85 protein-coding genes and 3 pseudogenes (2 of these 88 only partly in view) are annotated in these 115,343 nt (G+C 35.6%); 46 read left to right on the forward strand and 42 right to left on the reverse strand.

Features of this window, described 5'->3' with window-relative positions; all coding sequences use genetic code 11:
* Window positions 1-1,861: the 5' portion of a PKD domain-containing protein gene (locus tag ACPF9A_RS17350; protein WP_423998854.1), read on the reverse strand. It extends 3,770 nt beyond the left edge of the window; 1,861 of the gene's 5,631 nt are visible here — the first part of the coding sequence; it begins with the start codon at window positions 1,859-1,861; its stop codon lies off the left edge, out of view.
* 393 nt (window positions 1,862-2,254) lie between these two features.
* Here ACPF9A_RS17350 and ACPF9A_RS17355 point away from each other — a divergent pair, with 393 nt between their 5' ends.
* From ACPF9A_RS17355 to ACPF9A_RS17370, 4 genes are all read left to right on the forward strand, one after another.
* On the forward strand, window positions 2,255-4,195 hold the full coding sequence (locus ACPF9A_RS17355; protein WP_423998856.1) for a polysaccharide biosynthesis protein: 1,941 nt from the start codon (window positions 2,255-2,257) through the stop codon (window positions 4,193-4,195).
* Between the two features lie 35 nt (window positions 4,196-4,230).
* The gene (locus tag ACPF9A_RS17360) at window positions 4,231-5,004 is read left to right on the forward strand and encodes a polysaccharide biosynthesis/export family protein (protein ID WP_423998858.1); all 774 of its coding nucleotides are present in this window, start codon (window positions 4,231-4,233) and stop codon (window positions 5,002-5,004) included.
* An 18-nt stretch (window positions 5,005-5,022) separates the two neighbouring features.
* The gene (locus ACPF9A_RS17365) at window positions 5,023-7,401 is read left to right on the forward strand and encodes a GumC family protein (protein ID WP_423998860.1); all 2,379 of its coding nucleotides are present in this window, start codon (window positions 5,023-5,025) and stop codon (window positions 7,399-7,401) included.
* Between the two features lie 186 nt (window positions 7,402-7,587).
* Window positions 7,588-14,046 (forward strand): PKD domain-containing protein, encoded by a 6,459-nt coding sequence (locus tag ACPF9A_RS17370; protein WP_423998862.1) that lies wholly within the window; start codon window positions 7,588-7,590, stop codon window positions 14,044-14,046.
* 2 nt (window positions 14,047-14,048) lie between these two features.
* On the opposite strand, the gene ACPF9A_RS17375 is transcribed toward ACPF9A_RS17370, so the two are convergent.
* The gene (locus ACPF9A_RS17375) at window positions 14,049-14,789 is read right to left on the reverse strand and encodes a tyrosine-protein phosphatase (protein WP_423998864.1); all 741 of its coding nucleotides are present in this window, start codon (window positions 14,787-14,789) and stop codon (window positions 14,049-14,051) included.
* Between the two features lie 186 nt (window positions 14,790-14,975).
* A complete protein-coding gene (locus ACPF9A_RS17380) occupies window positions 14,976-15,728 on the reverse strand; it encodes a helical backbone metal receptor (protein ID WP_423998866.1) in 753 nt (250 codons plus the stop codon).
* 322 nt (window positions 15,729-16,050) lie between these two features.
* On the opposite strand from ACPF9A_RS17380, the gene ACPF9A_RS17385 reads away from it, so the two are divergent.
* Window positions 16,051-19,428 (forward strand): methylmalonyl-CoA mutase family protein, encoded by a 3,378-nt coding sequence (locus ACPF9A_RS17385; protein WP_423998868.1) that lies wholly within the window; start codon window positions 16,051-16,053, stop codon window positions 19,426-19,428.
* A 111-nt stretch (window positions 19,429-19,539) separates the two neighbouring features.
* Window positions 19,540-20,121 carry a tRNA-(ms[2]io[6]A)-hydroxylase gene (locus tag ACPF9A_RS17390; protein ID WP_423998870.1) on the forward strand — a complete coding sequence of 194 codons (582 nt, stop codon included), beginning with the start codon at window positions 19,540-19,542 and terminating at the stop codon, window positions 20,119-20,121.
* A gap of 136 nt (window positions 20,122-20,257) precedes the next feature.
* On the opposite strand, the gene ACPF9A_RS17395 is transcribed toward ACPF9A_RS17390, so the two are convergent.
* From ACPF9A_RS17395 to ACPF9A_RS17410, 4 genes and pseudogenes are all read right to left on the reverse strand, one after another.
* On the reverse strand, window positions 20,258-20,620 hold the full coding sequence (locus tag ACPF9A_RS17395; protein WP_423998872.1) for a helix-turn-helix domain-containing protein: 363 nt from the start codon (window positions 20,618-20,620) through the stop codon (window positions 20,258-20,260).
* A 4-nt stretch (window positions 20,621-20,624) separates the two neighbouring features.
* Complete coding sequence (locus tag ACPF9A_RS17400) at window positions 20,625-20,921, reverse strand: type II toxin-antitoxin system HigB family toxin (protein WP_423998874.1); 297 nt, start codon at window positions 20,919-20,921, stop codon at window positions 20,625-20,627.
* 282 nt (window positions 20,922-21,203) lie between these two features.
* Entirely contained in the window at window positions 21,204-25,391 is a 4,188-nt protein-coding gene (locus tag ACPF9A_RS17405) for a reprolysin-like metallopeptidase (protein ID WP_423998876.1), read from the reverse strand.
* A gap of 163 nt (window positions 25,392-25,554) precedes the next feature.
* Window positions 25,555-25,767 (reverse strand): annotated as a pseudogene (locus ACPF9A_RS17410) (integrase core domain-containing protein); the annotation flags it as partial.
* A 59-nt stretch (window positions 25,768-25,826) separates the two neighbouring features.
* On the opposite strand from ACPF9A_RS17410, the pseudogene ACPF9A_RS17415 reads away from it, so the two are divergent.
* From ACPF9A_RS17415 to ACPF9A_RS17425, 3 genes and pseudogenes are all read left to right on the forward strand, one after another.
* A pseudogene (locus ACPF9A_RS17415) lies at window positions 25,827-26,215 on the forward strand (transposase); the annotation flags it as partial.
* 481 nt (window positions 26,216-26,696) lie between these two features.
* Window positions 26,697-27,428: a DUF6088 family protein gene (locus ACPF9A_RS17420; protein ID WP_423998878.1), complete on the forward strand. Its 732-nt coding sequence runs from the start codon at window positions 26,697-26,699 to the stop codon at window positions 27,426-27,428.
* Entirely contained in the window at window positions 27,425-28,417 is a 993-nt protein-coding gene (locus ACPF9A_RS17425) for a nucleotidyl transferase AbiEii/AbiGii toxin family protein (RefSeq protein WP_423998879.1), read from the forward strand. Before ACPF9A_RS17420 ends, ACPF9A_RS17425 begins: the two co-directional genes overlap by 4 nt.
* On the opposite strand, the gene ACPF9A_RS17430 is transcribed toward ACPF9A_RS17425, so the two are convergent.
* The 5 genes from ACPF9A_RS17430 to ACPF9A_RS17450 all read right to left on the reverse strand — a co-directional run bounded on the left by ACPF9A_RS17430 (window position 28,406) and on the right by ACPF9A_RS17450 (window position 39,925).
* Window positions 28,406-29,389, reverse strand: a complete 984-nt coding sequence (locus ACPF9A_RS17430; RefSeq protein WP_423998881.1) for a type II toxin-antitoxin system HipA family toxin — start codon at window positions 29,387-29,389, stop codon at window positions 28,406-28,408. The two genes, ACPF9A_RS17425 and ACPF9A_RS17430, sit on opposite strands and share 12 nt — an antisense overlap.
* A complete protein-coding gene (locus ACPF9A_RS17435; protein WP_423998883.1) occupies window positions 29,389-29,715 on the reverse strand; it encodes a HipA N-terminal domain-containing protein in 327 nt (108 codons plus the stop codon). The genes ACPF9A_RS17430 and ACPF9A_RS17435 overlap by 1 nt, the downstream gene beginning before the upstream one ends.
* Window positions 29,712-29,930, reverse strand: a complete 219-nt coding sequence (locus tag ACPF9A_RS17440) for a helix-turn-helix domain-containing protein (RefSeq protein ID WP_423998885.1) — start codon at window positions 29,928-29,930, stop codon at window positions 29,712-29,714. The genes ACPF9A_RS17435 and ACPF9A_RS17440 overlap by 4 nt, the downstream gene beginning before the upstream one ends.
* Before the next feature lie 625 nt (window positions 29,931-30,555).
* Window positions 30,556-33,414: a discoidin domain-containing protein gene (locus tag ACPF9A_RS17445; protein ID WP_423998887.1), complete on the reverse strand. Its 2,859-nt coding sequence runs from the start codon at window positions 33,412-33,414 to the stop codon at window positions 30,556-30,558.
* A 187-nt stretch (window positions 33,415-33,601) separates the two neighbouring features.
* Window positions 33,602-39,925, reverse strand: a complete 6,324-nt coding sequence (locus tag ACPF9A_RS17450; protein ID WP_423998889.1) for a discoidin domain-containing protein — start codon at window positions 39,923-39,925, stop codon at window positions 33,602-33,604.
* Between the two features lie 1,248 nt (window positions 39,926-41,173).
* Here ACPF9A_RS17450 and ACPF9A_RS17455 point away from each other — a divergent pair.
* Both ACPF9A_RS17455 and ACPF9A_RS17460 read left to right on the forward strand, forming a co-directional pair.
* Window positions 41,174-42,622: a DUF1800 domain-containing protein gene (locus ACPF9A_RS17455; protein ID WP_423998891.1), complete on the forward strand. Its 1,449-nt coding sequence runs from the start codon at window positions 41,174-41,176 to the stop codon at window positions 42,620-42,622.
* Window positions 42,623-42,627: 5 nt separating this feature from the next.
* Window positions 42,628-44,271 (forward strand): DUF1501 domain-containing protein, encoded by a 1,644-nt coding sequence (locus tag ACPF9A_RS17460; RefSeq protein ID WP_423998893.1) that lies wholly within the window; start codon window positions 42,628-42,630, stop codon window positions 44,269-44,271.
* Between the two features lie 62 nt (window positions 44,272-44,333).
* Here the strand turns inward: ACPF9A_RS17460 and ACPF9A_RS17465 are convergent.
* From ACPF9A_RS17465 to mnmE, 8 genes and pseudogenes are all read right to left on the reverse strand, one after another.
* A pseudogene (locus ACPF9A_RS17465) lies at window positions 44,334-44,867 on the reverse strand (IS1595 family transposase); the annotation flags it as partial.
* Window positions 44,849-45,343, reverse strand: coding sequence for a relaxase/mobilization nuclease domain-containing protein (locus ACPF9A_RS17470; protein ID WP_423998895.1), 495 nt, complete (start codon window positions 45,341-45,343; stop codon window positions 44,849-44,851). The gene ACPF9A_RS17470 and the pseudogene ACPF9A_RS17465, both read right to left, overlap by 19 nt.
* Window positions 45,340-45,636: a mobilization protein MbpA gene (gene mbpA, locus ACPF9A_RS17475; RefSeq protein ID WP_423998897.1), complete on the reverse strand. Its 297-nt coding sequence runs from the start codon at window positions 45,634-45,636 to the stop codon at window positions 45,340-45,342. Before mbpA ends, ACPF9A_RS17470 begins: the two co-directional genes overlap by 4 nt.
* A 252-nt stretch (window positions 45,637-45,888) precedes the next feature.
* Window positions 45,889-46,176: a helix-turn-helix domain-containing protein gene (locus tag ACPF9A_RS17480; RefSeq protein ID WP_423998899.1), complete on the reverse strand. Its 288-nt coding sequence runs from the start codon at window positions 46,174-46,176 to the stop codon at window positions 45,889-45,891.
* Window positions 46,177-46,323: 147 nt separating this feature from the next.
* The gene (locus ACPF9A_RS17485) at window positions 46,324-46,944 is read right to left on the reverse strand and encodes a hypothetical protein (RefSeq protein WP_423998901.1); all 621 of its coding nucleotides are present in this window, start codon (window positions 46,942-46,944) and stop codon (window positions 46,324-46,326) included.
* A gap of 98 nt (window positions 46,945-47,042) precedes the next feature.
* On the reverse strand, window positions 47,043-47,453 hold the full coding sequence (locus ACPF9A_RS17490) for a site-specific integrase (RefSeq protein WP_423998903.1): 411 nt from the start codon (window positions 47,451-47,453) through the stop codon (window positions 47,043-47,045).
* 130 nt (window positions 47,454-47,583) lie between these two features.
* Window positions 47,584-48,180, reverse strand: a complete 597-nt coding sequence (locus tag ACPF9A_RS17495; RefSeq protein ID WP_423998905.1) for a phage integrase SAM-like domain-containing protein — start codon at window positions 48,178-48,180, stop codon at window positions 47,584-47,586.
* Between the two features lie 410 nt (window positions 48,181-48,590).
* On the reverse strand, window positions 48,591-49,988 hold the full coding sequence (gene mnmE, locus ACPF9A_RS17500) for a tRNA uridine-5-carboxymethylaminomethyl(34) synthesis GTPase MnmE (RefSeq protein ID WP_423998907.1): 1,398 nt from the start codon (window positions 49,986-49,988) through the stop codon (window positions 48,591-48,593).
* Window positions 49,989-50,123: 135 nt separating this feature from the next.
* On the opposite strand from mnmE, the gene ACPF9A_RS17505 reads away from it, so the two are divergent.
* On the forward strand, window positions 50,124-50,528 hold the full coding sequence (locus ACPF9A_RS17505; protein WP_423998909.1) for a hypothetical protein: 405 nt from the start codon (window positions 50,124-50,126) through the stop codon (window positions 50,526-50,528).
* Between the two features lie 73 nt (window positions 50,529-50,601).
* The gene (locus ACPF9A_RS17510) at window positions 50,602-50,970 is read left to right on the forward strand and encodes a DUF4870 domain-containing protein (protein WP_423998911.1); all 369 of its coding nucleotides are present in this window, start codon (window positions 50,602-50,604) and stop codon (window positions 50,968-50,970) included.
* A 69-nt stretch (window positions 50,971-51,039) separates the two neighbouring features.
* Here ACPF9A_RS17510 and dnaN read toward each other — a convergent pair whose 3' ends face one another.
* Both dnaN and ACPF9A_RS17520 read right to left on the reverse strand, forming a co-directional pair.
* Entirely contained in the window at window positions 51,040-52,158 is a 1,119-nt protein-coding gene (gene dnaN, locus ACPF9A_RS17515) for a DNA polymerase III subunit beta (protein WP_423998913.1), read from the reverse strand.
* A 278-nt stretch (window positions 52,159-52,436) separates the two neighbouring features.
* Window positions 52,437-53,267 carry an SAM hydrolase/SAM-dependent halogenase family protein gene (locus ACPF9A_RS17520; RefSeq protein ID WP_423998915.1) on the reverse strand — a complete coding sequence of 277 codons (831 nt, stop codon included), beginning with the start codon at window positions 53,265-53,267 and terminating at the stop codon, window positions 52,437-52,439.
* Window positions 53,268-53,395: 128 nt separating this feature from the next.
* Here ACPF9A_RS17520 and ACPF9A_RS17525 point away from each other — a divergent pair, with 128 nt between their 5' ends.
* Both ACPF9A_RS17525 and ACPF9A_RS17530 read left to right on the forward strand, forming a co-directional pair.
* On the forward strand, window positions 53,396-54,349 hold the full coding sequence (locus ACPF9A_RS17525) for a PhoH family protein (RefSeq protein ID WP_423998917.1): 954 nt from the start codon (window positions 53,396-53,398) through the stop codon (window positions 54,347-54,349).
* Window positions 54,350-54,357: 8 nt separating this feature from the next.
* Window positions 54,358-55,314 (forward strand): phosphoribosylaminoimidazolesuccinocarboxamide synthase, encoded by a 957-nt coding sequence (locus ACPF9A_RS17530; protein ID WP_423998919.1) that lies wholly within the window; start codon window positions 54,358-54,360, stop codon window positions 55,312-55,314.
* 4 nt (window positions 55,315-55,318) lie between these two features.
* Here ACPF9A_RS17530 and ACPF9A_RS17535 read toward each other — a convergent pair whose 3' ends face one another.
* The 3 genes from ACPF9A_RS17535 to ACPF9A_RS17545 all read right to left on the reverse strand — a co-directional run bounded on the left by ACPF9A_RS17535 (window position 55,319) and on the right by ACPF9A_RS17545 (window position 59,408).
* Entirely contained in the window at window positions 55,319-55,975 is a 657-nt protein-coding gene (locus ACPF9A_RS17535) for a 3'-5' exonuclease (RefSeq protein WP_423998921.1), read from the reverse strand.
* Window positions 55,975-57,894 carry a DUF294 nucleotidyltransferase-like domain-containing protein gene (locus ACPF9A_RS17540; protein WP_423998923.1) on the reverse strand — a complete coding sequence of 640 codons (1,920 nt, stop codon included), beginning with the start codon at window positions 57,892-57,894 and terminating at the stop codon, window positions 55,975-55,977. The genes ACPF9A_RS17535 and ACPF9A_RS17540 overlap by 1 nt, the downstream gene beginning before the upstream one ends.
* A gap of 89 nt (window positions 57,895-57,983) precedes the next feature.
* The gene (locus tag ACPF9A_RS17545) at window positions 57,984-59,408 is read right to left on the reverse strand and encodes an L-serine ammonia-lyase (RefSeq protein ID WP_424004513.1); all 1,425 of its coding nucleotides are present in this window, start codon (window positions 59,406-59,408) and stop codon (window positions 57,984-57,986) included.
* Window positions 59,409-59,594: 186 nt separating this feature from the next.
* Here ACPF9A_RS17545 and dnaK point away from each other — a divergent pair, with 186 nt between their 5' ends.
* Entirely contained in the window at window positions 59,595-61,493 is a 1,899-nt protein-coding gene (gene dnaK, locus ACPF9A_RS17550; protein WP_423998925.1) for a molecular chaperone DnaK, read from the forward strand.
* A 102-nt stretch (window positions 61,494-61,595) separates the two neighbouring features.
* Window positions 61,596-62,525: a hypothetical protein gene (locus ACPF9A_RS17555; protein ID WP_423998927.1), complete on the forward strand. Its 930-nt coding sequence runs from the start codon at window positions 61,596-61,598 to the stop codon at window positions 62,523-62,525.
* A gap of 2 nt (window positions 62,526-62,527) precedes the next feature.
* Here ACPF9A_RS17555 and ACPF9A_RS17560 read toward each other — a convergent pair whose 3' ends face one another.
* The gene (locus ACPF9A_RS17560) at window positions 62,528-63,085 is read right to left on the reverse strand and encodes a GNAT family N-acetyltransferase (protein ID WP_423998929.1); all 558 of its coding nucleotides are present in this window, start codon (window positions 63,083-63,085) and stop codon (window positions 62,528-62,530) included.
* Window positions 63,082-63,726, reverse strand: a complete 645-nt coding sequence (locus tag ACPF9A_RS17565; RefSeq protein WP_423998930.1) for an alpha/beta hydrolase — start codon at window positions 63,724-63,726, stop codon at window positions 63,082-63,084. Before ACPF9A_RS17565 ends, ACPF9A_RS17560 begins: the two co-directional genes overlap by 4 nt.
* A 64-nt stretch (window positions 63,727-63,790) precedes the next feature.
* Between ACPF9A_RS17565 and ACPF9A_RS17570 the strand changes: the two genes are divergently transcribed.
* The 9 genes from ACPF9A_RS17570 (at window position 63,791) to ACPF9A_RS17610 (ending at window position 73,294) form a co-directional block, all read left to right on the forward strand.
* Window positions 63,791-64,213, forward strand: a complete 423-nt coding sequence (locus tag ACPF9A_RS17570; RefSeq protein ID WP_423998932.1) for a PaaI family thioesterase — start codon at window positions 63,791-63,793, stop codon at window positions 64,211-64,213.
* Between the two features lie 37 nt (window positions 64,214-64,250).
* On the forward strand, window positions 64,251-65,327 hold the full coding sequence (locus ACPF9A_RS17575) for a chorismate-binding protein (RefSeq protein ID WP_423998934.1): 1,077 nt from the start codon (window positions 64,251-64,253) through the stop codon (window positions 65,325-65,327).
* A 49-nt stretch (window positions 65,328-65,376) separates the two neighbouring features.
* Complete coding sequence (gene menD / locus ACPF9A_RS17580) at window positions 65,377-67,128, forward strand: 2-succinyl-5-enolpyruvyl-6-hydroxy-3-cyclohexene-1-carboxylic-acid synthase (protein WP_423998936.1); 1,752 nt, start codon at window positions 65,377-65,379, stop codon at window positions 67,126-67,128.
* Window positions 67,129-67,162: 34 nt separating this feature from the next.
* Window positions 67,163-67,507, forward strand: a complete 345-nt coding sequence (locus ACPF9A_RS17585; protein ID WP_423998938.1) for a DUF2853 family protein — start codon at window positions 67,163-67,165, stop codon at window positions 67,505-67,507.
* A gap of 95 nt (window positions 67,508-67,602) precedes the next feature.
* A complete protein-coding gene (locus tag ACPF9A_RS17590; protein ID WP_423998940.1) occupies window positions 67,603-68,439 on the forward strand; it encodes a CvfB family protein in 837 nt (278 codons plus the stop codon).
* A 169-nt stretch (window positions 68,440-68,608) separates the two neighbouring features.
* Entirely contained in the window at window positions 68,609-69,217 is a 609-nt protein-coding gene (locus ACPF9A_RS17595) for an SPOR domain-containing protein (protein WP_423998942.1), read from the forward strand.
* A complete protein-coding gene (menA, locus tag ACPF9A_RS17600) occupies window positions 69,217-70,125 on the forward strand; it encodes a 1,4-dihydroxy-2-naphthoate octaprenyltransferase (protein WP_423998944.1) in 909 nt (302 codons plus the stop codon). Before ACPF9A_RS17595 ends, menA begins: the two co-directional genes overlap by 1 nt.
* 32 nt (window positions 70,126-70,157) lie before the next feature.
* Window positions 70,158-70,922, forward strand: coding sequence for a LytR/AlgR family response regulator transcription factor (locus ACPF9A_RS17605; RefSeq protein WP_423998946.1), 765 nt, complete (start codon window positions 70,158-70,160; stop codon window positions 70,920-70,922).
* Between the two features lie 419 nt (window positions 70,923-71,341).
* A complete protein-coding gene (locus tag ACPF9A_RS17610; protein ID WP_423998948.1) occupies window positions 71,342-73,294 on the forward strand; it encodes a tetratricopeptide repeat-containing sensor histidine kinase in 1,953 nt (650 codons plus the stop codon).
* 1 nt (window position 73,295) lies between these two features.
* On the opposite strand, the gene ACPF9A_RS17615 is transcribed toward ACPF9A_RS17610, so the two are convergent.
* Window positions 73,296-74,090, reverse strand: coding sequence for an SDR family oxidoreductase (locus tag ACPF9A_RS17615; protein WP_423998950.1), 795 nt, complete (start codon window positions 74,088-74,090; stop codon window positions 73,296-73,298).
* 45 nt (window positions 74,091-74,135) lie between these two features.
* Between ACPF9A_RS17615 and ACPF9A_RS17620 the strand changes: the two genes are divergently transcribed.
* The 9 genes from ACPF9A_RS17620 to ACPF9A_RS17660 all read left to right on the forward strand — a co-directional run bounded on the left by ACPF9A_RS17620 (window position 74,136) and on the right by ACPF9A_RS17660 (window position 88,048).
* Entirely contained in the window at window positions 74,136-75,188 is a 1,053-nt protein-coding gene (locus ACPF9A_RS17620) for an o-succinylbenzoate synthase (RefSeq protein WP_423998952.1), read from the forward strand.
* Complete coding sequence (locus ACPF9A_RS17625; RefSeq protein ID WP_423998954.1) at window positions 75,179-76,099, forward strand: lysostaphin resistance A-like protein; 921 nt, start codon at window positions 75,179-75,181, stop codon at window positions 76,097-76,099. The genes ACPF9A_RS17620 and ACPF9A_RS17625 overlap by 10 nt, the downstream gene beginning before the upstream one ends.
* 4 nt (window positions 76,100-76,103) lie before the next feature.
* Complete coding sequence (locus tag ACPF9A_RS17630; RefSeq protein ID WP_423998956.1) at window positions 76,104-77,174, forward strand: AMP-binding protein; 1,071 nt, start codon at window positions 76,104-76,106, stop codon at window positions 77,172-77,174.
* A gap of 93 nt (window positions 77,175-77,267) precedes the next feature.
* Window positions 77,268-79,349, forward strand: coding sequence for a YfbK domain-containing protein (locus ACPF9A_RS17635; RefSeq protein WP_423998958.1), 2,082 nt, complete (start codon window positions 77,268-77,270; stop codon window positions 79,347-79,349).
* A 97-nt stretch (window positions 79,350-79,446) separates the two neighbouring features.
* On the forward strand, window positions 79,447-80,793 hold the full coding sequence (locus ACPF9A_RS17640) for a M24 family metallopeptidase (protein WP_423998960.1): 1,347 nt from the start codon (window positions 79,447-79,449) through the stop codon (window positions 80,791-80,793).
* Window positions 80,794-80,924: 131 nt separating this feature from the next.
* Complete coding sequence (locus ACPF9A_RS17645; protein ID WP_423998962.1) at window positions 80,925-83,114, forward strand: TonB-dependent receptor plug domain-containing protein; 2,190 nt, start codon at window positions 80,925-80,927, stop codon at window positions 83,112-83,114.
* Window positions 83,115-83,190: 76 nt separating this feature from the next.
* Window positions 83,191-84,933: a carboxypeptidase-like regulatory domain-containing protein gene (locus ACPF9A_RS17650; RefSeq protein ID WP_423998964.1), complete on the forward strand. Its 1,743-nt coding sequence runs from the start codon at window positions 83,191-83,193 to the stop codon at window positions 84,931-84,933.
* Window positions 84,934-86,133, forward strand: a complete 1,200-nt coding sequence (locus ACPF9A_RS17655) for a carboxypeptidase-like regulatory domain-containing protein (RefSeq protein WP_423998966.1) — start codon at window positions 84,934-84,936, stop codon at window positions 86,131-86,133.
* Window positions 86,134-86,317: 184 nt separating this feature from the next.
* A complete protein-coding gene (locus ACPF9A_RS17660) occupies window positions 86,318-88,048 on the forward strand; it encodes a hypothetical protein (RefSeq protein WP_423998968.1) in 1,731 nt (576 codons plus the stop codon).
* A gap of 4 nt (window positions 88,049-88,052) precedes the next feature.
* Here ACPF9A_RS17660 and ACPF9A_RS17665 read toward each other — a convergent pair whose 3' ends face one another.
* Entirely contained in the window at window positions 88,053-89,681 is a 1,629-nt protein-coding gene (locus ACPF9A_RS17665; RefSeq protein WP_424004515.1) for an acyl-CoA carboxylase subunit beta, read from the reverse strand.
* A gap of 73 nt (window positions 89,682-89,754) precedes the next feature.
* On the opposite strand from ACPF9A_RS17665, the gene ACPF9A_RS17670 reads away from it, so the two are divergent.
* From ACPF9A_RS17670 to ettA, 3 genes are all read left to right on the forward strand, one after another.
* Entirely contained in the window at window positions 89,755-90,723 is a 969-nt protein-coding gene (locus tag ACPF9A_RS17670) for a Gfo/Idh/MocA family protein (protein ID WP_423998970.1), read from the forward strand.
* Window positions 90,724-90,802: 79 nt separating this feature from the next.
* Window positions 90,803-90,979, forward strand: a complete 177-nt coding sequence (locus ACPF9A_RS17675) for a CAL67264 family membrane protein (RefSeq protein WP_423998972.1) — start codon at window positions 90,803-90,805, stop codon at window positions 90,977-90,979.
* Window positions 90,980-91,055: 76 nt separating this feature from the next.
* Complete coding sequence (gene ettA / locus ACPF9A_RS17680; protein WP_423998973.1) at window positions 91,056-92,747, forward strand: energy-dependent translational throttle protein EttA; 1,692 nt, start codon at window positions 91,056-91,058, stop codon at window positions 92,745-92,747.
* A 64-nt stretch (window positions 92,748-92,811) separates the two neighbouring features.
* Here ettA and ACPF9A_RS17685 read toward each other — a convergent pair whose 3' ends face one another.
* Entirely contained in the window at window positions 92,812-93,633 is an 822-nt protein-coding gene (locus tag ACPF9A_RS17685) for an MBL fold metallo-hydrolase (RefSeq protein ID WP_423998975.1), read from the reverse strand.
* 10 nt (window positions 93,634-93,643) lie between these two features.
* The gene (locus tag ACPF9A_RS17690; protein WP_423998977.1) at window positions 93,644-94,102 is read right to left on the reverse strand and encodes a GNAT family N-acetyltransferase; all 459 of its coding nucleotides are present in this window, start codon (window positions 94,100-94,102) and stop codon (window positions 93,644-93,646) included.
* A gap of 152 nt (window positions 94,103-94,254) precedes the next feature.
* Here ACPF9A_RS17690 and ACPF9A_RS17695 point away from each other — a divergent pair, with 152 nt between their 5' ends.
* Window positions 94,255-95,142, forward strand: a complete 888-nt coding sequence (locus tag ACPF9A_RS17695) for a hypothetical protein (protein WP_423998979.1) — start codon at window positions 94,255-94,257, stop codon at window positions 95,140-95,142.
* Between the two features lie 67 nt (window positions 95,143-95,209).
* Here ACPF9A_RS17695 and fumC read toward each other — a convergent pair whose 3' ends face one another.
* Window positions 95,210-96,610, reverse strand: a complete 1,401-nt coding sequence (gene fumC, locus ACPF9A_RS17700; protein WP_423998981.1) for a class II fumarate hydratase — start codon at window positions 96,608-96,610, stop codon at window positions 95,210-95,212.
* A 170-nt stretch (window positions 96,611-96,780) separates the two neighbouring features.
* Here fumC and ACPF9A_RS17705 point away from each other — a divergent pair, with 170 nt between their 5' ends.
* Window positions 96,781-96,954, forward strand: a complete 174-nt coding sequence (locus ACPF9A_RS17705) for a hypothetical protein (protein WP_091609002.1) — start codon at window positions 96,781-96,783, stop codon at window positions 96,952-96,954.
* Window positions 96,955-97,016: 62 nt separating this feature from the next.
* Here the strand turns inward: ACPF9A_RS17705 and ACPF9A_RS17710 are convergent, their stop codons facing one another.
* The 7 genes from ACPF9A_RS17710 to ACPF9A_RS17740 all read right to left on the reverse strand — a co-directional run bounded on the left by ACPF9A_RS17710 (window position 97,017) and on the right by ACPF9A_RS17740 (window position 104,993).
* Window positions 97,017-99,512: a TonB-dependent receptor domain-containing protein gene (locus tag ACPF9A_RS17710; RefSeq protein WP_423998984.1), complete on the reverse strand. Its 2,496-nt coding sequence runs from the start codon at window positions 99,510-99,512 to the stop codon at window positions 97,017-97,019.
* Between the two features lie 4 nt (window positions 99,513-99,516).
* Window positions 99,517-100,029, reverse strand: coding sequence for a hypothetical protein (locus ACPF9A_RS17715; RefSeq protein WP_423998986.1), 513 nt, complete (start codon window positions 100,027-100,029; stop codon window positions 99,517-99,519).
* Between the two features lie 87 nt (window positions 100,030-100,116).
* Window positions 100,117-100,461 carry an arsenate reductase (glutaredoxin) gene (arsC, locus tag ACPF9A_RS17720; RefSeq protein ID WP_423998988.1) on the reverse strand — a complete coding sequence of 115 codons (345 nt, stop codon included), beginning with the start codon at window positions 100,459-100,461 and terminating at the stop codon, window positions 100,117-100,119.
* 62 nt (window positions 100,462-100,523) lie between these two features.
* Window positions 100,524-101,625 (reverse strand): peptide chain release factor 2 gene (gene prfB, locus ACPF9A_RS17725; RefSeq protein WP_423998990.1). Its coding sequence is split into 2 segments (ribosomal slippage): window positions 100,524-101,558 and window positions 101,560-101,625, totalling 1,101 coding nucleotides; the frame shifts between segments, so codons are not numbered across the junction.
* A gap of 62 nt (window positions 101,626-101,687) precedes the next feature.
* Window positions 101,688-102,542 carry a transglutaminase-like domain-containing protein gene (locus ACPF9A_RS17730; RefSeq protein ID WP_423998992.1) on the reverse strand — a complete coding sequence of 285 codons (855 nt, stop codon included), beginning with the start codon at window positions 102,540-102,542 and terminating at the stop codon, window positions 101,688-101,690.
* A 30-nt stretch (window positions 102,543-102,572) separates the two neighbouring features.
* Window positions 102,573-103,520, reverse strand: a complete 948-nt coding sequence (locus tag ACPF9A_RS17735; protein WP_423998994.1) for an alpha-E domain-containing protein — start codon at window positions 103,518-103,520, stop codon at window positions 102,573-102,575.
* Window positions 103,521-103,529: 9 nt separating this feature from the next.
* Window positions 103,530-104,993 carry a circularly permuted type 2 ATP-grasp protein gene (locus ACPF9A_RS17740; protein ID WP_423998996.1) on the reverse strand — a complete coding sequence of 488 codons (1,464 nt, stop codon included), beginning with the start codon at window positions 104,991-104,993 and terminating at the stop codon, window positions 103,530-103,532.
* 195 nt (window positions 104,994-105,188) lie between these two features.
* Here ACPF9A_RS17740 and ACPF9A_RS17745 point away from each other — a divergent pair, with 195 nt between their 5' ends.
* On the forward strand, window positions 105,189-107,597 hold the full coding sequence (locus ACPF9A_RS17745; protein ID WP_423998998.1) for a zinc-dependent metalloprotease: 2,409 nt from the start codon (window positions 105,189-105,191) through the stop codon (window positions 107,595-107,597).
* Between the two features lie 20 nt (window positions 107,598-107,617).
* Window positions 107,618-108,646: a threonine aldolase family protein gene (locus ACPF9A_RS17750; RefSeq protein ID WP_423999000.1), complete on the forward strand. Its 1,029-nt coding sequence runs from the start codon at window positions 107,618-107,620 to the stop codon at window positions 108,644-108,646.
* Here ACPF9A_RS17750 and ACPF9A_RS17755 read toward each other — a convergent pair.
* Complete coding sequence (locus tag ACPF9A_RS17755) at window positions 108,632-108,946, reverse strand: YegP family protein (RefSeq protein WP_423999002.1); 315 nt, start codon at window positions 108,944-108,946, stop codon at window positions 108,632-108,634. The genes ACPF9A_RS17750 and ACPF9A_RS17755 overlap by 15 nt on opposite strands.
* A 187-nt stretch (window positions 108,947-109,133) precedes the next feature.
* On the opposite strand from ACPF9A_RS17755, the gene ACPF9A_RS17760 reads away from it, so the two are divergent.
* The gene (locus ACPF9A_RS17760) at window positions 109,134-110,234 is read left to right on the forward strand and encodes an OmpA family protein (RefSeq protein WP_423999004.1); all 1,101 of its coding nucleotides are present in this window, start codon (window positions 109,134-109,136) and stop codon (window positions 110,232-110,234) included.
* Between the two features lie 447 nt (window positions 110,235-110,681).
* Here ACPF9A_RS17760 and ACPF9A_RS17765 read toward each other — a convergent pair whose 3' ends face one another.
* Both ACPF9A_RS17765 and ACPF9A_RS17770 read right to left on the reverse strand, forming a co-directional pair.
* Window positions 110,682-111,134 (reverse strand): thioredoxin family protein, encoded by a 453-nt coding sequence (locus tag ACPF9A_RS17765; protein ID WP_423999006.1) that lies wholly within the window; start codon window positions 111,132-111,134, stop codon window positions 110,682-110,684.
* A gap of 40 nt (window positions 111,135-111,174) precedes the next feature.
* A complete protein-coding gene (locus ACPF9A_RS17770) occupies window positions 111,175-111,501 on the reverse strand; it encodes a YbaB/EbfC family nucleoid-associated protein (protein ID WP_423999008.1) in 327 nt (108 codons plus the stop codon).
* Between the two features lie 126 nt (window positions 111,502-111,627).
* On the opposite strand from ACPF9A_RS17770, the gene ACPF9A_RS17775 reads away from it, so the two are divergent.
* From ACPF9A_RS17775 to ACPF9A_RS17785, 3 genes are all read left to right on the forward strand, one after another.
* Window positions 111,628-113,685, forward strand: coding sequence for a S9 family peptidase (locus ACPF9A_RS17775; protein WP_423999010.1), 2,058 nt, complete (start codon window positions 111,628-111,630; stop codon window positions 113,683-113,685).
* 78 nt (window positions 113,686-113,763) lie between these two features.
* The gene (locus ACPF9A_RS17780; RefSeq protein ID WP_423999012.1) at window positions 113,764-114,804 is read left to right on the forward strand and encodes a PLP-dependent cysteine synthase family protein; all 1,041 of its coding nucleotides are present in this window, start codon (window positions 113,764-113,766) and stop codon (window positions 114,802-114,804) included.
* A gap of 117 nt (window positions 114,805-114,921) precedes the next feature.
* Window positions 114,922-115,343: the 5' end (the start) of an aminotransferase class I/II-fold pyridoxal phosphate-dependent enzyme gene (locus tag ACPF9A_RS17785; protein WP_423999014.1), read on the forward strand. Its footprint extends 838 nt past the window's final position; only the first 422 of its 1,260 coding nucleotides appear in the window; its start codon is at window positions 114,922-114,924; the stop codon falls past the right edge of the window.

The following is a 115,343-nucleotide window of genomic DNA, read 5'->3' on the forward strand; positions in this document are numbered from 1 at the left end:
GTAAGGATGGGGAACTCGGAATGTCGATTAAGGCATTACTACTGTGTTCAAGACCATTGAATTCTATTGCATTGTCGATAATTCCGGTTGTCCAATTGTAATTCCCACCATTGGTAATGGTATTGCCGTTGTCATCGCGTTCAACTATAGTAGCGTCATTGTTATAATTGCTACTATCGTTTGCAAAGCTTCCAGTTGTTTCATCGAATTTCATATCAACTACTAAATTGGTGTTTGTAATCTGTAGTGGTAGTGCAGTACCTATTCTTATTGTTCTTGAAACACTAGGAGTTCCATTGGCATCTATTGCAAATAACATATAATACCCAGGCGGTAAAAGGTTGCTGTTAGGAATCGTTAAATTATGACTAGTACCTGGAGTAGTTGTCAAAGGAATTCTCCTTTGCTCATTATTCGTTGAGTGGGTAGCTGCTGAAAATCTTACTAAACTAAATGATTCTACAGCAACATCAGTATTTATTGCTAGTATGTCACCATATGCTGCCATCGGGTTATTGTTGTATGGTCCTGTGCCCAATGTATTACCAGTTATAGAAGTAATAGATGGTCTCGCTGCTAACATATCGGCAGAATTAAATAAATATGGTGGACTGTAGATTTCGGCGCTGAAATGGTTTACGCAATCCAAAGTGCCATCACAAAGCCCACCACCACCAACGAAAACTCTCCCGTCAGTCATTAAAATTGCAACACTATGGTATGTTCTAGCTTCTGCCATGTCTGCAACAGTTTCCCAAGTCCCAGGGCCGCCACTTGGTGAAGGAGTATAAAGTTCGGCTTCATATCGAGCGTCTATATCCGTGAATACCGCGCCGCGACCTAAACCGCCCGTTACCAGTACTTGCCCATTAGGTAAAACTGTGCTATTATGCATTGTTCTGCTTAAGGCTAAGTTACCAGCACTAATTACATTTGCGTTAGTCCCATAAGGCACATTGATATCGATTACAAAAGAATTATTCTTTGCAGGGGTGTCAGTTATTGAACTTGCCCCATACGATTCTGCTCCACCAACTTTCAATATCTTTCCCACATCGAACATAACGGTTGTCCCTTTCATGGAATACGTATCGTTAGATCTAAAACCAGCACCGGTAATATCTCCTCCAGATACATCTGGGTCTATCCAATGCATTAGTTCACCTGGTCCAGCATGAAAAAGTTTTCCGTTGGGCGCCGGCCAAAGCCAAACATGATTATCTACTCTATAAAGACCTTGTTGCTCTTTTGCTAAATCACTTGCAGTATATAAAGATTCCCCTGTTATATTGGGTAAATTTACCCACCCAGATTCAGGAGTCCATAACTCTGCTGCTTTTCCGCCATTATTGCCAGCGCCTCCGCTCCAAGAACCGCCAACGGTAAAAACCGCACCGTTTGAAAGAGTGGTGTTACCTTGATATCCTCTAGGTATGTTCATGTCTGAAGCACGCGACCAAACACCAGTTATTGGGTCGTAAATACTGGTTCTTTCGCTGGTTGATCCGCCTGCAGAAAGTATACGGCCATCTGCCAAGTTATTAATACCAGGACAGAACATGTCGTGATCGGTTTGTGTAACGGTTTCGCCTAAAGCTTGACCAAAACCTCCATTTAGTGTCGGATCAAAAATTTGAGTGTACGTCATTCCATCGCCAATTTCAACAAAAGTATTTCGAAACTGTGAGGACCATGTAATTAATCGACCATCTGGTAAATTAGCTACAGCAACAGGTACTATGGTAAATGGTATAGGAGATCCCCATTCACCATCTTGTGTTGGTGTTTGAGATTGAGATGTAGAAGCACAAAACAATGTAAAAAGTAAAAAATATAAATTGTAAAATGGTATGCGTTTCATTTTTTTGTAGAATCTAAAATGTTACATTCTGGGGACACATTTCTTAGATACAAAGATACTTCTGTAAATGCGAAATTAAATAACAAAACGCTGAAATCCACTAAATTGTCGATTAAGTACGTCAGGCTTTTTTAGTCTAATTGTGTATAAAAAACTTACTAGTACCTTTTGTGAAATATAGTTGTAGAATATTCGTTTATAGAATGGATTTAGTAAATTTGCCTGATTGTCAGTAAATAAAGCAAAGTTATTAATGTAAATGAGATGCTATTTTCTAATCTAAAAACTTTTAGACGATGATAAATGCGAATTAAACGAATATAAATTAGATAATTTTATTTAAAGATAAACCCATTTTATATTCGTACTTCGACAAGTCCAAAAAAAAACAGAATGACCTACTTTGACCTACCTAATAATATAAACCGATTTGCATCTAAATGGATAGTTTTGGCTATTGATGTTTTGATGGTCGGTATTTGTTTCATACTATCTTATTGTATCAGATTTAATTTAACTTTTGATTTTGATGTAAATCAATTGTTAGTGCAATTACCAGTAGTCTGTTTAGTAACGGCTATTTCATTTTTAATAATCGGTTCTTATAAAGGTGTTATTAGACACACTGGTGTGCGTGATGTCTATAATATTTTTAACACCATTTGCTTATCTAGTATTTTATTGATAGTAATGGTGCTTATAAATAAGGAGTTAGATATATTTGAAAACTTTACAATACCTCTTTCAATTATAATTATATATAGCTTACTCTCATTTATAGGCTTGACAGCTTCACGATTTGTTTTTAAATCTGTTTATAATGCTATATTGACCAAAGATATAAAATTGCATAAAAATGTAATTATATATGGTGCTGGTGAATCTGGTATTTTAACGCATAACGCATTAACTCAGAATACCCAAAATAAAGTAAGAGTATTAGGTTATATAGATAATGATAATAAAAAAGTAGGTAAACAAATTAACGGAATTGATGTATTCAGTAGAAGAATTCTTACCGAAGAATTTATTCTTAAAAATAATATTACCGAAATTATTTTCTCGATTAATAAAGGTATCTCTCCTAAAAAATTAAGAATTTTAGTAGAGCGATTGGTTGACTATCCTGTTGAAGTTAAAATAGTACCGCCGGTTGAAGATTGGATCAATGGTGAGTTAAAAGTATCTCAGATAAAGCAAGTTCAAATTGAGGACTTGTTAGATAGGGCACAAATAAACATTGATAATAGTAAAATTGCTAATGAACTTAATAACAAAAAAGTATTGGTTACCGGTGGTGCCGGTTCTATTGGTAGTGAGTTGGTTAGGCAAATATGTACTTATAATTATAAATCATTAATAGTAATCGACCAAGCGGAATCTGCGTTGTATGACTTGCAACAAGAATTAAAGCAAAACGGATTTCACAATTTTATACCCATTGTAGGTGATGTAAGAGATAAAAATAGACTGAATACTATTTTTGAAGAACACAAACCGAATATGGTATTTCATGCTGCAGCGTATAAGCATGTGCCTTTAATGGAATACAATTCGTATGAGGCGATTAAAATAAATATTGCAGGAACAAAGAATATATCTGACTTGTCAATCATGCATGGCGTTGAGAAATTCGTTTTCGTTTCAACTGACAAGGCTGTGAACCCAACCAATGTTATGGGTGCGAGTAAAAGAATTGCCGAAATGTACATTAGTTGTATGCAGCAAGAAGGTAAAACTAAATTTATAACTACTAGATTTGGTAATGTGTTAGGTTCTAATGGATCGGTAATTCCTCTTTTTAGAAAACAAATCGAAAAAGGTGGTCCAATTACATTGACTCATAAGGATGTTACTAGGTATTTCATGACTATACCAGAAGCTTCTCAATTAGTTTTGGAAGCAGGTTCAATGGGGCAAGGAGGGGAAATTTTCATCTTTGATATGGGCGAATCGGTTAAGATTTTTGATTTGGCTAAAAACATGATTAAACTATCTGGGCTAAATTATCCTGATGACATTGATATTAAAATTACTGGCTTAAGACCAGGTGAAAAGTTATATGAAGAGCTGTTGGCAAATGGCGAAAGTACAATGCCTACATACCATAAAAAAATAAAGATTAGCAAGGTTAGAGATTTGGATTATCCTTTAATAAGAACTAAAATTGACGAACTTTGTATTACAAATATGTTTTTTGCAGGTGATCCTGTAATTTTAATGAAAAAAATAGTACCGGAATTTGTGTCCAATAATTCAGAATTATGTAAACTCGATGATACTAAAAATTCTAATGAAGAGAGTATACCATCTTTAAAAATTGTTAAATCCTAAATAGTTAATCAACCTTATTATTTTAAAAATTAGTTATGATCAGAAAATCAGTAGTTAAGCTTTGCAGTTTATTTATCATTTGTTCTTTGCTTTTAGTTTCGTGTGCATCGAAAACAGATATTGTTTATTTTCAAAATGCAGGAGATTATGAAACAATTGTTTCTGATAATTCTCATACTAATAAATTTAAAATAGATGATGTAGTGACTATTAATGTATCTACGTTAGATCCTCAAGCAAGTTTACCTTTTAATTTGTTCAAAGGAGCAGAAGAAGGTGGTTTTCGACCAGAACAATTAGATTATATTATTGATAAAAATGGTGAAATTGATTTTCCGGTATTAGGTTCAATAAAAATAGTTGGTCTATCACCTGAAGAAACTAAACTTTTTTTAAAGGAAAAATTAAATAACTATTTAAAAGATCCAATTATCAATATTCGATTAAAAAACTTTACCGTTTCCGTTTTAGGTGAGGTTTCAAGACCAGGTACTTATCCTGTTAATGGTGAGCAAATAACGGTGCTTGAAGCCATAGGGTTAGCTGGCGATTTGACTATTAAAGGTATGCGTAAAAACGTTATGGTTATAAGAGATTTTAACGGTACCAAGGTGTATACGAGAATTGATTTAACACAAAAAGAGTCTTTAAATTCTCCTGTGTACTATTTAACCCAAAATGATGTGGTGTATGTAGAACCTAATAAATCTGCAGTTACCTCTTCCGCGTTAGATAATAGAGCTTCAATTTGGGTGTCAATTGCTTCTGTATTAATCACTTCAACAGTTCTTATACTTACAAGGCAATAATAATTACGATTAAATTTTATGGAAAAAAATAAAAGAATTTCTCTAGGAGATAGTTCTGATTTGTCCGATTTAGTTAAAGGATATTCTAAACATTGGAAATGGTTTTTAATATCAGCCTTATTCTTTTTGATGCTTGGGGTTATATATTTACGTTATGCTACCCCAAAGTATAAAGCTGCTGCTAAAATTCAGATTTTAGAAGATAAATCTTCTTCTTCTGAATTGTCTGTTTTTGCAGATTTAGACTTTTTAGGAAAGGGTCAAAATAATGTTGAGGATGAATTAGAAATTTTAGGATCTCGTTCAAATTTAGTAGAGGTTGTTGATAATCTAGACCTGAATATTGTTTTGGTTGAGTTGGGTAATGTTAAGAATACAGAAGTTTATGCCAATAAGCCATTTAAGGTTAACTTTCTAGCAAATGACTCCATTGTAAACAATTCTAAACTCGAGTTTTTTATAGAAATATCTAACGAAACTACATTTGGGTTTAGTTTGGATAGAGATACACCATCTAAAATTTATTCGTATGGTAAGAATATACCAACTAAACTAGGTGATATTGTAATTACGCCTAATTTGCCATTCTTTAATGATTATAAGGGTAGTCAGATCAGAGTATCAGTAAGTCCATTGTTTATGGTTGCTGAAGGGTATCAAGAAAAGATTGTAATGAATCCGGCAACGGAGTTTTCTAATATCTTAAATATTTCTCTAGAAGATGCAAATCAAGAAAAGGCAATAGATATTTTAAATAATTTGATTTACACCTATAACTCAAATGATATTATTGATAAAAAAGCGATTGCAGATAAAACATCTACTTTTATTAATGATAGAATTAAAGAGATTTCTGGAAATTTAACTTCAGTTGATCAAACTGCACAAGATTTTAAAACAGATAAAGGTGTTACAGATATTCAAGGTGAGGCTAATATAGCCTTGAATGTTGGAGCCGCAAATAGGCAGGAATTAGAAAATGCAAAATTGCAATTAAATATAGCCACTGGCATGAGGGATTATGTGTCTTCTGAAACCGGTTATGAGGTGCTACCTTCCAACGTTGGTCTTTCTGATGCTACTATTGCAAATACAACTGCTAAATATAATGAGTTGGTTCTAGAAAGAAATAGGCTATTGAAGAGTGCAGATGAAAAAAACCCAATGATTGTAAATTTAGACCAACAATTGGATGGTCTAAAGCAGAGTATGCAATCTAGTTTAAACGGTATGGAGCGCAATTTAGGTCTTCAGGTGAATAATTTGTCGAGTCAAATGTCTAGAATAAATTCTAAAATTTATTCAGCTCCAAAGAATGAACGAGAATTTCGTGATATCACTAGGCAACAGCAAACTACGGAATCACTTTATTTGTATTTGTTACAAAAGAGAGAAGAGTCGCAAATTACATTTGCATCCAGCTCCCCTAAATCTAAGGTTATTGATAGTGCATACCAAGTAGGTCATTCACCTGTCACTCCACAAAGACCAAAAGTTTATTTAGCGTTTGTTCTTATTGGATTGCTATTGCCGTTTTCGGTTATTTATGCAAATCAATTAATGGATAATAAGATTCATAATAAAGTTTCTCTTGAAAAATTAATTAATGAGGTTCCTATTTTAGCTGAACTTCCTAAAATGGGGAGAAATGAAGAGATGTTAATTAAAACTGATGATCGTTCTGTTTTAAGTGAATCATTAAGAATATTAAGAACGAACTTGGATTATTTGATAAAATCTAAAAGAGATAAAAAGAATAATATAATTTTTGTGACCTCTAGTGTACCAGGGGAAGGAAAAACATTTATTTCTTCTAACTTGTCGATGATATTTGCGAACACTAATAAAAAAGTTTTATTAATTGGTGGTGACGTTAGGAACCCTAAATTATATACCTACTTTGCTCAAAAAGATGTTGATAAAATAGGTGGTCGTTCTAGGGGAAATGTAGACTTGGGACTATCTGAATACCTTCATGATCCTAAAATAGAATCAAAGGATATTATCAATTCAATGTTAGTGCATTCTACTACATTTGATGTTATTTACTCAGGTAAAATTCCACCAAACCCGGCGGAGTTATTAATGAGTGATAGAATGGAAATATTACTTACGGAAATGTCTGAAAAGTATGATTATGTTATTGTAGATACTGCTCCAATTATGGTGGTTACAGATACAATGTTGATTACAGAACTTGCAGATCATATTATATATGTAACAAGAGCAGGAGTTACTGAAACTAAGGTTTTAGAATATCCTATAAATCTTTGGGATCAAGGTAAATTAAAAGGTTTGGCATTTGTGGTTAACGATGTTAAAGAGTCAAACTTAGGATATGGTGGTAAATATGGCTATGGCTATGGTAAATCAGTTAAAAAGTGGTGGAAGTTTTAGGTTCAATATGATTATCTAATCTATAATTAAGCTTTATTTTATAATTTATAAAATCCTCGTAGTTGTACTACGGGGATTTTTATGTTTATCGGGTAATGTTGTAGTTCATCGATATTTTATACTGAAAAAATACTTTAGTTAAATACTATGCTTTCTTTTGTAATTCCCCGATTATAAAAGATCATTATGTGTAAAATTAATTCGAATTGGGGACTATTCTCGACTACTTTTTTCTTCTTATTTTTAACATCCATTTCTTTTTCACAAACTATAGATCAAGATGGTGAATGGGGGGTACCCATCCTATTTGATATTGTACCTGTTGCCGTTGCAAACCTTCCGGATGGTCGATTGTTAACTTGGTCGTCTCAGTTTCCAAATACGTTTAAAGAAATAGGAGATGGGTATACATACACAGAACTTTTTGATCCAACTGGAAATGGAGGATTAGGATCTGCTTTAGGAATGACCTTAACAGATACTGATCACGATATGTTTTGCCCTGGTGTTAACAATCTTGCTGATGGTCGTATACTTTCAGCTGGTGGAACTACGAGCGAAAGAACCAGTATTTATGACCCAGTAACTAATGTTTGGACTCGTGCTTCGGATATGAACATTCCTCGTGGCTATCAAGGTAATGTTACACTTTCTAGTGGTGCCGTTTTTACCGTTGGTGGATCTTGGAGTGGTGGTGCCGGTAATAATGGAGGGAAGGGGGCAGAATTATGGTCACCTGAATCTGGATGGGTGAATTTACCAGGTATAACAGGTGAGAATATTTATACAGCAAACGATCTTAATCTTGAAAGTCAATTAAATCCTTTATATAGAGTTGATAATCATGTTTGGTTATGGCCTGCTCCGAATGGGAAACTCTTTCATGCGGGCCCAAGTGAAGAAATGCATTGGATTGATTTGGATGTACCTGGTGGAGCAATAACTTCTGCAGGATTGAGGTCTGATGACACGTATTCAATGAAAGGTACTACGGTTATGTTCGATATCGGCAAAATATTAAAAGTCGGTGGTGCTACATCTTACGGAGAAAGTTTTAATAGTACTACGCCTGCTAAGAATAATGCTTTTGTAATTGATATTAATGTTGATTATCCGCAAAACCCGACGATTATTAATGCAGGTTATTTATCAGAGAGTAGAACTATGCATAATAGTACTGTACTACCCAATGGACAGGTGTTAGTTACTGGCGGACTAGATAGAGGTGCTGTGTTTACAGATGTTGGAGCTCGTCATGTTGCGGAATTGTATACTCCTGCCACTGATGGAGGAGCTGGAATATGGGAAACGGTTGCGCAAATGCAAGAAGCCAGAACTTATCATAGTGTCGCCATTTTAATGACCGATGGACGTGTTTTTGTAGGAGGTGGTGGTCTTTGTGATAATCTTTTAAACGGTTGTAACAACCATTTTAGTGCTGAAATATATAGTCCACCATATTTGTTTAATTCATCTGGTAATTTAGCAACTAGACCTATTATTTCGGATGCGCCGAAATCAGCAGATTACAATTCAAATATTACGGTTACTGCAAGTACAGGAATTACTCAGTTTAGTCTTATTCGCTTTTCAGCTGCTACGCATAGTACAAATAACGAGCAAAGAAGAATTCCGGTGAATTTCACTGGTAACGGTACTTACAATATTGATATACCAAATCGTAATTTACTACCACCTGGTTACTATATGTTATTTGGAATTGATACTAATGGAGTGCCTAGTAAGGCAGCTACTATTAAAATAGGATCCGCGCTTCCTTTACAAATCATTAATGAGAATTTAATTGTAGACATAAAATTTGAAGACGGTAATGGCAGGAATGCTGTGGATAGTAGTATGTACCATAATGATGCAGCAATTATTGAGCATGATGATAGTGGAAATGGCATTACAAGTGGAAGCAATTATAACTGGACTTCGGGAATAATTGGTGGCGCTATAGAATTTAACGGTTTTGAACATAGTAGCAATGCACTCCTCGATATTCAAAGCTCTCCATCTTTACAAACATTAGATGAGCAAATTACAGTTATGGCTTGGGCCTATCGAAATTCAACAGGAGGTACTTCATCACCAATCACCGGAAAATTACCAAATGTTGGTATTTTTAGCCATGATTATGTAAGTACGCTTTTTTTTGGTTTTCATAATACGATGTACAAATGGGCTTTTGTTACTAATAATGGTCCGGTAGATCTTTATGCTGGTCGTACCCCAATGGATACTTGGGTACATATGGCGGCTACCTATGATGGAACTACTGCAAAGCTTTACGCCAATGGAAAATTAATTTCATGGAAAGAATTGAGTGGTAATATACCATTCAAAGATGATGGCAGTTTACAAAGTCATTTTACTTCTTCTGGTTTCTTTGATGAAAGAACAGCTGCTAACTTACCAACTTATGCCAATGGAAGTGGTATTACAGATGAAATCAACGGTAAAATAGATGAGCTTAAAGTCTTTAATAAAGTCCTTGGTGAATCTGAGATAAGGGAATATTACCAACAAGGAATCAATACCGGTAACCCCAATGTAGTTACCTGTGCCACGGAGATAATCACCACTCAATATAAAATTGGAATTAATGGAAATTGGCAAACAAAAAAATCATTAATTATTGAAGAGGGCAACGATGTTTATATAAGGGCTATTACTGCAGATAATCAATATTATATTACCACGCCACAAGAAAATGGACCTACATTTAATTCAGGAGGTAATACCGACTATGTTTATAAAATCGATACTGGCGTTCATGCAGGGGGTAATCCTAAAAGAAACAATGGTCTTGTCGATATTTCAAATCAAGGTCAGTTTGTAATGACTACTGCAAGTGGTTGTACAGCAGTTTTTGATCTTCAGGTAATTATCGTTGATGAAACTGATGGATGTTCAAATTATTTAAGAAACGATGCTTCGTTCCTCACGTTGCCCTTAGGTACAATTGTTGGTGGGGCAGATATGGTTGTTGGCACATCGACGGTTACCAATGGATCGGAGTGTGCCTTTGAGATATCGAATATTGACAACGGTCAGCCCTGGGGACGTTACCGAGTATCGCTAGACCTGAACGGACTTGGTATAGATGCTGGCGACGAGCTATCGATTTCTTTGGATGCAGAGGGGAGCACGGGCGTACCGAGAATAGAGATCAACCAGGACAACCGAGCGAACAGTGCGCTGTTGTCCCATACTTATGGTAGCGGTTGGAACACTTATAGCGGAACCATTACGGTACCTGCGAACCTGACCACGCTCGATATCTGGCTGTTTACGAACTATGCCTCGCAGTCGCCCGGGACGGTCTATTACGATAACCTATCTATTATAAATCTATCGGATGTAGTTACTAATAGTGGACCTATATCTCGACCTATGGCTTCCTCCATTACGGGGCCATTGCCCTTGACCGTCGACTTCAATGGTGGGGACTCGACCGATGATACGGGAATAGTTTCCTATAGTTGGGATTTTGGGGACGGAACCACGGGCACTGGCATACAGCCAACACATATTTATACATCTGTGGGAACTTTCAGTGCTGAGCTAACAGTAACAGACGATGATGGGCTAATGGCTACGGAAGAGATAATTATAACCGTAGAACCTATAACAGGTTCCCCGGTATCCTTATCATCGGGTACTCCATTGATCGGTACTATACCTTTGTCCGTCGATTTTACGGGAAGCGGTTCGAGCGACGATGTCGGTATTATCAGCTATGCCTGGGATTTTGGTGACGGCGGTACTTCTGCTGTGCCCGATCCACAATACGATTATATAAATGCAGGAAACTATACGGTTACTTTAACGGTAACGGACGATGACGGTAATTCGTCTGTCAGTACCCTTGATATTGAGGCTATCGATGGCAACGTACCTTTGGTATGTGCCGATCAATTGACGAATGATTCTGCAGCAATCACCTTGCCTTCCGGCACGCTAGTGGGCGGTTCCGATACGGTTGTTGGCACATCGACGGTTACCAATGGATCGGAGTGTGCCTTTGAGATATCGAATATTGACAACGGTCAGCCCTGGGGACGTTACCGAGTATCGCTAGACCTGAACGGACTTGGTATAGATGCTGGCGACGAGCTATCGATTTCTTTGGATGCAGAGGGGAGCACGGGCGTACCGAGAATAGAGATCAACCAGGACAACCGAGCGAACAGTGCGCTGTTGTCCCATACTTATGGTAGCGGTTGGAACACTTATAGCGGAACCATTACGGTACCTGCGAACCTGACCACGCTCGATATCTGGCTGTTTACGAACTATGCCTCGCAGTCGCCCGGGACGGTCTATTACGATAACCTATCTATTATAAATCTATCGGATGTAGTTACTAATAGTGGACCTATATCTCGACCTATGGCTTCCTCCATTACGGGGCCATTGCCCTTGACCGTCGACTTCAATGGTGGGGACTCGACCGATGATACGGGAATAGTTTCCTATAGTTGGGATTTTGGGGACGGAACCACGGGCACTGGCATACAGCCAACACATATTTATACATCTGTGGGAACTTTCAGTGCTGAGCTAACAGTAACAGACGATGATGGGCTAATGGCTACGGAAGAGATAATTATAACCGTAGAACCTATAACAGGTTCCCCGGTATCCTTATCATCGGGTACTCCATTGATCGGTACTATACCTTTGTCCGTCGATTTTACGGGAAGCGGTTCGAGCGACGATGTCGGTATTATCAGCTATGCCTGGGATTTTGGTGACGGCGGTACTTCTGCTGTGCCCGATCCACAATACGATTATATAAATGCAGGAAACTATACGGTTACTTTAACGGTAACGGACGATGACGGTAATTCGTCTGTCAGTACCCTTGATATTGAGGCTATCGATGGCAACGTACCTTTGGTATGTGCCGATCAATTGACGAATGATTCTGCAGCAATCACCTTGCCTTCCGGCACGCTAGTGGGCGGTTCCGATACGGTTGTTGGCACATCGACGGTTACCAATGGATCGGAGTGTGCCTTTGAGATATCGAATATTGACAACGGTCAGCCCTGGGGACGTTACCGAGTATCGCTAGACCTGAACGGACTTGGTATAGATGCTGGCGACGAGCTATCGATTTCTTTGGATGCAGAGGGGAGCACGGGCGTACCGAGAATAGAGATCAACCAGGACAACCGAGCGAACAGTGCGCTGTTGTCCCATACTTATGGTAGCGGTTGGAACACTTATAGCGGAACCATTACGGTACCTGCGAACCTGACCACGCTCGATATCTGGCTGTTTACGAACTATGCCTCGCAGTCGCCCGGGACGGTCTATTACGATAACCTATCTATTATAAATCTATCGGATGTAGTTACTAATAGTGGACCTATATCTCGACCTATGGCTTCCTCCATTACGGGGCCATTGCCCTTGACCGTCGACTTCAATGGTGGGGACTCGACCGATGATACGGGAATAGTTTCCTATAGTTGGGATTTTGGGGACGGAACCACGGGCACTGGCATACAGCCAACACATATTTATACATCTGTGGGAACTTTCAGTGCTGAGCTAACAGTAACAGACGATGATGGGCTAATGGCTACGGAAGAGATAATTATAACCGTAGAACCTATAACAGGTTCCCCGGTATCCTTATCATCGGGTACTCCATTGATCGGTACTATACCTTTGTCCGTCGATTTTACGGGAAGCGGTTCGAGCGACGATGTCGGTATTATCAGCTATGCCTGGGATTTTGGTGACGGCGGTACTTCTGCTGTGCCCGATCCACAATACGATTATATAAATGCAGGAAACTATACGGTTACTTTAACGGTAACGGACGATGACGGTAATTCGTCTGTCAGTACCCTTGATATTGAGGCTATCGATGGCAACGTACCTTTGGTATGTGCCGATCAATTGACGAATGATTCTGCAGCAATCACCTTGCCTTCCGGCACGCTAGTGGGCGGTTCCGATACGGTTGTTGGCACATCGACGGTTACCAATGGATCGGAGTGTGCCTTTGAGATATCGAATATTGACAACGGTCAGCCCTGGGGACGTTACCGAGTATCGCTAGACCTGAACGGACTTGGTATAGATGCTGGCGACGAGCTATCGATTTCTTTGGATGCAGAGGGGAGCACGGGCGTACCGAGAATAGAGATCAACCAGGACAACCGAGCGAACAGTGCGCTGTTGTCCCATACTTTCGGCAGTGGTTGGAACACTTATAGCGGAACCTTTACGGTACCTGCGAACCTGACCACGCTCGATATCTGGCTGTTTACGAACTATGCCTCGCAGAATGCGGGTACGGTATATTACGATAATCTAAGGCTTGAAAAGATAAATTCAGCAACTTCAAAAACTTTAATAAATACAAAGTCAATATCATTTGATTTATATCCAAATCCAAGTTTTGATATTGTTACATTAAATAATAAAGATGAAATTCAAATTAAGGAAATTCAATTTTATGATATTACTGGTAGATTGATCAGAACAGTTTTGCCAGATGGTCTGCAACCTAGTGTTGATATAATCATTAATTTGTATGATTTTACAGAAGGATTCTATATTGTAAACATATTAGATGTAACTGGTAATAGGTATCAGAAAGAACTTTTAATTAAGTAAGACTATTTAAAACTATAAATTGTCTTGGTGATAATTGGGAATAATAAATCTAATAAAGCGGTATTTACTGTAATCGTTTTTAATTGATTAAGGTGATTGATAGAATGTGTATCACTAGCAATGAAATCAACTAAGTTTTCTTTAATCAAATACGTTGCTACTTTATTTACATCTTTTCCATAATAGTTGCTTAACGAAAGCATGTTTAATTGAAAAAATACACCTTTATCTTTTATCTTATGTAATGATTTTAACTTATTGTGAAAATACGCATACCGCTCAGGATGCGCGAAAATTGGAAACAAGCCTGCGCTTTTTATTTTTTCAACTGAACTATCAAAATTTATAGAAGCCTGTAGGTATGACATTTCTATTAATAGATAGCTTTTTGCTATAGGCATAATATGCTTATCTACGAGGAGTTTTTCGAAGCCGGAATCAATCATGTGCTCTGCTGCTGCATTTATAGTGACATGCTCTAAATTACTCATTTTTAAAGCATTCTTAAGTAGCGATAGCGAGGTATTAATAGTTGTTGGGGTATTCGGATAGTAATTTTCCATAATATGCGGAGTACATATAAAATCTGTAACTCCGAATTCACCAAAACTTTTTATAAGTTCAATAGAATCTTCAACTGTTTTTGAGCCATCATCTATACCTGGTAAAATGTGATTGTGAATATCGATAAACCCGTCAAGATGATCTATTAAAAAATGTTTTTTAGAAAAAAAGCTGAACATAAATTAGGTTTTAATTTTCTGAGTATTGATTATACATCAAAGTTACTATTTATTACCATTATAAGTTTTTACGAAAGCTACAATGTGGAATGGCTTTAGTATTATTACTCTTATTATACGGTATCTTCAAGGTTGATAACTATAAAAGGGTTCTATTATTTTAGATGTATCCATTAAAAATATAGTTTAGGTATTTTTAGGTGCAATGTGTAATTGCCTTGAGCCGTACCAAGAAAAGAACTCTCCGTCGACTAATCTAACTTCTGTATTTTTTAGAAGACTCTTAATTGTTTTTAGGTGCTCGCTTTTAAACGGGTAGGGTTCAGATGATAACAATACCAAATCTGGTTCTGCATCACGTATCTCTTGTAACGTAATACTAGGGTAGCGATTTTGGTCTACAAACACGTTTATAAATCCACATCTGTTCAACATACCACTGATATAGGTATCGCCGCCAACGGTCATATACGGATCTTTCCAAATAAGATAGGCGACTTTTATTGATGGTCTTTTTGGTTTTAATGTATGATTTAGTTGCGTGACGATTTCCGAAGCTCGCTTGGAACTAGAAGTTATTTCACCAATTTGTTCTATCAGGCTAAGGCTGTCATCAAAGGTCTTAACGTCACTCAACCATACAGGAGCGGATTCACTCAAAAATTCGATTTGTTCTTTAATATTTTCCTCTTTATTAGCGAGAATTAAATCAGGTTTAAGTTGTAGAATCTTTTCTAACTTCAGGTTTTTCGTGCCGCCAATCATAGTTTTTGTGAGATATGGTTTATTCGGATGCACACAGAATTTGGTACAACCAACCACTTTATCTTCTAGACCTAAATCGAATAATAATTCTGTGATGGAAGGTACAACAGATACAATACGAGATGGAGTACCATCGATATGCACTTTTTTTCCTAATTGATCAATATAAATCATGAAAATAGCAGTAAAAAGAGTCGTAAATCTACCCTTTTTTTATTGGAAGTATGTAGTAAACAAAATGAATACTTGATCTCAAAAATATCAATTCGTCAAATTATAGATACATATTTATTAATCAATCAGATTTTAAGCTCAGAATTGAAGAAAATTGAAATAATGCTAATTAAATTCTTTATTTTCGTATCAGCCTAAAATTGTTGTTGCAACATCAATATTCATAAAAGTTGTAAAGTATTGAACGACGATTAATTGAAGCGTAATTGATTCATCACGTGGAAAAAAAAGAGGCTGCTAAAAATTTAATTGAGCATTTAAAATGAACGATATCACACAAACGCCTTATAAACCGCTACATAATATACGTATTGTTACCTCGGCCTCTCTTTTTGATGGTCACGATGCTGCTATAAATATTATGCGGAGAATTATACAATCTACGGGTTGCGAGGTTATTCACTTAGGTCATAACCGTTCTGTACAAGAAATTGTGGATTGTGCTATTCAAGAAGATGTGCAAGCAATTGCGATTACTTCATATCAAGGCGGACATGTAGAATACTTCAAGTATATGTATGATTTGTTGCAGGAAAGAGGAGCGTCGCAAATTAAATTGTTCGGTGGTGGTGGTGGAACTATTTTACCTGAAGAGATAGAGGAATTACATGCCTACGGTATTGAGAAAATATATTCTCCGGATGATGGTCGTGCCATGGGACTTCAGGGTATGATTAACGACTTGATTCAAAAAAGTGATTTTGCGATAGGAGAGCATCTTAATGTAGAATTAAATCATTCGGAAGAACTTAGTTATGCCGATATTGCAAGATTGATTTCTGCTGCAGAGAACTTTCCTGAAAAACATGAAGAGGTTTTAAATACCATCAGAAAAAAGGTTGAAACGAAAAAAGTAGCTCCCGTATTAGGTATTACAGGAACAGGAGGCTCTGGTAAATCATCGTTAGCAGATGAATTAGTGCGCCGTTTTCTTGTTGATTTTGAGGATAAAAAGATTGCAGTAATTTCAGTAGACCCTTCTAAACGTAAAACGGGTGGAGCATTATTGGGGGATCGTATTAGAATGAATGCCATTTTTAATGATAGGGTATACATGCGTTCTTTGGCTACACGCCAGTCAAATTTAGCCTTATCAAAATACGTGAAAGATGCCGTAAATATTACCAAAGCTGCTGGTTTCGATCTAATTATTTTAGAAACCTCAGGTATTGGTCAGTCCGACACTGAAATCACCGAGCATTCAGATGTGTCTTTATATGTTATGACTCCGGAATACGGTGCGGCAACGCAGCTTGAAAAAATTGATATGCTCGATTTTGCAGATTTAATTGCGTTAAACAAGTTTGACAAAAGAGGGGCTTTAGATGCCTTACGAGATGTGAAAAAACAATACCAACGTAATCATCAGTTATGGCATACTCCGGCACAAGAACTTCCCGCTTATGGCACTATTGCATCCCAGTTTAATGATCCGGGCATGAATCAATTGTACAGGGCGGTGATTGATACTTTGGTAGCTAAAACAGATGCTAAGGACTTAACATCGACCTTTGAAAGTTCTAGGGAAATGTCTGAGAAGATTTACATCATTCCGCCAAAAAGAACAAGATACCTTTCTGAAATAACAGATACTATTCGTGATTATAATGAAAGGACGGAACATCAGAAATCGGTTGCCCAAAAACTATTCAGTCTTAAAGAATCTTCTGAAATATTAAAAGATAAAGAAGATGTCTTAAAAGCTATTGAAGACGCGAAACAAGAATTGCAATTAGACCTTGATCCGCATAATAAAAAAATAATTGATGAGTGGAATGAGAAGAAGGCAAATTATGAAGGAGATTTTTTCACCTATATAGTTAGAGGTAAAGAGGTGAAGGTAGAAACAACGACCAAATCTTTATCGCAGACACAAATACCAAAAGTAATTTTACCTAAGTACGAAGGTTGGGGAGATATATTAAAGTGGTCACTACAGGAAAACGTACCAGGAGAATTTCCTTTTACGGCAGGTGTATTTCCTTTTAAAAGGCAAGGGGAAGACCCTACCAGAATGTTCGCTGGTGAGGGCGGACCAGAAAGAACAAATAAGCGTTTTCATTATGTTTCTAAAGGATTACCGGCAGCTCGCTTATCTACTGCTTTTGATTCGGTAACTTTATACGGTGAAGACCCAGGTGATCGACCAGATATTTACGGAAAAATTGGTAATTCCGGAGTTAGTATTTGCTGTTTAGACGATGCCAAAAAATTATATTCCGGATTCGATTTATGTGCGCCGACTACTTCAGTTTCAATGACGATAAATGGTCCTGCAGCGACTATTGCCGCATTTTTTATGAACGCCGCCATCGATCAGCAATGTGAGAAGTATATTAAGTCAAACGGATTAGAAGCTGAAGTCAATAAAAAAATTGATGCCATCTATAAGAAGTTGGGAGCTAAGCGCCCAACCTATGCTGGTGAGTTGCCAGAAGGTAACGATGGTCTTGGTTTATTTCTGTTAGGGGTAACTGGCGACCAGGTTTTAAATGCAGATGTATATGCTGAACTAAAGGCAGATGCATTGTCGAAAGTAAGAGGTACGGTACAGGCCGATATTTTAAAAGAAGATCAAGCACAGAATACCTGTATTTTTTCTACGGAATTTTCATTGCGTTTAATGGGTGATGTACAACAGTATTTTATAGATCAGAAAGTCCGTAATTTTTATTCGGTCTCCATTTCTGGTTATCATATTGCCGAAGCAGGGGCGAACCCAATTAGTCAATTAGCATTTACACTAGCTAATGGCTTTACTTTTGTAGAATATTATCTTTCTAGAGGTATGCATATTGATGAGTTTGCACCTAATCTTTCTTTTTTCTTTAGTAACGGTCTTGACCCAGAATATGCTGTAATTGGTAGGGTGGCAAGAAGAATTTGGGCAAAAGCTATGAAGTTGAAGTATAACGGGAATGAACGTTCTCAAAAGCTGAAGTATCATATTCAAACTTCAGGTCGCTCTTTACATGCCCAAGAGATAGATTTCAATGATATTAGAACAACTTTGCAAGCACTTTATGCCATCTATGATAATTGTAATTCTTTGCATACCAATGCGTATGACGAGGCAATTACTACACCTACAGAACACTCGGTTAGAAGGGCAATGGCAATACAATTGATAATCAATAAAGAGCTAGGGTTGGCTAGAAATGAGAATCCGTTGCAGGGGTCTTTTATTACCGAAGAGTTGACCGATTTAGTTGAAGAAGCTGTTATGGTAGAGTTTGATAGAATCACCGATCGTGGCGGAGTGCTTGGAGCAATGGAAAGTATGTACCAACGTAGCAAAATTCAAGAAGAGAGTTTGTATTATGAAACAAAGAAGCATACTGGTGAGTTACCAATTATAGGAGTAAATACCTTTTTGTCTTCTAAAGGTTCGCCTACTGTGATACCAGATGAAGTTATTCGTGCAACCGAAGATGAAAAGAAAAAACAGATATTTAATCTGGAAGATTTACAGAAAAGAAATGCAGCTACAGCAGAAGAATCTTTAAAATCCTTACAAGATATTGCTTTGAATAATGAGAATACTTTTGAGCAATTAATGGAAACAACTAAATATTGTTCATTAGGTCAAATTACACACGCCATGTTTGAAGTAGGAGGGCAGTATCGTAGAAATATGTAGTTGTTTTTTTAGAATAAAGATTAAGCTATAATTTATGATTTCTGAAATATATAGGATGTTGATGGTTGCATATTCTTCGTTGACACCTATTTTTACCAAAAGAAATAGCCCATGCTTCATTTAAAATTAGCAACTGACCCGCGTTGGGTTAATATTGTAGAAAAGAATATAGAAGAGATATTAACGGATCATGCATGGTGCGAACAAAAGGCAGCTACTAATGCGATTACGATTATTACACTTAATTCTGAGTATCCTGACTTAGTGACAGAATTACTTCTGTTGGCCCAAGAAGAATTGGTGCATTTTCAAATGGTTCATGATATTATTAAAAAGCGCGGTTATACACTTGGTCGAGAACGTAAGGATAGTTATGTAAACGAGCTTTATAAATTTATGAACAAAGGTGGTAGTAGATTACAGTCTATGGTAGATCGACTATTGTTTTCTGCTATGATAGAAGCAAGAAGCTGCGAACGATTTAAACTACTTTCAGAAGAAATTCAAGATCCAGAATTATCTAAGTTTTATCGAGATTTAATGATAAGCGAAGCAGGTCATTATACGACTTTCATTGGCTTTGCTCGTAAATATGGTCAAGATGTTGATGTTGATAAACGCTGGCAAGAGCTAGTAGAGTTTGAAGCGGAAGTGATTCAAAATTACGGTAAAGATGAAACCATGCATGGTTGATTTCTCTTTTCCTTGTGTTACTTCCCGATACAGTATTTTCTTTTCCCCATAAACATTGGGGTAGGGGCGTTAGAGGTGGAAAATAGGTGAAACCTTTTAGTTTCTTTTAGTAGGTTTTTGTTATCCATGTCTTTATTTACTGCAAAATAATATCGCTATCGATATTCAATTTTTGATGCAATGCTTTGGCAACATTCAAAGTTATTTCCCTCTTTCCGTTCAAATAATCGCTGATTCTTGAAGCACTTGTATCTAGTAGTGCAGCTAAATCTTTTCGTTTTAGACCCATCTCGAACATACGTAGTTCAATCATTTCTTGTAAGGTCGGTAAACCGATAGGAAAATGTATTTCTTCATATTGTTCGATAATATTAGTAATCTCTAGAAACTCTTTTGCTAACGGGTCATCCGTTGTTGTATTATCATCCACCACATCTATCAACTCTTCTAAACGAAGATTCGCTTTTACGTATGCTGCGTGTGTTATTAATTTTCCCATAATCCTATAACTTATCTATATTCTTTATTTTGTCATAATCCCGGTGATTGCCCACCCATCGTATTAATACTTTCTTAAACTTAAATCGTACTATGGCAACAACACGGTAATGATTTCCTTTGACATTAAAAACAAACCTACCATTTCCAACGCTGTCAGCTGAATTGAATGTGTTCTTTAAATCGGCAAAACTATCCCATTCAGCCTTATTTGCTTTTTTATACCAATCCTGTAAGGCCACTTTAGCATTGGTTTCTTTCGAAAAATACTCTCTTAGCTTTTTAAATGATATTACGTGCACTTAATGAATGGTATTAATTAGAGCGTAAAGATATACTAAAAATTACATAATATGTAATTTTATTTCATTAAATGAAATCAAGAAGTTATTTACTCAATTGTAGTTTGCAAAAGCTCTAATCCTTTTTCCTTGGAAAGGACGGACATATTATACCACCCCCGCCGGATTAAAGTGAGCATAGCAATATTTATTGCAAACCCTTTTTTAGCGTGGTCTGAAACGCTTTTTTTAAGTGGCTCAAAAAAATCCGGTTCTAGTGGTTCACTTTGACCGTTTTTTGCATTATCTCTTTATTACCCTAGAAATTGTTGTTTTAAATTCACTCTTTACATATATAAAATATACGCCAGATTGTAAATAGTCTAAATCTACTTTCATTTCAGCACCGCCTTCATTATATGATTTACTACTTATAAGTTGGCCTGAATAATCATAAATTTCCAATTGAAAATTTGCTATAGGAGAGCCAAAGAGTATTGTAGTCTCAGAATCAAAAGGATTCGGGTAAATCATTAACTCAGTTGAGACATAGAATGTTTTTTCGAAACTAACTTGACAACTGTTATTGGTAGACACTTTCAAGAGGTTCACTCCCTCGTTAAGGTCCAAGGTCATTTCTGAATCTGTCGTTTGTATTTCTACATCATTTAATGTGATGAAATATTGTGCTGCTCCGGAAAGCGAAATTGCTAATTCATTTCCAGAGGCGTTCTGCGCTGCGCTGACTAAAAGGTTGTCAAGTTCGGTAATGACGGTATCAAAACAATATTCACTATAAGTATTTGTTGCATCAACAGCACTAAAGCACAAGGTATAATTACCTGCGCTAAGGTTGTCAAAGGTATATGCACCTGTAAAGTTCTCCGTTTGATTTAAGTTTTCGCCTGTTACCGTTACCGTATAATTTAATATTACGGTGGAGTTTATTTCTACAGCACCGTCAACAGTATCTGAACAGCTCCTATTCTGAACGTTAATAATGAAATTATCAGCAGTGAGCGCAATAATTTCACATCCATTTTCATTAACTTCAACACCTTCGGCAGTTCCTAGGCACAAATCGTCACCATCATCATAGACACCATCGTTGTCAGCATCTGGTCTTGTTTCGACACAGGTATTTGTATTACCATCGACTATAACCGAAGTACAAAAGGTATTATAGGTATTGCTACCGTTTGAAGCATCGATACAGATGTCATAAACACCAGTAGTCAATTCTAATTTTGTAAAAGTAGTAGTGCTGGCTGAATCATTTTGAAATGGTTCACCGTTAATAGTCACGTCATAATCCATAGTCAAATTAGCAATAAGAACTAATTCTCCATCAGCTCCTGTTTCGCAAGATTCCGCTAAAGTGGTTATTTGAAAATCTGCATCGGTAAAGTCTAAATACTCACATCCATTTTCATTGACAGTTGTATCTCTTGGGGTGTCTAAGCATAGATCTGTGGTGTCATCAAATACACCATCGTTATCTAGGTCAGGTCTTACTTTATCTTCATTACAATATTGAATGGCGAAAGCGGTTAAATTACCCCCATCACCATCATATGCATCATATATTTCCAGTAACCATTCTCCTCGCACGGATTCACCTTCAAAATTAACTAAAGCTTCAATGGGTTTAAACGTACCATTTGTAGCCGCGACGTCATCACAAGAAAATTCTAAATCACTTTCATCGTCGATAATTAAGCTTATGTTAATTGGGTCTGCACACAAAATAGCAAATAGCGATTTTCGGGTACCAGATGGTGAGGTAAGCCAAATGGATAAATCTCCTAAGTATCTGTGGTCAAAGGCTAACATAATATTTAAATCGTTAATTATAATATCATCTGTGATAAAAATACTAGAAGTAATAGTAGGTGTGCCCGAAGAAGAAATTACCTTTGGTAAATCTTCAGCATCTTTAATTTCGCAAATTAAGGGAGCTGTTGTAAACTTAAATCCAGTATTAAAAACACCCGAAATACAATTATTTTTTGGCTTTACTCTCCAATAATATGCAGTGTTCTGAGCTAGTGATGTAGGTGTGTAAGTATTAAAAAAAGTTGTTGCCGATTCAATAATATTTAAAAAACCCTGGTCTGTTGCTATTTCAATATCAAAAGAACTAAATGCGGTATTTGCTTCCCATTCTAAATTTGAAGTAGTACTAAAGTTTTCACGATTGTTTACTGGGGTTAAAACGATAATTTCTTCAATTTCATCACTGATTACATTTAAACTTAGCACTACCGATTTTGAAATTGTATCTGATATAGCTACAACGCTTATATCATGCTGAGAGGCATCAAAGTTTTCAGTATTGGTAAGAGTCATACTTATTGGTGTATTAGAAGAACTTGCTGAATTTGAAGAAAAAATAGCATTAACACCTGCTGGAAGTCCCTCAGCACTGAACATAACAGTTTCATTAAAACCTAAATAAGTTTCATAGTTAAAATCTACTTGGAAGTCAACACCTTGGCATATTTCATGCTCCAAAGCTTCAAATTTTAGTACGATTTCTGAATTATTTATCGTAAAATCTGCGGCATTTACAGCAAAGAATATATTGTTTGTGGCTCGTAATATGATCCTGGCATTTTCAGTGTCAACACCAGGGGCAATTATCTGGTGATTACCATCATTAAGTACATTACTAGCTAATGTAATTGGAAAGGTACTACCGCCATCTATTGACAGCATAATGTCTACATACTCTGCAAAGATTGGTGCACTGTTTGTATTGGCTACATTCCAGTTTATAGTCATTGTTTCTCCAGCATTATAGATTTCATTAGTAGCTTGTGAATTCACAATAAAAGGACCCGATGATCCAATAACGCTCAGTCTAACGTAATTTGAAACTACTTGTCCACCGTTTATCGCATTATCTCTTACAGACAAAGCAAAATTTAGTTCTCTTTCTACATTGGAGACTGTTTCCCAAGCTGAATTAACCATCGGATTTGTTTGTATTAAATCCCCCTGAAGCACACTTTGCATGTTTGGAAAATATCGTTTTGCTTCTAAAGAAGGGGGTAGTGATCTAAAGTTGGCTCCATTTGTATTTGTAGGGCCAAAATTTGCTTGTGTAATATAGCCATCATCAATTTGTTCCCAAGTATAGGTTAGTATATCATCACTATCTGCATCTATAGCCGATCCTTCTAATAGAAAAGCTGTGCCAATAGGGATGTTAAAATTACCTGGCACTGTTAAAATTGGGGTATTATTACCGGTAATAATATCTGATCCACAACTAAAGAACTCTAAATAATATTTCATTTGTTCAATACTGGTAAAGTGAAAATAATCACTATTACCTGAAACTACGTTATCGCCGCCTGCGATACCACCATATGCCATAATAGTACTACCACTTCCTGGTTCTACTTGAGCACCACTTCCATTGTAGGAAAAGGAAAACGTATGGTCGGCGCCAAATTGATGTCCCATTTCATGAGCAACAATTAAGGCGTAGGCATCTCCGGCAGGAATAGGTCTGGAGCTGTATGCCTTACCTTTGTGTGCATTTCTACATGTTGCACCGAGCCAAGCAGTACCGTCTTCTGAACCTGCATGAAAAGTATGACCAATGTCAAAATTTGCACTACCAATTTCTGCTATCATAGTATCATGGCCATCTTCTAAAAATTCAGAATCAGAATGGTTGGTATAAGGGTCTGTACTGGCATTAGTATAAATTACTTTGTCGGTATTAGCTACAAGCTCAAAGGTTATTCCCATATCTCTATGAAAAATGGCATTTACTCTTGTAATGGTTGCGGTAATAGCTGCAAGAGCGTCTGAAACGGTTCCTCCATGGTAGGTAGTATATTCTCCAGTAGCACTCACGGCTAACCTGTAGGTGGTTAAGGTTCCATTACTAATAGTTTTTGAGCTAAGGCTAGCTGCATAATTTGCGGTTTGATTTAAAAATTGCTCTTTCTCTTTTACGACGCCACAAATTAAATCGGTATCCAATGTATTGGCGTCATCTTGCCTATCGTACAATACATAGGACGAAGCTTTTGTTTTTTCAATATACCATCTGTTTTTACTCGTAGCAGTGGTAAACATGGCATCAACACCTTTAGGGCTCACGCTAAAATGAACCTTCGCACCTTTATATTTTAAGTTTGTACCTATATAAGATTTGATTTCTGGGTATTTTAAGGCTAAATCTTTTGACAGAACTGGGGCTTCCACTACTGAATAGGGTATAGCACTGCCTTTTGCATTTGGAAAATAAACAATATTGGGTTGGCTTACAGAAGAAATTGTTCTCAAAACTTCTTTAAAACTATTTTCATCTAGAGAAAATAAGGTTCCTTTGTTTACTTCCAGTTGTGCAAAGGCTATTTGCCTTGCCGAAGTGGAAGAAACTTTTTTTTTCCAATAATTATTTTGAGCGTTAGCGCTGAAAAAAGTTAAAATGAAAGATAAAAAAATAAAGTAGTGTAATTTTTTTGCCATAAGAATCACTAAATAGTCAAGACAAAACGCAAGTAATTAAATAAATATTGCTGAATACGGTCAATTGTTTTGTTTATTCGATGAACTGTATTTAGGAGTCTATTTTTCAGTTCTGTCTCTCTTGTAGATTTGCAACAAAAAGGTAAACAATTAATTGCGAGATTTAAGCCGCTACCTTTTGGTTATACATTTCTGTTTCAAATTCGTTAATTGTTTTATACCCTAAAAAAGAGTGTATTCTTCTTTTAGTATACCACGTTTCAATCCAAGAAAAGATTGATAATTCGGCTTGTAATCTATACAGGTATTTGTGCTTATAAACCCATTCCACTTTTAAGCTTTTAAAGAAAGATTCTGCTACGGCATTATCCCAACATGGAGTGTCTACCTTTGGTGTGACGATTTTTTTACGCTCATAAATTATATATTTGAATTATGGCAAAAAAGTATGACAACGATTTTAAGCTAATGCTAGTAGCGCTATTACAATCTGGTCTGAAAGCAAAACAGCTAAGCGAACAGTATGGTGTTCATGATAGTATTATAAGACGCTGCAAGCGAGAATATGAAGCTAAATCTAGGGACTTCTCTAAGAAAAGAGAACCATCTAAAGAGGAACAAGAACTTAAAGCTTTGCGTAAAGAATTACGAGGGGTAACGATGGAACGTGACATCTTAAAAAAGGCAGTAAGCATATTTTAGTTCATTGTTTTCTATTTTCATTTAAGGTATTCATGAATGCTTTGCATTTCCAAGAGCGACCAATAAAGTATCAATTCATTTTATCAAATGAAGCTAACTATACGGTTAAGAAGATGTGTAAGTGTGGAAAGGACGGACATATTATACCACCCCCGCCGGATTAAAGTGAGCATAGCAATATTTATTGCAAACCCTTTTTTAGCGTGGTCTGAAACGCTTTTTTAAGTGGCTCAAAAAAATCCGGTTCTAGTGGTTCACTTTGACCGTTTTTTGCAGTTTATGCTTTTATGTGTGGTTTTGAGGAGGTTGGAAAGCCCAGAGGTTTTTCAACTTCCGCAGGAACATAGGCTTGTATAGCAGAAAGGTTCTTCCTTATTTCAATTGTTCTCTCAAGGCTTAATTATAAGAATTTGCGGGACTATTGAATCTTTTATTGAGTATGGTAGAAGGTGAAGGTTAGGGATTGTTACTTGCAGATAAATCTTCTGCAAGTAACAATCCCTAATGATATGGTACAAATAAAGTTATTATATTTTATAAAAATGTCCAGTTTATTAGTTAAAAAACTGGACATTTTTAATATATTTGTAGAAATATTTTTCAATGAAAACCTCTGAATATATTGAAGATAAGATTAATAAACTCCCAAAGGGGTATGTGTTCACCTATATAGATTTTATGAATGAGGTGAGCAGGAGGGAAGCTGTCATTAAACACCTGAATAGAATGGCTGGTTCAGGTAGAATCAATAAGCTATCCAAGGGTAAATACTTTAAACCTCAAGAAACCGTATTTGGTTCTTTGTTACCAGACCAACGTCAAATTGTAAAAGACCTACTCGAAGAAAACGGAAAACTTGTTGGTTATATAACTGGGTATAGCCTTTATAATTCATTAGGTCTTACCACTCAAGTGAGTAGCGTAATACAAATTGGTAAACGGGAAATAAGACCATCATTTAAAAGAGGTCGTTTTAGAATTACATTCATCAAACAGAAGAATACGATTAATAAAGACAATATTCCCTTATTACGATTGCTAGATGCTATACGCTATATCAAGAAAATACCAGATACTACGATTGATAAAAGTTGTATTCGACTTATGGTCTTATTACGTGAGTTGAAATCTGATAAACAAAAACAACTCATAAAACTAGCTTTCAAATATTCACCTGCAACTAGGGCATTGTTGGGTGCATTATTAAGAGAGATTGGTTGTAAAGAAGAAGCTGAAATAAGAGACCTTCAAGATACTTTAAACCCCATAACGGTTTATAATCTTACTATTTCTGAAGATGTATTGTCAAATGCTAAATACTGGAATATAAAATGAAGCTGCACGAAAATCAAGAACTTTTTGAACAGGCCGTAAGAGCTACTGCGGAACGTATGGGTATTTTGGATATTTATATAGAAAAAGATTATTGGGTGTGCTATGCCTTAAAACTCATTTATGAAAGCGAAATCAAACATGAGGCTATATTTAAAGGAGGTACGGCATTATCAAAGTGCTATAAATATATCGACCGTTTTTCTGAGGATATTGATTTAGTGGTCTTGAGAAGAGAAGAAGAAACAGGAAATCAATTAAAAAACAAGCTTAAAAAAATAACCAAAGCAATTACAGCACCATTTGTCGAAGTAGCTATGGAAGGTATTACCAATAAAATGGGCATGATTCGAAAGATAGTCTATAACTACCCAAAAACTTTTAAAGGAGATTATGGACAGGTACGAGATGTCATTATCATAGAAGCAACATGGCTAGGCTACTTTGAGCCATATTCTAATAAAGTACTGAATACCTATATCTATAATATGATGGTTGCCACTAATCAAACAGCCTTTGCGGAAGAGTATAACCTATTGCCCTTTGAAGCTCTTGTATTAGATTCTATAAGAACACTTTGCGAAAAGATAATGAGTTTGGTAAGGTTCTCACATACTGAGACTCCAATAGTAGACTTGAAGGCTAAAATCAGGCATGTGTATGATATTCACCAACTATTGAAAGATGAAACGGTTAAGGCGTTCTTCAATTCGGATGATTTCGATATCATGTTATTGAAAGTAGCCGCTGATGACGTACAAAGCTTTAAGAACAATAATGATTGGTTAAGGCATCACCCAAAAGAGGCTTTGATTTTCAAAAGCCCAGAAGAAATTTGGAATCAACTAAAAGGCACTTACCAAGGTGGTTTTAAGAGCTTGGTTTATGGAGAGTTACCCGAAGAAGAGAAGGTTTTGGATTCGATTTTGGAAGTTACCCAACGATTAGGAACAATAAAATGGGAAATAATGCCACAATCTTTAGGGTCGTAAAAGTTTTTTCAGTCTAGTTTGATATGCCTGAGCATAGCTCCGTTTTGCTTTTTCATCAAGGTATGAAAGTTCAATTAAGGCTAGGACTTTGTCTTTATTGGAAGTAATCGTTTTAAACACCTTAGCACTTTGATTTTCAGAAATACCCCCCAGTTCAGCTAGCTTGAAAAACTGCTCTGTAACTTTTCCTTTTGTCTGATCTGGAGGTAAAAGCCCATCTTCTAAGGCAAAGTCCTTATCGGCTATATGAATTCGACTGTTCAATATATCGTAAGCTGGACTCAATTTAAAATCGCCTAAAGCCGTTTCTATTAATGAGAAATTTTTAAAATGTGCATCGCCATTGGAAATTAAATAATTGAAAAGTAGCAGCTTGAATAGTTTAATTGCCTCTATTTGATAAGCAGGTACATGTTTCTTCAACAGTTCAAATAGTTCTAGATAACTACCCATGTACTTGAAATCTGTACCATGAGTTTGGGGAGTTCTACCGGCTAGTGAAGCAAAATCTTCTATGGCCCATTTAGAGCCGTCATCTTGAACATCAAAACGTTTGGTAATATATGCAGGGTCTCCGTTTTTAAAGAATACCAAACCGTTCTCTGCAGTTTCGATTCCGAATATTTGGCGCGCTATCTGCATGCTCAAATGTTCGTTGGCTGGCATTTGCTCTGTTCTCTTCCCTACATTGGGTATGGGTTTTAGAATATACTGCCCTTGTTCTCCTTCTAATATTAGGCGCAATTTGTTCTTCTCTAGTAATACGGAGAACTTCTCTTGTACTCCTGAAATAGATAATCTCTTTTTATTTTCCTTGAAGAGCTCCTCTGTAACGGCGTTGGTAGCAGGCGATTCATAGGGTAGGGTAGGGCTTACCTTTCTACCATTAAATAGGCGATTCAGAGCAGTTTTGCTAAATGTGGATACCCCTTCCTTTAAGGTGCCGGGGCAATTGTTTATTGTTGTGCTCATTACTGTTCTATTTCTTTAACCTGAATAGCTCCAATCGTATCATATTTAGCTGTTGTCAATAACAAACCGAAATGGTCTTTAGGGTCTATTCGCAATTCAAAACAAATATTCTGTTTATTAGACCCTTCAGGTAACATGTTGTAAAAAAAGGGAAACAGATATTCTGATTCGTACTCCTGTTGACTCTTCGGTAGTGTAAGACTGATTGATGGCATATCTGTCGATTTGAACCATTGGTCATGGTAACGAAAGATAAAACTGCCATTATCTAGTTGCATTAACAAACCTGCAGCTACTTTTTTATAGAAAACTTCTGCCTGTCTCATTCGCTAGTGGCTGTTTTTATAATTTTAAAAGTAAGCTCCATACCCAAGGCACTCCCTAGTTTATTTAAGGTTTCTGCAGTAGGGTTACCTTTACCGCTTTCAAATTGTTTAAGAGTACGCAGGCCAACGCCAGAAAGGTCTGCTAACATTTCTTGGGTAACCTGAAGCATTTCTCTACGTTCTTTTATACTCTGTATTAGGCTTTTAAAGTGCATTATATGGCTCTTTTGACGGTAAAAATAGGTATTTATTATCAATAAACACACAAAAAGTGCATTTTAATGCACTAATTGATGATTTTGTGTAGGATGTTAGTTTGAAAATGCAGAATAGTGCCTTATAGTGCACTATATACTCTTTACAAAAAGCGGATTTTGTAAAGGGTTAGACTTTTTTAAAGCATATTTCAGGGAGTCCAAGAGTAATCCTAAAACTATTGTAAAGGGTATAATGTAAAGAGTTCTGAAAATGAAAGAATCAAGAAGTCTTGAATTAGAAATTCTAGCAGGCAAAGGAAAATAAACCTAGTTGAAAGAGTTTTTAGGAACTGATTATTATCAACTCGAAATTAATATTGCTTTTGGAAATGTGCTTGCTTATTCTCAAAATGAAACGGCTGATTATTTGAATAGGTGCTGCCAAATATTTACGGCCAAGCTGACCTAATGATAGACTCACAACTTTTTGGTTTCAATATAAGATTCATGAGTAACATCAATCTCGTCAAATCGAAAAGGTTGTATTTAAGTTTTAAACACACATCCTAGTTGCTTTTGGCAGGTTAGCTTACCCTAATTAAAAACATTTGGTTGAATCGATAAAGATAAAACCACATTACTTCTAATTCTTAAGCATTGTAATAGTACTTATTTGACCAGTAGACCTATTAAATATTCGGAGAACGTAAACACCAGTGTTCAGGTCGGCTACATTTATAATCGATTCAAGCCTACCGTTAAAACTAACCTCTAGTTCCTTAGCCAATATTCCAGTACTTGTATATATTTGAACGTATACGTTTTCTTGAATTGTAATATCGGAACTTAAGTACAAAAATTCGTCAACTGGATTTGGGTACATACTTATCAAAGGTCCAGCTATATTATCTGCACTAAGGGAAACAGCTGTTATTGCCATACCATAAACTTGTACTTCAGCCAGTGATAAAATTTTATTGGTGCCTTCATGATAAATCATAACATAACGACCCGTTATCGATAGGTTGGTCAGTTTTTGTTCTATGCCCGCCGTTAAAGTAGCCGCCAAGTTATAATCATTGGGATTGGAGCTGTCTGTATTGCCCACAAACACTTTTGCCCCCAGAAGACGTTCTGGGCAACTGACTGCATTGGCACAAATCGAATCTATTCTATTAAAAATGTTTATGGCGCTTACAGTATAGGTGTTTCCTAAATCTACTCGCCACCATGGGTTTGTAGTACCGTTACCTCCATTAGCACCAGTATGAGATATTGAAGCTTCGGACCAAATACTACTTGTATTGCCATCAACTGCACGATCAGCACTTCCGTTATGACTTGTAGAAGACTGTAGTACCGGCTTTTGAAACGCTAGATTATCGACTGGGGTAACTTCTAGTGTTTGATAAAGCTTAACTGATGACACCTTATCATTAAAATTCGATTGTATAAAATTACTGTTATCACTATCTAGAATAAGTACCTCACCTTCAAAGTTAATTTCTGAATACAGTTCAAGCGTATAACCATCTGTAACCAGCGCAGAACTGATTGAGTTTAAAGAAATTCCTTGCATAGAAATATTTGGGTATTCGCCAACATTAAGGTTGTAGGCTATGCCTGCATAAGTAATATGTTGATACAATGTTGCTATGGAATTTTCCGTAGTTTTCCCTTCAAAAACCTGTACTTCTGCTAATGACAAGATTTTATCACTGCCTTCTAGATATATCATTATGTAACGTGCAACTGTATTTCCTCCGTTAAGGTTCTGTTCTATAGTACTATTGAGCGTGGCAATTTCTTTGTAATCCGATGGGTTGCTACTGTTGAAAGTGCCCACGAAGAGCTTAGCACCTTCAAGACGATTGTTGCATCCGCTACCGACAGTATTCCAACAATTTTCATCGGTACGATTAAAAATATTGATAGCTCCGATAGGGTACTCTGCTCCCAAGTCTACGCGCCACCATGGGTTAGCAGAACCTTTTGCTTTCGTATGACTAACCGAACCGTTAACCCATTTTCCATCAGTAGTACCATCAACAGCTAGTAATGCTTGACCACCATTAGAATAATTAGAGGACTGTGAAGTTGGTTTTAGGTATGCTATATTTTCAATGGAATTATCACTTTCTTTAAAAGTCATTTCAACACTATCTATTAAAGGTGAGATCCCGTCTACTAAAGTATTGTCAATGCTAAACTCAAATTGGAATCCGTATCCTTCCGGTAAATTAGACATATTGATGGTTGCAGGAGCAACATCTACCACTCTTGCATAGCCAGCTTTATGGTCGTAGGTTTCTTTAATAGTTTGCCAATCTGTCCAAGTATCAGCAAGGCCATCTCCATCTTCATCAACACCTGCTCTTGCAGTTACACCGTCTACCCATGGGCCAGGACTAACATAATCTATGTTTTGTTGTGTAACCAAGTAAAATTGTCCTTCTGCAAAAGCTATTGTAGGATCAGGGTGCCCTGAACCCGTACTTCCAACAAGTTCAAATTCCTTGTCCCAAGAATCACTCGTAAAACGAGCGGTCTTCATATTCTCGCCTATAGGGTCATAATCCCCAAAGATATAGTATTGTGAACCTACTTTAATAGTGGTAAAATCTCCATATGCATTTTGTGCTGGTTCATGAATATTATAAGTCAATGTTCCCATTTGTGGATGGTCATAGGTTCCGGTATCTCCTGTAGGTGTTGTTCGCTGATCAATTACCGCGGGATGCTCACCGTAGACGAAGCCAGTAAGACCATCCTCGCTGCTAACGTGCCCGGCTAAAGGTGAATCCCAAGCGTGTGTTCTTGCATTTATAGGAGACCAATCTTCATAAATAATATGAAATAACCCATCTGCATCATCTCTAAAAACACTACAATCAGAACCTGGCGTTGGGTCGTCAAAAGCGACTCCCATTTCTACTCCGATGATACCATCCGTTAAGTCTTCATCTATAACTAGGGTTGGTTTATCGTCATTGGTAGCATCGTAATAGATGTAGAATTTGCCATCTTTATATTCAGCAGTTGTTGCCCATTTTCCAGTTCTATCACCGGTGCCAGTAACCGGTCCCTTAAGATTCCAATTAATCATATCACTACTTTGCCAAGCTTGATATCCACTGGTAGTGCTCAATCGCGCCAGAAGGTAATATTCACCCTTCTGAACTGATATCAAGATAGGGGCATCCTGCGCTTCTCTTGGGCCAATATTAGATACTGGTATCCAGTTATCCCATACTGTAGATTGTTTAAAGGTTACATCATTTGCTTTTATGGGTTGCTCAAAGCTATAAAGCTTACTTCTGAAACTGTAGTTATCTGCATCATTAATAGGTTTTGCTAAACCATTTACAATGTCTAAATTATTAGTTTTGTCGGTATAGGTATTCCAACTTGTTTGATTATTTATTTGCCAGTTAGGAATGCTTGTTTGGCCTAAACAACAAAAGCTTTGTAGTAAGATTATAGAAAATAAAAATGTTTTCATTTTAATATATTTTAATCGTGTTTAACAACCAGATTATGACCTTCAGTAGTACCGTCAACTAAATCTAATAGTATCATATATAAACCACTTTCTAAATGATTGGCACAAATACTAAAAGTATTGTTTTGAATTAATTGATAGTTAATTTGATGCGTTTTAATTACTCACCTTAAAAACTCAGTTTTTTTTAATTTTTAAGCATTCTAACTGCGTTTATCTGTCCAGTGCTTGGATTCGTAATCATTACAGTATAGATTGATGTATTTAACTGATCTACGTATATAGATGCTTGAACACCACCGTTAAAATTAATTCTTTCCTCTAGGACCAGAACGCCTGTAGTTGAAATTATTTGAACGAATACCTCTCCTTGAATAGGAGTTTCCGAATTCAAATAGATGAAATCATTTACTGGATTCGGGTATATACTAATCTCCGAGGAGCCTATCAAATAGGCTTGTGCGTTTACCGCTGATATGCCATTAGCCGGACAAAGTTTCACAAAATCCAATAGGTTTGAAGAGTCCATATCGTCATCAGAAGCACCCGATGGCGTAATGGTCAACTGGATTTCCGTAACTCCTGCTGGCACCACATATTGCCCTGTATGCCTTACCCATTCCGTATCCACTGAAGAAACCGTTGCAAGGACCGTTTGGTCATCTGCCGGCCCTGCCGATATACTTATTACATCTACACCATTACGACCGCGATGTGACAACTCCCAATCCAATATCTGCCCTGGTTCTACCTGTACGGTCTGATTGTGATGATTGCCATCCATTTCTGCAAAAACTCGCCCGTCCGGAGCATCAAATCCTAAAAATCCACTTTGTCCCAATTCTAGTGTACCTCCAGTGGAAGTCACTCCATTATCGGGATTGAATATTCCGCCCGTAGTGAACCAACCCGGGAAATCAGTATCAGTATGTCTATCGACAAATTTTACACCACTGTTTGTACTGCCAATAGACTGAATTAAATCATAGGACGAGTCATAAGAGGAATTGCTCGTATTCTCAAAACTTCCATTTACCAAAAGGCTGTAAGCTCCTGAGGCACACTGACAGTCATCTGTTGGATTATTACCATTGGCAAATACTTTTACCGATTCGGTGTCATCATCAAAACCAAGCGCTACTAGATCCTGGGTGTCCGCTGTCAATATAAAAGGAGTTCCCCCAAAATTCAAATCTGGATAAAGCTCTAGGGTATATCCTGAGCTCACCTGTGCTGAGGTAACATCGTTCAACGCGATACCTTCTAAAGAAATATCAGCATATTCTCCAACTGATATGCCAGCTGAAGTACCTGCATAATTTCTATTTTTGAATAGCGTTGCGACAACCGGTCCGACTGGAACTTCCGCTTGAATAACTTTTACCGATTCGGTGTCATCATCAAAACCAAGCGCTACTAGATCAGGGGTGTCCGCTGTTAATATAAAAGGAGTTCCCCCAAAATTCAAATCTGGGTAAAGCTCTAGGGTATATCCTGAGCTCACCCGTGCTGAGGTAACATCGTTCAACGCGATACCTTCCAAAGAAATATCAGCATATTCTCCAACTGATATGCCAGCTGAAGTACCTGCATAATTTCTATTTTTGAATAGCGTTGCGACAACCGGTCCGACTGGAACTTCCGCTTGAATAACTTTTACCGATTCGGTGTCATCATCAAAACCAAGCGCTACTAGATCAGGGGTGTCCGCTGTTAATATAAAAGGAGTTCCCCCAAAATTCAAATCTGGGTAAAGCTCTAGGGTATATCCTGAGCTCACCCGTGCTGAGGTAACATCGTTCAACGCGATACCTTCCAAAGAAATATCAGCATATTCTCCAACTGATATGCCAGCTGAAGTACCTGCATAATTTCTATTTTTGAATAGCGTTGCGACAACCGGTCCGACTGGAACTTCCGCTTGAATAACTTTTACCGATTCGGTGTCATCATCAAAACCAAGCGCTACTAGATCAGGGGTGTCCGCTGTTAATATAAAAGGAGTTCCCCCAAAATTCAAATCTGGGTAAAGCTCTAGGGTATATCCTGAGCTCACCCGTGCTGAGGTAACATCGTTCAACGCGATACCTTCCAAAGAAATATCAGCATATTCTCCAACTGATATGCCAGCTGAAGTACTTTCATAATTTCTATTTTTGAATAGGGTTGCGACAACCGGTCCGACTGGAACTTCCGCTTTCCCTTCAAAAACCTGTACTTCTGCTAATGATAAGATTTTATCATTGCCTTCTAGATATATCATTATGTAACGGGCAACTGTATTTCCTCCGTTAAGGTTCTGTTCTATGGAAGCATTAAGCGTTGCGATCTCAGTATAGTCAGAGGGGTTGCTACTAGCAACATTACCCACAAAAACCTTTGCGCCTTCTAATCGATTTGGACATCCTCCGAGTACGCCATTACAGCCTGAATTTAAATCGGTACGGTTAAAAATATTGATTGCCCCGATTGGATATTCCGCTCCCAAGTCTACGCGCCACCAAGGATTGTTCGACAATTGTGTATGCGATACAGAGCCATCATTGTATATACCATTGGTATTGCCATCTACAGCCCGTGAAGCTAAACCACCCCAACCCGTTGAGGATTGTAACGCAGGCTGTAAGTAAGCTAAGTTGTCACCTAAGGGAGCTTCCGCTTCCTCACCAAAAACCTGTACTTCTGCTAGGGAAAGTATTTTATTGGTTCCTTCATTGTAGACCATTACGTAACGTCCGACAACATTATTAATGGTAAGATTCTGTTCGGCAGTTTCGCCAAGGGATGCTACTTGTATATAGTCCGATGGGTCACTGCTTGGCTCGTTCCCTATTAAAACCAAAGCGCCTGACAATCTTTCTGAGCAACAATTGGTCCTATTAAAAACATTAATTTGATTTATGGCAAAGGTGTTACCCAAATCTACACGCCACCAAGGGTTCGTAGTCCCATTTCCACCCGCACCAGTAGTATGCGTAATAGAACCCTCGGACCATTCCCCGCTCGTATTGCCATCTACTGCCCTCGAAGCCAAACCATTATTGCTTGTAGAAGACTGTACGGCAGGTTGTTGGTATGCTAAGTTGTCAACTACGGGTGTTTCTACAATTTCTCCTTCAAAAACCTGTACCTCTGCTAGAGATAATGCCTTGTTAGCACCTTCCAAATAGACCATCACGTAACGGGCCGTAAGGTTATTCGCGTTGAGGTTCTGTTGGGTGTTGGCACTGAGCGCGGCAACTTGGGTATAATCGGAAGGGTCGTTACTATCAACCGTACCTACATATACTTTAGCACCCTCCAGACGGTCTGGGCAACCACCTATGACACCGTCACATACTGAAGTAGGGTCTGTACGATTGAAGATATTGATGTCTCCAATGGGATATGCTGCTCCCAAATCTACCCGCCACCAGGGGTTGGTCGAAAATGCGGTATGCGTTACGGAGCCGTCATAATACGCACCATTAGTAATTCCGTCGACCGCTCGTGAGGCATCACCGCCATAATCGGTTGAAGATTGCGTTGCTACTTTCTGATACGCTAGATTATCATTTTCAGGAGTAGGCGTTATACTACCTGATGATATGTTGATTCCAATGTTAAACTGGTAACTTCTTCCTAAATCCGTGACTATATTATTTCCCTGTGGGGCAAAGCCCATTACCAAATGTGGATCTGAGTTATTATTGGCCCTGTAGGATTGCCAAACAACATCTGTCTCCCCTGTTGTGATTGCCGGGATAAGACTACTTCCGGGAACCGACCCCGAACCATCTGGATAGGCATCCATAAAACCGGGAACTATGCTCTCGCCGGGCTGCAGTACTACGGCATCGTTGGAATGATCACTAAAATTAAAGGTATTGGTACCCGTTGTGTATTCCGATGCAGTTCTTGTTTCCCCAATCGCGATTACCGTAAAATCATTCTCGCCGTTCACTTTTGCAACAAAAGGGGTAACCGGGTTACCTACCCTTCTGGCGTAAAAGTTAAATTCTTCCAAGCAAACACTGACAGTTTCGCCTGTATTGTTGGTATAAGCGTCCGTTTTGTTGACATTGATGTGTGGACTGTGCGCGTCGATAAAATTACCTTCGGTCAAATTGGTATTGCCCAATAGGGTAGTGTTATCCTCAACACAGTTGCCGTTCAGGCTATTGATCCAAGCTTCTATCAACTGCATGGCCTCTGTATCCACCCTACTCTTTGCTAGAGGAGGCATCATTTCTTCAATTTCGGCCGTGTTCGCCCTGTGGTAAACGAGCGATTTGGAGATATCTCCCGGAGCAATGGCTACGCCGCCCTCGATACCGAGATTCTCGATTATCTCTCCGTTCACCAGATTTTGGTCTTGAAAAGGGGTGCTCAAGCGCATATCAAAACTGGCTCTTGTATTTCCCGGTAAGTGGCAATACGCACAATTGGAATCAAAGTAAGAGCGCGCCCTAACTTCTAAGGAGGCGTTATTGTCCTCAATCGGTACGGAAGTCAATACATTATCCGTATCAACTGTTGGTATGAAACCAAGTGCGGCCAATGTCTCCAATTGGTTGGCCGTTCTGCCTGTTGATGGGTAATAGATATCCTTGTTCAGCTGTCTTGTATTAAAACCAAGAACGGAACCTGCCGCGCCATTATGACATTGCACACAGGTGTTTGCCGCTGGGTATTCATAAGAAACGGTCTCCCCGTCTAGGGTAACGTTATCGAAGCCACCCTCTAATAATAAATCTGCCTCTAGACCATCGTCGCGCCATTTGTAGGTGCTACCGAACCATTCGCCATCCTCACCTTGCGTCCATAATCTGGTTTCCAGCTTTTTTCCACTGGTATCCTCAAAATGTTTAATGAAGGTAGTACCTATCGGAAAGGTCCAATCGCCCTCTTCGCTATACCCAATCATTTCATCGTTCGAATTCACATTACCATCCTGTGGTAAGGCAACCCAACGGTATTTATCGGTACCAGAAGACCATAAGGGCGAGTTTACCTCGTAAGGTATGATACCGGGTGCCACGGTAAGGTTTGACATGTTCGTGAAAACACCCGTTTCTGATAGTAATGCTGGGAGTTGTTCTGATTCGCTGCCGTTTCCGTCCGTTTGAACAAGTTTGAATATTTGCCCTTTACCACTGGTTCCGTTACTTGATAATTTGAGAATCATGAGTTCCTCTTCATGAGTATAGCCAAACGAACTTATTCCGTTAAAAACACTACCACCTACATTGCCCAGATCTTGAAGGTCGCCTGCGGAATTACCACCGAAATGCGTTAGAGACCAAACCGCTCCGTTACCATTATCACCAAAAATATATTTTCCTTGTAGTGAAGGGATGTCGTTACCACGATACACATAACCGCCAATTACCGCTCTACCTTCTCCACGACCATAGTCAAGAACAGGTTCTCGTTCCTCTCCGTAGAAAGGAGTCGGTTTATCCCTGAAACCATCTTGGAAACCTTCCTTGTAATTCCATTGAAAATTAAGCCCGGGTTTATCCATTATGTCCACTTCCTCCACTTGCCCGCCACCAACATCACCGATCCAAATATTCCCGGTAGGTGCATCCAATGTCATCCTAAAGGGCTGACGAAGACCAATAGCGTAGAATTCTTCTAAAAATTCGCCTGTACCCGTAACCCATGGGTTGTCATTAGGGATGTAATAGCCTTGGGTATAGGAAGGTTCTGCATCTGCGGGAACATTATCATTGTTTGGCTGGCGCTCTATGGGGTGACTAACGCTGCCCCCTTGTTGATCCACATCCAAACGCCAAACGCCGCTTCTAAAACGATCATTCAGTTTTTGCGTATGAGCCGTTGCTGCGCCATTTTGAGTGCCCTCGTCCCCAACGGAGACATATAAAAATCCGTCGTTACCAAATAATAGACCACTACCGTCATGTCCTGCAGCGGTATCGTATTGGTTAATCATAATCAACTCGCTATCTGGGTCAAAGCTAGATCCCGTCCAAGTAAAGCGGGAAAGACGATCGTAGTATTTTGAACCTGATCCAGTGGCATTATCATTAAACGGATTATGTACATAGTAGATGTAGATATAGTCCTTACCTGACCCTGAACCAAATTGTGGATGAAAAGCGAAATTTTGAATACCACCATGCTTATTATTGTTACTAGTACCCCATCCGTAGTACCAAGCACGGTCCTGAATATCCATGACCAGGGTTTTCTGGGCCTCCGTGGCATTGTCGTTATCTGGAATAGTGAAGAAACGGCCATCCATCTCAGCAACTAAAAGCCTATCTGTGCCTGGAAATGGAAGTAGTACTTGAGGAGATATCCATTCAATGTCGGTATGTACCTCCATCAATTCAATTTCACCGGAAGGTGCGACAGTGGGTAAATTTCCGTTTACAAATGGATCAATAGCTGATATTGTGTCTAAGCCTGGCTGGAACAACATAGCTACTTTAAAGCTTAAGAATGCGAAGGGCAATAGTACAAGAAGCCAAAACTTCTTTTGATTTGTGGAAGGTGTTGTCATACTATTTAGTTGTAATTTTATTTTATAATCATACAGTTTTGCAAACGTTGACCAGACTTTTTAAAAGTTGAAAATTTTGAATTCACATTCATGATTTTCAACAACACGGTCCATGGTAAAAAGTTAATTAAAACCTAATTTTTTGCTAAGATGATTTAATTGCGTACACTCCATGCAATTTCATCGATGAAGTGCATAAAAAGGCGATGTTTTTTAATTTGTTAATACTTGAAAAATTATTTCAGTAATCTGATTTAAATTAATTATTACATTTGATAGCTAAAAAATTTTACTTTAAGCACGAAATAATGTTGTTTAAAAAATTAGACTTTTTTATTTCAAATAATCAGGAAGTCGATTTAAGTTCGCCTTAAAAAATAACAAAACCACAATCGAGTAATAGACGGCCGTGAGCCGTAAAGCCCACGGTCTGCCTCTAAAACCACCCTACATACGGGTCTCGTATACGGCCGTTCGTTATATCAGAACTTTACAACGAGGTAGTACGCTAGCATACTGGAAAGGACGGACATAGTGGTTCTTCCTCATATTTGGGGAAACATCAACCAGTTTGAGATAATATTACCTTTTTAGGCAATAGGTTAAAGCTAGACCTGCCATACATTTGTCTTGTTATACTCTTTATTCGGTTTACATGACCCTTGACAGTCCTAATTACTCCAAGGCATGTTAATTCCGTTTTTAACGGCTTTGATATCTCTTATTAAATCATTAACAAAGGAGGTTAAACCTGGTATTCTGTATTTTGGGCGTTTTATAAATTCTATCCATCGGTTTATATTGGGGACGTGAAGCCCATTCGTGCAACACCCACCCACCTTTATTTAGACTTTTAAAACTGAAGCTCCAGTTTACTTTCAACGGTCATTCATTTATGCTCCTGAAGAACACTAATTAGCCTACCTATAGCGACCGTTTAAATTAATCATTCTCACCATTAATTGGTAACTCTTTACAAATCGCACCTTTTGTAAAGAGTTTATTGTCATTCACAAATTTTAATATCTTCCTTCAAAGTTCAATAAAAGGACAGAACCAACCCAAATCTTACCCAAAAACTTTGCGCGTGGATCCTGTATTGAAGGCATAAGGTCAATTCGGGCTAGAAAAACACATTTTATAGCCGTATAAATTCTTTTATTTTACCGTTCGTCGATGAATCATACTAAATCAACGATAAAGTAGTTATCTTAGTCTCTATAATTAACTCCTTTTAAGACTATTCGTATGAGCTTAAACTGTATCTCCAATTCTTTGACCCCTTATACCCCATCAGTGGAAAGGCCATGGAATCTTGACCGAATTAAACATTTATACCGACGCATGTCTTATGGTATTTCACCTACTGAAGCACAAGCCTTATTGAGTGAAAATCCTGCGGATATTGTTGATGTACTAATAAATGATCATATATCGGCGCCAATAATACCTCCTCCTGAATGGGCCGATGAATTTGATGTTAGTTCGATTCAACTTTTTGCAAAAAAGCTGTTTTTGCAGACCGAGCTATCGCAGGCCATGTTAGTTAATGGCTTACGCGACAAAATGACTCTTTTTTGGAGTAACCATTTTGTTACTGATGTAACGACTTACCGCTGTCCTTCATGGTTATATAGATATACAAAGACACTTCAAGAAAACGCATTGGGCAATTTTAAGACATTTGTTCATGAAATAGGTATCGATTCCGCAATGTTGAACTATCTGAACGGCAAGGATAATAAAAAAGGATCCCCTAATGAAAATTACGCTCGAGAGCTGTATGAACTTTTTACGCTAGGTGATGGAAATGGATATGAACAAGCGGATATTGAGGAAACCGCTAGGGCATTAACCGGATATACCGCAAAAGACACCCGTTGCTCCTTATATACATTTAATTCCGATAATTTTGATGATGGTGAAAAAACAATTTTTGGCAGAACTGGCAATTGGGGTTATAGCGACGTTATTGATATTCTATTTGAAGAACGGGGTGAACATATAGCAAAACATATTGTTGAAAGAATTTATCTCTACTTCGTACATCCTGAACTTCCTCAAGATGAAAGCATTATAAACGATTTGGCTCAAAATTTTAGAGACAACGATTTTGAAATGATACCATTTCTTCGTCAACTTTTTAAAAGTGAGCACTTTTTTAGTGATGACGCCATGCACGTTTTTATAAAGAGCCCATATGATCTATTACTTGGTTTGCTTCAAGAAGCCCAATTAAATAATAATTCATCCGAAGAAATTAGACAAATTAATTTGGATGCCACAGCTGTAGGTCAAGACATATTTGCCCCGCCATCCGTAGAAGGTTGGCAGGGTGAGCAAGATTGGATTAGTGCGCCGTTGGTCATTGGAAGATGGTCTTCTGCAGAGGATTTCATCTCTAGACAATATAGGCTTTTTGACAAGGAGAAGTTCAGGGATTTGGGCTTGGCACTGTCCGGTGGCCAGCATGAGGATGTAGCATTTGTAAGCCGCGCTATAATAGACTGGTTTTTACCAAAAGATGTGTTATCTGCCCAAGAATATATCAATGGTTTAGAAACATTTAAGTCCGTGGTTCCAGAAAATTATTTTACGGACGGAACATGGAATCTACAGTTCTATCCAGATGTGCCAAAACAAGTTGAGCTACTACTTTACTATATCACAAAATTGCCTGAATTTCAATTAAAATAATACTTATGTTTAAAACTGTTAATCATTCAAAAGAACACGACCAAGAACATCAAGAGTGGAGCAGAAGATCATTTTTGCAGGCTTTAGGGATTGGTTGTACAGGTAGTATGCTACTAGGCAGTAAAATGCTTAGTGCCTCTTCTTCATCACCATTAGCAATGGCATTGAATACTTCTGAAAATGATAATATTTTAATATTGGTGCGTTTTGCTGGGGGCAACGATGGGCTAAATACTATTGTGCCCGTATACGACTTCGATACTTATGCCAATCACAGACCTACAATTTACCACAAAGAACAAAGTTTAATTCAACTTGATAATGATTTCTCAATTCCTAATCACATGGAATCTTTGGAATCAATGTGGGGTGAGGGTCTGATGAAGGTAGCTCATGGAGTAGGTTATGACCCAAGAAGTTTATCCCATTTCACATCGTCGGATATATGGGCTACGGGTAAGACCAATGTGGATGATTTTACTAAAGGCTGGCTAGGAGGATATTTTAATGAAGCCTATCCCGATTTTATTTCATCTCCACCGGAAAATCCACTAGCCATTCAAATAGGGAGTGTTGGCAACTTACTATTTAGTTATGAAGAACAACAATATGCATTTTTAGTATCAAACCCGCAAGAGTTAGAGGATGTAGCAAAGAATGGTGTGAAATACGAGATAAATAACATAGATAGTACCTGTAAAATCGGAAAGCATCGAGAATTTCTTAGGGCAACCTACAATTCTACGTTTAGTTATTCTGGAGCAATAAGCGCTGCCTATAATAGTACAGAAAATATCGTCGAATATGAGGACAATAGCATCGCAAAACAATTCGCTATTATAGCTCGTTTAATCAAAGGTAATTTAGGTACTAAAACATATATGGCTACCCTAGGAGGTTTTGATACGCACGCAAATCAGACGGAGACGCATGCAGAACTTTTAGGGACATTTTCAAAAGCTGTAGACACTTTTTATAAAGACATAAAACAAACAGGCCACGATGAGAAGGTTTTGAGTATGACTTTTTCAGAGTTCGGTCGTAGAGTTAGCCAAAATGGGTCCAATGGTACAGATCATGGTACCGCTGCACCTTGTTTATTTTTTGGTAAGGCCCTAAACGGTAATGGGTTTGTTGGAGAACACCCTAGTCTTTCTGATCTGGATAATAATGGTAACCTAAAGTATAATATTGATTTTAGAAGATTATATGCTTCTGTTCTTTCTCAATGGCTCTGTATTGATAAGTCCCTTGTTGATGCCGCGCTCGGAGGTTCTTATGAGAATATTGACCTAGGTTTTTCCTGTACTACGGACGCGGATGTAGATTCCGATACAGAAAATCCAGATTCAGATGGACCTATAGAGATTGAAGATATTCCAGAAGAATATTCACACACGCCAATTTATGATAACGAAGGTCGCCCATCGATTTCTTTGAATTTGAACAGGGCGATGCATATTGATATCCAGTTGTATAATATCCTAGGACAACAAATGGGCACCCTGAAAAATAGTTTTATGACGGAAGGATCTCATATTGTAGATATCGAAGACGCCTTAAAGGGTGGGGCTTTGACTACAGGAAAATATATTTATCGTGTCAGTACATATGACGGCAACTCAAGTAAAATGATACTTGTTAAATAAAATATGAAGCACTAGTCCAAAATTTACCAAAGTGATGAAACTACCAATTACTATTTATTGAGTTATACGGTTAGCCTCTGTTTTATTTGATTTTGATAAACTGGTTTTGCTTCTACCATTCTTACAATTGTTTTATGAAAGGTGCTGCCTTTAAATTGTGAACGATTAATTCTAAAACAAAATTCATCAAAATAAGCTTGAATATGCCATTTACTCACGTGAGTCGGTATTGCTCTGAGCCATGACTTGACTTGCATGATTATAATGTGCGGTTGTTTAAAATTAGCACCATTATTACTGTATATCTGTTCGATATCGTAATTTCCTTTTAAGGGCTCATATCCTCTCCATTTATCTGTTATTATTTTGGCAGATGTACTTATGTGTTCTTCAAATATTGGCGTCAACGATTTTGCGGAATAGTCATCGATAGATTTGATGTAAACTCTTTTCACTTTATTGTTATCGGTCAACTCCACTGCTATTACTGCCTTTTTCTTTTTTGAATCATAACTTCTGCCTTGTTTACCCTCTTCTTTTCCTCCAACGGTAAACCCATCAACATGAATTAATGTTTCTAATGGATATTTTTGACTTCAGTCAATTTCCCTTGTTGCACTTCTCTAACTGTAGTCAGGCCCATTTGCTGCGCCACTTTTTCGGCTGCTTGTTGGCTTCGTTTTCCAACATAATTGTCTTTATAGGCTTTTCCATCAAAACCGATACGGTTAACATATAAATGGATGTGAATATGTTCTTTGTCACGATGCACAAATGCAATCGCCTGTCGCTCTTGCAATTTCATTTCCTTGACAAATCGCTGCGTAATTTTGGTTAACTGCTTGTTCTTTAATTTGCGACCATCTTCAATAGTCGGACTAAGCACAAAACTCAACGTGTTCTTTTTACATCTGTGATTTTGTGATTGTATGATTTTAAACTCTTGGGTAACCTCTTTTGGATTATCCCCTGCTAGATGTTCTCGATAGACCACTTTGGCATCTTTTTCTTCATTCCATCCATAACCCATGGAAGCTCCTGTATGCGATATGGATTTTCCCATTCCTATCATTTTCTGAAACTTAAAAGATGTTGGCGTATTTCACTTGCCAATTGAGTTACTTCATCGGCCAATTTCGGATTACGTTTTCGGAACATATTCCCGATGAGCTTAAAGTTGTTCTGATACTTGGCCAGCATTTTATATGTGGTTATTTGTTCTTCCGAAAGGCGTTCGATTATCCGGTCATTAAAAGCAGCACGACGACAATATTCGCTTATGGATAGTCCGCTCTTTTTGGCTTTGATTTTCAAGAGCTTCTTCTCATAAATCGAACATCGAAATTGTACGAACTCTTTCTTCACTTTAGTTTTTTTATGTTGTTATTTGACAAGTACTTTTTGCTAAATCATATATCGAAAACCTAATTACCAGTTCCTATCCTTTTGCGACCTTCGGGAGCAAAAGCAAGATTTGTCATGACAATGACACATCTTGAATTCTTACTCAGACGCTTAAATCAACCGCAAACCATTTTTCTCTTTTTTCTCCCTATCCACAAACAAAATCATAAGTAGTACCACCTCAATTAGACATAGTTTCGTGTAACTTTAGTGCTAAAATTTTCGATTTTTAAAAGTGTAGTTCAAAGCCTCCCTTTCAATTTCCTGATTTGATTTTCTTTGATTTCGAAGTAGCCATTCATTGAGTTTTTTCTTCTCAAAGAATATCATTTTACCATTGGGTTTTGAATGCGGAATATCTTTTGAAGCAGTTAATTTGTAAAGGTAACTTCGAGATATACCTGCGTACTCAGAAGCTTCTTCGAAGGTCAGTACTTCTTTATGTGCTACCAATAAACGTTCAATACGGTCGAGCCGTTCTGTTAGTTCTAAATAGTCCATTAACTCGTATTTTTTGATTAAACAATCGACAAAAACTTTTGTTCTTTCTAATAGAATTCTGACACTAAACTAGAAAAGGAAGGAAAGAGAAATACATGCATTGCAGACATGGCATGCATAGTTGGGGCAAAGGCAAACAAAATGACATTAAAGGTTAGAAAAGATGACTTTTAAATCATCGTTTCGCTTAGAAACTGGTGTTCTAAATTTGGCGTTTTTAATGGTGGTATATGTATAGGTTTTTCCATCATCCCTGCGAATTGTATCAGACCTATCGAAGAAGTCGGTCAAGCTAAGGGAGTTGTTTGGAAACTTCGTTTTAAAACGTTCATAGAACTCACGACAACTTGGTGCGTCTAAATTGAAATGAATTTGTGAAGTGTGCGCCTTCCAGTCTAACAACAGTACTTTTTCAAAGTCGTCGTATGTAGTACTTTCAATATCAATCATATCAAATCTGATAAGCTCATTGTATAATACACTCAATTGATGCTTAGAAATTGATATGCCGAAATTTCTTTTAGATTTCAGTTTTTTCTTGATTCTAGGAATGAATATGTTTTCAAATCTTTTAGACCAAGTACTATGGCAGATAAGCATACCTCCTAAAAAGATAAACCAATTTAGAAAATGGAAAATGTGGTAAGGGTTGGTAAAATATCTCAGTAGCTCTGGATAGCTTACGTGCATTAATACCAGCCCTACAATATAGAAAGCTAGCCTAGGTTTTTCAATGTACTTATCCCATATGGTAGGTTCATTAAACATAAAGCGGGTAAACACCTTGACGTATACAATTAGTAACCGTACATATAAATATGTAAAGCAGAGTAAGAGTAGATATGTCGTCATTGACAGGTTCATTGCTAACCAAAATTTATATCCAATTCAGGAATCATATTAGCTGCAGCCTTCATTTTTGTGTCAATAATTTTAGCGTATATCTGGGTAGTTCTCAGTTCTCGATGTCCTAATCGTTTTGATACCGTATAAATATCCGCTCCGTTTTCCAACAACAGTACCGCATTAGTATGTCGTGCGCTATGAAAGGTAATATGCTTTGTAATTCCCGCTCGCATGCACCATGTTAGAATTTGCGCATTGAAATGGGCACCGTATTTCAAGCCTTTAAAAACTTTTTCATCAGGGCTTCGATGACTTCCTAAGAGTTTTCTCGCCTGTGCGGAAATGTAGAGGTATTCAACACTATCTGTTTTCTTTTGCCTAAAAATCACCCTAGCACCATTTTCTTCGTCGCGTACTTCTGACCATTTCATTTTATCAATATCGCTCCATCTAAGTCCTGTTAGACAGCTAAAAATGAAGGCATTCTTTTAAAACGGGATATTTACAGTAGGCATTGGATAGCGATTGTAGTTCAGAATAGGTAAGATATTCTCTTAGCGATTAAGCTTGTGCAAAAGTCTTGACAGACTTAATGACATCCTCCTGTATAAAACTTTCGTTATATGCTTCTCTTAATGCAGCTCTAAATTTATTAAAATAGGTATACTTTGAATTTTGTGATAGGGGAGTGCCACTTTTTGTTTTAGCCTGAGTGTCTATGTACTTTTTGAAGTTCTTGACAAAATTGGTATCAATATCATTAAGTCGCACATGTTCTGGACAGAATTTTTCAATATGCTTTAATGCTGCATCCCAGTTTCCATAGTTGGAATTACTCTCATAGCGTTCTTCTTTGAGGTGTCTAAAATAATCTAGGAAAGTTATTGCTCCTTTCCTTTCATTTTTCATATTGTATTTGCCTGTTATTAAATCTGACTGGCGAATGGTAAGAATTTGTTCCGCCATCTGTAAAGCTTCTTTGTTTTTTCTTACTTCTTCTGCATTTTGAGGGTCGTCTACTATATAAAGTTTTAGGTATTCAAAGTTTCTTAAATGCCTAATATCCCCTTTTTTATCCTTCCGATACCCATTGTACAATTCAAGGTATAAGCTTGATTTTCTGCCCTTTAGCTTTTTTTGTTTGAGTGTTATCTTCATAATCGTGATTTTGAGGTGTAAATTTTATTTTTCCTGTTTTTCATTACATCTATCAAGTAATCAATAAGATGCTGTAAATCAGAATCTTACAATTTATTAGCCTAAATGTGATTTTTTTGGCAAATCGACCAAAAAAGCACGGTTTTTACACCTTTTTTACACCTCGAAAATAATTCCATTTTGGACTTAATTAGTTATAAGTCAATAGAATACTAAATTAATATTCACGTATTATCACTTCCGAGGTGTAAATTTTTACACCTCGGAAGCAAAAAACCGCTCGAGGTGTAAATAAGGTGTAAAAATATATGAAAATAGGGTGAAAAAGGAAAATATAAGAATGTTAAAATTTTTGTAAATAACTGATTTACAGTCAAATGAAACCAAATGACATCAAATGAAATTGGCGATTACTTCCCGATACAAAAATTAGCAAAAATATTTCCTAACAACTCATCATTGGTTACTTGTCCTGTGATTTCGCCTAAGTGATATAGAGCTTCTTTGACATCGATGGCCATAAGGTCACTTGAGAGTTCTGCCTTCATTCCAAATTGCACCTTTTCTATTTCCTCTAAAGCTTTGAGTAGTGAATTGTAATGGCGTGTATTGGTTACAATTGTTTCATTATTACGAAGGGCACCGGTATTTACAAATTCTAAAAGGCTGTTTTTTAACTCCCCAACTCCTTCGCCTGATTTGGCTGATAGGTATCTGACATTTTGTAAATGAAAACTAATTTTCTCTTTATCAGCAGTTGTAATGGTGTCTGCTTTATTTATCAATAATAATAAAGGTTTCTGCGGATTCTGATTTTTTATCTTTTCAAAATCGATAACAATATTCTTCAATTTTTTGTCGTCTGCTAATAACTTTGAGCCGTCAACCAATAATAAAACTACTTGTGCTTGTTCTATTTTTTCGAAGGTTCTTTTAATGCCCATTCCTTCAACAACATCTTGGGTCTCGCGAATTCCTGCCGTATCAATAAATCGAAACCCTATTCCCCCTATAGAAATTTCATCTTCGATGGTATCACGTGTGGTACCAGCAATATCTGATACTAATGCGCGCTCTTCATTTAAAAATGCGTTTAAAAGTGTTGATTTCCCAACATTGGGTTCGCCTACGATAGCAACCGGAATCCCGTTTTTAATCACATTACCAACTGCAAAAGAATCGATTAGTCCTTGTAATACTTTCTGAATTCGTGTTAAAAGCTTTTTAAATTCTGTACGGTCCGCAAATTCTACATCTTCTTCAGAGAAATCTAGCTCTAGTTCAATTAAAGAAGCAAAATTCAATAATTCTGTTCGCAACTGCTTTATTTCATTGCTGAATCCGCCACGCATTTGTTGAACTGCTATTTGATGGCTAGCGGCATTATCACTTGAGATTAAATCTGCAACAGCTTCTGCCTGGCTTAAATCCATCTTACCATTCAAGAATGCTCTTAACGTAAACTCACCTGCATCTGCTGTTCTACAGCCATTTCTAAGAAATAGTTGAATAATTTGTTGTTGTATATAAGGTGAGCCGTGGCAAGATATTTCTATAATGTTTTCTCCTGTATAGGAATGGGGATTCTTAAAAATAGATACAAGTGCTTGGTCCAGTACATTTTCGCCATCTTTTATGTATCCTAAGTGTATGGTGTGACCGTTTTGGTCTCCAAGAACTTTGCCTGAAACTGATTCAAAATGTGCTGAAGCAATCTTAATTGCATCTTCACCAGAAAGTCTAATAATTGCAATGGCTCCTGATCCTGCAGGAGTTGCTAATGCTATTATGGTATCGTTTTGAATCATGCTGCAAAAATAATCAATTATTAACTGTTGTAGTTTTCTTAATTTAAAAGCATTTTGTTTTCAGTATATAATTATATAGTAATTTCGCATGGTATAAAATGTAATTAAAAAAATGAAAAGGTTGTTGTATTGTTAGTGTTCTTATTTGTTTCTTCTTTTGGTATCGCTCAAACCGATGTTCCTGAGCCAACTGGTGAAATTACAGTTACACAAGAAAAGGAAATGGAAGAGGTGAAAAAGAAAGTTGAAAAAGCAGAAGCTGACGCCAAAAAAGAAAAAAAGGAAGCTGCAGCGCAAAAGAAAAAAGATGCAGCGAAAAAGAAAGAAGAGAAGCTAAAAAAGCAAATAGATGCTAAAAGTAAATCTATTTCTAAACAAGAAAGGCAGGTTGAAAAATTAAAAACTCAACTTGAGAAAGGGAAGCTGAAAGGAACGCTTTCTCCTGTCGATATTCAAAAAATCGAAGATAAGGTTGCCAAGAGTCAAATGAAGATTATGAAGGAGCAGGAGAAGCTTAAAAAATTGAGCAGAAAACTATAATTTTTTTAAAAAATGTAACAATTTGCGACTTTATGCGTCTTATTTCTAGTATTCATCATTAAATCAATCAAAAATGGAACTAGTAAATAAAAACGCAGTAGTTGTTCGTGAAGACAGGAATTTGTTGGTGATTACTCATTTATCTCAATATTTAGATTTTGTAACAGGATTTGGCGGACTCATAATACCCCTAGTAATTTGGCTAACGACCAAAGATTCTGTTATAGGTATGGATGAGCATGGTAAATCGGTAATCAACTTTCAGTTAACGTTACTTTTATATCTTGTAATAGGTATACCTGGAATCTTTTTGTTCGGACTCGGAATCTTATTATTAATATTCGCAGGAATTTTATCAATTGTAATGCCGGCAGTAAATGCAATAAAAGCTAGTAACGGAGAATCGCCGAGTTACTTTGCTACCATACGGTTTATCTCTTAAGTAAATAATAAAGCAAAAAAAAAGGGTCAGTTTAAAAACTGACCCTTTTTAATTTATGAATATTAAGTTTTAGCTGTTAAGCATAACTGGCATTACTAACATAGTTACAAATTCACCTTCATCTAAACCATCGGTAGGTGTAAGTATACCTGCACGATTAGGAAGACTCATTTCTAAAGAAACTTCATCAGAACCTAAATTGTTCAACATTTCTGTTAAGAATCTTGAGTTAAAGCCAATTTGCATATCATCCCCTTGGTAAGAACATGTTAATCTTTCTTCAGCTTTGTTCGAGTAATCAATATCTTCTGCAGAAATATTTAACTCTGCACCCGCTATCTTTAAGCGTATTTGATGTGTTGTCTTATTCGAGAATATAGAAACCCTTCTTACTGAGCTCAAAAATTGATTTCTAGCGATAGTAAGTTTATTCGGATTCTCTTTTGGTATTACCGCTTCATAGTTAGGGTATTTACCATCAATTAGTCTACAGATCAATTCAGTTTCTTCAAAGCTAAATTTCGCATTGCTCTCGTTGTACTCGATTAGTACATCAGATTCGCTGCCTGCCAGTATACCTTTTAATAAAGTCAAGGGTTTTTTAGGCATAATGAATTCCGCTACTTGCGATGCTCTAACATCGGTACGTTGGTATTTCACTAATTTATGCGCATCGGTAGCAACAAAAGTTAAGTTCTCTGTAGAAAACTGAAAAAAGACACCGCTCATTACAGGTCTTAAATCATCGTTACCGGCTGCAAAAATAGTTTTATTGATAGCTGTTGCTAAAATATCACCAAGCAATGTCGTAGAACTAGGACTAGCTAATTCAACTGCTTTTGGAAATTCTGCTCCGTCTGCATAAGCTAAAGCATATTTACCATGGTTAGAGCTAATTTCTACCGTATTGTTATCTTCAACAACAAACGTTAGTGGTTGCTCAGGAAAAGTTTTCAAGGTTTCTAAAAGCAATCTTGCCGGTACTGCAATAGTACCTTCGCTATCTGAATCTACTTTAATAACCGAACTCATGGTCGTTTCTAAATCAGAGGCTGACACAGTTAGTTTATCCTTTTGCAAATCGAACAGAAAATTATCTAAAATAGGTAACGTGTTACTGTTATTAATAACACCTCCTAATATTTGAAGTTGTTTTAGCAAATAGGTACTTGAAACTATAAATTTCATTCTTTATTTTTTATTGATATTTCAATTGAAGTTTTCAAAAGAAATAGGTTTAAACTCCTGATCGTTGGCAGTTTTAGTTACCAACAAAGATATTTTAATTGCCCTTTTTAAGGAAACAAACTTATTAACAGTTTATACTTGGTACGTGCGTTGTATAGCACTAGGTATTACTACATTAAGCCTGTTATATTCATTTTTGTCAATTAGTTATTAACTTTTGCCATTTAGGTTATTGTTGAAATTACGATTAAATTTTCTACAAGTCCTCGCATCTGCATCTATTCGAAATCTATCATGATAGTGTCTCTGTAATCTAATCCTAATAGGGTAGAGGCACCACCAACTGTAGTAAGATTGCTCTTGTATATCGCCAGCTCAATGAAATCTGATGAATTAAATATAGCCAATAAATCGCCAGCACTTTTACGCTGAGATTTTTCAAGACTGTAATCTATAAAGTCGTTATATGTTTTGTGAATCTTGGTAATCTTATGATTTCGCACAAACAAGGTAAAATCTTTGTCTTTGCGGTAGGCATCGAATAAATTTTTACGAATATTGGTAACTACATTGCCATAGTTATCAATATAAATAACACTGCCAATAATCTTTTTGCCGTCTTCTGTAATTCTTGGAGAAAACTCACGTAAATCATTTAGGTCTGTAAATGGTTTGCCTACAATTTCTAATGTACCACCACGGGCAATATGACACGCTACCTGAATAAACACATTTAAAACAGGAAAGGAATTTGCAATGGAGTCGGGCAGGTTAATTTCAACCACCTTTTCTGGAGTCATTTCAGAGGTGATAAGCCCAATGACCCCGGTGTTTGCACTAATAAAATAATGTCCGTTTACAAGCGCGACTACATGCTTGTTATCTGGCGTTTCTTCTGAGTCTACACCTACAATATGTATGGTGCCCTTCGGAAAACTTTTGTATGAATTGGATAATATATAAGCGCACTCTTGAATATTGAACGGCATGATGTCATGCGAAATATCAACAATTTTAGCATCAGGTAATTCTGTATATATGGAGCCTTTTAATACAGCTACAAAGTGATCTTTTAATCCGAAATCTGTTGTTAGGGTGATGATTGCCATACAGCAATGTTGATATGTTTTTGGTTAGTCGAACTTAAAATTTGCTTAAATTTGATATACAAAATTAAACAAAAAACAGCGATTAAAAATATTCTTCGCTAACTATAAATCATAATAAAACTGACTGTTTGAACGAGATAATTCTAGAACTTACCGAAATTAGCCCGAGAGAGTTTTTTGGGCAGCAAAATGAGCATATTGATTTATTGAAAAAATTTTTTCCGAAGCTGAAGATAGTTGCCCGTGGCAATAAGATAAAGGTTTTCGGAGATCAAGAACTTTTAGAAGAGTTCGAAAAACGTTTCGATTTACTTACGCAACATTTTGTCAAGTACAATAAATTAGATGAGAATAGCATTGAAAGGCTTTTAACCAGTTCTGAAGACGACGAGATTAAATCTTCAAAGAATAGCGGCGAAACACTGGTGCATGGTGTAAGTGGTAGATTGATAAAAGCCCAGACTGCCAATCAACGTCGATTAGTTGATGCCTCTAAAAAGAACGATATGGTTTTTGCTATTGGCCCCGCCGGTACAGGTAAAACCTATACGGGTGTTGCACTCGCTGTAAAGGCTTTAAAGGAGAAACAGGTTAAGAAAATTATTTTAACCAGACCCGCCGTTGAAGCGGGTGAGAATTTAGGTTTTTTACCGGGAGATTTAAAAGAGAAACTAGATCCTTATATGCAACCCTTGTACGATGCGCTTAGAGATATGATCCCTGCAGAGAAACTGGTACATTATATTGAAAACGGTACCATACAAATTGCCCCTATGGCATTTATGCGTGGTAGAACTTTAGATAATGCATTTGTTATTTTAGATGAAGCTCAGAATACTACGCATGCACAAATGAAAATGTTCTTGACTAGAATGGGTAGAAATGCAAGGTTTTTAATTACTGGTGACCCAGGACAAATTGATTTACCTAGAAGAACTATATCCGGATTGAAAGAAGCTTTATTAATTTTGCAAAACGTTCCTGGTATAGAAGTTATTTACTTGGATGATAAAGACGTTATCCGTCATAAACTTGTAAAAGAAGTTATTGAGGCTTACAAAACTATTGAACATCACAATTAAAATTTTACATGTCAAAGAATACTATTTACGAAACAGAATTCAATTTTCCAGGTCAAAAGAATGTCTATAAAGGCAAAGTAAGATCTGTATATACTTTAGAGAACGATATGTTGGTCATGGTGGCTACAGATAGGTTGTCTGCTTTTGATGTGGTGATGCCAAAGGGTATACCGTATAAAGGTCAAATTCTAAACCAGATCGCTACTCAAATGATGGCTTCTACCGAAGATATTGTACCTAATTGGTTAACTGCTACCCCAGATCCAAATGTGGCTGTTGGTGTTGCTTGCGAGCCATTTAAAATTGAAATGGTTATTCGTGGTTATTTATCTGGTCACGCGGCTAGAGAATACAAACTCGGTAAAAGAATGCTTTGTGGCGTTGCAATGCCCGAGGGAATGAAAGAGAATGATAAATTTCCTAGTCCCATTATTACTCCTGCAACCAAGGCAGAAATGGGAGACCATGATGAAGATATCTCTAAAGAGGATATTTTAAGTAAAGGAATAGTTTCTGCGGATGATTATGCGGTATTAGAAAAGTATACCTACGCACTTTTTCAAAGAGGAACGGAGATAGCTGCCGAAAGAGGATTGATTTTGGTGGATACTAAATATGAATTCGGAAAAACAAAAGAGGGTAAAATCGTATTGATTGATGAGATACACACTCCCGATTCATCAAGATATTTTTATTCTGACGGATATCAACAACGACAAGATACCGACCAACCTCAAAAGCAACTTTCTAAAGAGTTTGTAAGGCAGTGGTTAATTTCAAATAACTTTCAAGGTTTAGAAGGACAAACGGTACCGCACATGACCGATGAGTATATTGATTCAGTTTCTGAACGCTATATTGAACTTTACGAGCATATTACGGGTGAGCCTTTTGTTAAGGCAGATACTACACACATTAATGAACGTATCAATAGAAATGTATTGAATTATTTGGAGAGTCTTTAAAAGACTATCTAAGTAAATATTTAAGCGAGAAATTTTTCTTTTCCTTTAAGCGAGAAATTATTTTTAAGAAGGCGACTGCCGTTATATAAGCGTCGCCTAATGCGGTATGTCTATCCTTTTTAGATATTGAAAATTTATCGGCAAGCTCATCTAATGTATAATTAGTTTTTGGCTGAACTAAATACGATTTTATAAGGGTTTTTTTATAGATAACTCCCGTATCCAATACGGTGTTTTTTAATTTAGGTAAGCCATTTCTTTCTAATGCCGTATTAAGCATACCCATGTCAAAACTGGCATGGTGTGCTACTATAACGGCATTACCTACATACTCCAGAAATTTCTCAAGTGCCAAAATTTCACCAATACAGTCCCGTTGCCCGTTTTTCAAGAGTCCGTGTACATGTACTGTGTCCTTATTGAATTTTTCTTGCTCAAGATAAATATCAAAAACTTCTTGAACAGATATGGTTTCTTTTTTTATTTTTACGGCACCAATAGATAGTATTCGGTCTTCTTCAAAGCTAAACCCCGTTGTTTCGGTATCTAAAACAACAAATACAAGATCTTCAAAATTTTTGTTTTGAGTCTCCTTAAATAAATCGGCGTAGTTTACCCAAAATTCCGGTAGATTTTTAGGTGTTTTTCTAAATAATCCCATTAGCCTAAAATATTAGTAACCTTAAAACGTAGGGTTATCAATTCTTGAATCTCTTTAATTGCCTTAAAGGTGCGCTTCAATTTCATTTTTTCTTGCTTACTCAATTGATCCAATTGAATGAATCGTCCTGAATCATGATTAGCCAACCCTTGTCGTGTTCTAAACTTCAATAATGCTTTAGTGGCATAAGAGCAAGCCATGTACAACTCTTGATTATTTGGTTCTAGTTCTGCCAACTTCTCATACCTTTCCCACGTATTGCTAATTGCTTTTACAGAATGCGATAGTATCAAAACCCTGGCAGCATCGATTAAAGGTCTTAATGCTCTGCTTTTTAGGTCGAAAGTATCTTTGTGTTGCCCATCTTGCTCTACAACAAATTGCCTGAAAAAGCCTGTTGGTGACGGACTCTGTAATGCGCCATTTGCCAAGTGCACTAAGAAAATGGGGTAATTACCAACAGTTCTGAATATGTGTTCGGACATATTGTCCAATAAACTACGCTCGCCATATGCCAAGCTGTAATCGAAAAATATGGAGGACATTAAAACCTCGTTCGGTCCGGGGTTACCAATCCAATAAGATAATCTATTTTTCCATTCTTGTAAGCTTAAGCACCATTTAGGATTAGATGCCATCATATCTGCAGGGCAGTATTCGTAACCTATGGTATTTAATGCTTTGGTTATATGCTTTGAAAGTTCTAAAAAGTATGTCGTAGTTTTTGGTAATTCCTCTTCAGGAACATCTTCAAAGACCAAGGCGTTATCTTGATCCGTATGTAAAAGTTGCTCGCTTCTACCTTGACTTCCTAATGCCAACCATGCAAATTTTACAGGTGGTGGAGTGTCCATTCTTGCAAGAGAAATTTCAACAACCTGTTTTATACAGGTATCATTTAGTTCTGAGATAATTTTAGCAATTAATCCTAACGGAATATTTTGCTCTAAATACCCGCTCAAAAGCACCATCACACTTTTTCTAATCTGCTTTATCTTTTTAATTTTTGAGGTACGTTTAATGGCTTTTACCAAAACGGCTGGGTTGTCACCTAACGAAACCATAACGTCATGCTTAGATAAAATACCTAATGCAGTAGAATTTGGGGTGCCGTCTTGGGTAATGACCAAATGACTGATGTTGCTTTTCATCATTGCCATTTGTGCTTGGGTTATTGTTAGATTTTTAGGGTAAGTGATTACTGGTGCGGTCATTATAGACTTTACCGAAGCAGTAATGGGCTGCTCACCAGAAATTACTTTATTTCTAAAATCTTTATCTGTTATTATACCTACAGGTAAATCGTTGCTAGTAACCAGAATAGAGCCGATTTTCTTTTTTGACATGATATCGGCAGCTTTTTTAATGGTAGTTCTTGTAGAACAAGTCACCAATTTTTTTGAGTAGCTGGCTAATTGTAGATCAGGTAATACGACCTCTTTTGTGACTTCTTCTTCATCTTCATTATCGAAGAGTTGCCCTTTTTGGTCTTTTGCATACGGGTTGCGGGTATTGGAGGCAAAACTCTCCATCAAAAAAATGCTTACCTGCTCGTTCTTCTTTGCAATAGGTTTAAAAATATCAATGGGGATTCCGTAGAGAATGCATTCTTCATGTGCTCTAGCTTCTAACTTATAATTTTCATTGGCAAAGAGAGGGCGTAACCCAAAAATATCACCTTCATCGCAATAGTCAAGAACATTCGAAGATGCAGCGTTGTTCAAGGTAACGGCACCTTTATGAACTAAGTAAAAATGAGCATGTTGAGGTTCATCTACCTTAAAAATAATACTGTTCTTTTCTTTGTAGACAATTAGCACTTGTTCAGCAAGCTGAAATATCGATTTGCTGTCAAGAAGATTAAATGGCGGGTAGTTTTTTATAAAGTCGGCTACCCTTTCAGAAATCAGGTTTTTCATATATTAAAGTTAGCGGAATATCGGCTTATAAAAAAAGGACATCCATTTATACAACTACAAATTAAAAGGAGCTTCTTTTTAAAACAGATTTAGCAATCAGTCAAGAAAACACCAACTGCCAATCCGCCTTCAGAGGTTTCTTTATATTTAGAACTCATGTCTTTTGCGGTTTCCCACATGGTCTGTACCACCTTGTCTAGCGGTACTTTTGCTGCTGAAGGATCAGAACCCAAAGCAAGCTCGGCTGCATTAATAGCTTTTATGGCACCCATAGAGTTGCGTTCAATACAAGGTATTTGAACCAGACCTCCGATAGGATCACAGGTGAGTCCCAGATGATGCTCCATAGCAATTTCTGCTGCCATTAGTACCTGTTCAGGTGTGCCACCTAATAGTTCGGTAAGTGCACCTGCTCCCATAGCTGACGATACACCAATTTCTGCTTGACAGCCACCCATAGCTGCCGATATGGTAGCTCCTTTTTTAAAGATGCTTCCTATTTCGCCGGCTACTAATAAAAATTGCTTTACATGTTCAAAATTGCCTGCATGGTTTTCAATGACCATATAATACATTAATACAGCAGGTATTACGCCCGCGCTACCATTTGTAGGTGCAGTAACAACACGACCTAAAGATGCATTTACCTCATTTACACTAAGAGCAAAACAACTTACCCATTGTAATATTTGACGAAATTTTACTTCTGTCTGGCGTATGGTCTGTAACCATTCTTCGGGAGTGGAGTAGGGCAGGTCACTTTTGAGTTTGCTATGCATTTCAAAAGCCCTGCGCTTAACATTTAATCCGCCAGGTAAAATACCTTCTGTATGGCATCCGGAATACATGCATTCTAACATGGTAGACCAAATGCGGTTTAATTCATAATCGATCTTCTCATCATCTCGTAAAGATCTTTCGTTCTGTAAAACAATCTCAGAGATTGGTAGATTTTCACTATTACAAAATTCAAGTAGTTCGGTTCCTTTCTGAATAGGAAAAGGAAATTTATTGAACATGTCAACCTTCCGTTTGGCATTCTTTCGTTCTTCACTAATAACGAAACCGCCGCCTATAGAGTAGTATGTTTTTGATATTAATCTGCCAGATTTCAGTTTTGCCTTAAAGGTTAATCCGTTGGCATGAAAAGGTAGAAACTCCCTATTAAATATAATGTGCTGTTTTGGATCGAACGTAATTTGATATTTACCATCTAAATGTAAAACATGTTCGTTCTTAATCGTCTGTATTAAAGAGTCTATTTTATCGATAGGTACTAATTCTGGATCAGCACCTAATAACCCTAACATAACGGCATAGTCAGTGGCATGGCCCTTACCTGTTAATGATAACGAACCATATAAGTGAACCTCGACTTCTTCTACTTTTTCGAGATTGTCTTTCGAGTTTAAACGAGCCAACCACCTTTCGGCAGCGCGCCATGGACCGAGCGTGTGGGAACTTGAAGGACCTACGCCAATTTTTAGCATATCGAAAACACTTATACTTTCTATTTCCAAATCAAAGTTATTTATTGGCTAAGGTACAATGTTTAAAACACGTATTAACTATACTAAAATGGCATATTTTTTAATAAATAATGACGATTAATGACATCATGTCAGTTTTTCTTGCTTGGCATATTGTTTGTCATTTACAAATCGATTGTAAAATAAAGCACTTAATTTAAAACATATAAAATGAGTAAGATTATAGGAATAGATTTGGGTACTACAAACTCCTGTGTTTCCGTAATGGAAGGTAATGAGGCAGTAGTAATACCGAATGCAGAAGGAAAAAGAACAACACCGTCTGTTATCGCTTTTGTTGAAGGTGGTGAAATTAAAGTTGGTGATCCAGCTAAAAGACAGGCAGTAACCAACCCTACAAAAACCATTTATTCTATTAAAAGGTTTATGGGTAACAAGTATTCAGAATCTAGTAAAGAAGCTGGAAGAGTACCTTATAAAGTAGTAAAAGGTGATAATGATACACCTAGAGTTGATATAGACGGTCGTTTATATTCTCCTCAAGAATTATCTGCAATGATTCTTCAGAAAATGAAGAAAACTGCAGAAGATTATTTAGGTCAAGAAGTTACTCGTGCGGTAATTACTGTACCTGCATACTTTAACGATGCACAAAGACAAGCTACGAAAGAAGCTGGTGAAATTGCAGGTTTAACTGTAGAGCGTATTATCAACGAGCCAACTGCTGCGTCTTTAGCGTACGGTATGGACAAGAAAGATACGGAACAAAAAATAGTTGTTTTTGATTTTGGTGGTGGTACGCATGATGTATCTATCTTAGAATTAGGAGATGGTGTTTTTGAAGTATTGGCTACTGATGGTGATACTCACTTAGGTGGTGATGATGTTGATCAAAAAATTATTGATTGGTTGGCTGATGAGTTCAAGTCTGAAGAAGATATGGACCTTAGAAAAGATGCAATGGCTTTACAACGTTTACGTGAAGCTGCTGAGAAAGCTAAGATTGAATTATCATCTTCCGCACAAACAGAAATCAACTTACCATACGTTACAGCCACGGCTTCAGGACCAAAGCACTTAGTTAGAACTTTGACAAGATCAAAATTCGAGCAATTAATTGCTGACTTGGTAAAAAGAACTATTGAGCCATGTGCAAGTGCAATGAAGGCAGCTGGTTTAAAGAATAGTGATATTGATGAAATTATCTTAGTTGGTGGTTCTACAAGAATACCTGCAGTACAAGAGGCTGTTGAGAAATTCTTCGGTAAGAAGCCTAATAAAGGTGTTAACCCAGATGAGGTTGTAGCCGTAGGTGCTGCAATACAAGGTGGTGTTTTAACAGGTGATGTAAAAGATGTATTGTTATTAGATGTTACTCCGCTTTCTTTAGGTATAGAAACTATGGGTGGTGTAATGACAAAATTAATAGAGTCTAACACAACGATTCCTACAAAGAAATCGCAAGTATTCTCTACTGCATCTGACAATCAGCCGTCAGTTGAGATTCACGTGTTACAAGGTGAAAGACCAATGGCACCTGATAACAAAACAATCGGTAGATTCCATTTAGATGGTCTTCCACCAGCACAAAGAGGAACACCTCAAATTGAAGTAACTTTTGATATTGATGCTAACGGTATCATTAAAGTTTCTGCAACTGATAAGGCAACGAACAAAACTCAGGATATTCGTATTGAAGCTTCTTCTGGTTTAACTGAAGAAGAAATCAAGAAGATGAAAGCTGAAGCTGAAGCAAATGCTGAATCTGATAAAAAAGCGAAAGAAACTGCAGATAAGTTGAACGAAGCAGATGGAATTATTTTCCAAACCGAATCTCAACTTAAAGAATTTGGAGATAAATTATCTGACGATAAGAAAAAACCAATTGAAGATGCTTTGGCAGAATTAAAAGCTGCATATGAAACTAAAGATTTGGCTGTTATAGCACCTGCTTTAGATAAAATCAACGAAGCTTGGAAAGTTGCATCTGAAGAAATGTACAAAGCGCAAGCTGATGGACAAGGTGGTGCTGCTCAAGGAGAGCCAACTGCTGAAGGTGGTGCTGAAAGTGATAACGTTGAAGACGTAGACTTCGAAGAAGTTAAATAATATAACTTTAAGTTATTATAGAAAAGGGACGGTATATACCGTCCCTTTTTACTTTTACATCATATTTTTTTATCCCTAGTTATAATAAAGTAATTTTGCAGTATGATTAAAAAATACTTTCGGACTCTTTTTATCATTGTTATCGCAATAGTTCAGAATTTGCAAGGTCAAGAAATCCAGATTTTCACCCTTGAAGATTTTGATTTGAAGGGGAATGTGAAATCATGTTTGGTAAGTACCGATTATGGTAAAGAGGAATATGATTTTAATAAAAAGGGATTTTTAACGAAATCAGTTACGAGATACAACGATCAAGATTATGACGCTGTGTATTACAAATATAGTAATGGTGAACTTTTAGAAAAGCGTTCAGAGTCTTACAGAATTAATACGTTCGATGCCAGTACTTCTATTGCTCATTTTTATTCTATCGATTCTACCGATACAATGAAAATTCAAGAACGAATTTTTTCATATGATAAACAGTTCTTAGATGAATACATATATGTGTATGATGAATTTGGCGATTTAACCAGTATAAAAAGAACCAACAATGATGGTACAGATGTAACACAGATTGAACATAAGAAGTTTCAAGGGGAAAATACCGTTACTTATTTACTAAACGATGTGCCGTTGAAATCAATTCGTACGTCTACCCAAAAGCCTAAAAATAGACCTGAACAAAGAATTATTTTGACCAAAGAATATGTAAAAGGGGATGAAAACTTTGCCTTTGAAGAAGTATTTACCTTGGATGGAAGATTAATGGCGCAGCAAGAATTCGAATATAATGTGCAAGCGAAGAAATTTGAGCCAACTACGAGAACTAGTTATATCTATGATGACATAGGCATGTTGGTTTCTGAAACGGCAAAAAGAGGTGCTGGTATTATAAAGAAAGAATACATCTATCAATATGATAAAAAGATAGAAGGCAACTGGATTAAACAAATTGTCACACCTGATAACACATACATTACTAGAAAAATCACTTATTACCCAGCTGAAGCTAAAGTTATAGAAGAGTAAAACTAATTGTGATTAGTTTGCCATTCTTCTCGCAAAAGACCATAGCAACACGTATTTCTTTTAAAGCCATTTAGTAGATAAACATCTTTTCGGAGAATGCCTTCTAAGGTGCAGCCGAGTTTTTCAACTGCTTTTCTTGAAGCCATATTTCTTTCATCTACACGGAATTCCACTTTTTCAAAATCCATGGTAGTAAAGGCATATTCAAGCATTAATTTTTTCATTTGGGTGTTCAACCCGGTACCTTGAAATTCACGTCCGATCCAAGTAGAACCAATATGCAAAACTTTGTTTTTGGAATTTATATTCATAAAACGGGTACAACCTGCAAAAGCGTTATACTTTCTATCATAAATAATGAATGGTATGCTAGTGCCTGCTTGTTGCTGTTCTAAGGCGGTTTCTACATAGTTTTTAAAACTTGCAGGTGTTGCAATATCAGAAGGTGAATATTGAACTAGCTTATCTTGAGATGCAATGGAAATAAGCTTTTCAAAATTGTTTATGGTTAACGGACTCAATATAACTCGTTCATTTTCTAAAGTTGGTGTGTTGTTCATTCCGCCAGTTGATTTATAATTTCTTTTTTAACCTCGTGTCCGCCATCAAAAGAGATGAATTGTACATTATCACCAAAAAGGATTTTAAGTTTATTGTTCTCTTTTATTGCTTTGGCTGGGGTTAAGTATTGATCCTCGTTTCCAAAAACTGAAATAATCTCGGTATCACTTTTTAAATGTGTAAAATCTGATTTTTTCAATTCCGTAGGTATTCCGCCTGCATAAAGAATCAGTTTTGAGCACGTCAGTTTAGAATACGCCAAATACCGTAATGCTATTGAAATGCCTTGCGAAAATCCGAAGAAAATAATTTTACAATCAGCGGGTAATTTTTCATTTTCTAAAACAGCATCTAAATAATTGTACAGATTAGCTGTTTCAAGTGCCGTGTTTTCTTTCGTCAACCAACTTGCACCTACATGCTTATATTCATTCTTTAAATAATATTTAGAAGGTGCTTGGGGTGCAATAATGTAATTTTCATTTGGTGGTAACTCGTTGAAATACTTTAGAAAAAAACGACTCAAAAATCCTATCCCATGAAAAACAATCCACACGCGTTTGGTATCACTATGCAATTCATTTAAAGTCTCGTACGTGTTTGTAGTTTTATAAGTAACATTTTTAATTTGGTTTTCCATAAAGTATACAATTCATTCAAGCTTTTCTGTTGGTAATGTAATGCTTAATTTTACAAAAAAAAGGATGAACGACTACAAAGAAAAAATTCTGAAGATTTGTAACGAAACTTCTAAGAATACCTTAATGGAGACCTTAGATATTGAATACATTGATGTGGGTGAAGATTTTTTGTTAGCCAAAATGCCGGTGACACCAAAAGTACATCAACCAGATGGCGTTTTACATGGTGGGGCAACAGCAGCACTGGCCGAAAGTGTTGGTAGTGCGGCATCTTATGTTTTTTTAGACGGTAATAAATTTTTTGTTCGAGGTATAGAGATTTCTGCAAATCACGTAAAAAGCATAAAAGAAGGTTTTGTTTATGCTAAAGCAACAATCTTACACAAGGGTAGAACTACTCAGTTATGGGAAATTAGGGTTACTAATGTTGATGATCAGCTAATATCTCTATGTAAATTAACCACAATTACATTACCTAAAGTATAATATGGTGTATGAACTTTTTAATCGAGCTGAAAACTGCTTGAAAAAGCAGTTGCCGTTTGTCTTGTATAGCAAACCTAATGATACCGAATTGATCGGAGTTTTTCAAGACAACGATGCTATTCATGAGGATAGAGATTTCACCGAAACCGGATTTGTTTTTGCTCCGTTCGATTTAAATTCAAGTGCTATAGTATTGAAAATGGATGCTGTAGAAAAAGTTCAATTAAATAGGTCTCATGAGCCTTTACCTATTGAGAATAAAACACCTGAAAGTGACACTTTAGAGCAGGCTAGATATGAAAAGCTACTATCGAATGCCATTCATGAAATCAGAGAAGGTGAATTTAATAAAGTAGTTTTATCTAGAAAAATCGAAGTTGATTGCAAAGATGATTACTTTGATATTTACCTGCGAATTCTTAACGAATATAAAAATGCATTCTGTTATTTCTGGCACCACCCTAAAATAGGAACTTGGATGGGGGCTACACCAGAAATTTTGGTGAAAAGTAACGGTTCGCAATTTACGACAATGTCTTTGGCAGGTACTCAGAATTCTATTGGTGACGCCAAGCCACAATGGTCTGATAAAGAATTAAATGAACAGCAACTAGTAACCGATTATATTTTTGATACTTTAAAAGATAAAGTGATATCTCTAAATAGTTCTGAGCGAGAATCGGTAAAGGCAGGTCAGCTTTGGCATCTTCGAACAGAAATGAAAGGTACTTTTGCCCCGAATAAATTTGGTGCTGTTTTAAAAGCACTTCACCCAACGCCTGCTGTATGTGGGAGTCCGTTAAAAAACGCAAAGAAGTTTATTTTAGAAAACGAATTGTATGAGCGGACTTTTTATACAGGTTTTCTTGGTGAGCTGAATATGAAATCAGAGCTATCTAGAAATAAGAATCGTAGAAATCAAGAGAATAGCGCGTATCGAAGTGTAATGAAAACTTCAGAACTTTTTGTGAATCTGCGCTGTATGCAATTATTCAATGATAAAGCCGAAATTTATGTTGGAGGCGGAATTACCGCTGACTCTATTCCTGAAAAGGAATGGGAAGAAACTGCTTTAAAAAGTAAGACGATGTTTCGTATTCTGAACAGTAAATAGACGCTTAACTTTTGGGTAATAACCCGCTTTGGTCGTATTTTTGAACTACATGAAATACTCCGCTATACCTACCGCACAATCAATTGTTTCGCATTGCCAAGCAAAGAATATTTCTAATATTATAATTTCGCCTGGTTCTAGAAATGCGCCTCTTACTATAGCTTTTGCAGAGAATCCGTTTTTTCATTGTTACAGCATTGTAGACGAGCGTTGTGCTGCATTTTTTGCATTGGGCTTAGCGCAACAGTTGCAAGAGCCCGTGGTTGTTTTATGTACCTCTGGTAGTGCACTTTTAAACTATTATCCGGCGGTAGCAGAGGCTTATTTCAGTAATATTCCGGTAATAGTTATTTCTGCTGACAGACCTGTTTATAAATTAGGAATAGGAGATGGGCAAACTATTAATCAGCAGAATATCTTTGAAAATCATATCAGATATTCTGCCAACCTGAGACAAGATGTTAGCCATGCTACCGATAAGGTAATGCATTATAAACCAGAATGGATCGATGGTAAAGCGGTCAATGATGTTCAGCATGAAGTGCAAAATTATAATGATGAAGAATTAAACCGAGCTTTTGAAATTGCCTTTATTACGAATTGTCCGGTTCATATAAATGCGCCTTTTGAAGAGCCTTTATATAATACGCTCGAAGAACCTTCGGTATGTTCAGAAATTAGTGCTATACCTGCTAAGTTAGACAGTGTTATATATTTAAAGCATCATAAGAATATTTGGAATTCTTCTATTCGTAAAATGATATTAGTAGGGGTTAATACTCCGGATGCTATTAAAGATATTGTTTTAGAAAAGTTAGCTAATGATCCTAGCGTTATAGTGTTAACTGAAACAACATCGAACATTCACCATCCTAGTTTTTTTAATAGTATAGATTCGCTAGTTGCGCCCATAGAAATGCATGCGCAGAAGGAATTGGAATTTGAAAAATTGAAGCCAGAGGTGCTAATAACTTTTGGCGGACTCATAGTGTCAAAAAAAGTAAAGGCATTTTTAAGAAATTTTACGCCAAAACACCATTGGCATATTGATGGTCAATTTGCGAACGATACTTTTTTCTGTTTAGAGGAACATATTAAAATTTCGGTTAATGATTTTTTTAATGAAATGTATGCTGATAGCCCAACTTTAGAAAGTAATTATTTTTCTCATTGGAATGTAGTTAAAGAGCAATATGAGCTAAAAAGAGAAAACTATTTAAAAGAGATTCCGTTTTCAGATTTTTTAGCATTCAACCATATTTTAGAAACTGTACCTAATGATTATATGTTGCAGTTGGCAAATAGTTCTACTATTAGATATACTCAGTTATTTAATGTTAACCCTACGCTAAAAGTATTCTGTAATAGAGGTACTAGTGGTATCGATGGTAGCACGTCTACAGCTATTGGGGCATCTTTGGCAAGCAGTTCTCCCACACTATTTATTACCGGTGACCTTAGTTTTTTCTATGATAGTAATGCCTTATGGAATAATTACATAAAAAGTAATTTTAGAATTATAGTTATTAATAATAATGGTGGTGGTATTTTTAGAATACTACCGGGAAAAGAGAATTCAGAGGTGTTTGAAACGTATTTTGAAACACGACATTCGTTGTCAGCAGAGCATCTTTGTGCTATGTATGGTTTCAATTATAGAACGGCAAAATCATCCGAAGAACTAAAAGAAGAATTATGTACGTTTTTCAATGAAACTGGTCGTCCGCAATTACTGGAAATTAGTACGCCTACATTAAAAAACGATAAAATTTTGATTGATTATTTTCGTTTCATATCTTAGTGGGGTAATAACCATTAATTATAACACATTTAACATGAGTAAAAGAGACGATTTAATTGAAAAGTATGCTGCAGACATCAAAGATAAATTTGGTGAAAATGCAGATATGGACTTGCTTAAGAAAGTAACTGTTGGTCTAGGACCATCTATTTACAATATCGATGCTTCTAAAGTATCTGGTAGTGATCAAAAAGAATTGGATACTGTAAAGAACAATTACTTGATCAAAAAGTTAGGTCTTCCTGATAATGCTAAATTAGATGAAGCACTTGCAACTGTTATGGAAAAATACGGTTCTTCTAACAGAAACAAGCATAGAGCAGTAATCTATTACAAGCTTTGTCAACATTTCAAAAAAGCATCTGTTTACGATAAATAGTCAGATGTCAAATAATTTAAAGACCGTTGCCATTTTTGGTAACGGTCTTTTTTTTTACGTTAAGATTTTAAATATTTAAAATGTAATTTTGCAACATGATAGAATTAGGACGTAAAAACAATCTAGAAATATTAAGAGACACTAGTGTAGGTCTTTTTTTAGGTGATGAAGAAGGAAATGATGTTTTGTTACCAAATAAATATGTACCCACCAATTATGAGATTGGTGAGAAAATAACAGTTTTCTGTTATTTAGATTATGACGAAAGACCTGTGGCAACTACGCTAGAGCCAGATATTATGCTTGGTGAGTTTAGGTTGTTGCAAGTAGCTGAAGTCAATGAATTTGGTGCTTTTATGCAATGGGGTCTTGAAAAGCATCTATTAGTGCCATTTCGTGAGCAACGTGTAAAAATGAAAGAAGGACAGTGGTATGTAGTACACTGTTATTTAGATGAGCGTTCGGGTAGGTTGGTTGCTTCTAATAAATTAGATAAATTTTTGAGTAATGATACCATTGATCTTAAAGAATGGGAAAGAGTTAACCTAGTAGTTACCAGGCAAACCGATTTAGGTTGGGAGGTAATTGTAAACGAAAGGCATAAAGGTCTGGTCTATTTTAATGAGGTTTTTAAACCTATTAATATTGGTGATGTTATACCCGGTTGTATTAAGACCATTAGAAAAGATAACAAATTAGATATTTCGTTACAGCCATTAGGTACAAAGGTGTTAGAACCTGCTGCTAAGAAAATATATGAAGTGTTAGTTGAAAGTGGTGGTTTTTTAGGACTACATGATAAATCTTCACCAGAAGAAATTAGAGATGTTTTTCAAATGAGTAAGAAAACATTTAAAAAAGGTTTAGGTACATTATATAAGGATAGAAAAATAAAAATTGAATCTGACGGTATCAGCTTATTGGATGATTAAAACAAAGCGTAAGAAAATTATTTAATATTTGATTTTCAGCAGAATATCTTAAATAAGTGACTAGTTTATTGTAATAAGTTACATTTAATTTTATTTTTGTATCAATTAAAAAGTTATTCACAATTTTTGACTTACATTTAGGTTTTAAGCGTAAAAATTACCCCTGTATATGCCCTTTATAGAAGAAAGCGATTTACTAGAATTACATAAAGACGTCGATAAAGCTCAAATTATCAATGAGCGTTTATTAGATCAAATCAAGTTCAAGAATAAAGAACTTAAAAAGAGTAAAATTCAGCGAAATATATTCGCTGGGGTTACAGGTCTTTTTTTAATTGGTGGTTTGGCATTTACCTCATTTACAGCAGGTTTGTCAAGTTCAGGTGGTTTTAATAGAAAAACATCTAATGATTTAGTGTTGACCTCTATTGATAGCGTTGATGCCATTAGAACTCGTTTAGAAAATTTAAAAGAGCAGAACGAAGAACTGAGCCTTGTAAAAGAATTCTATTTAGCTAAAGAGTTCTTGCAGAAAGAAAAAATATATTCGGTACAAGTGAAATCGTTTGTTGATAATAACGTCACTTTGGCTTCTGAGGCTTTAACTAATACTCTTTTTGTTAAAACCAATCCGTTTTACTCATACTCTTTAGGTAATTTTGAAACTTTAGAAGAGGCGCAATCTTTTAGAAAACAATTGGTTGATATAGGTTTTGGCGATGCTTTTGTAGCTTCATATCAAGATGGTAAAAGAATTCAAATAGAAGACCCTTATTAGTGACAAAAGTTAAAGCTTGGCTCAACGCAGCAAGACTTAGAACGCTTCCATTATCAATTTCTGGTATTCTCGTAGGTACAGCAATTGCTGCTTACTATGGCGAAACCAATACCAATATTTTTGTATTAGCCTTACTTACTACAATAGGTTTACAAGTTACATCGAACTTTGCCAACGACTATGGCGACGGAGTAAAAGGAACCGATAACGATACTAGGCTTGGACCAAAACGAGCTTTACAAAGCGGTTTATTGACTGCCCCGCAATTGAAAGTGGGTATTTATATTGGTATCATTGTTAATGCTTTACTTATAGTTTTATTAATTATAGCATCCTTCGGATTAAAAGATATTATTTACCCAGCTTTCTTCTTGCTTTTAGGGGCATTTGCCATTTGGGCTGCCATAAAATACACCGTAGGTAAATCAGCTTATGGCTACAACGGACTCGGAGATATTTTTGTTTTTATTTTCTTTGGATTAGTGAGTGTTTTGGGATCGATGTTCTTATATCTTAAAGCTATCTCTTTGATGGCTATTTTACCAGCAATATCAATTGGTCTGTTGAGTGTAGGGGTGCTTAACCTTAATAATATGAGAGACATAAAATCTGACGCAATGGTCGGTAAAAATACAATGGTGGTAAAGATGGGCTTATTAAAGGCAAAAAGATATCACTATACCTTGTTGATTATTTCAATTTTATGCTTGTTTTTCTTTTTATTTACAACAAATGCATCGCAATTACGTTATGTATGTCTTATTGGCTATGTGCCGATAGTAATACACATGAGAAAAGTAGCTGCAACAAGTAATGAAGCAGAACTTGATCCAGAGCTTAAAAAATTAGCTTTAAGCACCTTTTTTATCGCTCTGTTGTTTTTTATTAGTTATTATTATTTTTTGTAATTTTGAGTATAACCCACTAACCATTTTAAGCCTTGGAACAACCCATTAAAATTCTAATTGTTGAGGATAATGTCATCATTGCAGATGATATGCAATCTATGCTAGAGGAAATAGGATATGAAATAGTTGATAACGTAATTGTATACGAGCAGGCTGTTGAAGTTTTAAAAACCCAACAAGTCGATTTAGTTCTTATCGACATCATTTTAGCTTCAGATAAAACTGGTATAGACTTGGGTAAGCATATTAGAGAGAATTACGATATACCTTTTATTTTTGTAACCTCTAACTCTGACCGTGCAACAGTAGAGAATGCCAAAACTGTAAAACCAAATGGTTATTTAGTTAAGCCTTTCGAGCAACAAGATCTTTATACATCAATTGAAATTGCATTATCTAATTTTATTTATGGTAAGCAGACTGCCGCTAATGATAGTGCAGTAAATGATACCAGCACAGAAGATGTTGCAATGTCAAATTCAATATTGAAAGACTCTATTTTTGTTAAAAAACAGCATCTTTATTATAGAATTCAATTTGGAGATATTCAATTTATAAAAGCTGACAACGTTTATCTAGAAGTAAATACGGTCGATAAAAAGTTTTTGGTACGTTCGCCTTTAAAAGACTATTTAGAGAAGCTACCACAAAATAAATTCTATAGAGCACATAAGTCTTACATCGTAAATGTGGACCATATAGATGCTATTAATTCAAAAGATATTATGATCAATAATACGTTGATACCGATTTCTAAAGATTTTAAAGAGTTTATTATCTCGGCTATGAATTCATAGTCTTGGTCAACTATAAATTGAAACACCTTTATAGGTGTTTTTTTTTGATATTTTTTCAGTTAAAAGGTATTTATTCATCGTTAAAACGTATCTTTTTAACGATGAAATACACTTCTTTTTATTTGATTTTCGTTTCACAACAACTATTGCAGGTTATACAACAAATAATACTTAAGCCAATTGCTTATGTATAATTTTGAGGTATTAGATATTGTATGTTTTTCGTCTAGAATTTGATGTAATTAGAAAAATAAGCTGCAATTTTTAATTTTTTATTGAAAAGTACGTAGAACACGCTTTTTGGGTTTATGGTTATTTGACAATCATGTAATGGTAGTTCACAACAAAAATTTAGTACAATCAGGTATTAGTTTTAAGTTTGATTCAGCTTTTATTGAGATATGAAAAAACAATTTATTTTGAGATTAGTATGCACTTTACTCTTTAGTGCAATGTCGTGCCTAGTTATTGCGCAAGATACTGTGGCAACTCAGAATGAAGATTACTACAAGCAATTTCAAGATTTAGAGAACGGCGAGTTACGCTCGTTCTTCTTTTTTAATACTCCAAACCGTTATAATCAGAATTCGCCATACGATTGGTTAGATACCGTAAAGGTGTATCTGAACAGTTCTGAGAAGACAAAAGATTCAACTTCTATTCGCAACTACCAACTGATAGAATCTCAAATTTATTATGATTTGGGTAACTATGAGAAGAGCTTGGCTATTGCAAGACCTTTGTATGAGAACATAACAAGTTTAGATGTAGAATCTAAACAAAATATTCTAAGCATATTAGATTCTAATTACGCAATGCTTGAATTGTATGATAAGCAAATAGAGATTAGAAGGGTCAAGCGAGAATTAGGATTTACCGACAATGTTGCTTTTTATGATATATATGCCAGCCTTGGGCAGTATAGAAAAGCAATGCGCGATTACATGACCGAAGAGAAAAGAGACCTAAAAGATGATGATTACTATGGTCAAGCTATATATAATAATACTATTGGTAATTATTTAAGGTTAGACAAATCGACACCAACGGCACTTAGTTATTTTAAGAAAGCTGAAGGACTCATAAAAGTATTTTTAAGTGATGTAACCAATCAACATTCTGATAAGGAAATTGCCGATGGCAGAATTTTAAATGGATTGATTATTGGTAACATTGGTAAATGTCATGTGCAATTAGGAGAGTACGAAAAGGCTATTCCGTTTTTAGAAGAGAGTAGAGATATTATTAAGAAATATAATAAAAGTAAGTTCTCTTCTGATATTATTGAAAATACACTTGCGCTAGCAGAGTGTTATTTAAAATTAGAAAATTACTCTAAAGCAACAGATTATTTAAGTGATGATCTTAATCCTATTAAATCTGATAATATTTTAAAGCGTAATAGAATTTATGCTGATTACTATTTTAAAACGGGCGATTTTGAAAATTCTACGGTCTATTTAAAGAAGAATATAAAAATAAGAGACTCCATAGATGCCTTGGCATCTAACATTAAAAATCAACAATTAACTTCTGTTGTTGCTCAAGATTTAGAGAATTCTAGAAAAATACAGGAGCAACAAAAAAATCAATTAGAAGAATCTAGAAAAGATATTAAGGCAAGAGACGATAAAATTAGTTTGGTGTTTGTATCCTTAATATTTACACTTATTGGTTTTGCTGGTTTGGTATATGCTTATTTAAAAAGTATTAAAAATCAACGATTAATAGCAGAGCAAAAATTTATAATTGAGAATGCCTTAGTAGAAAAAGATTCTCTACTTAAAGAAATTCACCATAGGGTTAAGAATAATCTTCAAATGGTTTCTAGTTTGTTAAGTCTACAAACCAAGAATACAAGAAGTAAAGCTGCTATTGAAGCCTTAGAAGAAGGTAAAAGCAGGGTTAAAGCGATGGCTTTAATACATCAGAAATTGTATCAAAACGACGATTTATCTGTTATTGAAATGCAGGGTTATATTGAAAGTTTAATTAATAGTATTCAATCTGTCTATAAAAAAGGAGGTCATAATATTAATATTACTATCGATGCAGAAGGCGTTGAACTTGATATTGATCGAGCAATTCCGTTCGGACTCATATTAAACGAGCTGGTGTCTAACTCATTTAAATATGCTTTTCCTAATGATGACAGCGACGGTAAAATATATATTCACTTAAGAAAATTGTTAGGTCAAGAGGGCTTTTTTGAATATACTGATAATGGTATCGGTTTGCCAGAAGATTCTGAAGAACGAGCGAATTCTTCTATGGGTATTCGTTTAATGAACAGATTGGCAAATCAGCTTCAAACTTCTTTAAATACAGATAAGACCACTGAGGGTGTGCGTTTTTGGTTTAATTTTAAATAAATTATCTCACCTTACTTTTTAAAACAACTTTGTGTAATAGTTTAGGAAAGAATCTTTTTAGGTAAATTCCGAATTTCTCTTTTCCACCAATGTATGTTTCAAATTTTTTCTTTTTAATTGCAGAGATAATTTCTTTGGCACAATCATAAACGGGCATTCCATTTTCGGTGGCATTGTCTTCTTTTTTTAAAGCAGACCCATCACCGGTTAATGCATTTTTTGCAACGTTTGTTTGTATAAATCCTGGGCAAATTATCGATACGTCTACATTGTCCTTCTCATGTTCCATACGTAAGGCATCAAAGAAGCCGTGTAGTGCATGTTTTGCACCACAATAGCCTGAACGATACGGAGAGGAAAATTTACCCATTAAGCTGGTAACAGTAACGAAATGACCACTTTTTTGAGCTATGAAATAGGGTAGTAGATGTTTTGTAAGCTTTATAGTGCCCAGATAATTAACATCTACCATTTGTTGATACACTTCGAATTTAGTGTCAATGATAAGTGAACGTTGACTTAGTCCGCCATTATTAATCAAAATATCTATTTTTCCGTAGATTGATATGGCTGTTTCGGTGATGCTTTCTAGCGTATCGAAAGCAATTAAATCTAAGGGAAGTATTGCTGCGTTTTCAGGAAATTTACATTTGCTTTTTACTTCTAAAAGTACATCCGCTCTTCTTGCTGAAAGTATAATTTTTGCTCCAAGTTCGTTTAATTGATATACTAATGCTTCTCCGATTCCTGAAGATGCTCCTGTTACCCAAATCACCTTATTTTCTATACTAGCCATTCCATCGTATTTAAACTCAAAATATAGTTAAATTTGTGCGATATTATGAAGGCAACATTTAAAAAGTATCTCCTAAATTTTAAAAACCCTAGCGGAACTTCTAGAGGGATTCTTCGAACCAAAGAAACTTGGTTCCTCTTTTTAGAAGAAAATGGAAAATGGGGCGTTGGTGAATGCGGACTTTTTAGAGGTCTTAGTTTTGATGATGTTCCCGAATATGAAGAAAAATGTGCTTGGGTTGCAGAAAATATGAATTTGGGCGAAACCGAATTATTGAAGCAGCTAAAGAATTTCCCTAGTATTCAATTCGGCATTGAGCAGGCTTTTATGTCGCTGCGTTCTAAAAATCCGTTTCATCTTTTTAAATCTACTTTTTTAAATGACCAAAAACCGATTTCAATTAACGGGTTGGTTTGGATAGGTGATAAGGCTTTTATGCATCAGCAAATAGAAGATAAGTTACGGGATGGTTTTTCTTGTATAAAAATGAAAATTGGAGCAATAGCTTTCGATACTGAAATAGCATTGTTAAAATCTATTAGACAACGTTATTCAAAAGAATCTATCGAATTACGAGTAGATGCTAACGGAGCATTTTCTCCACAAGAAGCTTTATCTAAATTAGAAATTTTATCGAAACTCGATTTACATTCTATAGAACAGCCAATTAAGCAATGTCAAGCTGAAGAAATGAAAAGGCTTTGTAGCAATACACCTTTGCCGATTGCTTTAGATGAAGAATTAATTGGTGTGGTAGATGTAACAAAAAAGATAGCGTTGCTACAAACTATACAACCACAATATATAATTTTGAAACCAAGTTTGGTAGGCGGTTTTGCAGGAAGCGATGAATGGATTTCTATTGCAGAAAAAAATAATATAGAGTGGTGGGTAACAAGTGCATTAGAAAGTAATATTGGTTTAAATGCCATTGCGCAGTGGACGGCAACATTGGGTAATGAAATGCCGCAAGGATTAGGGACGGGATCTCTTTTTACAAATAATATAGAGAGTCCATTAGAAGTGAATCAAGGAGGTTTGTTTTATAACAGCTCTAAAAAATGGAATACAAATTTAATTGAAAGTATATGTATATAGAGCAAGGGTATAAAGGTGATTTAGGATTATGGAAATATTTAATTATTCCCGGTTGTTTTATTGGGTTTATGATATTGAACTATATCGCAATAATATTCTCACCAGTTAGTGTAGAGGATAGTATGGCGCAAATGATAGCTAGCTTAGGCTCTAATCTTGTATTAATTATATTACTTGTTCCATTGGCTGTAGGTCTATTCGTAGTGCTTGGATGGACAAAATTAGTGCATTCTCAAAGCATTACTAGTTTAACGACTTCCAGAAAAAAAATAGATTGGAAAAGAGTTTTTTTTGCCTTTGGTGTTTGGGGACTGATAACTATAATTTTAACTTTTGTAGGTATTTATTTATCTCCTGAAGATTACCTGTTTAATTTCAAGTTGATGCCATTTTTAAGTTTGGCGTTGATTGGTATAATTCTAATTCCTTTACAAACTAGCTTTGAGGAATATTTGTTTAGAGGTTATATGATGCAAGGGTTGGGTATTGCTGCAAAAAATAGATGGGTGCCTTTAGTTGTTACTTCTGTGTTATTTGGATTAATGCATTTGGGAAATCCTGAAGTAGAGAAACTGGGTTTTGGTATTATGATTTACTATATAGGTACTGGTTTTTTTCTTGGTATTATTACCCTTATGGATGAAGGGTTAGAACTTGCTTTGGGTTTTCATGCCGCTAATAATTTAATAGGTGCGTTATTGTTAACCGCTGACTGGACAGCTTTTCAAACTGATTCATTGTATAGAGATGTTTCTGATCCAATTTTGGGTTGGGATGTCTTGGTGCCGGTATTTATAGTTTTCCCTATTCTATTATTAATCTTCTCAAAAAAGTATGGCTGGACCAACTGGAAAGAGAAACTAACAGGAAAGGTGTTGTCTGAAGAAGAATTTTTGAAACTAGATAATTAGCACCATGTATAAAGCTTCTATACACCACAATTTTTCAATTCACGGTAGAGCTATTTCTTTTAATGATTTATCAGAGGTAAGTTATAGCCTAATTAAAGAAGGGGAAGAATTCGAAAAGCATATTGGTAAATTTCTTTTAGATTGGATAGATGATTCATCTACAATTTCGGTACAGACCTCTGGTTCTACTGGTACTCCAAAAACTATTGTTTTAAATAAAGTACAAATGGAGAATAGTGCTTTGGCAACAGGTAGCTATTTTAATTTATCACCAAAATCTTCTGCTTTATTATGTTTGCCTGCTACTTATATTGCTGGTAAAATGATGTTAGTTAGGGCTATGGTTTTGGGCTTAGATATTCACTTTGTGGAACCTACTTCAAACCCGTTGGAAGGTATTAATAGGTCTTATGATTTTGGAGCAATGGTTCCATTACAAGTTGCTAATTCACTTCCGAAGCTTTCATTGCTGCATAAGTTGATTATTGGTGGTGCTCCTATTTCTACCTCATTGAGAAAGGAAATAAAAGGTATAGCCAATGCTAGTTATGAGACCTATGGTATGACGGAGACCATAACGCATATTGCAGTTAAACCTTTGAATAGTGGTGTAGCAGATGATGCGCCTTTTTCTATTTTACCAGACGTTGAAATATCTATAGATGACAGAGGGTGTTTGGTAATTAACGCTCCAAAGATTTCAGATGAAACTGTGGTTACTAACGATGTTATTGAATTGGTTTCAGCTACTGAGTTCAAGTGGTTAGGCAGATTTGATAATGTAATTAATTCTGGCGGAATTAAACTTAGTCCCGAGCAGGTCGAGTTTAAACTTTCGAATATTTTAGACCAGCCTTTTTTTATTGCTTCTTTATCAGACGCAAAACTAGGCGAGCAATTAGTATTGGTTTTAGAAGGTACAGTGAAAGAGAACGATGTACTAAAGAAAATTACTTCAAGTGCTGTTTTATCTAAGTACGAAGTGCCACGTCAAATTAAAACTATTTCGGTATTCTTACGTACCGATAGCGGAAAAGTTAAGCGGAAAGAAACCATGACTTTATTGAAGTCATAACTTCCCTCATTCTGAAGTACCCTTCACTCATTTTTCGTTTTTAAAAAGCTTCTTTCTTAATAGGTTTATTGCTCAAACTTTAAACCAATTATTATGAAAAATGCAACTTTCCTATTCTTTCTGCTCAGTAGTATGCTGTTGTCTTCGCAACAAGTTAAAATTAGTGGTACTGTTTCTGATCACCAAGGGTCACCAATGCCTGGTGTAAATGTTAGTGAGAAAGGAACGACTAATGGCACGCAAACAGATTTTGATGGCCATTATGTTCTTACAGTTCAAAGGGGAGCTGAACTGTCATTTTCATATATAGGTTGTAAAAATATGATTGTAAAGATCAGAGATTCAGTGGTTGTTAATGTGTCACTTGAAGAAGATCTTCAAATGTTAGAAGAGATTGTAGTTACTGGTTATGGTATTCAGAAACGACTTCAATTAACGGGCTCTGTTGCAATGGTAAACATGCAATCTCCTAAATCCAATATTAGTAGAGCATTACAAGGTAAAGTTAGTGGTGTTCAAATTCGTGGAGTACGTTCTGCAGAAAATAAAAGTGTTGGCACTAAAGTGAACAGCCCTCTATATATTGTTGATGGTATTCCTATTGAAAAGCAATACAATTCAATTGTTCAAAACTTAAAAAGTGAAAATATTGATAGTAGAAAAGAACTTAAAGCTTCTAAAGCGAAGAGTTTGTATGGGTCTGATGCCAAGTATGGCTGTATTGTAATACATACCATAAAGGGAAATTATGTTATTGAAGAAGATGAGAATTATGCACAAATAACTGAAAATCAGTTTCAGAATGTAGGTATTAATCCTTTATCCACTTTTTCAATCGATGTTGATAAAGCAGCGTATAGTAACATTAGAAGGTTCATAAATAATGGAAAAGAGGTTCCTGTAGATGCAGTTAAGATTGAAGAAATGATTAACTATTTTGATTATGACTATCCGCAACCAACAAATGAGCATCCTTTTTCTGTAAACACCGAGGTAGCACAGACTCCTTGGAATGTTGATACCAAATTAGTGCGTATTGGTTTGCAGGGTAAAGAATACTTGAATGAAGAATTACCGGCATCTAATCTTACTTTTCTAATAGATGTTTCTGGCTCTATGTCATCAGATAACAAATTGCCATTACTAAAATCAGCATTTAAACTATTGGTAAATCAGTTAAGAGAAAAAGATAGGGTTTCTATTGTTGTTTATGCTGGTGCAGCCGGCGTAGTATTAGAGCCTACATCTGGTAACAATAAAGAGAAAATCATGAGCGCTTTAAATAATTTAGAGGCAGGTGGTTCTACTGCTGGTGGCGAAGGTATTCAATTAGCCTACAAATTGGCAGAGAAGCATTTTAAGAGGAATGGTAATAATAGAGTGATACTGGCAACAGATGGCGATTTTAATGTTGGGCTGTCTAGTGACAAAGACATGGAAGATTTGATTGTTGAAAAACGTGAATCGGGAGTGTTTCTTTCCGTGCTAGGTTTCGGAATGGGTAATTATATGGATTCTAAGTTGGAAACTTTAGCAGATAAGGGGAACGGAAATCACGGTTACATAGATACTATGCAAGAAGCGCAAAAATTATTTGGTAAGGAGTTTGGTGGTACTTTATTTACCATTGCAAAAGATGTAAAATTACAGGTAGAGTTTAATCCTGCTAAAGTAAAATCGTATAGATTAATAGGGTATGAAAATAGATTATTGGCAGATGAAGATTTTATTGATGATACCAAAGATGCAGGTGAGTTGGGCAGCGGACATAAGGTAACCGCTTTGTATGAGATAGTAGAGGTAGGTGTAACATCTGAATATGTTAAAGAAACACATGATTTAAAGTATACGAAGGTTTTATCAGGAGATAAGTTTTCCAATGAATTATTCACGATAAAATTCAGATACAAAAAACCTGATGGTAATAAGAGCATTGAACTGGTTCATGTCCAAAATTCGAATACTCAAGAAATGTCGAAGGACTTTCTATTCTCTGCAGCCGTTGCTTTATTCGGTCAGCAATTACGAAAGTCCGCATTTATAAATAAAACGTCTTTTAATGATGTCATTGTATTGGCAGAGAAGGGGAGAGGCGAAGATGAAAATGGATATAGAGCAGAATTTATTAGGTTGGTTAAAAGCATGAATGAGAAATTGGTAACAGACAACTATTGATATTATTTAGATTGTAAAAATCAATTTATTTTAAAGGAATAGTTTATTTCGAATGTGTGTTATTTTGTATTTTCAAGGCTTGAACCAAACAACACTCATGAAAAAACTATTCCTTTTTGTATGCCTAATTTTTATAGGTGAAATTAATGCTCAGCAAATTCTAAATGAAAAGGAAAGAGCACGGGTAATTGATGAAATTTTAGACGACCGTTTTAATAATCTGCTTCCTGAACTTATGGATGCCGCAGATTTAGATATGTGGGTGGTTATTTCAAGAGAGTATAATGAAGACCCTGTAATTAAGACTATGCTTCCGGCTACTTGGTTGAATGCTCGTAGAAGAACTATTCTTTTGTTTTATAGAGATAAGGCGAAGAATACTATTGAGAAGTTGGCTGTAGCCCGTTATAATGTTGGTAAGAATATTGTTTCTGCTTGGGATAAGGAGAAAGAGCCAAATCAGTGGACACGATTAATGCAATTGATATCCGAAAGAAATCCGAAGAAAATCGGACTCAATTATTCTACAGATCACAATATTGCAGATGGCTTAGTAAAGACAGATTATGAAGAGTTCATGGCAAATCTTCCTAAAAAATATACTTCAAAAGTTACTTCTGCAGAGCAGCTTGCCGTTCGCTGGATCGAAACTAGATCTGAACGCGAAATGGTTATTTATGACCAACTAGTAGATATTACGCACGATATCATAGCAGAAGCATTTTCTGAGAAAGTAATTACTCCGGGCGTAACGACTACTTCAGATGTAGAATGGTGGATGCGCCAAAAAGTAACTGACTTAGGTTTAGAAACATGGTTTCACCCAACTATTGATGTACAACGTAGTAAAGAAGAATTGGTAAGTCATTTATATTCGTTTTCTGGTAGGCCTGAAGACACTATAATACTTCCAGGTGATTTAGTGCACTGTGATTTCGGAATTACGTACTTGCGTCTAAATACAGACTGTCAAGAATTGGCATATGTGCTTAAGCCCGAAGAAACTGCCGCTCCAGAATTCTTAGTAAACGGATTAAAAGATGGTAATAGGGTACAAGATTTTTTGACCAACAATATGGTTAAGGGTAGGTCTGGTAACGATATTCTAGCAAAATCATTGAAGGAGGCTAAAACAGCAGGATTAAGACCTTCCATTTATACGCATCCACTTGGCTTATATGGTCATTCTGCAGGTACAACAATTGGTATGTGGGATTCCCAAGGCGGTGTTATGCGTGACGGCGGTGAAAATTATGGTTTGAATCCAAACACTGTGTATGCTATTGAATTAAATACCACGGTTAACATACCAGAATGGAACAGAGATATTAGAATTATGCTTGAAGAAGCCGGTTTTTATGGTGAAGAAGGTTTTAGGTATGTTAATGGTAGACAGACAGAACTTTTGTTGATACCAAGAGTAAAAGAGCATCAAGGTAATTAATCTTTGATTTGTAGGGTTGTTAATTATCTATGTAATAAAATTCTTATTTTTTATTTTGGAAGGTGTTTGTTAATTAACTGTTATTTATATCTTTAGAATGTACAACGATATTTTGTAAATAAGATTTAATCATGATTTTAAATTTAAAACCTTCTAAATTTCTATTTTTTCTATTTTTCATATTAATCAATATAAGAAGTTGGTCGCAGAACAATTCAAATAATATTACTATTTGTTGGGATTCCTCTTTTTCGATGATTGAACGAGATTTAGAAAAAGAATTTGAAATTCTAGACAAAATTTTTCAGCGTACCCCCGACTTAACCGTACAATTATTAGTATTTAATATTAAGGTAACAGAGCAAAAATTTATTATTACCAATGGCGATTGGTTAAAGTTAAAAGAACAATTATTCAATGTTAAAGCAGATGGAGCAACTATTTATGATGGTCTTGAAGACAGAATATCTAATGAAACCGTTTATTATTTTACTGATGGCAATACACTTGATCCAAGGTCAATTCTGCCAATAAAAAAAGGGAATATAATTATTAATACCGTTGCTAATAGAAATAAGAAATTTTTAGAGAGCTCGGCTCTAATCGGTAAAGGTAGGTTGATGGATTTAGCGGCTATTTTACCAACCAATATCAACAATGATAGCATACAGAGTACTTCTTCTGAAAAAGAAGTAAATGGTACAGTTTACATAGATAATATACCATCAGGTGATATTGAAATAAGGGTCAAAGGTACTACTGAGGTTTTTCGTACGAATGAAAATGGGCAGTTTACCATTGTTGGCGCACCAGGTGATTCTATATTAATTACGAGTAGAGTTGATAGAACTATGAAGACAGTTCCAATAGGCTATTTTAATTCGAATGTAGATATTTTTTTAGATTCTAATGTAATGACTCTAGATGAAGTTATCGTATCAGAAAGACGTTTAGATATAACTTCTAAAAATATGATAAATACAGCTACTGGTCTACAAAATAGTGAGAGCATCGGTTACGCGGTTCAATCTATGGGAGATGAAGAAATTACATCAATACAAACAGATTTAAATCAATCGATTCAAAGTAGGTTTTCTAATGTTAATGTTGGACCTGACCAAGATCTAACTCAATTTACAGGAAGAAATAATAATACACTATTGGGTAATAGGTATGGGTTGGTGGTGGTTGACGGTATTCCAATTCAACAGTCAAATTCTTCCACAGGGTTTAGGGCAGACGCAACTTTTATTAATCCAGAGAACGTAGCAGATATAACTGTATTAAAGGGTTTGGCGGCTACTAATAGATATGGGTCTCTAGGTAGTGGTGGGGTAATTTTAATTACAACAAAATCAGCGGGAAAACGAAATAACGGAAGCTCTAATTCCGCTTTGGCAACGAACAATTTTTATGACCCTAACGTAAATTTAACTACTGAAAAATCTCCAATTTTAAAGGCGTTAAGTAATGAGACTAATTTAGAAAATGCGTATGATCAATATTTAATACTTCGAAACTTCAATGAAACTAACGATTCATTTTATTTAGATGCTTTTTCTTTTTTTAAGGATACTGATAAAGATATAGCTGCAAAGATTATTTCCAATTTTTGGGAGAAAGACCCAAAGAATGAAGCCTATTTAAGAATTACAGAATTAGCAATGCGATATTTAGGTTTTGATGAGGTGTCAGTTTTATTAAATCGCCAATTGAACGAGCTAAAGCCTTTAGCACTACAACCATTTTTTACTGAAGCTAAATTAAAACTTGCAAAAAGTGAAAAGCAAGAAGCACTTGATATGCTAACTAATTTAGAGAATGGCGGAGCCTATGGAAATTTAAATGTTCAACCGATTCAAAAGTCAATAGAACGTGAGTTGAAGAATTTAATTTTTAGAGATAGATCACAGTTAGATGTTACCAAAGTAAAAGAAAAATATTTTTCCAATTCTAAAATGAACGTGAGGCTTTTAGTTGAATGGAGTAACCCAAAATCTGAATTTCAGATACAATTTGTAAATCCTCAAAATCGTTTTTTTAATTGGGAGCATACTACCTCTGCAGATGCCAAAAGAATACAAGATGAAGTGGAGCTTGGTTTTGCTATGGAAGAATTTGAACTTTATGAAGATATAAAGGGAGAGTGGATTATAAATGCGACGTACATTGGTAATCTTGATCAGCAAAGTACTATGCCTCTTGCTCTTTTATGCACCGTATATACCAATTTTGGATATCCATCACAATCAGAAGAGAAAATTATTTTACATCTTACCAATGAAAATGCTAATAAAAGAATTGTTTCGTTAAAAATCTGATAGAGTAAATAACATTTTTGGCATATTATTTGTAGTATTTTTCTTAAAATATTATTGAAAATAAATCTGGACTCTTATGAAAAAAATTATCGTTCTTTTTGTTTTAGCATGTACCTTTTCTTTCGCTCAAGAAAAGAAAAATAGTATAAAAGGTAAAATAACCTATCTAGAAACTCCATTAGTTAATGCAGAAATTAAAGTTGTAGAAACCAATGAAATGGTAAAATCTAATGTAAATGGTACATATCAGATTAAAGCATTACCTGGTCAATCACTAATATTTAGCTACCCTAGTATGAGTTCTATAGAAATTTTGGTGGAAGATGTAACCAGAATTTTGAATATAGAGTTGACTCCTGAGATTAACCAATTAGATGAGGTGACGGTTGAAAAAACGGTCATAAAAAGCCAAAAACAGTTAAGATCGGAATACGCAACAAATAAAAAATTAATCAATACGGCTTTTGGTATTTTAGATAAGGAAATAACTAGTTTTTCTATAAAAATTTTAGAAGGTAAAGATTTAAACCCTATTGGTGGCAATCTTGGTAGTATTTTACAGTATAGGATTCCAGGGATAAAAGTAGAATGTTCAACTTGTACAATACCTTCAGCAATATATTTACGCGGGGCTAGCATGGGTATGTTCCCAGCCGTTTATGATATAGACGGTCTTGTCGTAAAAGATTTTCCTAGTTTTCTAGATGTGAATAACATTGAACGTGTAGCTGTGATAAGCAGTTTGGGAGCCGCTACTAAATATGGGGGTATTGCTAACGGTGGTGTAATCGTAATTAATACGAAAGGTGCAAACTTTTTTCCAGAACCAGGTTCAGATATACCGTATGATCAAGCTAAGCTTAGAAATAATAAATATGATAATTCTGCTTTAAGCAGTTCTGATCTTAAGTTAGATAAGCCTACTTATTTAAATAAATTGTTAAGTAGTACTACCGAAAGTGAGGCTATTGAATTATATAAGAATCAAGTAAAGATGTATGGCAGTTCTTATACTTATGTTTTAGATGCTTATGACTATTTTTCTCAACGTTGGAAAAATATTGATTTTGCAGATGAAATTATTCAAGATAATAGGGGTTTATTTAATGAAAATCCATTAGCATTAAAATCTTTAGCTTATATCTATCAAGCAGAAGGTAGGTTAGAAAAAGCTAATGAAATATATAAAGAGGTTTTTACTTTAAGAGCTAACTATGCCCAGTCTTATTTAGATATGGCAGAAAGTTATATAGAAATCAATGAATTCCAAAAAGCAGCAAGTATTTACGCACGATATGGTTATTTGTTGGAGCAAGGTTTTTTAAGAGCTGAAGGTGATTTAGGTATTATAATGGAGCGCGAGCTTAATAATTTAATTGCCTTAAAAGGAAAAGAACTTTTATCTAGCAAAGAATTGAAAAATATTGTTTTAGATGATGAGTTCGATGGTACTCGTCTGGTTTTTGAATGGAACGATAGTGAAGCTGAATTTGAGCTTGAATTTGTTAATCCTGAGGGTAATTATTTTAAGAGTGAACATTCCCTTTTTGCCGATGCTAACCGTATAAAAAATGAAAAAATATCAGGATTTTCAACAGAAGAATATCTTATTGATGATACGTTACGTGGAACTTGGCAAATAAATGCTAAATATCTTGGAAATAAAAGCTTAACACCGACCTATTTAAAAGCTACTATTTACCATAATTATGGTAGTGCTTCTCAACGTAAAGAGGTTAAGGTATTTAAATTGAATATAAGAAATGTAAGCCAACAGTTGTTCTCTGTTTCTAACGCGACCAGTATTGTATCTAACTAAATGAGAATAGTCTTTCAATTCATTTTTTTATTAATAATTAGCTCCGTCCTTGGTCAAGACACCTATAAAGGTCTAGTAGTAGATAAAACCACAAAACAGCCTGTACCCTTTGTAAATATTGGTGTGGTTGGTAAAGGAATGGGAACAGTTTCAGATGAAAAAGGTTTATTTTATTTGTATTTCAATGATAATAAAATACTAAGTACCGATATCGTTCAATTCTCATCTTTGGGGTATCAAACTATAGAAATGAGTGTTTCAAACGCAAAATATATATTGCATGAGCATTCAAAAATTGAAATGCGATCTGAAAATGTTCTTTTAGATGAAGTAGTAGTCTCAAATACACTATTAGTGCCCATTATAAAGCCAGTAGGGTATCGCAGTACTGATAATAATAACTTTGGGTATTGGAAGGATAACAAGGCACTAGGTGGTGAATTGGCAACTAGAATAGAAGTCAATAACCAGAAAAGAAAATTAAGTTCTTTAGAGTTTGAAATATTAGAAAACTTGTCGGATAGCTTATTGCTTCGGGTGAATGTATATGATATAGGGGATAATGATGGAGGTCCTAATCAAAATTTAAATAAGTCGAATAAAAATATTCTTTACACTTTAAAGAAGCATGAAGTTATAGTCAAAATAGATTTGGAACCGTATAACATACTGGTCAATAGTAGTTTTTATATATCCTTAGAACTTGTTAAACGTTACAACAATAAACCTGTAGGATTGGTATTGGCAGCAGCAGATAAAAATGACGAGCATGTAAAACGTACGAATAAAAAACCTATAGGATTGGGAATGACTATTCCGGAAAAGTCAAAAGGCACTTATCGCAGGTATTCTAGTCAAGGTAAATGGATTAAAGTTTCAAATATTAATATGGCATTTTATTTAGAGACTAAACAATTGGTTTCAAAAGATAAAGCAAAGAAGATAGAGGGCAAGCAAAAGAAAGACCGTGAGAAACGAAGAATAGTTTCAGGCTTTACCATTTCAGGAGGTAAAATGGTTTCTAATGTTGCTGTATATAATAAAAGAACCAAAGAAGTCACTTCTTCTGATCATTCTGGAAGGTATACCATTCATGCAGTAAAGAACGACATACTTATTTTTTCAAAAAATAGATATAAAAAAGTATTAGTAGAAATAGGTAAACAGCAGTTCGCCAATGCGATATTGCAATTAGAATAATTTCTTTTTTATGCTTACACCTGCAAAACCCCCATATTAAAAGGCTTGTCAATAGGCGAATGGTCAGCAGCCTCTATACCCATTGATGTCCACTTTCGGTTATCTTTTGGGAATTAAAAACCATTTTATCAATCATGTTATTATTATTATTATTATTACAGAATAATTAGATATAATGTTGATTATGAGATTCATTGTTGTTTTTCTTTTTCTTCTTTTATTTGTAAACGTATTTGGACAACAAAAAATACAAGGACGTATTACTTCTGATGGTATTTCGTTGTCGAATGTTCATATCACAAACCTTTCCACTAATTTAAAGACCTTTTCAGAGAAGGATGGGAAATATCTAACTACGGCAAGTCCTAAGGAGCAGCTGTTATTCACTCATGTAGCAATGGATACTGTTTTAATTTTAGTTGAAGACGTTACGAAGATTTTAAATCTGAAGATGAACCCTAGAACGGAAGTATTGGACGAGGTTGTCTTGACCAAAAAGATTAGTAGACAGAAAGAGTTGGCAATGACTTATTTTACAGACCCTACAATTGTCAATACCTCCTTTGGTTACATTAGCCCTTCATCTGTTGCCTATCATTTAAAAGTTATTGATGGTTCAGAATTTATAGCAGGTTCGGATTTGTTAAATGCAATAGCGGGTAGACGTGCTGGAATTAAGGTAGGTACTTATTTCGATATAAATGGAGTTCCGGTAAGAAGCTTATTTATAAGAGGAATTGGGTCCATTAAAAACCAATCTCCAGCTCTTTTTGAGGTTGATGGTATTATTTTTAACGATCCCCCGGTTTGGCTGGATATTTCAGTGGTGCAAAGAGTGGCAATTATTTCTGGGATTCAAGCTGTATGGCGATATGGCGCTATGGGTAGTGGTGGCGTTGTCATCATAAATACGAAAAATGGAATTCATGGTTTACGAGAAGAGAATAGTTTAAAACAATATGACCAAGCTCTTTTACGTAATAACTTTGTAAGCGGAAAAATTCTTAACGATATCGAAAAACAAAAAGAACTTCCTGAGTATATGAAATTGATGAATTCTGCGCTAACGTTAGAAGAAGCAGTTGGTTTTTACAAAAGATTTGCAGTTCAATTTTCAAGGAGTGCTCATTTCTATTTAGATACCTATAATCTATTTTACTCCAAGTTTGGAGAAAAAGTAGCTGATGAAATTATTACACTGAATTTTGACAGTTTTGAGAAAAACCCAGTTTGGTTAAAGGCTTTGGCTTTTTACTATGAAGAGCAAAAACGTTTTGAAATGGCGCATGATATTTATGAAAAAATATATGTATTAAGACCGGATTATGCCCAGAGTTATATTGATCTTTCAAATAGCTATAGAAATCTGAATAAACCTGAATCATCAATTGCATTTTTGGCCAGATATCAATATTTGTCTGAAAATGGATATTTTCAGGAAGAAAGCGAAGCTTTTAATTCAATAATTAAAAAAGAAACAGATAATCTGGTTTTTTCTAATAATTTTTATTCAGGAAGTAAAACTAATAAGGAAGAATTCAATACTAGGTTAATATTTGAATGGAACGATAGTGAGGCTGAATTCAACCTTCAATTTGTAAATCCAAATAATCAATTCTTTAATTGGAGCCATACATTAGAAAATGCGTCGGATAGAATTATGGATGAGAAAAAATTGGGATTTTCCATGGCTGATTTTATGTTAGATGATTCTTTACAAGGTTTATGGCAGGTAAATGGAACTTATTTTGGAAATAAACAATTAAGCCCATCTTTTCTCAAAGCGACCATATACCGGAATTATAATACAAAACAGCAAACCAAGGAAACTAAAGTTTACAGGCTTGATATTATTGGAGCGAATCAACAAATTCTTCGATTTAATTTAAGTAATCAAATTGTTAAAAATCAGTAAAGAATTATACCTGCAAAACCCCCATATTAAAAGGCTTGTCAATAGGCGAATGGTCAGCAGCCTCTATACCCATTGATATCCATTTACGGGTGTCTTTTGGGTCTATAATGGCATCTGTCCATAATCTAGAGGCTGCGTAATATGGAGATACTTGATCGTCATATCGCTGCTTGATCTTATCATAAAGCTCCTTCTCTTTTTCTTCGGTAATGGTTTCCCCCTTCTTTTTTAAAGATGCCTTTTCAATCTGTAATAATACCTTTGCAGCAGAGTTACCACCCATTACAGCAAGTTCAGCACTTGGCCAAGCAACAATTAATCTTGGGTCATAAGCTTTACCGCACATGGCATAATTTCCTGCACCGTAGCTATTACCTATAATAATGGTGAATTTTGGTACGACGGAGTTACTAACCGCATTTACCATTTTTGCACCATCTTTAATGATACCACCATGTTCACTCTTACTACCAACCATAAAACCGGTAACGTCTTGAAGAAAGACTAACGGAATTTTCTTTTGGTTGCAGTTAGCTATAAAACGGGTTGCCTTATCTGCAGAGTCAGAATAAATTACTCCGCCAAATTGCATTTCACCTTTTGCAGTTTTTACCACTTTTCTTTGGTTGGCTACAATACCAACTGCCCATCCGTCTATACGTGCATATCCTGTTAGAATGGTTTGTCCGTAGCCAGCTTTATATTCTTCAAAATCAGATTCATCTACCAATCGCTTAATGATTTCCATCATATCGTATTGTTCAGATCTAGAGCTTGGTAGAATTCCGTAAATATCATCCGGATTTTCTTTTGGCTTCAAACTTTTCTTACGGTTGTAGCCCGCTTTAGGGAAATCACCGATTTTATCCATAATATTCTTTATGGTATCTAAAGCCGCTGCATCATCCTTCGCTTTATAATCGGTTACTCCGCTAATTTCACAATGTGTGGTTGCACCGCCTAAAGTCTCGTTATCAATACTTTCGCCAATAGCTGCTTTTACCAAGTAGCTACCTGCTAAAAAAATACTTGCGGTCTTATCTACAATTAGCGCTTCATCGCTCATAATCGGTAAATACGCCCCGCCGGCAACACAACTACCCATAACGGCAGATATTTGTGTAATACCCATACTGCTCATAATGGCATTATTTCTAAATATGCGGCCAAAGTGTTCTTTGTCAGGAAAAATTTCATCCTGTAAAGGCAAGTACACTCCTGCGCTATCTACCAAGTATATAATTGGAAGTCTGTTCTCAATGGCTATTTCTTGTGCTCTTAAATTTTTCTTGGCAGTAATCGGGAACCACGCTCCGGCTTTAACCGTTGCATCATTGGCAACAACTATACACTGCTTTCCTTTGACATAGCCAATTTTAATAACCACGCCACCAGAAGGGCATCCGCCATGTTCTTCGTACATACCGTCGCCCACAAAGGCTCCGACTTCTATTTGTTCAGCTTTTGGATCTAAAAGATAATCAATACGCTCTCTAGCGGTCATTTTACCCTGATCATGCTGTTTGGCTATTTTGGCTTTTCCTCCACCTAAATAAACCTCGTTTAGCTTTCTTCTAAGGTCTGATAATAACAACTTATTCCTATCTTCGTTTTGATTGAATTTTAAATCCATTCTGTATAATTTCTTTTCTTTTGATAAAGATAAGGAGTTAATTTTGGTGTTCATGCAACAAAAAACAAAAAGTATGATAAAGTGGGGTATTGTTGGGGCTGGTAACATTGCGCATAGTTTTTCTAAAGACCTAGCCTTGGTAAAGAGTGGTAAATTGGTTTCTGTAGCTTCAAGAAGCTTAGAGAAAGCTCAAGATTTTGCTAACGAATATGGCGCGCCAAATGCTTATGGCAGTTATGAAGAGTTGTTTAAAAGCAATACAGTTGATGTCATTTACCTAGCAATACCACATACTTCGCACGCAACATTGAGTATTGCCGCTATGAAAGCTGGTAATGCCGTACTATGCGAAAAGCCAATGGGCGTAAATAGACATGAAGTTGAAGAAATGATTACCGTAGCCAAAGAAAATAATGTTTTTCTTATGGAAGCATTATGGTCGCGTTTTAACCCTACTATAAAAAAGGTAAAAGAATTGGTAGATAATGGGGCAATAGGTGAAGTAGGATATTTACATGCAGATTTTGCTTTTTATGGACTGGATAGGGATGAAAAAGGAAGGTTATTGAATCCGGATCTTGCTGGTGGTTCGCTTTTAGATATCGGAATCTACCCTATATTTCTAGCTTATTTAATATTAGGAAAACCGAAGGATATAAAAGCGACAGCTAATTTTTATAAAACGGGAGTTGAGGTGCAATGCAGCATGATTTTTAATTATGACAAGGCTCAAGCCATTCTGTATAGCGGACTCAATTCAAATTCAGAAAAGAAGGCGGAAATTGCTGGAAGCGAAGGTTCTATTTTTATTCACCCAAGATGGCATGAAGCTACGGGGTATACTTTAGAGAAAGATGGCGAATGCACTGCTAATGAGGTTGGAAAAATGGGCAAAGGTTATGTTCATGAGATTGAAGAAGTGCACGATTGTCTCATTTCTGGCAAGAAGGAAAGCGAATTATGGAACCATCAAAATAGTCTAGATTTAATTGCGATTATAGATTTGATTCGTAAAAAAACAGGAATTGTGTTTCCGTTTTAATAATTGCTATATTTTAATAGGTCAAATATCTTAAAATTTCCGATATTTGAAATTAGCTTAAATTTTAATTGACTCAAAAATGAACAAGAATACAGTGCTCGCATGGGCAACATTTATTATGATAATTGTAGGTTGTGGTCTTATCGCTCTTGGAGCATATAGATATAGAGATGTTGCTGGTTACGGCTTTGCTGCTGTTGGTGTTGGTTTCTTTGCCATTGCTTGGGTATTTAATGCACTAAAAGGAAGGGTTTAATATAAACCTGAACTTTAGACCTACTTATGTATCTACAGGTAGGTTTACTAATTTATTCATTTTATAATATACTATTATGTCAGACGATAAGAAGGTCATCTTCTCCATGTCAGGAGTTACGAAAACCTATAAAAATGCGAATACCCCAGTTTTAAAGAATATATACCTAAGTTTTTTCTACGGTGCCAAAATCGGAATCTTAGGTTTAAACGGGTCTGGTAAGTCTACTTTATTGAAAATTATTGCGGGAGTCGATAAAAACTTTCAAGGTGATGTTGTTTTTTCACCTGGTTACAATGTTGGGTACTTAGAGCAAGAACCTGAATTGGATGAAAACAAAACCGTTTTAGAGATTGTAAAAGAAGGTGTAGCGGAGACTGTTGCTATTCTTGATGAATACAATAAGATAAATGATATGTTCGGACTCCCAGAAGTTTATGAGAATCCTGACAAAATGCAGAAGTTGATGGATCAACAAGCTCTTTTGCAAGACAAAATTGATGCTGCAAATGCTTGGGAATTAGATACCAAGCTTGAAATTGCAATGGATGCTTTACGCACACCAGAACCTGATAAGAAAATTTCAGTATTGTCTGGTGGGGAAAGAAGAAGGGTTGCGTTGTGTAGATTATTACTTCAAGAACCTGAGATTTTATTATTAGATGAACCTACTAACCACTTAGATGCAGAATCTGTACATTGGTTAGAGCATCATTTAGCACAATATAAAGGAACCGTAATTGCCGTAACTCACGATAGATACTTCTTGGATAATGTTGCCGGTTGGATTCTTGAATTGGACAGGGGAGAAGGTATCCCTTGGAAAGGGAATTACTCATCTTGGTTAGATCAGAAATCGAAGCGTATGGCTCAAGAGAGCAAAACGGCTTCTAAAAGACAGAAAACTTTAGAGAGAGAGCTTGAATGGGTTCGTCAAGGTGCAAAAGGAAGGCAGACAAAACAGAAAGCTCGTCTTAATAATTATGATAAGTTAATGAGTCAAGATCAAAAACAGCTTGATGAAAAACTTGAAATTTATATTCCGAACGGACCTCGTTTGGGTACCAATGTAATTGAAGCAAAGGGAGTAAGTAAAGCTTTTGATGATAAATTACTTTACGAAGATTTGAACTTTAAATTACCACAAGCTGGTATTGTTGGTATTATTGGTCCGAATGGTGCTGGTAAGACAACTATTTTTAGAATGATCATGGGTGAAGAGACTCCTGATAAAGGAGAATTTGAAACAGGTGAAACTGCTAAAATCGCCTACGTTGATCAAAGTCATTCTAACATCGATCCTGAAAAAACCATTTGGCAGAATTTTAGTGATGAGCAAGAGATGGTAATGATGGGTGGTAAGCAAGTCAATTCTCGTGCTTATTTGAGTAGATTTAATTTTACAGGTAGTGAGCAAAATAAAAAGGTGAACATGTTATCTGGTGGTGAGCGTAACCGTTTACACCTAGCAATGACATTAAAAGAAGAAGGAAACGTTCTTCTATTAGATGAGCCTACCAACGATTTAGATGTAAACACATTACGTGCCTTAGAAGAAGGTTTGGAGAACTTTGCAGGTTGTGCGGTGGTAATATCGCATGATAGATGGTTCTTAGATCGTATTTGTACACATATCTTAGCCTTCGAAGGTGACTCTCAAGTATATTTCTTTGAAGGTTCTTTCTCTGACTATGAAGAGAGCAAAAAGAAACGTTTAGGCGGAGATTTAATGCCGAAACGAATCAAGTATAAGAAACTGATTAGATAATCAAGTATTTATATAGAAAAAGCCCGCAATCGCGGGCTTTTTTATTTTAATCTAACTGATAAAATTAGTATTCAGCATTAGGGTACCAATCTAATTGAACAACCTCAATGCCTTGATTGCCTGCATCGACTAATTGCTTAAATTTTGCAACATCACTAACATCTGGTTTGCCTCTGTAGTGATAAGGGTAAACTTGTTTTGGTTTAAAATCCAATACTGCAGAAGCAGCGCTTTCAACTGTCATCGTGTATGGTAAATTCATACATACAAAAGCTTTGTCAATATTTTTTAAAGAACGCATTTCTGGAATGTCTTCTGTATCGCCAGAAAAATAGATTCGTTGCTTGTCGATTGTAAGAACATAACCGTTACCGCGACCTTTGGTATGGAAATTTAAAGCTTCTTTTCTCAGATTATACATAGGTATGGCTTCGATGGTAATTCCCGCTAATTTCTTGCTGGCACCATTCTCCATAATTTCTAATTGCTTTGAATACGTTGCAGGTAACTCATCGGCAACTGCTTGCGGTACAATTAAAGTTGCATTAGAAGTGTCTAAGGCATCAAGAGTTTCGGCACTTAAGTGATCACCATGTATATCGGTAATCAATATTAAAGTTGGGTTTTTTTGACCTTCAAAAGCAGCTGCTCCACCAGTAGGGTCAACGTATATAACAACATCTTCCCATTCAATTACTGCTGTCGCGTGTTCTATTGGTGTTATTTTAATAGCATCAACTTTGCGTTCACTCATTTCAACTGGTGCAGACATATTTTCTTCGATTTCAGTGGTAGCATCTATTTCGCCCTCAGATTTTTTTACTTCTTTGCAAGAAAAAAAAATTGTGCCTATCATTAGTAAAACAAGTAATTCTTTTAGTTTCATTATGTTACGTTTAAAGAGTTAGTTCCATTTTTATATCTGACCTAAGATACTCTAAATTATCCTCTAAAGGAACATTTATAAATCCGAATTTCTTATATATATGCAGTGCCGTGTCTAATTTTATACTGGAGTAAAGTTCTAAGGTGTGCCAATTTTCATTTTTAGAAAAATCTATAGCGTAGGCTAGTAATTTTTGACCGATCTGTAAACCATGGTAATTTTTATCTACAGCCATTTTTCCTAATTCGAATCTTCGATTATCTTTTTTAATTAATGCAAAGCATCCTACGGGTTCATTATTCCATAATCCCATAAAAATAAATCCGCCTTTATCAATAATAGAAGTCTGGCTGTTTTCTAATAACTCCTTATCTTTCTCTTCCACAGTAAAAAATTCTGTTATCCATGCTATATTCAACTCTTTAAAGTTTTGAGTATATTTAGACTCATAAGGTACAATGGTAAGCATAATCTTAAATGGGTATATTTATAAATCCTAAGTTATGTCTTATTATAGGGTATTTATCATGATCAAGAATTTATTTTAACACTAAAAAATCTAAAAATTAAATTAACTCGTATATAACCTGAACAAACAGACACTTTATTAAATTTAAAATTATGACTGAAACAAAAAACAACAACGGCTTAAAAGTTTTGACCGCTCTTTTAGGTGTTGTGCTTTTAGGAACTATCATTTACACAGTAAGTCTTTACCAAGATAAAAAGAAGACCGAAGTTGTTCTTTCTAAAGAGAAAGAATTGGTAGTAGAAGATTTAAATAGCTTAAAATCTGAGTATGATAAAGCTATTTTAGAGAGCAATGCAACTAACGAAGAGTTAGTTAGTGCTAGAGATAATATTGCAAAATATATTGACTCTGTAAAGACAATGAAAGCTGATATCGGATCTTTATCTAGATACAGAAGACAAGTTGGTGTTCTTAAAGCTGAAAGAGAGCAATTATTAAAGCAAGTTGATTCATTAACTCGTTCTAACTCTATGATTGCTATGCAACGTGATAGTACGTATGTTGAATTAGAGAAGCAAACAGTTTTTAATGATTCTTTGGTTGTACAAAACACAAACTTGGCACAAGTAGTTGAGAAAGGTTCTGCTTTGAACTTATCTAAATTTAATGTTGATGCAGTTAAAGAGCGTAACAACGGTAAATTAGTTTCTACACAACGTGCTAAAGCAACTGACAAGTTTAAAATTTGTTTTACTGTTGCAGATAACGTTATTGCACAAGCTGGTGATAGAGAGTTCTTCTTAGAAGTTTTAGATCCTCAAGGTAATGTATTAGGTGGTAGTAACTCTAAAACTAATGATAATGGAGCTTCTATTACTTACAGTAAGCAAACTGGTTTCTACTATGAGAACAAATCTTTAGATGTATGTGATTATATTAGTAAGCCATCTGGTGACTTCAAAGACGGTAACTATATGGTAAACGTTTATGATGATCAATTAAAATTATTGGGTACTTCTAAATTCATGTTGAAGTAAGATTACCTTATTTGATATAAAAATGGCGACCAATTGGTCGCCATTTTTCATTTCTACTAGTTTGGTTTTAGTCCTTTAAACTACCTACCATATTTTCTGGTTTAACCCAATCGTCATAATCTTCTTCAGTAACATAGCCTAGGTTGACTGCTTCCACTTTTAAGGTGGTTCCATTTTTATGGGCAGTGTTTGCAATTTCAGCGGCTTTGTAATACCCTATTTTAGTATTTAAAGCAGTAACCAACATCAATGAGTTGTTCAATAATTGTTTTATTACTTCATGGTTAGGTTCAATGCCAGCAGCACAGTGCTCTTCGAAACTTACACAGGCATCGCCAATTAATTGTGCCGATTGTAATATGTTGGCAGCCATCATTGGTTTAAAAACATTTAATTCATAATGCCCTTGTGTACCACCAACGCTAATAGCAACATCATTGCCCATAACTTGAGCACAAACCATAGTAAGTGCCTCGCATTGTGTAGGGTTCACTTTACCTGGCATAATAGAGCTACCTGGCTCGTTTGCAGGAATAATGATTTCACCGATACCAGAACGAGGACCAGATGCCATCATTCTAATATCATTGGCAATCTTATTAAGAGAAACAGCTAATTGCTTTAATGCACCGTGACTTTCAACAATTGCATCATGAGCAGCTAATGCTTCAAATTTGTTTTCTGCTGTAATAAAAGGTAACCCTGTAAATTCAGCAATGTATTTGGCAACCAAAACATCGTACCCTTCTGGTGTGTTTAAACCTGTACCAACAGCTGTACCACCAAGAGCTAATTCACTTAAATGTGCCAGTGTATTGTTTAATGCTTTTAAACCATGGTCTAATTGAGAAACATATCCAGAAAATTCTTGACCTAAGGTTAGGGGAGTAGCATCCATTAAATGTGTACGACCAATCTTAACTACATTTTTAAATTCAATTGACTTTTTGTGAAGCTTATCTCTTAATTGGGTAACGCCCGGTATGGTCACTTCAACAATCTTTTTGTAAGCTGCAATATGCATACCCGTTGGGAAGGTATCGTTCGATGATTGAGATTTGTTTACATCATCATTAGGTTGAATTGTTTTCTCGCCTTCACCGATTACTTTACCAGCAATTTCATGAGCCCTGTTTGCAACAACTTCATTAACGTTCATGTTACTTTGCGTACCAGAACCCGTTTGCCAAATTACTAGAGGAAACTGGTCATCTAGTTTACCTTCTAAAATCTCTTCGCAAACTTGAGCAATTAAATCTCTTTTCTCAGCTGCTAATACACCAAGTTCACAATTAGCATAGGCTGCTGATTTTTTTAAATAGGCAAAGCCATAAACAATGTCTAACGGCATAGATGCCGTAGGACCAATCTTAAAGTTATTGCGAGAACGCTCTGTCTGCGCTCCCCAATATTTGTCTTTGGGTACCTCGACATTACCCATGGTATCTTTCTCGATTCTAAATTTCATAGTAGTATATTTTAATGAATCTTAAGTTAACTTGTTTTAGAAGTTCAAAAATAAGGTTTACATTTATTTTAATAGTGACAACATTGTTCAGATTAGTGAAATAAATTTTGCCTAACGTTTGCAAAAAATAATTCGTTTATGGTATCTTTGCAATATATAAGTAATAAGATATGTTTGATTTTGACCAATATTTAGGATTTTTAGCTTTCTTGACCATATTAACCATTGGTTTCTGGCTGATGATGTTTTTGTTATTATTTGTTGTTCCTTACTGGTTAGGAGGTAACATTATAGAGTTATTGAAAGAAAGACGCGATAAGAAAAAAGCCGCGAGAGAGGCTTAAATAATACAGTATAAAAAAAGGAGCCTATTGGCTCCTTTTTTTTGTGTCTTGTTTTCTGGTTTCTATCCTTCTATTTCATCTCCGTTATCTTCGCCGTTACCATCACCTCTTCCTTTTTTGTTTCTTTCCTTTGGTTGATTAAAGCGATATACAAACCCCATAGTTATCTGGCGTTGTCTCCATTGAAATTCACTTTCTGAAGTAAAGAATTCTGTTTCTGTATAAGAAGTTCTTTTTCTAGAGTTTAGTAAATCACTTACGTTTAGGGAAATGGTCCCATTATCTTTTAAGATATCTTTACTAAAGGCTAAGTTCAATGAAAATATACCTCCGTTTTCTGTTTGCGCAGTTGAAGATGGTCCTCTATAAAACGCATTTGTTTGCCAATCTACCTTTGCAGGTAATGAAACTTTAGAACTAAATCTCGCAAACCAACTTGTATTTGTAGTTCCATAATCAACACCATTAAAAGCCCCTTCTGTAGAAAATTGAAAGAAGTTAAAACTAGAGTTTAAGCGTAGCCATTTAGCGGCACTATATAATACCCCTGCCTCAAAACCTATTCTGTCATTTGTAGAAAGGTTGATTGGAATAGATCTTATAATTTCTATACCATCAGTGGTCGTTTGCCCTGTTTCTTCTTGAATTCGCTCAAAAGAGTCTGTTTCTTTCTGATAATAGATAGATGAAGTAAGGGTTAGTTTATCCCACCTCTTTAAATAACCTATATCAAAAGCATTTGAGAATGCAGGGTTCAAATCGGGATTTCCTTGAAAAATATTTGTTCTACTAGATCTAGATGGAAAAGGGTTTACGAACCTTCCTCTAGGTCTGTTTATTCTTCTGTTGTAACCTACTGAAATATTTTCATTTTCTGCTAATTCGTAAATTAAATTCACAGTAGGGAAAAGTCCTAAGTAGTTTTTATCAAAATTGGCTTCCACATCAACACCTAATTGATCTTCTAATTCGCTAGTGTCATAAAGAGAAGATAGTTCACCTTTCAATTGCGTGTTTTCTAATCGCAATCCTAGTAAAAAAGAAAACTTCCCAAATTTGTTTCCGTACTGTGTGTATAATGCATTTACATTTTCGGTATAGGTGAATAAATTGGTAAGGTCTTCATTAATATCAAACTGTCCTGTAGATTGATTTAGAGAATCTAAACGGTAGTCAGTTGCGGTTTCTTCAAATGTACCTCTATAACCAACTTCAAACTGAGCATCGCCCATCGGTAGCACATAGTCAGCTTGAACCAAATATTCATTATCTGTTTCGTTCTCGAATACATTTTCTAATACAATTAAATTATTATTAGGTAATGTATTGTTTTCTTGAATAATTGAAAATTTATCTTCTTCACCTTTAGAGTACTGAAGGTCTACAGTTAATTTTTGTCCGTCGTCGTCAAGATCGTTCACATAATTTAAAGAGAATTGATAGTTTTCATCATCTTCATTTTCATCTTCAGTTCTAAATGTTTCGCTATTTAATGCATTATCTATAAACCTTTGGTTGGTGTTTTCCGTATCGTCTTCGCTATCAGATGTTCTGTAGAATACACTACCAGTTATAGAAGATTTTTCAGTTAAAAAATATTCTAAACCTAAGTTGGTATTAAATCCTTTACGCAGCCTATTATATTCTCTGTCTTCGATAATTCTGTCATAGGTACCAGAAGAGTAGGTGTTGTCATAAAAAGCATTACCAGGGGCATCTCTATAGTTGTAACCTGTTGTGTTGAAGAGATTAAATTTGTCGGTACGTAAATTTGTATTTACCGATATGCCACTATTAACCGGGTACCCAATAGTAGTATTTACAGAGCCGTTAAAACCAAGTGTTTTTTCCTTTTTAAGAATAATGTTTAGAATACCTGCGGTACCTTCTGCATCATATCTTGCAGACGGACTAGTAATTACCTCAACACTTTCAATAGCATCTGCAGGTAGCTGTGTTAATGCATCTGTAGATCCAAACCCAGCAAGAGCCGATGGTTTTCCGTTAATTAAGATTCTTACATTTGCATTGCCTCGTAGGCTAATAGCACCTTCTACATCAACATCAACTGATGGTACGTTATTAAGTGCATCAGTAATAGTTGCGCCGCTGTTGGTTAAGTCTTTTCCAATATTATATATTTTTTTGTCTAAACGAACCTCTACGGTTGTTTTTTCTCCAACAACCTCAACAGCTTCTAATTGAGCAACATCTAAGGCAAGTCTAACAGTGCCTAAATCTTTATTTTCTGTTAGAGTTTGATTTGGTAATTTGTATGTTTTGTATGAAATGTATTCGATAGAGATATTGTATTTGCCAGGTGATGCTTCTACCTTAAAATTACCATCGATATCTGTGATGCCTCCCGTAATTTTATCAGGATTGTTCACACTTTGTAGTACTAGTGTGGCATACTCTAAAGGAAGGTTGTCGTCTTTATCAAGAACCTTTCCGCTAATTGTAATCGGAGCTCTTTCCCGGTCTCCTCCCGGTCTTTGACTATATGTATAATTGAAGGATAGTGCTAGGAGTAGGAGTAAGGGAAAAAGTTGTTTCATTTAGTCAGTTTTTGGTTTTCTTTCGTTTTTCTTTTTTGTTCTTTTTATTCTTCTTCAAGGTTTTTGAAACACCATCTTTTTGTAATGCAACAAAAGCCTCATACTTTTCTAAAGGCAAACCAGCCTTTAATTCTTCATCTTGTCTTTTTGTTATATTCTCATAAACCTCTGCCATTTTTTCTGGCGGAAGTTTCAAAATTTGAGCTTCTATACGCTCTTGCACATATTTCTTTAATACAGAACTTAATACAGCCTGTTCAAAATCATTTAACGCAAGCGCTTCAGTAATTCTTGGCATTTCGCCGTCAACCAATTCCTCGGCAGTTTTAGGTTTTGGTTCTTCGGCTGGTGTTTGTGCCTGAGGTATTGAACTACCTTGTCTGCCATAACCGTTGCCACCTCGAGATCCATAACCGCTATTGCCATAACCGTATTGTGGGTAAATTTCAGAACTTCCTAATAGAATTATTAGCAAGCCCAAAAACTTTAGATTGCTACATTTTATTACTTTTTTCATATGATTAGATTATAAAGTTATACTATGGTTTAACCGTAAATGGTTAATACTTTGTTAAGATAATTGACTAGGCGTTTATAAGGGATTCTATTTTAGCAATTCATTAATGTTCGATGTCGGTCTGCCAATAACAGCTGTATTGCCATTTATGACGATAGGTCTCTCTATTAATTTAGGGTATTCTATCATCGCAGTTATCAATTCTTCATCTGATAAGGGTAAGTTTTTAAACTTCTCTTTCCAAATTGCTTCAGATTTACGTACCAGATTAATAGGTTTAATATCTAGACAGCTAATAATATTTCTTAATTCTTCTTTGGTTGGTATTTCTTCTAAATACTTTACTACTTCAAAAGTCTTGCCAGATTCTTCTAACACTTTTAAACCATCTCTAGATTTACTACATCTAGAATTATGATATATTTTAATCATGATTTTTAAATTTAATAAATATAATCCCAATTCATTAAATCATATGGATTGGGATTACATTTTTATTCTTCTTCTCTCTGACCCATTAACATTAGAAAGGCTTTTAGAAATTGATCAATATCTCCGTTCATAACATTGTCGACATTGCCTGTCTCTTCGCCTGTGCGTACATCTTTTATTAATTTATAAGGATGCATTACATAATTTCTAATCTGTGATCCCCATTCAATTTTCATTTTAGAAGACTCAATTTCTTGTCTTGCTTCCATTTTCTTACGCAGTTCGATCTCATACAATTGAGACTTTAGCATTTTCATTGCCGTAGCCCTATTTTCGTGTTGACTTCTACTATCTGAACAAGAAATTTGAATACCTGTAGGGTGATGGGTTAATTGAACTTTAGTCTCAACTTTGTTAACATTCTGCCCGCCGGCACCACTTGACCTTGCAGTGGTGATTGTAATATCTGCGGGATTTACATTAATCTCTATACTGTCATCTACCAATGGGTAAACATATACCGATGCAAAAGAAGTATGTCTCTTTGCATTACTATCGAACGGAGAAATTCGTACCAATCTATGTACGCCGTTTTCACCTTTCAGCCATCCGAAGGCATATTCACCATCAATTTCTAATGTTACGGTTTTAATACCGGCAACATCACCTTCTTGATAATTGAGCTCTTTAATCTTGTAACCGTTCTTTTCTGCCCACATCATATACATACGCATAAGCATTGCAGCCCAATCGCAGCTTTCTGTTCCACCTGCACCTGCGGTAATTTGCAAAACTGCCGGTAGTTCATCACCTTCTTCAGACAACATGTTTTTGAATTCCATCTTTTCAATGGTATTCAAAGCTTTTGTATATTGATTTTCAACTTCCTCTTCTGAAACTTCTCCTTCTTGTTGAAATTCAATGAGTATTTCTAATTCTGCAATTAAATTTTCTGCTGCATTATAGTCATCTACCCATTGCTTTTTAGATTGGATGAATTTCATATGAGTCTGTGCTTCTTGGGGATTATTCCAAAAATCAGGTGCCAAGGTTTTCTCTTGCTCGTTTTCTATTTCTATTAATTTGCCATCGATGTCAAAGATACCTCCTCAACGCACCAAGGCGATCTATAAGACCTTTGTAGTGGTCTATACTTACGTTCATAAAATTTTATTTTGGGTAAAAATAATACTCTTTTGTTGATTGTAAAGAATGATTTTTTGGAATTACTGTTCTTGGCTTTGCACCTTTACAGTATGTGTAGTTTTGTTTCTTCCGTGAGAATAAATTATTCCTCTTAAAGGTGAACAATCATTATAGTCTTTGCCATGACAAACCTTTATATGATTCGTATTTGCCAAAATATTATTAGTGGGGTCAAAACCTTTCCAACCAACTTGTGGAATATAACATTCTGCCCATGCATGCATTTGAGAATCTCCTAAAAGCCCATGTTCTTGATTTAAGTATCCAGACACATATCTTGTAGGTATACCATTCTGTCTTGCTATAGCACAGAATAAATGTGTAAAATCTTGGCAAACACCTTGTTTGACTGATATTATGTCAGTCAATTTTGTGTCAACCTGAGTTACACCTGTTTTAAATTGTAAATGAGTAAAGGTCCATTTATTCAACTCTTGTAGATTTTCGAAAATTGTGTTTGATAAATTAAATTCAAAAATCGAATCTACGTCGTTTGGTAGCTTGGTTAGCGGTGTACTTCTTAGAAAGGCTTCAAAATTAATTTTAAAGATTAATTCATTAATTTCTTTATATGCCAAAGAATCATTTATTTCTAAAGGAAAATTAAAGGGGTCTGTATGGTCTTTTATAAAACTAAACTTTGCTTCAAAATTAATTTTCTTGAATTTTTTCTTTGAATGCACTCGTATCGCTCTAAAACCATATCCGTTTATTGAAAATTCATTTACAGCAAATAATGAATTGGAAAATTCAACATCGATATGATGCTGAGTATTGTTTTCCATAGGAATAATCAGAAATTGCCAATAGGCATCATTTACCCAATTCTCATATGTATTTTCTGTTCTATAGGTTATATTATATTGGTTTGGCATAATAATCAAAGATACCCCTAATAAATGGTCTTAATAGTTAAAAAACTCTTCATCAACTTTGTTGCTTATTTTGACTAGGCTATCTAAAATATCTTCAATAAATGATTTAATATCCTTTTCTATTTCTTCAACATATTTAAACTCATATTCTGCTCTGACCCTGCCAATTAAAAACGCGGTTGAATCGTTGTTATATCGTTTTTCGGGGTTAAGCATTCTTACATGCTCGTTTACTTGATTTAATGAATTCATAACTGATCTTGGGCAATTAGGGTTTAAAATCAAAAATTCTAGGGTAGTTATGCTAGTAGGTGTTTTTTTGTAAAATCTACGCATCATATCATATGATTCTGCGCATTTTAAGAGTGTTGTCCATTCAAAACTTTTACTAAATTTATCACCATGACTTCCTTGAGATAATAGAGCATCGTTGTACTTAGAATTTATCATTCGGGTTATTTGTGTAGCCCGCTCAATATTTACACCCATCATTATAATTGCATAGACAGAATCATGTAGCAACGTTCCTCTTATTTTACCACGTAATATTGCTGTCATTTCTGCAATGTTACTTGTAAAGTCATGAAGCCCATTCTTTACAAAAACTTCTTTTGGGTAATTAAGAACGAAATGGTAAAATTTATTAATTGCTTCGTATAGCTCTGTAGATATTAAATCTCGCGCACTATTTGCGTTTTCCCTAGCTAGTTTTACCGTGCTTATGATCGAAAAAGGATTGTTAGGGTCTAAACCGATACTATATAATACATCTTGTTCTTTAAGAAACTTATTCTCATCTTTCTCGGGGTCGCCGAGCATAAATAGCATTGATCTTAATACAAACTGTCTATCTTGCGATTTTATATTAGGTGCATCTAAAGATGAAAAATAGTTCACGTTCAAATAACGTGCAACATGTTCTGAGCGTTCAATATAACGACCCATCCAGAATAAATTATTGGCTACTCTTGCTAGCATATTTTTTTATTATTTTTTTAATACCCATGTATCTTTCGAACCACCACCTTGAGAAGAATTTACTATTAAATTTCCTCTTTTTAATGCTACTCTAGTTAATCCTCCTTTTAATACAAATTCTTTGTCTTTGCCTAGAACTGTGTATGTTCTTAAATCTACATGGCGTTGTTCAAAAGATTCAGTTTCATCTATGTATGTTGGGTGAACACTTAGGGACATAATTGGCTGTGCCACATACTTTCTTGGGTTCTCCTTAATTTCAGCTTTTACTTTTTCAATTTCTGCTTTGGTTAATTTGTTACCTATAGAAATGCCATAGCCACCTGCCTCATCAACCGGTTTTATAACTAATTCGTGTATATGCTCTAGTACGTATTTCAACTCATCTGGTCTACTACAATGGTAGGTATGAACATTGTTAAGTATTGGTTCTTCGTCTAAATAATATTTAATGATTTGTGGCATATAGGTATACACAGCTTTGTCATCGGCCACACCAGTTCCTGGGGCATTTGCTAAAGTGACGTTTCCTTTTTTATAAGCAGCAAATAAGCCTGGCACACCAAGGGCTGAATCTGGTCTAAATTCTAAAGGATCTATAAATTGGTCATCAATTCGTCTGTAGATGACATCAACTTTTTCAGGACCTTTTATAGTTTTCATATAAACGAAATCGTTCTCCACAAATAAATCGCGACCTTCTACCAATTCCACACCCATGGTCTTCGCTAAATACGAATGCTCATAAAACGCAGAATTGTACATACCAGGCGTTATTACAACCACATTTGGTACATCTACGCCTTTTGGTTTAACGGATTCAAGTAATTCTAATAGATTTTCTGCATAGTTGGTAACAGAATAGGTTTGATAGTGATTAAAAACTCCAAATAGAGCTTTTTTAAGGGCTGTGCGATTACATATTACATAACTAACACCAGATGGGCACCTAATATTATCTTCTAATACATAGTATTTACCATCATTATGTTTAATAATATCAATACCAGAAATGTGATTATAAATACCACCTGGAGGATTTATGCCGTTCATCTGATCTAGGTAGTTGGCTGACGATGTAATTAAATCTAATGGAACAATTTTATCCTTTAGTATTTTTTTGTCATGATAAATATCCCATAGAAATAAATTTAAAGCCTTACTTCTCTGTATGGATCCACGCTCTATTATATCCCATTCTTTATGGTCAATTATACGGGGAAATAAATCAAACGGAAATATTTTCTCTTGTACATTACTATCACCATACACCTGAAATGTAATTCCTTGATTAAAAAAAGAAGATTTAGCCTTAGAGTTTAAATTTACATAATCACTTATCGTGTGTTCTCCATAAATTTCGAAAAGCTTTTGGTATATTTCTTTTACTTTTCCTTCCTTATCATAAATTTCGTCATACAAATCTGGGTTTCTTTGATAAGAAGAGAATATTTGATTTTCAATGTTGGCCATAGAAATTGTTTTTGTAAAAGGTACATGATAAAACGTAATAAACAAATGGTATTTTTGTAATAATTGATAGTATTTTTATTCATTATGTAATTATTCAATAGCTTTTTTAACAAGATTGGTAATTATAATTTAGTTTACTCTATATGTTTTTCATTCGTAAGTTTTTCTATACTTTTAAACAAAACTAATAAGAGAATGAGAAAGAATTATATGCTTTTGGTCGGGTTTTTAATACTGTCCTTTAATTTGTTATCTGCTCAGTTCAGTGATAAGAAGAAAAATTTTGTCAAGTATGAAGGTCTTTATGATTTCTATTATGACGGCGAAACCGATAAAATTTATTTGGAGGTCGATAATTTAGAAGAGGAGTTTTTATATGTCTACTCTTTAAGCAGTGGTATTGGTAGCAATGATATTGGTTTGGATCGAGGTCAATTAGGAGATGAACAAGTAGTCTTTTTTAAGAAAGCTGGTAACAAACTATTGTTGGTTCAGCCGAATATGAAATATAGGGCGATTACCGATAATGAATTAGAACGTAAATCTGTAGAGCAGGCTTTTGCTAAATCAGTTTTATTCGGTTTCCCAATTGTAGAAGGGAAAAGTGGTACATATGTTATTGATATTACTGATTTTTTAATGCAAGATGCTCATGGTGTATCTAACCGTTTAAAAAGAACAGAACAAGGTTCGTATAGTTTAGATAAATCTAAAAGTGCATTTGCTCTTGAAAGAACTAAAGCCTTCCCAAAAAATGTAGAATTTGATGTTACCATGACTTTTACCGGTGAAGCTAAAGGAGGGTATATAAGAAGTGTTGCACCAAATGCAAATTTGGTTACGGTGGCTGAACATCATTCTTTTATTGAGTTACCAGATACTAAATATGAAAAACGTGTATTTGACCCAAGATCAGGTTCTTCTCCTTTTAATTATTACGATTACGCAACGCCAGTAGAATCTAATATTTTAAAGCAATTTATTAGAAGACACCGTTTAGAGAAAAAAGATCCTACGGCAGCAGTTAGTGAAGCGGTTGAACCAATTATTTATTATTTAGACAATGGAACGCCTGAACCTGTAAGGTCTGCACTTTTGGAAGGTGGTCGTTGGTGGAATCAGGCTTTTGAAGCTATTGGTTATAAAGATGCTTTTCAATTAAAAATGTTACCAGACGATGCCGATCCTTTAGATGTTCGGTATAATGTTATTCAATGGGTACACCGCTCTACAAGAGGATGGAGCTATGGTAGTAGTATAACCGACCCAAGAACTGGCGAAATTATGAAAGGTCATGTAAGTTTAGGTAGTTTAAGAATTCGTCAAGATTTCTTAATTGCACAGGCATTAATGAACAAGCCTTTTGCTGAACGAGATGATAATTACCAACCCATGCTAGAAATGGCAATAGCCCGTATTCGTCAGCTGTCAGCTCATGAAATCGGACATACTTTGGGTTTCGCTCATAATTATGCAGCAAGTACTACCAACAAATCGTCGGTGATGGATTATCCGCATCCGCAATTTTCATTAATAAATGGTGAAGTTGATTTTGTAAAAGCCTATGAAGTAGGAATAGGGGATTGGGATAAGGTTACAGTTGCTTATTCTTATCAAAATTTTAATGAAGGTGAAAGCGAGAAAGACGGACTGAACAAAATTTTGGATAAAGCCAAGACTGACGGACTGCGTTATATTACCGATCAAGATGCACGACCACAAGGTAGTGCTCATGTGTTGGCTCATTTATGGGACAACGGTACAAATGTTAGTAAAGAATTAGATGATATGCTGAAGCTGCGCAAAGTGGCTATAAATAATTTTTCTGCAGATAATATTCAAGAAGGTACGCCGTATTCGGTTTTAGAAGATGTATTTGTACCACTTTATTTCTTTCATAGGTACCAGACGGAAGGTGTAGCGAAGGTTATAGGAGGGTTAGAATATAACTATGCTATAAAAGGTGATGGACAAGAAGTTGTTGCTATTGCAGATAAAGCAATGCAAGAAGAAGCGTTAAAAGTTGTTTTAAAGACTTTAGATGCAAATGAAATAGCAATACCTAAAGATAAATTAAGCTTGTTTCCACCACGTGCATTTGGTACGCCAAGAACAAGAGAATCTATAAATGGTAAAACAGGTGTTTCTTTTGATGCATTGTCGGCAGTTGAAACTGCATCAGACATGACGTTGACGTTTTTATTACATCCAGAGAAAGCATCAAGACTAATTCAGCAAAAAGCAATTGCTACCGATAATGTTGGTTTAGATGAGGTTTTAGATAAATTGATTGCAGCAACTATTAATAAGAAACAGAAAGATGCTTATTTGAGCGAAGCCCAGACCATCATTAATTTTAGAGTGTTATTTCATATTATGAATTTGGCAGGTCATACAGATGTGCATCCGCAGGTAAATGCTATTGCATCTCAAAAATTAAAAGAATTGAGTTTTCAATTGGTTAAAGATTCAGGCTCAAATGCAATTAGTGCAGAAATGGTTAAAAGAATTAAAACATTTGGCGAGCATCCAGAATTGTTCAAAGTGATACCTTCGCCAAAGATTCCTGATGGTTCGCCAATTGGAACTAGTTGTTTTCATTAATTCAATTTTTACAATCTGTTATGCTAATTAATCTTATCAGTGATACGGTAACAAAACCTACGCCGGGCATGTTAGATGCTATGATGTCTGCTGCTGTGGGTGATGATGTTTTTAAAGAAGATCCAACAGTAAATGCGTTAGAGGAAAAAGCGGCTAAGCTTTTTGGGATGGAATCTGCGTTGTTTTTTCCTAGTGGTACTATGACGAACCAGACTGCTATAAAATTACATACACAACCAGGCGAACAGTTAATATGTGACAAATATGCTCATATCTATAATTATGAGGGTGGCGGAGTCAGTTTTAATAGTGGTGTCTCATGTAGGTTGGTCGATGGTGATAGAGGTACAATGACGGCTGCTCAGGTTGAGTCAGTTATTAATCCGCCAGATTTTTATCATAGTCCGCTTTCAACATTAGTATGTGTTGAGAATACCGCAAATAAAGGTGGTGGTACCTGTTGGGATTTTCAAGAGCTTCAGAAAATAAGAAAGGTCTGCGATGATTATAAATTAGGATATCACTTAGATGGTGCCCGTTTATGGAATGCCATGGTAGAAAAGAATGAAACGGCATTACAATATGGTCAGTTATTCGATACTATAAGTGTCTGCTTAAGTAAAGGCTTGGGTTGCCCGGTTGGATCTTTGTTGTTGGGCACAAAAGAACATATGCATAAGGCGCTGCGAATTCGTAAAATTTTTGGTGGTGGTATGCGCCAGTCTGGCTTTTTGGCTGCCGCAGCAATATATGCTTTAGATAATAATGTCGATAGATTGGCAGAAGATCATAAAAAGGCAAAAGAAATTGGAAATGCATTAGCATCAAAATCTTTCATAAAAAAGGTTGAGCCTATACAGACAAATATTGTCATTTTTGAAATAGATGAATCTTATATGACCAGTGATCAATTTGTAAATAGCTTAAAGGAAAAGGATATTTTAATCATTGGCATGGGTCAAGGTAAATTGAGAATGGTGACCCATTTAGATTACACAGATAACATGCACGAAGAATTATTAAAGCAATTGCGGCTATTTAATACCTAAGTCAATACTGTTAGAAATATTCAATATTCCATTTTCCATACCGGCTTCAGAGGAGTAAAGTCCGCTGGAGCCGATTATTTTTCCTGTAGAATTTTTTAATTCCACCAAAAATTTCCCATCGGTATTTGTTCTACGTTCAAAAAATTTACCGTTCGCGTTTTTCAGCGCTTTTATATCTTTTATAGTGTTATCTAATTCGTTCTCAGTACTAAACGATACACTCTTTAATAGGGTATTACCATTGTCAGACTTTAAAATGAACTGATAAAACCCGTCTTCTTTTTTGTCAATCTTAATCATATCACTAAAGATAATTAATATTTTCTCTGCTTTTTAGTGACTTTCTAAATAATAGTGTGTCTTAATTATTGAGGCGTTAACCCAGTCGGTTTCAAATTAGAGTTTGACACTAAAATGAAACGACTAAACAGGAAACCTCAAATAAATAATTTCAAATAACCAATTATTAATTTTAAACACTATCAAAATGAAAAAAGTATTATTTCTAGCAGTTGCATTTTCAGCTTCTTTTGCAATGGCACAAGATTTGCCGTCAAATCCAGAACCTGGTAAATGTTATGTTCGTTGTACAACTCCAGATGTTTATGTAAACGAGTCATCAACAATTACAACAAATCCGTCTTACAAGATTTTAAAAACGGTTCCTGCTACATTCAAGACAATTACAGAACGTGTATTAGTGAGAGAAGAAGAAAAAGTACTAACAGTAGTTCCTGCTAAGTGGGGAACAGAAACTGTAACGTATGTATCTAAAGGAGGTGGAAATTCTTTACAGGTGATTCCTGCTTCTTTTTCTCCTAGCACACAAACATTAGAAATAAAGCCAGCGTATGCACAATGGGAATTAGGAGTTGCTGCTCCTGATTGTGAGTCAGGTAACCCTGATGATTGTAGATACTGGTGTTACAAAGGGTATCCTGCACAATTTGAGACAGTTTCAACTCAAGTTCTTGCTAATGCTGCTTCTACTACTAGTTCTCCGTTAGGATCTAAAGATGGATCTTACACTAAATCAGTACTAATTTCTCCTGCATCAGTTGTTGAGAAAATTATTCCTGCTGAGTACAGAGAAATTACTAAAACAGTTTTAGATAAAGATGCTTACACAGTAGAAGAATTAATACCTGCAAAAACTACTACTATCTCTAAAGAAGTATTAAAGGAAAAAGGTGGATTAACTACTTGGAAAGAAGTGGAGTGTGCATTAGTTGAGTACCAAGCTTTACCTATTAACTGGGAGTCTGGTAGCGCAACGTTAACTGCAGAAGCAAGAAACTTAATCGATAACAGATTGTTACCAGTATTGGCTCAAAACCCTGGTGTTAAAGTTGAATTAGCTTCTCATACAGATTCTCAAGGTGGAGCAGCTTCTAACCAAGATCTTTCTGAAAGAAGAGCTAAAGCGGTTGCTGATTACTTAATTACAAAAGGTGTTAATTCTAGTCTTTTAGTAGCTAACGGTTACGGTGAAACTAAATTATTAAACAGATGTAAAGATGGTGTTTCTTGTACTGCAAGAGAGCACGCAGCAAACAGAAGAACTCAATTTAGATTAATTAATAACTAGTACATAGTATATTAATAGGAAAAAGGGCTACGTAAAGTAAGCCCTTTTTTTGTGCTTTATATTTAACTAGCTATAATTCTGCTAGTAGCTGAATAATACTTGTTATCATTATTGATTGACACAATTAATTTTGTACACGGTTAGCTAATAAACTCCGATGGCTATACACTTTTACCGGGATTGTATTTGCGAATGTTTTAAGATTTACTAGAAAGGAATCTCTTGGTTATTCTATTTATTATTTGAAGTATAGAATTCTCTTAGAAGGTCTGTAGCGCATCAATTGCATGTAGTGGCGATTTCTTAACTACTCTTGCAGAGGTTATGCGTTTCGTTTTTGAATGCCTTATTTAATGAATGGTTTATAGGTAGGGATCTTATGGAAATTTATAAAAATAAAAAGGGCTTACATAACGTAAGCCCTTTATTAAAAATTTGAATTTTCGTTTATTTATTATTCTCTAACAGTTTAAGGTGTGAATCTACTACACCGTTCATGCTGTAACCAGATAATTGATCTAATTCATTTCCTTTTGAATCTAACACGGTCAACAATGGAAATACCTTTTTCTTATTCAACTTGGTCAATAATTCTTTATTATGCACCATTTGCTTTTCAGATATCAAATCTCTATTTCTTGGAACATCTACATATAGAAGAATATAGTTGCTTGATAATTCTTGAAACTCATGCGTTTCGAATAAATCGGTCTTTAGCATTTTACATGGCGGACACCAGTCGCTACCTGTAAAATATACGAGCACATTTTTATGCTGCTTTTTTGCTTTTGAAATAGCAGAGTCATAATTAGTAAGCCATTTAGAATCATCTACGTTATTTAAATCTGCTTGAGCAGTTGCCAGCAGCGGAATCATAAATAATAATATAAAGTACTTCATAATCAATATTTTATAGGTTAATACAAATAACCTGCCAATCTTACTTAAATAACGAATCCATGCCAGGAATATTGGGCATGCCGTCTTTGGCTACAGCAGCTAACTCTGTTTCGTTAACGTTAGTTGCCTTTTTAATTGCTTTGTTCAAAGTCATAATTAGATAATCTTCTAATTGCTCTTTGTCTTGCAAAAGACTGTCATCTATTACTATTTTCTTAAGTTCTCTATTGGCAGTAATGGTAACTGAAATTAGATTGTCGTTAGATTTTTCTTCTAAGGTTACGGTATCCAATCTTTTTTTAGTTTCCTCAACTTTTTTTTGGGTCTCTTTAAGTTTTCCCATCATGCCCATCATATCTCCAAACATACTATCAATTTTAGATTTAGGTTGTAAAAGTACTAAAAATAGGAGTATTTCAGTTTTTCAAACTAATAAAACGGGGGTCGATTATTTAGTCTTATTTTTGTCGTCCTATTTTATAATGAAGTTTTTATGACTGCTAAACATCCGCCAAAGGCGAAAAAAATTCCTAAAGAATTAATTATTCATGATGATGTTCGCTTAGATAATTATTATTGGCTAAATGATAAAGAGAATAAAGATGTTATCTCATATTTAGAGGCAGAGAATGCGTATTACGATACCTTAACAGGGCATACCAAAAAGTTTCAAGAAACCTTATTTCATGAAATGAAGGGTAGAATTAAAGAAGATGATTCTTCGGTTCCGTATAAATTAAATGATTACTGGTATAGTACTAGATATGTAATTGGTGGTGAGTACCCGGTGCATTCAAGATTCAAACAAAATTTAGAGGCAGTTGAAGAAATTATATTCAATTGTAATGATATGGCAAAAGGTCATGATTACTTTAGTTTGGGTGGTATCGCTATTAGTCCTGATAATAAATTGGCTGCTTTTGGTGTAGATACCGTTTCTAGAAGACAATATACTTTACAGATAAAAAATCTTGAAACAGGTGCTGTTTTAGAAGATAAAATTGAGAATACGACTGGTGGCGGAGTATGGGCAAACGACAATAAAACATTGTTCTATACTAGAAAAGACCCGGTTACGCTTCGTTCAGATAAAATTTATAAGCATAAACTAGGTACGCCCACTTCTGAAGATGTTCTGATTTTTCATGAAAAGGACGATACGTTTAGCACATTTATTTACAGAACAAAATCGAAGAAGTTTTTGGTAATTGGTTCATTTAGTACCATGACCTCTGAATTTCAAACGCTTTCTACGGATGACCCTGATGGGCAGTTTGAAATATTTTCACCTAGAAAAAGAGGTTTAGAATATACTATTTTTCACTACGAGGATAGTTTCTATATTTTAACGAATATGGATAAGGCATTGAATTTCAAATTAATGAGTTGTTCAGAAGAGAATACAACATCGAATCACTGGCAAGAATTTATTCCGCATCGCGAAGAGGTGCTCTTAGAGGATATTGATATTTTTAAAGAGTATTATGTACTTTCTGAACGTGAAAATGGACTCAATAAAATTAGAATTATCAGATGGGATGGTAAAGAAGAATACTTTCTGCCATTTAAAAGTGAAACATATACTGCATACGTTGGTAGTAACCCTGATTTTGATACAGAAATTTTAAGATACTCTTACAACTCAATGTCAACCCCTAGTTCGGTTATTGATTTTAATATGCGTACCAAAGAAAGAGAAATCAAAAAAGAACAAGAGGTTCTTGGTGGTTTGTTTGATAAAAATAATTACAAAGAGGAACGTTTGTGGGCAACCGCAAGAGATGGTGAAAAAATACCTATGTCGGTCGTTTATAGAAAAGATACCGTTTTAGACGAGCATACACCTGTTCTACAGTATGCTTATGGATCGTATGGTTCAACTATTGATCCTTATTTTTCTACCGTAAGGTTGAGTCTACTAGACCGAGGTTTTGTATTCGTAATTGCACATATTAGGGGAGGTGAGTATTTAGGGCGTCGTTGGTACGAGACTGGTAAATTGTTGCAGAAGAAAAATACATTCACAGATTTTATTGATTGTTCTAAATTTTTAATTGAACAAAAAATGACCAGCACTAACCATTTATACGCTATGGGTGGTTCTGCAGGTGGTTTATTAATGGGCGCAATTATAAATATGCAGCCAGATTTATATAACGGCGTTATAGCGGCAGTGCCTTTCGTTGATGTGGTTACGACTATGTTAGATGATTCTATTCCACTTACTACCGGGGAATATGATGAGTGGGGTAACCCAAATGAAAAAGAATATTATGAATACATGAAATCGTATTCTCCTTATGATAATATAATTGCCCAAGATTACCCGAATATGTTGGTTACAACAGGTCTACATGACTCTCAAGTACAGTATTTTGAGCCTGCAAAGTGGGTAGCAAAACTAAGAGAGTTAAAAACAAATGATCGTCTTTTGCTTATGGATACGAACATGGATGCAGGTCATGGTGGTGCTTCAGGTAGGTTTGAGTCTTTACGCGAGGTGGCCAAAGAATATGCATTTCTTTTAGATTTAGAAGGAAAAATCGCATAATGGAAAAAAAACAGTAAATTTGCATCAGAAATTTTAACAAATTTCGTTTATACAATAACTAAACATTGATCCCCCCTTATGAAAAATGAGATCAGGGCTTACAACAATATATTAGAACTAGTAGGTAATACACCACTAGTTAAATTAAATAAGATAGCCGAAAACCTTACCGGTAATTTTTACGCCAAGGTAGAAGCTTTCAATCCGGGACACTCTTCTAAAGATAGAATTGCGATTCATATTATTGAGCAGGCAGAGAAGGCAGGTTTACTTACCGAAGGCAGTACAATAATAGAAACAACTTCAGGTAATACCGGTTTTAGTATTGCAATGGCAAGTATCATTAAAGGGTACGATTGCATTCTAGCGGTTAGTTCTAAATCATCTCCAGATAAAATAGATATGCTTCGCTCTATGGGCGCAAAGGTATATGTTTGTCCGGCGCATGTAAGTGCAGATGATCCAAGGTCGTACTATGAGGTGGCTAAAAGATTACATAAAGAAACTAAAGGTTCCATATATATTAATCAGTATTTCAATAAACTGAATATGGAAGCGCATTATAAATCTACCGGTCCTGAGATTTGGGAACAAACTGGCGGACAAATAACGCACCTTATCGCTTGTAGTGGAACAGGTGGTACTATTTCTGGTACAGCTCGTTTCTTAAAAGAGCAAAACCCGAATATTAAAGTTATCGGTGTTGATGCTTTTGGTTCAGTATTGAAGAAATATCATGAAACAGGTAAATTAGATACTAACGAAATCTATCCATATAGAATAGAAGGTTTAGGTAAAAATTTGATTCCTGGTGCTACAGATTTCAGTGCTATAGATGAGTTTATAAAAGTAACCGATGCAGAAAGTGCACATACAGCTAGAGAGATTTCTAAAACAGAAGGTATATTTGCTGGGTATACCAGTGGTGCCGTTATGCAGGCTATTAAGCAATTAGACGAACTAAATACATTTGACAAGGATAGTAATGTAGTTTGTATTTTTCCTGATCATGGATCTCGTTATATGAGTAAAATTTATAGCGACCAATGGATGGAAGATCAAGGTTTCATAAATACCGAAACAGTCGAAGAGACACAAGAGATCCAATATATAAAGTAATTTTTATTATAATATCGAATATAAAAAGTGGGTTTATAGCCCACTTTTTTGCATTATAAATAATTTATGAACTTTTATCAAAATTATTTACTTTTGCAAACAGATCCAAATTAAACAATGAAAGACTTATTTGAAAGAATTTTAGCGAATAAAGGCCCTTTAGGCAAATGGGCTTCACAAGCAGAGGGATATTTTGTTTTCCCAAAATTGGAAGGTCCTATTTCTAATAGAATGAAATTTCAGGGGAAAGATGTAATTACCTGGAGTATCAATGACTATTTAGGCTTGGCGAATCTTCCTGAAATTAAAAAGATTGATGGCGAGGCTGCTGCGGAATATGGTGCTGCTTACCCAATGGGAGCTAGGATGATGAGTGGTCATACTGAGTTTCATGAGCAACTAGAGCAAGAATGTGCTGCTTTTGTACAAAAAGAAGCTGCATATTTATTAAACTTTGGTTATCAGGGAATCATGTCGTGTATCGACGCTTTAGTAGGTAAAGACGATATTATCGTTTATGATGTAGATTCTCATGCATG

Source organism: Maribacter sp. IgM3_T14_3, assembly GCF_049603095.1.
Taxonomy (GTDB): domain Bacteria; phylum Bacteroidota; class Bacteroidia; order Flavobacteriales; family Flavobacteriaceae; genus Maribacter.

Bases quoted from the DNA above. Each gene is read 5' to 3' on its own strand.
- ACPF9A_RS17495 (WP_423998905.1), bottom strand. From the start codon at position 48,180: ATGAAGATAACACTCAAACAAAAAAAGCTAAAGGGCAGAAAATCAAGC.
- ACPF9A_RS17710 (WP_423998984.1), bottom strand. From the start codon at position 99,512: ATGAAACAACTTTTTCCCTTACTCCTACTCCTAGCACTATCCTTCAAT.
- ACPF9A_RS17380 (WP_423998866.1), bottom strand. From the start codon at position 15,728: ATGATTTATATTGATCAATTAGGAAAAAAAGTGCATATCGATGGTACT.
- ACPF9A_RS17755 (WP_423999002.1), bottom strand. From the start codon at position 108,946: ATGATTAAGATTGACAAAAAAGAAGACGGGTTTTATCAGTTCATTTTA.
- ACPF9A_RS17635 (WP_423998958.1), top strand. From the start codon at position 77,268: ATGAAAAATGCAACTTTCCTATTCTTTCTGCTCAGTAGTATGCTGTTG.
- ACPF9A_RS17485 (WP_423998901.1), bottom strand. From the start codon at position 46,944: ATGTTTAATGAACCTACCATATGGGATAAGTACATTGAAAAACCTAGG.
- ACPF9A_RS17650 (WP_423998964.1), top strand. From the start codon at position 83,191: ATGAAAAAAATTATCGTTCTTTTTGTTTTAGCATGTACCTTTTCTTTC.
- ACPF9A_RS17770 (WP_423999008.1), bottom strand. From the start codon at position 111,501: ATGTTTGGAGATATGATGGGCATGATGGGAAAACTTAAAGAGACCCAA.
- ACPF9A_RS17660 (WP_423998968.1), top strand. From the start codon at position 86,318: ATGAGATTCATTGTTGTTTTTCTTTTTCTTCTTTTATTTGTAAACGTA.
- ACPF9A_RS17430 (WP_423998881.1), bottom strand. From the start codon at position 29,389: ATGAGCACAACAATAAACAATTGCCCCGGCACCTTAAAGGAAGGGGTA.
- arsC (WP_423998988.1), bottom strand. From the start codon at position 100,461: ATGATTAAAATATATCATAATTCTAGATGTAGTAAATCTAGAGATGGT.
- ACPF9A_RS17640 (WP_423998960.1), top strand. From the start codon at position 79,447: ATGAAAAAACTATTCCTTTTTGTATGCCTAATTTTTATAGGTGAAATT.
- ACPF9A_RS17750 (WP_423999000.1), top strand. From the start codon at position 107,618: ATGCTAATTAATCTTATCAGTGATACGGTAACAAAACCTACGCCGGGC.
- ACPF9A_RS17405 (WP_423998876.1), bottom strand. From the start codon at position 25,391: ATGGCAAAAAAATTACACTACTTTATTTTTTTATCTTTCATTTTAACT.
- ACPF9A_RS17455 (WP_423998891.1), top strand. From the start codon at position 41,174: ATGAGCTTAAACTGTATCTCCAATTCTTTGACCCCTTATACCCCATCA.
- ACPF9A_RS17435 (WP_423998883.1), bottom strand. From the start codon at position 29,715: ATGAGACAGGCAGAAGTTTTCTATAAAAAAGTAGCTGCAGGTTTGTTA.
- ACPF9A_RS17425 (WP_423998879.1), top strand. From the start codon at position 27,425: ATGAAGCTGCACGAAAATCAAGAACTTTTTGAACAGGCCGTAAGAGCT.
- ACPF9A_RS17385 (WP_423998868.1), top strand. From the start codon at position 16,051: ATGAACGATATCACACAAACGCCTTATAAACCGCTACATAATATACGT.
- ACPF9A_RS17705 (WP_091609002.1), top strand. From the start codon at position 96,781: ATGTTTGATTTTGACCAATATTTAGGATTTTTAGCTTTCTTGACCATA.
- ACPF9A_RS17530 (WP_423998919.1), top strand. From the start codon at position 54,358: ATGTCAAAGAATACTATTTACGAAACAGAATTCAATTTTCCAGGTCAA.
- menD (WP_423998936.1), top strand. From the start codon at position 65,377: ATGAAATACTCCGCTATACCTACCGCACAATCAATTGTTTCGCATTGC.
- ACPF9A_RS17570 (WP_423998932.1), top strand. From the start codon at position 63,791: ATGAACGACTACAAAGAAAAAATTCTGAAGATTTGTAACGAAACTTCT.
- ACPF9A_RS17480 (WP_423998899.1), bottom strand. From the start codon at position 46,176: ATGGACTATTTAGAACTAACAGAACGGCTCGACCGTATTGAACGTTTA.
- ACPF9A_RS17715 (WP_423998986.1), bottom strand. From the start codon at position 100,029: ATGAAAAAAGTAATAAAATGTAGCAATCTAAAGTTTTTGGGCTTGCTA.
- ACPF9A_RS17460 (WP_423998893.1), top strand. From the start codon at position 42,628: ATGTTTAAAACTGTTAATCATTCAAAAGAACACGACCAAGAACATCAA.
- ACPF9A_RS17470 (WP_423998895.1), bottom strand. From the start codon at position 45,343: ATGATAGGAATGGGAAAATCCATATCGCATACAGGAGCTTCCATGGGT.
- ACPF9A_RS17675 (WP_423998972.1), top strand. From the start codon at position 90,803: ATGAACAAGAATACAGTGCTCGCATGGGCAACATTTATTATGATAATT.
- ACPF9A_RS17625 (WP_423998954.1), top strand. From the start codon at position 75,179: ATGTATATAGAGCAAGGGTATAAAGGTGATTTAGGATTATGGAAATAT.
- ACPF9A_RS17450 (WP_423998889.1), bottom strand. From the start codon at position 39,925: ATGACAACACCTTCCACAAATCAAAAGAAGTTTTGGCTTCTTGTACTA.
- ACPF9A_RS17510 (WP_423998911.1), top strand. From the start codon at position 50,602: ATGGAACTAGTAAATAAAAACGCAGTAGTTGTTCGTGAAGACAGGAAT.
- ACPF9A_RS17590 (WP_423998940.1), top strand. From the start codon at position 67,603: ATGATAGAATTAGGACGTAAAAACAATCTAGAAATATTAAGAGACACT.
- ACPF9A_RS17390 (WP_423998870.1), top strand. From the start codon at position 19,540: ATGCTTCATTTAAAATTAGCAACTGACCCGCGTTGGGTTAATATTGTA.
- ACPF9A_RS17615 (WP_423998950.1), bottom strand. From the start codon at position 74,090: ATGGCTAGTATAGAAAATAAGGTGATTTGGGTAACAGGAGCATCTTCA.
- ACPF9A_RS17685 (WP_423998975.1), bottom strand. From the start codon at position 93,633: ATGAAACTAAAAGAATTACTTGTTTTACTAATGATAGGCACAATTTTT.
- ACPF9A_RS17565 (WP_423998930.1), bottom strand. From the start codon at position 63,726: ATGGAAAACCAAATTAAAAATGTTACTTATAAAACTACAAACACGTAC.
- ACPF9A_RS17490 (WP_423998903.1), bottom strand. From the start codon at position 47,453: ATGAAATGGTCAGAAGTACGCGACGAAGAAAATGGTGCTAGGGTGATT.
- ACPF9A_RS17760 (WP_423999004.1), top strand. From the start codon at position 109,134: ATGAAAAAAGTATTATTTCTAGCAGTTGCATTTTCAGCTTCTTTTGCA.
- ACPF9A_RS17370 (WP_423998862.1), top strand. From the start codon at position 7,588: ATGTGTAAAATTAATTCGAATTGGGGACTATTCTCGACTACTTTTTTC.
- ACPF9A_RS17620 (WP_423998952.1), top strand. From the start codon at position 74,136: ATGAAGGCAACATTTAAAAAGTATCTCCTAAATTTTAAAAACCCTAGC.
- ACPF9A_RS17630 (WP_423998956.1), top strand. From the start codon at position 76,104: ATGTATAAAGCTTCTATACACCACAATTTTTCAATTCACGGTAGAGCT.
- ACPF9A_RS17655 (WP_423998966.1), top strand. From the start codon at position 84,934: ATGAGAATAGTCTTTCAATTCATTTTTTTATTAATAATTAGCTCCGTC.
- fumC (WP_423998981.1), bottom strand. From the start codon at position 96,610: ATGAAATTTAGAATCGAGAAAGATACCATGGGTAATGTCGAGGTACCC.
- ACPF9A_RS17695 (WP_423998979.1), top strand. From the start codon at position 94,255: ATGACTGAAACAAAAAACAACAACGGCTTAAAAGTTTTGACCGCTCTT.
- ACPF9A_RS17375 (WP_423998864.1), bottom strand. From the start codon at position 14,789: ATGTTCAGCTTTTTTTCTAAAAAACATTTTTTAATAGATCATCTTGAC.
- ACPF9A_RS17775 (WP_423999010.1), top strand. From the start codon at position 111,628: ATGACTGCTAAACATCCGCCAAAGGCGAAAAAAATTCCTAAAGAATTA.
- ACPF9A_RS17440 (WP_423998885.1), bottom strand. From the start codon at position 29,930: ATGCACTTTAAAAGCCTAATACAGAGTATAAAAGAACGTAGAGAAATG.
- ACPF9A_RS17595 (WP_423998942.1), top strand. From the start codon at position 68,609: ATGCCCTTTATAGAAGAAAGCGATTTACTAGAATTACATAAAGACGTC.
- ACPF9A_RS17730 (WP_423998992.1), bottom strand. From the start codon at position 102,542: ATGCCAAACCAATATAATATAACCTATAGAACAGAAAATACATATGAG.
- ACPF9A_RS17765 (WP_423999006.1), bottom strand. From the start codon at position 111,134: ATGAAGTACTTTATATTATTATTTATGATTCCGCTGCTGGCAACTGCT.
- dnaK (WP_423998925.1), top strand. From the start codon at position 59,595: ATGAGTAAGATTATAGGAATAGATTTGGGTACTACAAACTCCTGTGTT.
- ACPF9A_RS17535 (WP_423998921.1), bottom strand. From the start codon at position 55,975: ATGGGATTATTTAGAAAAACACCTAAAAATCTACCGGAATTTTGGGTA.
- ACPF9A_RS17690 (WP_423998977.1), bottom strand. From the start codon at position 94,102: ATGCTTACCATTGTACCTTATGAGTCTAAATATACTCAAAACTTTAAA.
- ACPF9A_RS17360 (WP_423998858.1), top strand. From the start codon at position 4,231: ATGATCAGAAAATCAGTAGTTAAGCTTTGCAGTTTATTTATCATTTGT.
- ACPF9A_RS17740 (WP_423998996.1), bottom strand. From the start codon at position 104,993: ATGGCCAACATTGAAAATCAAATATTCTCTTCTTATCAAAGAAACCCA.
- ACPF9A_RS17445 (WP_423998887.1), bottom strand. From the start codon at position 33,414: ATGAAAACATTTTTATTTTCTATAATCTTACTACAAAGCTTTTGTTGT.
- ACPF9A_RS17735 (WP_423998994.1), bottom strand. From the start codon at position 103,520: ATGCTAGCAAGAGTAGCCAATAATTTATTCTGGATGGGTCGTTATATT.
- ACPF9A_RS17645 (WP_423998962.1), top strand. From the start codon at position 80,925: ATGATTTTAAATTTAAAACCTTCTAAATTTCTATTTTTTCTATTTTTC.
- ACPF9A_RS17555 (WP_423998927.1), top strand. From the start codon at position 61,596: ATGATTAAAAAATACTTTCGGACTCTTTTTATCATTGTTATCGCAATA.
- dnaN (WP_423998913.1), bottom strand. From the start codon at position 52,158: ATGAAATTTATAGTTTCAAGTACCTATTTGCTAAAACAACTTCAAATA.
- ACPF9A_RS17420 (WP_423998878.1), top strand. From the start codon at position 26,697: ATGAAAACCTCTGAATATATTGAAGATAAGATTAATAAACTCCCAAAG.
- ACPF9A_RS17540 (WP_423998923.1), bottom strand. From the start codon at position 57,894: ATGAAAAACCTGATTTCTGAAAGGGTAGCCGACTTTATAAAAAACTAC.
- ACPF9A_RS17670 (WP_423998970.1), top strand. From the start codon at position 89,755: ATGATAAAGTGGGGTATTGTTGGGGCTGGTAACATTGCGCATAGTTTT.
- ACPF9A_RS17665 (WP_424004515.1), bottom strand. From the start codon at position 89,681: ATGGATTTAAAATTCAATCAAAACGAAGATAGGAATAAGTTGTTATTA.
- mnmE (WP_423998907.1), bottom strand. From the start codon at position 49,988: ATGATTCAAAACGATACCATAATAGCATTAGCAACTCCTGCAGGATCA.
- ACPF9A_RS17585 (WP_423998938.1), top strand. From the start codon at position 67,163: ATGAGTAAAAGAGACGATTTAATTGAAAAGTATGCTGCAGACATCAAA.
- ettA (WP_423998973.1), top strand. From the start codon at position 91,056: ATGTCAGACGATAAGAAGGTCATCTTCTCCATGTCAGGAGTTACGAAA.
- ACPF9A_RS17520 (WP_423998915.1), bottom strand. From the start codon at position 53,267: ATGGCAATCATCACCCTAACAACAGATTTCGGATTAAAAGATCACTTT.
- ACPF9A_RS17395 (WP_423998872.1), bottom strand. From the start codon at position 20,620: ATGGGAAAATTAATAACACACGCAGCATACGTAAAAGCGAATCTTCGT.
- ACPF9A_RS17745 (WP_423998998.1), top strand. From the start codon at position 105,189: ATGAGAAAGAATTATATGCTTTTGGTCGGGTTTTTAATACTGTCCTTT.
- ACPF9A_RS17780 (WP_423999012.1), top strand. From the start codon at position 113,764: ATGAAAAATGAGATCAGGGCTTACAACAATATATTAGAACTAGTAGGT.
- ACPF9A_RS17560 (WP_423998929.1), bottom strand. From the start codon at position 63,085: ATGAACAACACACCAACTTTAGAAAATGAACGAGTTATATTGAGTCCG.
- ACPF9A_RS17365 (WP_423998860.1), top strand. From the start codon at position 5,023: ATGGAAAAAAATAAAAGAATTTCTCTAGGAGATAGTTCTGATTTGTCC.
- ACPF9A_RS17355 (WP_423998856.1), top strand. From the start codon at position 2,255: ATGACCTACTTTGACCTACCTAATAATATAAACCGATTTGCATCTAAA.